Source organism: Amycolatopsis sp. NPDC047767 (assembly GCF_040704195.1).
Classification (GTDB): domain Bacteria; phylum Actinomycetota; class Actinomycetes; order Mycobacteriales; family Pseudonocardiaceae; genus Amycolatopsis.
Genome location: NZ_JBEYSJ010000031.1, coordinates 1 through 105,466 on the forward strand (window position 1 = coordinate 1; position 105,466 = coordinate 105,466).

The following is a 105,466-nucleotide window of genomic DNA, read 5'->3' on the forward strand; positions in this document are numbered from 1 at the left end:
TCGACGCCCGCGTTCAGGTCGGGCGGGTGATCGGCCGGCTCGCGACGGGGGACGAGAAGACCAGCGAGGTGGTCGTCTCGCCGTAGCGCTGGGCGTGTTCCACGAAGGCCTCCAGCTCGGCCGTGGAACGGCACGCAGCAGGCAGCAGCCAGCACTCCGCCCACTCAACCCGATCCGCGGCACCCAGCCGCGCACCCCACAGCCCCAGACCCTGTCCCCGGTCGAGCTTCTTTGTTCCGACACCGGATCTGCCCGGCCCGCTCGGCGCCCGAGAACAGCCACCAACGCCCACTGCTGTCACCACGCAGGCCAATCCGAACCCGTCGACCACCACTGCCCACCCCAACACCACTGCCCACCCCAACTTCATCCCCACCCGATCAGGTTGTGGACAACCACCCCCACCGCGCCCGCGTTGTCCGTTTTTGTCGGTGGGGGCCGATAGAATGGACTCGGGGACGCCCCCCTCGGGAGGGCGGGGGCCTGTGTCCGGCCCGGCCGCTGTTCGGGATTTGTTTGCCCGGCAGAGAGGCGAGGGGATTCGGAGCCGGCAGGTCCTGCTCAGTCGTCGTGCACCGATCGTTGGCCGCGTGATCGCCGCCGCGCGGTGCAACGGTGGCTCCCTCGGCGAACTGGGCCGCAACACTGCCCTGGTGGGCGAGGTGGCCCCGGGCATCCACAGCGTGATGGTGAAGCGGGTGCTGGGCGCCCGCGCCGCCGCAATGGTCCACCCCGAGGAGGCCTGCGGGCGGATCGAGGACGCGGTGCTGCGGGCTCTGGCCACCCGCGCCGCGGTGCGCCCGCGCAGCGTCGGAAGCCCAGTGGCGCTCGAGGTCCAGGTACACCGCCCCACATGGCCGAACGCGCCCTGCTTGTGCCCGGAATGGAACACAGGGCCGGATGCACCCTGGTCTACACCGCACCGGACTTCCCGACGGCCTACAACGTCGTAGAGCTCATCGCCGTGCTCGCCGTGCTCGGCACCCTCTTACCGCGACCGCCACCCGAGCTAACCCGAGCGATGCGGAAGCAGTACTCGGTCGCCGGCACCACATCGGTCCGCGCGCTTCGCCGCCGCTGGCAAGCCAACCCAGCCGGCGATACGAATCTGACCGCGACCGCCCCCAAGCAGACGAGCGCGAGTTGAGCGGAAGCTGCACCCCGTCCCGCCGGCGCCAGTTCGGTACCGGGCCTCGCTGCCACACCAAGCGAACCCAGCCGACAATCCAGGTCGGAAAGGGAGCTCCCGAAACTCGGTGCGAAACGCCGGCACAAAGCCCCCGCACCAACCCACCGAACAACCCCCAGACAACGAGAAAGGCGCCGGAGCAACAATCGCTCCGGCGCCTTCCGCCTGTCCGTCACCCGCGGGCCTCACCCCGGAACGGAGGCCCTCAACGGCTCAGAGAGCCGAGCCCTTCTGCCAGTCGGTCCAGGACTTCGACCAGTCGCCGTACAGGTCCCAGACGGGGAGCTGCGGGCCGCCGGAGTTGGTGACCTCCACGACGTCGCCGAGGCCGAAGTTCTGGAAGAACCATTGGGCGTTGGCGGCGTTGAGGTTGATGCAGCCGTGGGACACGTTGGAGCTGCCCTGCTGGCCCACGCTGTTCGGGTTCTCGTGGACGAACTCGCCGTCGTTCGAGATGCGTTCGGACCACTTTTCGTTGGAGCGGTAGGCCTTCGGGTCGGGCGGGCAGACGCCGTAGGTGCAGGAGTCCATCGTGTAGTTGGCCTGCTTGTCCGAGATGACGTGCGGGCCGAGGTGGGTCGGCGTGGCGTCCTTGCCCATGGAGATCGGCATGGACTTCACCATGGAGCCGTTGTGGAAGATCTGCATCTGCTCGCTGTTGCCGTCCGCCTTGGCGATCCAGGAGTCGTGCACCTTGTAGGTCTCGGTGCGGTCCTCGGCGCCGAACACGCCGTTGCCGAAGTCGACGCCGTAGATCTTCGCCGTGACGGTCAGCGTGGTGTTCGGCTGCCAGTACTCCTTGGGCCGGTAGTGGACGTTCTTGTCGTCCATCCAGTACCAGCTGCCGTCCTGCTTCGGCGACGACTGCACCGACAGCGCCTTCTCCACCGCGGCCTTGTTCTTCACCGCGACGCCGAAGCTGAACACGATCGGCTGCCCCACGCCGACACCGGTCGACTTCACGGCCGACGGCGCCGGGATCAGGTTCGCGTTCGCCTGCTTCTTCGGCGACACCGTGGTGACGTCACCGTCCTTCTCCACCTGCTTGCCGTCGGCGCCCTGGGCGTGCGCGACGACCTTGTAGGTGCCGCCGTAGCCGAGTACCTCGGTGTTGGTCCAGCTCGAGCCGTCCGTCGCGAGCTTGCCGGCGACCGACTTCCCCTTGGAGTTGGTCACCGTCACGTCGGTCAGCTTGCCGTTGGCGGCCTTGACGACGATCGGGGTGGTCGGGCTGATCCCGGAGGCGTCGGCCGGGTCGATCGACACCGTCGCCGGCGCCGCCGCCTGGCTCGTGCCACCCGGGGTGACGGGTGCCGCGCTGCCGCCGGTGGTGTCCCCACCGGAGGAGCAGGCCGAAACCAGCAGGGTTGCCGCGAGAATTCCGGCAACCGAAAGGAAAGTCTTCTTCGGGAACATTTTGTCTCTTTTGCGGGGTATCGCGGGCCGGCAGGCTTCTTCCATTCCAAAACTACGCGATCAGGAAGACGCCCCACGCAGCGGATAGGTGCATCGCAGTGGCGTGGATCACGCCGTGACGAGCCCTGGTGCGCCGTAGAGACCGGGGCCGTCGACGACCAGTTCCTTCAGGTAGTCACGGGCAGACTGGTAAGCCTCCTCGGCGAGGTGGTCGGTCCGCGTGAAGTCCAACGGACTGACCCGCACGGGCGCCGGCCCGGGCAGGTAGACCACGGGCGCCCGCCGCGCCGCCGCGGGCGCCTCCAGCGCCGCCTGGTTGCGCATGCTGATCAACGCGGTGAACATCATCACCTCGGCGAACGTGTGCGGCGCACCGGGCATCTTGCCCGGGAACGCACAGTCCAGCACCACGAGCGAACGAGCGCCCATCGCGAGCGCCTGGCGCATCGGCACGTTGGCCACCAGGCCGCCGTCGTAGAGCAGCCGGCCGTCGTACTCCACCGGCGGGTAGATCCCCGGAATCGCGCAGCTCGCGAGCAACGGCTCACGCAGCGGCCCCTCCCGGAACAGCACCGGCTCGGCCGTGTCGACGTCCGTGGTCACCACGCCGAGCGGGAGCTCCAGGTCCTCGAAACGGCGGCCGGGGCCGAGGTGGTCGTCGATGATCTTCGTGAGACCCGTGTTGGGGAACAGGTTCGTCTTGCTGTGGCGAAGCGTGCGCACCTGGCTGAACACGCCGCCGGGGAAGGCTTCGTGCTTCGTCATGTGCTTCCAGATGTCGTGCAGGCGCCCGAGCCGGTCCGCGCCGGGCAACGCCAGCACGGCCGCGTTGAGCGAACCCACCGACGTGCCGACCACGAGGTCGGGCGTCACACCGGCTTCGTCCAGCGCGCGCAGCATCCCGACCTGCAGCGCGCCCAGGCTCCCTCCGCCGCCGAGCACGAACGCCACCGGCCCGGGGAGATCGAGTGGGGTCATACCGCCGAATGTAGTAAGCGTGAGCGCTCACGGCGGCGTCACGGACGTGTGATGCCGCACCGGATCACTCCTCCACGCGCACGGGTTCCTCGGTCTTCTCCGGCGCCAGTGCCTTGCGCTTCTTCATCCGCACCAGGAAAAACGCCAGCACGCCGACGACCACAGCCGCCGCCACGAGGAAGCCCGTGCTCAGCGCGCCCTCCACCTTCTTGGCCGCCTCACCGAGCGCGGCGCCGAGGCTGATGTGCACGAGCGACCAGCACAGCGCGCCCACCGCCGTCGCGGGCAGGAACTTCCGGAACGGCAGCCGCGACGCGCCCGCGGCGGCGGGCGTCAACGTTCGCAAGACCGGCAGGAACCGTGCGAAGAACACCGCCCACGCGCCGCGCCGCTCCAGCACGCCGGCGGCCTTGTCCCACGCGTCGAGGCCGTACTTGCGGATCAGCTTCGTCTCGCGCAGCCGTGGTCCGAACCGGCGGCCGAGCGCGTAGCCGACGGAGTCGCCGAGCGCCGCGCACACCGTGACCACCGCCCACAGCGTGAGGAAGCGCGCGGTCGTGGTCGCCGTCGTGGCCGCGATGAGCAGCGCCGACTCGCCGGGCGCGACGAACCCCAGGCCGATGGTGCACTCGGCGAACACGAGCCCGCCGGCCGCCGCGACCAGTCCCGGTTCCGGGAGTCCGTGCAGCCAGTTCAGAAGATCCGTTACCAAAGCCACAAGGTCACTTTACGTATTCTTTGGAATCCGTCACGGCGTTCCGGCCGACCTGGGGGACTTCCCAGGGGAAGCCCGTAAGGGGCCGGAAACGACGAAGGGCCCGCTCGACGTGAGCGGGCCCTTCGGGGTGAGACGGCGGTCAGCGCGCGAGCAGCGAGCTGGCTTCCTGCGCCGCCGGGCCTTGTTCGGCCAGGTGCGCCAGGTTTTCCGGCAGCTCCTCGCCGCGGTGGGCCTTGGTCTGCGCGTAGAGGCGTCCGGCGCGGTAGGACGAGCGCACGAGCGGTCCCGCCATCACGCCACTGAACCCGAGCGCCTCGGCCGCCTGGGAATGCTCCACGAACTCCTCCGGCTTCACCCACCGGTCCACCGGATGATGCCGCGGCGAGGGACGCAGGTACTGCGTGATCGTCAGGATCTCGCAACCCGCCTCGAACAGATCCCGCATCGCCGGCTCGACCTCGTCGGGCGTCTCACCCATCCCGAGGATCAGGTTCGACTTCGTCACCAACCCGGCCTCACGGGCCTTCGTGATGACTTCCAGCGAACGGGCGTAGCGGAACCCGGGGCGGATGCGCTTGAAGATCCGCGGCACCGTCTCCACGTTGTGCGCCAGGACCTCCGGCCGTGACCCGAACACCTCGGCCAGCTGCGCCGGATCCGCGTTGAAGTCCGGGATGAGCAGCTCGACACCGGTGCCCGGGTTCAGCTCGTGGATCTGCCGCACCGTCTCCGCATACAGCCAGGCCCCGCCGTCGTCGAGGTCGTCGCGCGCGACACCCGTGACGGTCGAGTACCGCAAACCCATGGCCTGCACGGATTCCGCGACCTTGCGCGGCTCGGTGCGGTCCAGCTCGGCGGGCTTGCCGGTATCGATCTGGCAGAAGTCACACCGGCGCGTGCACTGGTCCCCACCGATCAGGAACGTCGCCTCACGGTCTTCCCAGCACTCGTAGATATTGGGACAGCCCGCTTCCTCACAGACAGTGTGCAGACCCTCCCGCCGCACCAAGCCCTTCAGCTCGGTGAACTCCGGCCCCATCCGCACCTTCGTCCTGATCCACGACGGCTTCTTCTCAATCGGCGTCTCGCTGTTGCGGACCTCCAGCCGCAGCAACTTCCGCCCTTCAGGCGCAGCAGTCACGTCGACCACACTACGCCCGTGGTACGGGGCGAATCGCCTACTGCGGGTCGGGCGTGACGTTCGTCAAACGGGCCGTCAAGTCCCACAATGCGGTCGCCGTCGCGAGGTCGCGGGCGGCGGCGAGCGGGCGCACCTTCGTGGGATGCCCACGGGAGCCGAACAGGCGGTCCGGGCCGTAGTAGTCGCCGCCCTCGACGTCGGGTTGCGTGGCCGCGTAGAGCTGCGGCAGCGCCCCGTGAGCGAGGTCCTGCGCCAGCAGCAGGTTGCCGAGGCGCATCGTGCCGAGCATCAAGGTGCGCACGACGGGGTTGGGGTAGGACTTCGCCATCCCCGCCTGCAAGCCGGTTTCGGTGTAGCCGGGGTGGGCGAGCACGCTGATGATCGGGGAACCGGCAGCGCGGAGCCGCCGGTCGAGCTCCAGCCCGAAGATCTGGTCGGCGAGCTTCGACTGCCCGTAGGCGGCGCCCGTGTTGAACCGGCCGTGCTCGAAGTTCGGGTCGGCCAGCCGGATGCGCGCGCCGGTGGCCGCCATGCTCGTCAGCGTGACCACGCGCGCCGCCGTGCCGCCGCGCAGCGCGGGCATGAGCAGCCACGTGAGCGCGGCCGGCCCGAGGTAGTTGGTGCCGAACTGCGTTTCGAAGCCGTCGGCCGTCCGGCCCTTGGGCGTGCCCATGACGCCGGCGTTGTTCACGAGCACGTCGAGCGCGTCGCCGGTCAGCTCACGCACCGACGTCGCCGCTTTGTGCACCGACGCGAGGTCGGCCAGATCCAGCGGCACGAGCTCGGGCGCGGCACCGGAGGCCACGGCGCGCACGCGGTCGAGGGCGGTGGCACCACGCTCGGCCGAGCGGCACGCGAGCAGCACCCGCGCGCCGCGGCCGGCGAGGACTTCCGCCGTGCGCAGACCGAGGCCCGAGTTGGCGCCGGTGATCAGGACGGTCCGGCCGGTCTGGTCGGCCAGCTCGGCCTCGGTCCAGCGTGGGTTCATGGGGCTCACCTAACTACACGCCTGTAACTACGCGGTCACGCGCTGGGCGCGAGCAGGCGCATGAGGTGTCCCATGGGGCTGCGCCGGCGCACCGGGCGCCCGGCGCGGTCGGTGCCGGCACGCACCAGAGAATCGAAGGCGTAGCCGACGCGGGTGAGCTCCTCGCCGGGCTCGCCGGGCTCGGCCAGCCCCGCCGTGAGCGCCAGCATCCGCAGCTCGCCCTCGTGCAGGTTCACCAGCGACGGGTGCCGGGTCAGTGCGCCGTCGAGCACCGCGCGCAGCGTCTCGTGCTCGGACTGCGCGCGCCGCCACGCGCGGGCAACGGTGTCGACCTGGTCGCCGACGCCGTCGGCCGCGGCGTCCTCCGGGTCGGCCAGCTCGGCGCGCAGATGCCCCCCGAGCACCTGCGTCCACTTGTACTGCAGCGCCAGCAGCAGGTTCTCTTCACAGCCGAAAACGTCGGTGGCACCGGGGATCTCGGCGAGAACGAGCGGCTCACCGGGGGTGCGCTGCGCGTGGCGCACGGCCGCCTCGAGGATCTCCCGGCGTCGGTAGAAGTCGGTCCAGCTCATGGTGTGGGCTCCCCTTCCGTGGCCCGGGTCGTACCGCGGGTTTGCGGCATACTCCCGGTACGGACCTGACGCCGTGAACATACCATGGGTATGGAGATCGCCGTCCGGCGTAAGGTTGTGAGGGTGCCGACAATGAGGTCCAGACGACTCGACTACTCGGAGTCCACACGATCCGCCCTGGTCGACAGCGCCGTCGAGCTGTTCACGAAACGCGGTTACGCGGGTACCTCGCTCGACGAGGTGGCCAAACGTGCCCGCGTCACCAAAGGCGCGCTGTACCACCACTTCAGCGGCAAACAGGCCCTCTTCGAAGCCGCGTTCGACTCCGTGGAGAGCCTGGTCTACGACCGGCTGGAGAAGATCATGACGGGCCCGGGCACGCCGTGGGAACGGGCGATGGGCGCGCTCAACGCGTTCATCAAGAGCTGCCTCGATCCGGCCTACCAGCGCATCGCGATCCACGAGGCGCCGGTGGTGATGGGCTGGGAACGCTGGCGCGAGGCCGAGGAGCAGTGCAGCTTCGGGCTCGTGCGCGCGGGCCTGCAGTCGCTAGTGGACGCCGGCGAGGTCGAGCCCGTGCCGGTCGACATCACGGCCCGGCTGCTGTTCGGCGCGCTGTCCAGCGCGGCCACGGAGATCGCGAGCGCGGCCGACCCGAAGAAGGTCGGTGAGCAGATCGAGGACGTGATCGTGCGGATGCTGCTGCGCCTGCGTCAGCCGGGCGACGCGGGGGAGCGGCCGGCCGCGAGCTGAACGGCGCCGTGACCAGTGTCGTGGCTAGGGTGGCGCCATGGACTTGAGGATCTTCACGGAGCCCCAGCAAGGCGCCACGTACGACGACCTCCTGCGCGTCGCCAAGGCGACCGAGGCCGCCGGCTTCGACGCGTTCTTCCGCAGCGACCACTACCTGAAGATGGGCGACGGCGACGGCCTGCCCGGGCCCACCGACGCGTGGATCACGCTGGCCGGGCTCGCCCGCGAGACGCAGCGGATCCGCCTCGGCACGCTCGTCACGGCGGCGACGTTCCGCCACCCCGGCCCGCTCGCGATCTCCGTGGCGCAGGTCGACCAGATGTCGGGTGGCCGCGTGGAGTTCGGTCTCGGCGCGGGCTGGTTCGACACCGAGCACACCGCCTACGCGCTCACGCTGCCGCCGCTGAAGGAGCGCTTCGACCGCTACGCGGAGCAGTTGGAGATCATCACCGGCCTCTGGAAGACGCCGGTGGGCGAGACGTTCTCGTTCTCCGGTGAGCATTACACCGTCGTCGACTCGCCCGCGCTGCCGAAGCCGGCGCAGTCGCCCGCGCCGCCCGTGATCATCGGTGGCGGGGGAAAGAAGCGCACGCCCGAGCTGGCCGCGCGCTTCGCCGACGAGTTCAACCTGCCGTTCGCGAGCCCGGAAGCCGCGCTGGCGCAGTTCGAGCGCGTCGCCGCCGCGGCCGAGGCCGTGGGCCGCGACCCGAAGGAGATCCTGCGGTCGGTGGCGCTCACCGTCGCGATCGGCCGCGACGACGCCGAGGTGGCGCGCCGGGCCGGGGCCATCGGCCGCGACCTCGGTGAGCTGCGCGAAAACGGCCTGGCCGGCACGGCGGCCCAGGTCGTCGACCGCATCGGGCAGTGGCGGGAGAAGACGGGCATCACGCGGCTCTACCTGCAGGTGCTCGACCTGCAGGACCTGGACCACCTCGAGTTCATCGCCTCGGACGTGGCGCCGCAGCTGTGAACCACTCGTGAGGGGCGGCGCTCGTACCGGCGCCGCCCCTCACGAGTGCTCAGTTCTGCAGGGCGAAGGTGACGCCCGGCGCCGAAGGCGCTTCCGGGCGCGGCAGCCAGCGGTCGTCACGCACGACCAGCTCGCCCTCGAGCGCGGCCAGCACGGCGTCGCGCGCCAGGGGCAGCACCTCCGTCACGGTGACGTCGCGCTGCAGCTCGTAGGACAGCGAGGTGACGCCGGCGTCGCGGATGCCGCACGGCACGATCGAGTCGAACGCGCCGAGGTCGGCATTGCAGTTGAGCTCGAAGCCGTGCATGGTCACGCCGCGCTGCACGCGGATGCCGATGGCGGCGATCTTGCGCTCGATGCCGCGGTCGTCGGCCGGGATCCACACGCCGCTGCGGCCCTCGACGCGGCCGGTGCGCACGCCGAGCTGCTCGCACACCACGATCAGCGCCTCCTCGAGGCGGCGCACGTAGTGCATGACGTCGATCGGGTCGGCGAGCTGCAGGATCGGGTAGCCGACGAGCTGCCCGGGCCCGTGCCACGTGATCTTGCCGCCGCGGTCCACGTCGATCACCGGCGTGCCGTCGGCCGGCCGGTCCTCGGGCTCCGTGCGCTTGCCCGCGGTGTAGACCGACGGGTGCTCCAGCAGCAGCAGGGTGTCCGGCCCGGTCTCGTCGGCGCGCGCGGTGAGGATCTCCCGCTGCAGGTCCCAGGCCTCGGTGTAGTCGATCGTGCCGAGCTCCCGGACTACGACGGGTTCGGTGGCGGCACGGCAGGAATCGGTCGAAGAACTCACTCGTCGAGGCTACGCCCGTCGGGCTCGCGAAAGGGCACGAGCCGCAGTGCCGTCGCCGACACCAGGCCCACTCCCAGCACCGCGAGCACGGCGCCGACGGTGTCCGTGACCCAATGCACACCCAGCACGATCCGGCAGGCCGCCGCCACCACGGTCGCGGCCGCCGCGATCCCCGCTGCCCACTGGACGAACCGCGGGGCGAGCCAGCCGCACGCCAGCACCACGACCAGCCCGGTCGACGCCACCGCGACGACGTGGCCGCTGGGGTAGCTCAGGTCCGGGTACTCGCGGGGACGCCGGCGCAGGAACACGGGTTTGAACGCCACGCTCGTCAGCCGGCACAGCACCAGCACCACGGCCAGCCGCACGCACACCGACCGGTTCGACCGGTCCCGCAACCCCAGCGCCACCAGCGCCACGCCGAGAACCCAGGGCAGCACGGGCCCGAGGACGTTCGTGACGACACCCGCGACCAATCCGGCCGGGCGCGTGTCCTGGCCGCGCAACGCGTTCGCCACCTCCGTGTCGAGCTGCAGCGGCTGCCGGTCGACGAGCAGGCCCAGGGCGACGAAAGCGGCGAGCAGCACCACGCCCGTCACGACCCAGCGGACCCGCGGCACGGTCATGTCGCGGCGGCCAGCGCGCTCTCCAGCGTGCGGTGGCGGAACTCGTAACCCGTGTGCTCCAGCCTCCGGGGGACGGCGCGCTGGCCGTACAACGCCATTTCCTCGCCGGCCTGCCCGAGTGCGAACTTCAGCGCGATCCCGGGCACCCACCACGGCGCGGGCCGGTGCACGGCGTGGCCGAGGGCTTTCGTGAACTCCGCGTTGGTGACGGGCGCGGGGCCGGCGAGGTTGACCGGGCCGGCCAGGGTTTCGTGCTCCAGCACGTGGACGAGGCCGCCGACCTCGTCGTCGAGCGAGATCCACGGCATGAACTGGCGGCCGTCGCCGAGGCGGCCGCCCAGGGCGAAACCGAACAGCGGCCGTAGCACGTCGAGCAGGCCGCCTTTGCGTGCGAGCACGAGGCCGGTGCGCACGAGCACCACGCGGGCGCCGGCGGTTTTCGCGGCCGCGGTGGCGCCTTCCCACGCCGTGCAGAGCTCCGCCAGGAAACCCGTGCCCGTGGCGGCGGTTTCGTCGACCACGTGGGAACCGGTGTTGCCGTAGAAGCCGACGGCGGAGGCGTTCACGAGCACCTTCACACCGTGTTCGGCCACGGCTTCGGCGAGCACCTCCGTGGGCTCGACGCGGCTGTCGAGCAGCACCTGCTTGCGCATCGCGCTCCAGCGGCCCGGCAGCAGAGGCGCGCCGCAGAGGTTCACGACGGCGTCGACACCGTCGAACGCGCCCTCGTCGATCCGCGCCGCCGGCGGGTCCCAGCCGTGTTCGTCGGCCGCCTGCGCGGCGCGCCGCACGAGGCGGCGCACGTCGTGGCCGGCCGAGCGCAGTTTCGCTGCCAGTGCCGTGCCGATGAGCCCGCCGGACCCCGCGATGAGTACCCGCATGCCTCAGATCGTGTCCTATCCCTCCGCCGGGCGCACGCCCGGGCGCGGCTGCCCGGCGGATCGTCTGTCCATTGTGGGTGGTCGTGCGCGCGACGGTCACCGGGAAACGGCGAAGGCCCCGCACCCCTGGAGGAGTGCGGGGCCTTCGACAGACCGGCTACCGCGTCAGAGGCCGAGTTCGTCTTCGAACTTGCCCTCTTCCAGGCGCTGCTTGATGGTCGTGAGGAAGCGGCCGGCGTCGGCGCCGTCGACCAGGCGGTGGTCGTAGGTCAGCGGCAGGTACACCATCGAACGGACGGCGATCGTGTCGTTGCCCTCGGCGTCGGAGACGACGACCGGGCGCTTCACGACCGCGCCGGTGCCGAGCATGCCGGACTGCGGCTGCACGATGATCGGCGTGTCGAACAGGGCGCCGTTGCTGCCGATGTTCGTGACGGTGAAGGTGCCGCCCGTCAGCTCGTCCGGCTTGATGTGGTTGGCCCGCGCCCGCGCCGCCAGGTCGGCGATGCGGTGCGCGAGACCGGCGAGGCTCAGCTCACCCGCGTCGTGGATCACGACCGACAGCAGACCGCGGTCGGTGTCCACCGCGATGCCCAGGTGCACGGCGCCGTGGTAGGTGATCTCCTTCGTGTCCTCGTTGTAGGACGCGTTGACGTTCGGGTGCTGCTTGAGCGCCTCGACGGTGGCCTTCGCGAAGAAGGGCAGGAACGTGAGGTTCACGCCCTCGCGCTCGCGGAAGGCCGCCTTCGCACGCTGGCGCAGCTTGGCGATCTTCGTCACGTCCACCTCGTGCACCTGCGTGAGCTGCGCGGAAACCTGCAGCGACTCGCGGGTCTTCGTGGCCGTGATCTGCCGGATCCGGCTGGCCTTCTGCACCGTGCCGCGCAGGGCGGCGATGTCCGGCGAGACGGCGGCCGGAGCCGATGGGGCGGCCGCGGCCGGAGCCGGAGCCTGCGCGGCCGGAGCCGGGGCAGCAGCCGCGGGCGCCGGGGCGGCCGCCTTCTGCTTGGCCTCGGCCGCCGCGAGCACGTCCTGCTTGCGGATCCGGCCGCCGACACCGCTGCCGGTCAGCGTCGACAGGTCGATGTCGTGCTCGGACGCGAGCTTGCGCACCAGCGGCGTGACGTACGGGCCGTCGGCCGAACCGTTGTCCTCGGCCTTGGCGGCCGGGGCAGCGGCAGCCGGCGCCGGAGCAGCGGCCGGAGCCGGAGCAGCCGGGGCGGGCGCAGGCGCGGCGGGCGCCGGCTTGCTCTCCTGAACCGGGGCCGGAGCCGGGGCGGCCGGGGCAGCCTGAGCCGCCGGGGCCGGAGCGGCGGGCGCCGGGGCGGCGGCCGGAGCCGCACCCGCGTCACCGATCACCGCGAGAACCCCGCCGACCTCGACGGTCTCGTCCTCACCGGCGCGGATCTCGAGCACCGTGCCGGCGACCGGCGACGGCACCTCGGTGTCGACCTTGTCCGTGGAGATCTCGAGCAGCGGCTCGTCGACCTCGACCGAGTCGCCGACCGCCTTCAGCCAGCGGGTCACGGTGCCCTCGGTGACGCTCTCGCCCAGCTCGGGCAGCTTCACCTCGGTGCCCTGGCCACCCGACGCCGGCGCGGTGTCCGGTCGCGACGGGGCCTCGGCCTGCGGAGCCTGCGCGGCGGGCGCCGGCGTCGGCTCGGGCTCGGGCGCCGCCTGCGGCTCCGGAGCGGCTTCCTGCGCGGGCGCGGCGGCCGGCTCGGCAGCGGCGGGGACGCCGCCGGTGCCGTCGTCGATCACCGCGAGCTCGCCGCCGACCTCGACGGTCTCGTCCTCACCGGCGCTGATCTTCACCAGGGTGCCGGCCACGGGGGACGGGACCTCGGTGTCGACCTTGTCGGTGGAGATCTCGAGCAACGGCTCGTCGACCGCGACGGTGTCGCCTTCCTGCTTCAACCACCGGGTGACGGTGCCTTCAGTGACGCTCTCACCGAGCTCCGGCAACGTGACGGAGTAGGCCATCGTTCGCTGACTCCCTTGATCTGTAAGACGTAGGTTTGGATTGTGCTGGTGAGACGTCAGCTGTGCACGTGCAGCGGCTTGCCCGCGAGGGCGAGGAACGCTTCACCGAGGGCCTCGGTCTGGGTGGGGTGCGCGTGGATGAGGGGGGCGACGTCCTCCGGGAACGCCTCCCAGTTGTAGACCAGCTGCGCTTCGCCGATCAGCTCGCCGACGCGGTCGCCCACCATGTGCACGCCGACGACCGGGCCGTCGGGAGCCTTGACCAGCTTCACGCCACCGGAGGTCTTGAGGATCTGGCTCTTGCCGTTGCCGCCGAGGTCGTAGGTGTAGGTGGTGACGTCGTTGCCGTACTTCTCCTTGGCCTGCGACTCGGTGAGCCCGACCGAGGCGACCTCGGGGTGCGAGTAGGTGACGCGCGGGATGCCCTTCTCGTCGATCACGCGCGGGGCGAGCCCGGCGATCTCCTCGGCGACGAAGATGCCCTGCTGGAAGCCGCGGTGGGCCAGCTGCAGGCCCGGCACGATGTCGCCGACGGCGTAGACGTTCGGCAGGTTCGTGCGCAGGCGGTCGTCGGTGAGGACGAAGCCGCGGTCGATCTTGACGCCGGCCTCCTCGTAGCCGTGGCCCGCGGAGTTCGGGCCGCGGCCGACGGCGACCAGCAGCAGGTCGGCGTCGATGGTCTCGCCGGACTCCAGCGACACGCTCACGCCGTTGTCGTCCTGCTTCGCGCCGGTGAAGCGCACGCCCGTCTTGAAGGCGATCTTGCGGCGGCGGAACGCGCGCTCGAGCTGCTTGGACGCGAACTCGTCCTCGGCGGGCACCAGGCGCGGCAGGGCCTCGACCACGGTGACGTCGACGCCGAAGGAGGCCCAGACGCTCGCGAACTCCACGCCGATCACGCCGCCGCCGAGCACCACGACCTTCTTCGGCACCCAGTCGAGCGCGAGCGCCTGCTCGCTGGCGATGATCCGGCCGCCGAGCTCCAGGCCGGGCAGGGTGCGCGAGTACGAACCGGTGGCGAGGATGACGTTCTTGCCCGTGTAGCGCGTGCCGTCGACCTCGACCGTGGTGCCGCCGACGAACGTGCCGGTGCCCTCGACGAGGTTCACCTTGTGCGCCTTGGCCAGGCCCTGCAGGCCCTTGTAAAGGCGGGCGACGACGCCGTCCTTGTACTTGTTGACCCCGGCGATGTCGATGCCTTCGAACACGGCCTTGACCCCGACCGACTCCGATTCGCGAGTTTCGTCGGCGACTTCGGCGGCGTGGAGCAGGGCCTTGGTCGGGATGCACCCTCGGTGCAGGCAGGTCCCGCCCAGCTTGTCCTTCTCGATCAGCGTGACGGAAAGGCCCAGCTCGGCCGCGCGGAAAGCCGCGGCGTAGCCGCCCGATCCGCCTCCCAGGATCACAAGGTCGGCGGAGGTGTCGCTCACTTCAATAACTCCTCGGCAGCGGTGTAGGGGTGAAGCTCGGTCGTCGCGCAGCCCCGGTATAACCGCGCGCGCGACACCAGCCATCTTGTCACTACGCCGATCCGGCCGACCAACCCGGCCGTGCGACACCGACCACACCTGATCGTGGGAATAATGGAGTTCGTACTCCTGCAGGAAGAGAGGTGGTCGGAGTGGGGATCTTCGACTCGCTGCGTCGGCGCGGCCGAGGCGGCAGACGTCCGGGAACGATGCGCAAGGCCACCTCCGAAGACACCCGTCACCTGGAGGAATGGGCTGCGTCGAGGCGTGGCGTCGAGGCATACGTCGAGCCCCGTACCACCGTGACGGAAGCCACTGTGGTCCTCATCGCCCACGACGGCGAATGGACCCGCCGGCGCATCGGCAGCCTCCAGGCCGCGCTGCACTTCGGCGAGAAGCGGTCGATTCCGGTGTACGAGGTGTCGCGGGTCGGTTACCCCAAGCGCATGCGCGAGTACACGGAGCGGAAGAAGCGCGGCCAGGTCTAGCGGCTCGCTTCCAGCAGCCCGAGGTGGTGCTCCAGCAGCGCGCGGAACGACGGGTGCGCGGTGCTGCCGAACGCGAGGTCGACCTCCACGGCGTGGCCGGTCGGGGTCAGCAGCACGAACGCGGGATCGGAGACGATGACGACACCGTGGTCGGCGCGGAGTTCCTGGGCGGGCAACAGGCGCGGGAAGGTGACGTCGTCGGGAAGGCCGTTCGCGGTGCGGAGGAACGCGCGGTAGTCGGCGGGCAGTGTGGTGCCGAGCCGGCGTTCGGCTTCTGTGATGTCTCCCTCGTCCGCGGGCGGCGGCGCGGTCTGGTCGCGTTCGAGCATGATCGCGGCGACGAGTTCGGGCCAGCTGCCCGGATGCGTCGGGTAGCGCTCGCGCAACGCGGCGATCAACGCGCCGGCGCACTGGTCGGGCCAGTCCGGGCCGAGCCCGAGCGGATCGGCGCCGGCGACCAGCCGCGGGGCCAGCGCCCGCGTCGCGGCGAGGGCGGCGACGTCGGGGCTCGGGTGGTTTTCGGTGAGTTCCGCCCACCGCTCGAGGTCGCCTTCGGCCAGCGCCGCGCGGACGCGGTCGGGCCGCCCGGGCGCCAGCGCGGACACGACCTCCGCGACGGGTGAGCCGTCGAGCACACCGTCCAGATCGGACACTTTCCGTGTCAGGAATGCTTGGTGTGCCAGCTCTTCCGCATCGAGGTCGAGCGGGACGAGCTCGTCCGCCCACTGTGGACGGTTGCCGCGCGCCTCGAACAGCATCGCCCAGGCGCGCGCCCGGACGGCGTCGTCGACGAGCCGCGTCACCGGCCGCTCCGTCACCGCGCGCCAGTGCCCGACGAGCCGATCCGCGGCCGTCCCCGCCCCTGCCGTGGCGAGCACCAGCGCGGCCTGCCCGACGCGCCGGTCGAGCGTCGGCTCGTCTGCGGTGAGCACGTCGCGGACCGCGGCTTCGAGGTAGGCGTCGGCGTCCATGGCGCGAGGGTGCCACAAAAGAAGGCCCCCCACCGCGTGCGGTGAGGGGCCTTCTCCGGGAACGGGTCAGCCGCGGTCGGCGATGTCGGCCAGGACGGCGGCGATGGTGCGGACGGGGACGCCCGTGCCGCCCTTGCCGGTGTAGCCCCAGGGGCCGCCGGTGTTGAAGGCGGGGCCCGCGACGTCGATGTGGGCCCACGGCAGGCCGTCGGCCACGAACTCCTTGAGGAACAGGCCGGCCGCGAGCATGCCGCCCCAGCGGTGGCCCGTGACGTTGGCCAGGTCGGCCAGGCGGGAGTCGAGGTCGCCGCGCAGTTCCTCGGGCAGCGGCATGGCCCAGCCGCCCTCGCCGGTGGCCTGCATGATGCCCGCGACGCGGTCGCGGAACTCGTCGGAGCCCATCACACCGGCGGTGCGGTTGCCGAGCGCCACGACCTGGGCGCCGGTGAGAGTGGCGGTCTCGATGAGGTAGTCGGGGTTCTCCTCGGCGGCCCGCACCATCGCGTCGGCCAGGACCAGGCGGCCTTCGGCGTCGGTGTTGAGGACCTCGACGGTCTTGCCGCCGTACATGGTCAGGACGTCGCCCGGCCGGTAGGAGCTGCCCGAGGGCAGGTTCTCCGCCAGCGGGATGTGCGCGGTGACCTCGAGCGGGTACTTCAGCTTCGCGGCCAGCACGACCGACGCCAGCACCGCGGCGGCACCCGACATGTCCGAGGTCATGTGGTCCATGCCCGCCGCCGGCTTGATGGAGATGCCGCCCGAGTCGAACGTGATGCCCTTGCCGACCAGCGCGACGCGCTTGCTCGCCTTGGCCGGCTTCCAGCCCACACGCAGCAGGCGCGGCGGACGCGCCGAACCGCCGCCGACACCCAGGATGCCGCCGAAGCCCTTGCGCTTGAGCTGCTTTTCGTCGAGCACCTCGAAGTCGAGGCCGTTTTCCTCGGCGAGCTGCTTCGCGCGGTCGGCGAACGAGGCCGGGAACAGGTCGTTGGGCGGGGTGTTGATCAGGTCGCGGGTGATGATCACCGACTCCGCGATGGCGGTGGCGGCCTTCAGCGTCGCCTTGTGCTCGCGCGCGGTGCCGTCCTCCGGGCTCACGAAGTCGGCCTTGGCCAGCGGGGCGTCGCCCTTCGAGGAGCGGTACTCGGTGAAGGTGTACGCGCCGAGCGCGGTGCCCTCCACGGCCGCCTGCAGGTCGAGCGCCGAGAGCGTGACGAACGCGCGCTCCGTGCCGGCCAGCGTCCGCGCGGCGGCACCCGCGGCGCGGCGGACCTGCTCGGCCGTCACGGCACCGTCGGTCGCCTTGCCCAGGCCCACGGCCAGCACGACGCCGGCGGTGAGCTTGCCCAGCGTGGGCAGCTTCACGACCTGCTCGGCCTTGCCGGTGGCGCCGAGCGTGGCGAGCACCTCGGCGAGCTTGCCGTCGAACGCGGCATCGGCGACCGCGGCGCCCGCGGCGAGCACCGGGCCGTCCTCGCCCTGGAGAGTGCCGATCACGACCACGTCGGCGCGCGTTTTGGCGAGCGCCGCCTCGGTGTTCTCGGTGAGGGCAAGCTTCGGCACGGTCACTTCTGGCTCCTCGCGCTGTCGCGGTGGTACCGGGCGACGTGCCCGGACGGATCGTGAGCCATGCTAATGACAAGCGCGGCCGGACGTCGGGAGGGGACCATCGTGCGACTCGGGAGCGGGCTCCTCGTGGTGCTGGCGGTGGGCGCCGCCGGGGCCGGCTTCTGGGTGCTGGCGGGCGTCGTGCTCGCGGCGATCGCCGCCGGGGTCACAGCCCGGCTGCCCGCGCTCGGCGACACGCAGGCCGAGCGCTGGACCGGCGGGATCACCCGCCTGGCGCTGGTGGCCGTGCAGGCGATCGTCTTCGGCGCGTACGTCGTTCCGGCGCAACCCGCGTACGCGGCGGCCGGGCTCGTGCTCGTGGTCGCCGTGGCCGATTTCGCCGGTCTGCGGCTGCCCGCCGTCCTGGTCCGCTGGCTCACGATCGTGTTGATCGCCGCCGCCGTGGTGCTGATCGTGCTGTGCGCCGTGGTGGCCCCGGTCGTGACCTCCAGCCCGATCGCGGCGCCGAACGTCGCCGGCGTCATCGTGGCGGCGGTGGTCACGCTGCCGTTCCTGCTGCCGGTCGCGTCCGACCGAGTCACCCTGCGCGCGCTGACGCTGGGCGGAATCGCGGTGCTGGTCACGATCGTCGCGCTCGTGCAGCTCGGGCCGGACCGGCTCGGCCTCTCGGCCACGTCGATCCGCGACCTGCTCTACGCCGCCGACGCGGGCCAGCTGCAGCCGTTGCTCACCGTGGTCGTCGTGCTCGCGACGGTCCCCGCCGCGCTCACCACCTACACCGACGCGCGCGAGAGGTACGCGCCGGACCAGGGCTGGCTCGCCGCCGCGGGCGCGGTCGTCACGGTGGCCGCGGCGCTGTTCGCGACGCCGTACGCGGTGCTGGTCGTCGCCGGGCTCGGCACCGTGCTGGAGCTGGTGCTGCGCGCCCGCCGCTACCGTGACGCCCATGCCCGTGAGTGATCACCTTTGGCAGCCGGGGGAGACCGTCGTCGAACGGTTCCTGCGGCCCGACGGCAGCATCGGCCAGCACCACCCGTTGCGCGTGGTGTCCGACGACGGCCGCACCCTGTTCGGCTGGCTCCCGATGGGCACGCCGATCGTCGGGAGCCGGCTCGCCGACGGCCGCACGATGCGCGAAGCCCGGCTGGAAGAGCGCTTCCGCGTGCCACGCGTGCCGGTGCCCGACACGTGGCACGGCACTTCGACGCTGCGGATGATCCCCGAGGGCCAGTGGTCCTCGGTGTGGTGGTTCTTCGCGCCGGACGGCACGTTCCTCGAGTGGTACGTGAACCTCGAGATCCCGCTCGGGCGCACCGCGAGCGGCCCGGACCGCATCGACGGCGTGCTCGACGTCGTGGTGACGCCCGGCGCCGGCTGGCGCTGGGACGACGAGGACGAAGCCGAGGAAGCGCTCGCCGTCGGCCGGCTCACGCGCGAGCAGCTCGACCGGCTGCGCGCGGAGGGCGAGCGGATCGGGGCGCTGGCCGACGCCGGCGCGTTCCCGTTCGACGGCACGCACACGGACTTCCGGCCGGACCCGTCGTGGCCCGCGCCGGAGCTGCCCGCCGCCCTGCTGTGACGCGCAGCGTTGACCGGTCTGCGCTGAGGCCCGAAGCTCAGGCCACGAGGAGCAGCAGCGCTCCGGTGAGCACGACGTTCACCACGAGCAGGATGATCACCGACCGGGTCGGCAGGTTCGGCGCGAACACCTGGCCGTGCAGGCTGCGCCACCAGTAGACGCCGAAACCACCCGCGGCGAGGCCGAGGACAGCGCCGAATCCGCTGCTCAGCAGCGCCCAGCCCACCATGCCGAGCAGGCCGACGCCGAACGTCAGCAGCACAGCGGTCGCGAAGGTCTTCACGTCGACACCGGCGCCCGGCTGGGCCGGTCGGCGTCCCTGGGAGGTCGCTGGGAAGCTCACCAGCCCATCGTAGGGGACTTCGGCGCTCACGCACCGGCCACGCGGGTACGCGGCGTGTGAAACAGGTGGTCTTCCGACTAACGCGCATCCGACCAAGCGCTAAAGTTGGGCCATGACGACAGCGACGCAGTTCTCCCGAGTCCCGCACCCGAACCCCGCGACTCCCGAGCGCGTCGCCGAGGTACTCGACAAGCCCGGGTTCGGTCTCTATTTCACCGACCACATGGTCACGATCCGCTGGAGCGAGGAACTCGGCTGGCACGACGCCAAAGTCGGGCCGTACGAACCGTTCTCGCTCGACCCGGCCACGTCGGTGCTGCACTACGGCCAGGCGATCTTCGAAGGCCTCAAGGCCTACCGCCAGGCCGACGGCAAGGTGGCCGCGTTCCGGCCCGACGCCAACGCCGAGCGCTTCCAGGCCTCGGCCGAGCGGCTGGCGATGCCGCAGCTGCCCGTGGAGCTGTTCCTCGAGTCGCTGCGCGAGCTCATCGCGGTGGACGAGCGCTGGGTGCCCACCCGCAAGGGCGACTCCCTGTACCTGCGGCCGTTCATGATCTCCACCTCGACCGGCCTCGGCGTGAACAAGCCGGCCACCGAGTACCTGTACACGCTCATCGGGTCGCCCGCCGGCTCGTACTTCGCCGGTGGCGTGAAGCCGGTCAGCGTGTGGCTGTCCACGGAGTACGTGCGCGCGGCCCCCGGCGGCACCGGTGCGGCGAAGTGCGCCGGCAACTACGCGGCGTCGTTCGTGGCGCAGGCGCAGGCCGTGGAGCAGGGCTGCGACCAGGTGGTGTGGCTCGACGCCGTCGAGCGGCGCTGGGTCGAGGAGATGGGCGGGATGAACCTGTTCTTCGTCTTCGGCTCGGGGTCCGACGCCCGCGTGGTCACGCCGGAACTGTCCGGCTCGCTGCTGCCGGGCATCACGCGCAAGTCGCTGCTGCAGCTGGCCGAGACCGCGGGCCACCGCGTCGAGGAACGCCGGATCTCCACCGACGAGTGGGAGAAGGCGGCCGCCTCCGGCGAGCTGACCGAGGTCTTCGCGTGCGGCACCGCGGCCGTGATCACGCCCGTCGGGCACGTGAAGCACGCCGGCGGCGAGTTCACGATCGGCGACGGGCAGCCGGGCCCGATCACCATGAAGCTGCGGGAAGAACTGGTCGGCATGCAGGAAGGCGACCTCGTCTTCCCCGACGGCTGGATGCATCCCCTGAACTGATCCACTGTGGACACGAGAAGGGCCGCCCGGGTTCGTCCGGGCGGCCCTTCTCGTTGAGTGGCTTCAGGAAGCCGGCACCGGCGTGAGCGGACCGGCCACCCCGGACTGCTCGTGCGTGGTCATCTCCGCGAGCACGCGCGCGGCCATCATCAGCAGCGGCAGCGCGGTGACGGCGCCGGTGCCTTCGCCGAGGCGGACGTCGAGGTCGAGCAGCCCGCCGAGGTCGAGGTGCTCCAGCGCGAGGGCGTGGGCGGGCTCGCCGGTGAGCTGGCCGGACATCCACCAGCGGCGCGCGCCGGGCGCGAGCTCCTCGGCGACCATCGCCGCCGCGCAGACGACGAGACCGTCGAGGACGACTGGGGTGCGGCGCACGGCCGCCTGGGCCAGGAAACCCGCCATGGCGGCGATGTCGGCGCCGCTGGAGGTGCGCAGCAGGGCCAGCGGGTCGGCGAGGACCACGCGGGCGCGGCGCAGCGCGTCGCGCACGGCGGTGGCCTTGCGCATCCACGCGTTGTCGTCGATGCCCGAACCACGCCCGACCACGGCCACCGGCTCGGTGCCGGTGAGCGCGGCGACCAGCACGGACGCCGGGGTGCTGTTGCCGATGCCCAGGTCGCCCGCGATGAGGAGGTCGGCGCCGCCGTCCACCTCGGCGTCGGCGATCTTCATGCCGGCGAGCACGGCCGCGCGCACCTCGGCGTCGGTGAGGGCGTCCTCGACGTCGATCGAGCCGGAGCCGCGGCGGACCTTGTACTCGCCGATGGAACGCATGGCCGACTCTTCGGTGTCCACGGCCATGTCGACCACGCGCACGCTGGCGCCGGCCGCGGCCGCGAGCACGTTGATGGCCGCGCCGCCGGTCAGCATCGTGCCGACGAGCTGCGACGTGACCTCCGGCGGATACGCGGACACGCCCTTCTTCGCGATGCCGTGGTCGCCGGCGAAGACCACGACCCGGGGCCGCGTGAACGGCCGCGGCGGCGCCTGGCCCTGGCACGACGCGATCCACACGCCGAGCTCCTCGAGCCGCCCCAGGGATCCCGCGGGCTTCACGAGCTTGCCGTGCAGGGCGATCGCCGCCGACCGGGCCTGGTCGCTGGGTGGTTCGATCTCGCCGAACTCGATGCTGGTGTCCGCGTCCACGCCAGGCCTTTCTCTCGCGGGAGTCCTCACGCGTCAACCTACCGGCCGCTGAAGAAAAAACTCCCCCGGCCGGGTCGAACCGCGGCGGTGCCGTTCGTCGCGTCTTCGAGAGCCGCCCAGCGCGGGCGGAACCGGACGCAAGGAGGACCCGATGGGCAGGATCGTCAACGCCACGTTCATGACGCTCGACGGCGACATCACGAACATGGCGGACTGGCACTGGGACTACTTCAGTGAGGAGGCCACCGCCGCCGCGAAGGCCCAACTCGACCGCAGCGACGCCCTCATCATGGGCCGCAAGACCTACGACGGGTTCTCGGCAGCGTGGCCGCAGCGGGCCGGCACCGACCCGTTCGCCGACCGGATGAACTCGATCGACAAGTACGTCGTCTCCTCGTCGCTGATCGATCCGCAGTGGACGAACAGCCACGTGCTCGGCGGTGCCGGTGGCGACGCCGTGGCCGCGGTGCGCGAGGTCAAGGAGCGGACCGATCGCGACATCCTGCAGTACGGCTTCGGCGACGTCACGCGGCTGCTACTGGCCAATGGCCTGCTCGACGAGCTGCGCGTGTGGCTGCACCCCGTGATCTCCGGTGCGGCCAAGCCCGACGAGCTGCTGTACCGCGACACCGCGAAGGCGAACTTCACGTTCAACGGCAGCGAAGTGTTCGGCAACGGGATGGTGATCCTCAGCTACACCCCGGCGAACGCGGCCCAGTAGGGTCGCCGACCGTGGAGACGACAGCGGCAGGGGTCGTGCTGGCCAGCGGCGCCGGCACGAGGGTCGGCGCGGCGCTGAACAAGGTGTACCTGCCGATGGCGGGCCGCCGGGTGGTCGCGTGGTCGCTGGCGGCGTTCGCCGCGGTGCCCGAGGTGGGCGTGCTGGTGCTCGTGATCCGCGAGCAGGACGCGGAGCTGGCGGAAGAGGTGCTGGCCGCGCACCCGGGCCAGGTCGAGGTCGTGACCGGGGGTGCGACGCGGCAGGGGTCCGAGCTGAACGCCCTGCGCCACCTCGCGCCGCGCATCGAATCGGGCGCCGTCGACGCCGTGCTGATCCACGACGCCGCCCGCCCGCTCGCGACGCCGGCTCTGATCGGCGACGTGCTGGCCCGGACCCGCGAGTACGGCGGTGCCGTGCCGGGACTGGCCGCCGACGACGTGGTCTCGATGGCCGCCGACGGTTCGGTCGCCGCCCGGCTGCCGGGCGCGATCCGCGTGCAGACGCCGCAGGGCTTCCGCGCCGAGCCGCTGCTGGCGGCCTACGAGCAGGCCGAGATCGAGGGTTTCCTGGGCACGGACACGGCTTCGTGCATGGAACGGTTCTCCGCGCTGCCGGTGCACTGGGTGCCCGGCGGCGCGGAGAACCTGAAAATCACCTACCCGCACGACCTCGCGGTGGCCGAGCGGTTGCTCTCCCGCTGAGCGGATCGCCCAGCGGCGCAGATCACAGCGACGGGCTGCGGGTCAGCGACGCGTCTCGCTCGACGACGGACTCGAGAGCCTCGTCGATCGCCGTCAGCAGGTCGGCGTCGAGCTTCACGCCGGCGGCCTTGACGTTCTCGTGCACCTGCTCTGGGCGGGAGGCGCCGATGATCGCCGAAGCGACGTTCGGGTTCTGCAGGACCCACGCCACGGCCAGCTGCGCCATGCTCAGCCCGGCCTGCGCGGCCAGCGGCTCCAGCTTGGCGACCGCGGTCAGCGTCTCGTCGTTGAGGAAACGCTTGACCATGTTCGCGCCGCCGTTCTGGTCGGTCGCGCGCGAACCCTCCGGCAGCGGCTGGCCCGCCTTGTACTTGCCGGTGAGCACGCCCTGCGCGATCGGCGACCAGACGATCTGGCTCAGCCCTTCACGCTCGGACGCCGGCACGACCTGCGACTCGATGACGCGCCACAGCATCGAGTACTGCGGCTGGTTGGAGATGAACGGCACCTTCAGCTCACGCGCGAGCGCCGCGCCCTGCGTGATCTGGTCGGCCGACCACTCCGAGACGCCGATGTAGAGCACCTTGCCCTGGCGGACGAGGTCGGCGAAGGCGACCATCGTCTCTTCCAGCGGCGTGTTGTGGTCGAAACGGTGCGCTTGGTAGAGGTCGAGGTAGTCGGTGCCGAGCCGCTGCAGCGACGCGGTGGCCGACTCCATGATGTGCTTGCGCGAGAGGCCCTTGTCGTTCTGGCCCTTCGGCCCGGTGGGCCAGAACACCTTCGTGAAGATCTCGAGGCTCTCCCGGCGCTGGCCCTTCAGGCCCCGCCCGAGCACGGACTCCGCCGCCGTGTTCGCGTACACGTCGGCCGTGTCGAAGGTCGTGATGCCGGCGTCGAGCGCCGCCTTGATACAGGCCTGGGCCTGCTCCTCTTCGACCTGGGACCCGTGGGTGAGCCAGTTGCCGTAGGAGATCTCACTGATGTTGAGGCCGCTGCGGCCGAGTCGTCGAAACTCCATGCCGTTCAGCCTAGGCGGGGGTTGTTCGCGTTGCTAACGAACCTCCCCGATCGGGCAGTGGCGGTGCTCACCGGCAACCAGCCGGAAACGACAACGGCCGCCCCACCCTCGCGGGTGTGGCGGCCGTCACAGAAATGCTCAGCCGGGGATCGGGTCGCCCGGGCGCAGGCGCGGCTTCGGGACCCGCAGCTTGCGGATCTGGCTCGCGCGCACGAAGGCGTACCAGCCGACGCCGCGGGTGGGCTCCTTCGGGAACCGCTCGCGGGCCAGACGGGAGATCTTGCGGCCGTTGACCACGCCCTCGATGGCCATGACCAGCAGCATCGCCATGCAGATGAGGGTGATGTACTGCTGCGCCGCCGGCACCGGGATCAGCAGCGCGAGGAACACGAGGATCGCGAGCGGCATGAACAGGCCCAGGATGTTGCGCCGGGAGTCGACGAGGTCGCGCACGTACGCCTTGACCGGGCCGCGGTCGCGCACAGGCAGGTACTTGTCGTCGCCGGACATCATGCGTTCGCGGCGCTGCTTGGCGGCGGCGCGCCGGTCTTCCTTGCTGACCGGGTTCTCCTTGCGGAGCTGCTTGTTGCGCTTCATCGCCTCGCGCATGCTGGTGGGCGGCGGGGCGACGGGTCCGCGCTTGCGACCTTCCGCTTCCCGCCGCTTCGGCGTCGCCCGGCCCTTGCCCGGCGTGTACGCCTTGCCGATGGTCGAATCGGACTCGACGACGTCGGCCTCGACGGCGTCCGCAGGGGTCTCGGTGGTGCTTCGGCGCAGGAACCTCACCTCACCAGGGTATTGCAGGCGTCACGACGATGTTCGGCAGGTCGTGCGATGTGCAACCATGGAGGGGGAACAGATCGGGTACCCGGAGAGTTGAACTGTTTCGGACGAGAAGTACCCGCAGTGAGTTCGACCTAGAGGGAGTGCCATGACGACCGCTGAGCAGACCGGTGCGGCGCAGGCCGAGACCGCCGAGGAGACCCACGGCGTGACCTTGACCGACGCCGCGGCGGTCAAGGCGAAGGCCCTGCTCGAGCAGGAGGGCCGCGACGACATGCACCTGCGCATCGCCGTCCAGCCCGGTGGCTGCGCGGGCCTGCGCTACCAGCTGTTCTTCGACGAGCGCGAGCTCGACGGTGACCTTTTCCGCGACTTCGACGGTCTGCGCGTGGCGGTCGACCGGATGAGCGCTCCGTACGTGTCCGAGGCTGTGATCGACTTCGTCGACTCGATCGAGAAGCAGGGCTTCACGATCGACAACCCGAACGCGACCGGCTCGTGCGCGTGCGGTGACAGCTTCCACTGAGCCCGCGCGCTCGGTAAAGCACACGAAGAAGGGCCCCGGCCGACTCGGCGGGGGCCCTTCTTCGTGCTCGGAGCCGGCTCTCAGACGTAGGCGTCGAGGTCGGCGACCTGCGCGTGGCAGGCGTCGTCGACCTGCCACGGCCGCGCCGCGCGCGGGTGCGGCATCCGGTCGGTGGTGAGTCCCTCGCTGCGGAGCGCGGACGGGATGTGGGCGCAGTCGGCGATCAGCTCGCCGAGGTCTTCCGGTTCAGTGGCCGTGTTCACTTCCGTAACGCTATTGATCCTTCAGCGACTGGGAAAGCGGTACCAGCCGGTAGTGTCGGCCGAGGCGCGGGAACTACCCGGACGGGTCATGACCTGCGGGTAACCCCGCCAGAGCCGCACGAACGAGACACCCAGAGGAGAACCGGTGGCAGACAAGGCCAGGATCGCCGTGTCCGGCAGCATCGCAACCGATCACCTGATGCACTTCCCCGGCAGGTTCGCCGAGCAGCTCGTGAAGGAGCAGCTCCACCGGGTGTCGCTGAGCTTCCTGGCCGACGACCTCGTCGTCCGCCGCGGCGGCATCGGCGCCAACATCGCGTTCGGCCTGGGCGTGCTGGGCGTGAAGCCCGTGCTGGTGGGTGCCGTGGGCTCCGACTGGGCCGACTACGCGTCGTGGCTCGAGCGCCACGGCGTGGACACCTCCGGAGTGCTGGTGTCCGAGGTCGCGCACACCGCGCGCTTCGTGTGCACCACCGACGAGGACCTGTGCCAGATCGCGACGTTCTACGCCGGCGCCATGGCCGAGTCGCGCAACATCGAGCTCAAGCCCATCGCCGACCGCGCCGGCGAGCTGAGCCTCGTGCTGATCAGCCCGGACGACCCCGAGGGCATGGTCCGCCACGCGCAGGAGTGCCGCCAGCGCGGCTACACCTTCGCCGTCGACCCGTCGCAGCAGCTGGCCCGCATGGACGGCGCCCAGGTGCGTGACTTCATCGCCGGCGCCAAGTACCTGTTCAGCAACGACTACGAGTGGGAGCTGCTGCTCCAGAAGTCGGGCTGGACCGAGGCCGACGTGCTGGAGCGCGTCGGCATGCGCATCACCACGCTGGGCGAGAAGGGCGTGGAGATCGTCGGCCGCGACGGCCTCGCCCTGCAGATCGGCGCCGTCCCCGAACGCGGCAAGGCCGACCCGACCGGCGTCGGCGACGGCTTCCGCGCCGGCTTCCTCGCCGCCCTCGACGGCGGCCTGGAGCTGGAGCGCGCCGCCCAGCTCGGCTCGCTCATCGCCGTGCTGGTCCTGGAAACCGTCGGCACCCAGGAGTGGACCTTCGACCGCACCGACGCCCTCGCCCGCCTCGGCGACGCCTTCGGCCCACAGGCGGCGGACGAGATCGCCACGGTGCTGCCGAGCGCCTGACGTTCCGCGCCGCACGAGAGTGGCCGCCCCCGAACGCACGGGGGCGGCCACTGTCGTATCAGCGGATCAGTACCAGTTGGTCCGGAAGATGAACAGCGGGCCCGAAAGGTTGTCGCACACGAGCGCGCCCCGGGCGAGCCGTCCGTTGAGGTTGTTGGCGATCTTCGTCTCCGCCCAGCCGTTGTCCATCCACTCTTCTTCGCTCGACCAGCTCGCACCGCCGTCGTCGGACCGGTCGACGACGATCGAGCAGCGGTCGCTGGCCTGGCTCGAGTCGGCGGCCTGGGCCTCGGCGAAGGCACCGCACGCGCCGTAGTAGTACAACCGGACCGTGATGGTGATCAGCCCGCCGAGGGCATTCGGTGCGTTGGTGGTGTACTCCTGCTGCACCCTGAAACTGCCGTGCGGGCACGGCCCGCTCGAGGGGAACGTGCCTTCGTTCGCGTAGGCGCCGTACGGCGCGCTCGACAGCGGTTGCGCATTCGCGGGGACCGCAGCGAACGAGAGCGCCGACGCGCTCGCCGCCGTGGCCAGGACAACTTTCCGAAGAATCTTCATAGGGGGAAGCTGCCGGACGCACGACTGCGCCGCCAAGCTGTTAGACCAGGCTCGAAATCCCCGATCGGACCTTGTGAAGCGCGGCGGGGCTGTCCCGGGTCCGGGCGGCCCCGCCCGCGTCAAGGCGTCAGTACCACCCGGTTCTGGTCAGCTCCCCGTTGCACGACACCGCGGCCCGCGCGAGGCGGCCGTTGAGGTTGTTCGCGATCCTGGTTTCGCCGTACCCGAATTCCATCTGGTCGGTGGTGTTGACCCAGGTCGTGCCGCCGTCGTCGGAGCGGTCGACGTAGACGGTGCAGTTGTCGGTGCCCGAATTGGTGAGCGTGTCGGTGACCTCGGCGAAGGCGCCGCACGCGCCGTAGTACATGAGGTCGATCTGCAAGGGGTGCAGGGTGCCGTCGGAGCCGGGTGCCTGCGTGAACACGCGGCGAGCCGCGCTGAAACTGCCGTGCGGGCACGGGCCGCTGGACGGGAACGTGCCTTCGTTCGCGTAGGCGCCGTACGGCGCGCTCGACAGCGGGGCCGCGTTGGCGGGCACCGCGGCGAAAGACAGGGCGGCAGCGGCCACTGCCGTGGTCAGAATCACTTTCCGAAGAGTTTTCATGTGACGCACGCTGCCGGACGGGGACCTCGCCGCCAAGCTGTTCAAGCTGCGTCGAAATCCCCGTTCGGACCTAGCGGAAACGGCGTCAGAGCTTCACCGGGTAGACCGGCTCCGGGATCTCCGGCTTGATGCGGTGCTCGACGAAGATGCCGTGCCACAGCATGAACACCAGCAGGGCCCAGATCTGGCGGCTGCGGTCGAGCTGGCCGGCCTTGTGCTCCTCCAGCAGGCGCAGCACGGCGGGCTTGTCGAGCAGCTCGTCGGTCTTCGAGTCGTTGATGATGCCGCGCGCCCAGTCGTACATCTCGTTGCGCAGCCACAGGCGGATCGGCACGGGGAAGCCGAGCTTGCGGCGGTTGAGCACGTGGGCGGGGATGATCTTCGCGAGTGCCTGGCGCAGCGCGTACTTCGTGGTGCCGTGCGCGAGTTTCTGGTCCAGGGGAATGGAAGCGGCGACCTTGAACACCTCGGCGTCGAGGAACGGCACGCGCAGCTCCAGCGAGTTGGCCATGGTGACCTTGTCGGCCTTCACGAGGATGTCGCCCCGCAGCCAGGTGAACAGGTCCACGTGCTGCATGCGCGCCACCGGGTCCCAGCCGCGCGAGACGTCGTACCAGGGCGCGGTGACGTCCTTGAAACCCACGCCTTCGGTGTACGTCCGCAGCACGTTGCGCAGCTGGTCGTCGCGGAAGTTGCGCGCGTTGCCGTAGTAGCGGTCCTCCAGCGGCAGCGCGCCGCGGCGCAGCAAGTCCTTGCCGCGCGTGCCTTCCGGGATCTTCGTGGACACTTTGCCGATGAGCTTGCGCACACCGCCGGGCACCTTTTCGAACGGTGCCAGCGAAATCGGCTCGTTGTAGATCGTGTAGCCGCCGAACAGCTCGTCCGCGCCCTCGCCCGACAGCACGGCCTTCACGTGCTTGCGGGCCTCGCGCGCGATGAACCACAAGGGCACCAGCGCCGGGTCGGCCACCGGGTCGTCGAGGTACCAGACGATGAGCGGCAGCGCTTCCATCATCTCGTCGGCCGAAACCGTGCGCACCACGTGCTTCACGCCGATCGCGGCGGCCGACTCGGCGGCGACGTCCACTTCGGAATAACCCTCGCGTTCGAACCCGGTGGTGAACGCGATGAGGTTCGGGTTGTGCTCCTTCGCCAGCGTCGCCGTGGCCGTGGAGTCGATGCCGCCGGACAGGAACGCGCCGACCGTCACGTCCGGGTCGGAGATCATGTGCTTGCCCACCGAGTCGCGCATCACATTCGCGATGCGCTCGTACAGGGCTTCGGCCTCGGCGGCGCCGTTCACCGGCTTCGCCGCGAACTGCGGGTGGAAGTAGCGGGTGAACTCGACCTGCCCGCCCGGCACCACGCGGAACGACGTGCCCGACTCGACGCGGCGCACGGCCGTGTGCAGCGACTCGGGCTCCGGCACGTACTGCAGCACCAGGTAGTGCTGCAGGGCCTTGCGGTCCAGCTCCTGGGCCACGCCGAGCGTGTCGGTGAGCTCCAGCAGGCTCTTCTTCTCGCTGGAGAACGCCACTCCGCCGGGGCCGGCGGCGTAGAACAGCGGCTTGATGCCGAACGGGTCCCGCGCGCCGAACACGACCTTCTCGGCGGAGTCCCAGATCATGAAGGCGAACATGCCGCGCAGCTTCTTCACCGCGTCGGCGCCCAGGAAGTGGTAGGCCGCGACGATGGCCTCGCCATCGCCCTCGGTCTCGAACTTCGCGCCGAACTTTTCAGCGAGCTCGTCGCGCAGCTCGCGGTAGTTGTAGATCTCCCCGTTGAAGTTCATGGTGTAGCGGCCCGGAGCTTCCGGCGGGCCCCAGTGCAGCGGCTGGTGGGCGTGGTCGACGTCGATGAACGCCAGCCGGTTGAAGCCGTAGACGACCTCGGCGTCGGCCCAGGTGTCCTGCTCGTCGGGGCCGCGGTGGCGCTGGCAGCGCATCGCCGCGCCCACGGCTTCACGGGCGTTCGCCGCGTCGGTCTCGGTGCCGCAGATCAGTCCAAGCAGGCCGCACACGCGTACTCACACACCTCAGGGTCTTCGCCGGTCCGGGAAGGGCACAGTATGCCGCGAACCGTGCACCGCGGACCGCATCGGGTGGACGCGCGCGCGTTGTGGTCACCCCTTGGACAGCGGGAATCGTGAACTCGGCTAGGCTCCGCCTGTCACGAAGATCGGTCGAGGAGGCTCTGGGTGAAAGGGCGAGGTGCAGTGGGAAAACCAGCGCGCACCCACGGGGGTAAGCGGGTCGGCCGCGTCGCCGCGCTGGCCGTGCTGGTCGCGCTGACCGCGACGGGCTGCTCCGGGGACGCGATCCTCCGATTCGGCTGGCCGGTCGGGGTCACCCCGCAAGCCGAAGAGATGCAGAACCTCTGGACGTGGACGGTCATCGCGGCGCTCGCCGTCGGTGTCATCGTGTGGGCCCTGATCTTCTGGACCGCGACGTTCCACCGCAAGAAGAAGAACTCCGCGGTCGAGGGTCCCGAGGACCTCCCGCGGCAGTTCCAGTACAACATCCCGCTCGAGATCTTCACCGTCGTCGTCCCGACGATCATGGTCTGCGTTCTGTTCTTCTTCACCGCGACGACCGAGAGCAACGTCCTCGACAAGAAGCCCGACCCGGACGTGACCGTCGACGTGGTGGCCTTCCAGTGGAACTGGGAGTTCAAGTACGACGACGCGAACGCGAAGCGCCCGGACGGCACCCAGGTGAGCACCGTCGGTTCGTCCGGCGAGATCCCGCTGCTCGTGCTCCCGACGAACAAGACGATCGAGTACCGCCTGCGGTCCACCGACGTCATCCACTCGTTCTGGGTCCCGGAGTTCCACTTCAAGCGCGACGTCTTCCCGGACCCCGAGAAGAACAACCAGGACAGCTCCTTCCAGAACTCCATCGACCGCGAAGGCTCCTTCGTCGGCCGGTGCGCGGAGCTCTGCGGCACGTACCACTCGGTGATGAACTTCGAGGTGCGTGCGCTCTCGCCGGACAAGTACGACCAGTACATCAAGCTGCGCACGGAAACGAACCCGAAGACGGGCCTGCCGAACACGGCTTCCGAGGCGCTGGCGGCGATGAACTGCGGCGAGCTGTGCACCCCGCACGCGGTGACCACGCAGCCGTTCAACACCGACCGCACCGCGCGCACCGCGTCCAACTGACCGGTTCCGGCGAACCAGAGGAGTAGGGGAGAAAGTCCCATGAAGGTCGAAGCCCGGATTTTCTACATGGTGGCGGCGTTCGCCGTCGTCATGGCCGTCATCTACTGGGTCATGACCGCCCTCTACGCGACCGACCAGAAGGCCGAGCCCGTCGGCATCGTCGCGCTCTTCCTGACCGGTGGCCTCGCGTTCCTCGCGGGCAGCTACATGCAGTTCGTGTCCCGCCGGATCGAACCGCGCCCCGAGGACCGCGAGGACGCCGAGATCAGCGACGGCGCGGGCGAGCTGGGCTTCTTCAGCCCGGGCAGCTACTGGCCGATCGCCATGGCGGCCGCGGCTGCGCTGGGTGGTCTCGCGCTCGCGTTCTTCCACATCTGGCTGCTGGTCATGGCGCTCGTCGCCCTGCTCATCGCCGTGGGCGGGCTGGTGTTCGAGTACCACACGGGCCCGAACCACGAGTGACGCTTTCCCCGGTCGTTCCTGACCGGGGCCTGCCGCCGCGCTGGGGTGCCAGCGCGGCGGCGAGCACCGCCAGCATCCCCAGGCCCTCCGGCCACGACAGCCGGTGGCCGAACGCCAGCACGTCCACCACCACCGCGACCACCGGGTACAGGTAGGACAGCAGCGCCACCGTCGTGGTGGGCAGCTTGCCGATGCTCGCGTACATCAGCACGTACATCACCGCCGTGTGCACGGTGCCGAGCAGCACCAGCCACAGCAACCCCGGAACCGAGTGCGGGAGCGGCGTGAACGCCAGCGCCGGGGCCAGCAGCACCGTCCCCACCGCCAGTTGCACCGCCGCGAGCAGATGCGGGCGCACGTGGGTGAGCTGCTTCGCCACGAACGATGCGCCGGCGTAGAGCACCGCCGCGCCCAGCGCGAGCGCGATTCCCGCGAACCGCACCGGTTGCCCGTCGTCGCCGTGGGCCGAGAGGGAAATCACCACCACGCCGGCGAACGCGACGCCTGCCCGGGCCAAGTGCGTCTTCGCGACTTTTTCACCGAGGAACGCCGCCGCCAGACCCACCAGGATGAGCGGCTGCGTGTGGTAGACGACCGTGCTCACGCCGATCGACGACAGCGCGTACGACGTGAACAACAACACCCAGTTGGCCACCAGCAGCACGCCGCCGAGCGCGGCCAGCAGCAGGTCGCGGAGCGACGGCCGCCAGCTGCGCAGGTAGCCGCGCGCCAGGCACCACACGACGAGCAGGACACCGCCGACGAGACAGCGGGCGAACGCGACGGCCGGCGCGGCGGCACCGCTTTCCAGCACGACCGCGCCGATCGTGCCCGACAGGGCCATGGCCGCCGACCACTGCAGGACGGGACGGGTTTCGGGGTTCTTCATGCGTCTCAGATTCGGCCCGCGAGCCGCGCCCGACCAGTGTCAGAAATGACAACGGCCGCAAAACTTGTGACACGCTGGGCGCATGGACGTGCAACGGGTCGCGGTAGTACTGGCCGACCGGGTCTCGCCGTTCGAGCTGGGCGTCGCGTGCGAGGTGTTCGGCACCGACCGCAGCGCGGACGGCATCGAGGGCTGGGAGTTCGGCGTGTGCTCACCGAGGGGGTCCGAAGTGGACACCTGGTCGGGATTCGGGCTGAGCGGGCTGTCCGGATTGGACTTCGCCGCTTCGGCCGATCTGCTGATCGTGCCGACGTGCGAACCGCGCACGGTGGCGCCGCCGGAACCGGTTCTCGACGTCCTCCGCGACGCCCGCGAGCGTGGAGCGTGGGTTGCCGGGTTCTGCGCGGGCGTGTTTTCTCTCGGCTACGCGGGCCTGCTCGACGGCCGCCGCTGCACCGTGCACTGGGTGTACGAACAGGACTTCCGCCGGCTCTTCCCGAAAGCCCGTGTGGACCCGCAGGCGCTGTACGCGGACGACGACGGCGTGTCGACCAGCGCGGGCACCGTCGCGGCCGTGGACCTGTGCCTGCACCTCGTGCGGCGGCTGCGCGGTGTCGCGGCGGCCACCACCCTCGCGCGACGGATGGTCGCGGCCCCGCACCGCGCCGGCGGGCAGGCGCAGTTCGTCGAGGCGCCGCTGCCGGCCACCGCCGCGCCCGACGACGCCGTGGTCGCCGAAGCCTTGGAGTGGGTGGAACGGCGGCTGGACCGGCCGTTCACGGTCGCGGAGCTCGCGCGCCGCAGCGGCCTGGGGGAGCGGACGTTCCTGCGGCGCTTCTCCGCCGCCACGGGCACCACTCCGCACCGCTGGCTCACCGAACGCCGGCTCGACCGAGCCCAGGCGCTGCTGGAGGAGGGCGGGCTGTCCGTCGAGGACATCGCGACGGCCTGTGGCTACGCCTCAGCGGCCGCGCTGCGCCACCAGTTCACGCGCCTGCGGGCAACCACCCCGAGCGCCTACCGCGCGGCCTTCCAGGGCTCCTGAGCCCTTCCCGCGGCCTCCCCGCTCCGCTCGCCCCAAGCACCCCAATGCGGCGTTGGTTGCGTTCAACGCACCGAACGCCACATTGGGGTGGTCCTGGCCGGCGGGTCAGCGGGAAGCGGAGGAGAAGGCGATCCAGCGCTCCAGCAACGCCGCCGCCGCGCCGGAGTCGATGGCGCGGTTGGCCTGCTCCAGACCGGTGGCCAGGTCGTCCTCCAGCGAGCCGGAGAAGCCCCGGAACGCGGCGAGCGCGGCCGCCGCGTTGAGCACCACGGCATCGCGCACCGGGCCGGTCTTGCCGGCCACGAGCTGGCGCACGACCTCGGCGTTGGCCGTCGCGTCACCGCCGCGCAGGTCCTCGGCCGTGGCGCGCGGGATGCCCAGCGCGCTGGGGTCGAAGCTGCGTTCGGTCACGGTGCCGTCCGAAACCACCCAGACCGACGTGGTCGTGGTGGTGGTGATCTCGTCGAGGCCGTCGTCGCCGCGGGCCACGAGCACCGAGAAACCGCGCTGTGCGAACACTTCCGCCAGCACGCGGGTCTTGTCCGCGTACGCGCAGCCGATCAGCGCGCTGCGCGGCTGCGCCGGGTTGGTGAGCGGGCCGAGCAGGTTGAACGTCGTCGGCACGCCCAGCTCCCGCCGCGGCGGGCCGGTGTGGCGGAACGCCGGGTGGAATGCGGGCGCGAAGCAGAAACCGATGCCGATCTCGCGCAACGACCGGTGCACCGCGTCCGGCGGCAGGTCGATCGCGACGCCGAGCGTCTCCAGCACGTCGGCCGCGCCCGACTTCGACGACGCGCTGCGGTTGCCGTGCTTGGCCACCGGCGCGCCCGCGGCCGCTGTGACGATCGTCGCCATCGTGGAGATGTTGACCGAATTGGACCGGTCGCCGCCCGTGCCGACGATGTCGACGGCGGGCGCGTCCAGTTCAATGCGGCGCGCGTGCGCCAGCATCGCCTCGGCCATGCCGGAGATCTCCTCGGGCGTCTCGCCCTTGGCGCGCAACGCGATCGCGAACCCGGCGATCTGCGCCTGCGAGGCCTCCCCGGACATGATCTGGTCCATGGCCCAGGCCGTGTCGTCGGCGGACAGGTCCGAGCGCCCGATCAGCTGCGTCAGCAGGCCGGACCACGTGTGGGGGACCGGGGTGGTGCCCATCCCCGGCTCAGCCGTTGACGGCGGGCACGCGCCCGGCGCGCAGCACGCCGGCGACGGTCTCCGCCGCGGTCAGCGGGTCGAGCGGGTGCACCAGCACGGCGTCGGCCTGCGACCAGGTGGCGAGCCAGCGGTCGTCCTTGCGCCGCACGGCCACCACGATCGGCGGGCAGTCGGTGATCTCGTTCTTCAGCTGGCGGGTCAGGCCGATGCCGCCGGTGGGCTGGGCCTCGCCGTCGAGGATCGCGAGGTCGACGGTGCCGGCGTCCACCTCGGACAGCACGTCGGCGATCCCGGCCGCCTCGACGTACTCCACGCGGCCCAGGTCGGCGGCGGGCCGCCGGCCGACGGCGTTGATGATCGCGTCGCGGACCTCGGCCTTGTGGCTGAACACCAGGATCCGCTTCGTCTGCTCGCCCATTGAGCACGCCTCCGTCTCGTCACGAGTGGAACTTCGCGATCGTATCGGCCGAGATGCATCTCACGCGGACGCGGTGGGCGACTCACCCGGTTGCCGCGCGTCCCAGCCGAGCGCGTCGCCGCCGAGGCGCTGCGCCAGACCGGCCATCCGCGAGCGTTCCTGGGCGCAGTGCAGGGCGTCGAGCACCTGCACCCGCAGGGCGTGGACCAGCACTCGGTCGCCGTCGGGGCCTTGCTCGCGCAGTTCCCACCCGTCCTGCGCGAGGATCGCGGCCGCTTCGGCCACGCGATCGGGCGGCAGGCTCAGGTGGTGGACGAACACGGCGGGCGCCGACGCGACCCAGCCGGGTGAATTCGCGAGCACGGCCGAGTCCGCCACGGCGGGGTCGAAGGCTTCCGCGACGATCACCAAACCGGGCGCATCAGGCGTCAGACCGGGACTTTCGCGCTTTCGGGCCAGGTCACGAAGCCGACCGAGCAAACTCACGAGTAGCTCCTGCCTCTGCCGGGTTCGGGTGTGATGCGAAGCTCCCACGACCCGCCGTGGACCCGAAGGGCGGGGTGCCTGCGCGGGAGGACATAATGCGATCCGTGACAACGGCAGCTCCCACCATCAGCCAGCGGGTCCACTCGCTGAACCGGCCGAACATGGTCAGCGTCGGCACAGTCGTGTGGCTGTCCAGCGAACTGATGTTCTTCGCCGGACTGTTCGCCATGTTCTTCACCGTCAAGGCGCAGAACGCGGCCGGCGCCCCCTGGCCGCCGCCCCTGCACGGCGAGGAATTCCACCTCAACATCCCCTACGCGATCCCGTTCACGGTGATCCTGGTGCTGTCCTCGCTGACGTGCCAGTTCGGCGTGTTCGCCGCGGAGCGCGGGGATGTCTACGGCCTCCGGCGCTGGTACATCGTCACGTTGATCATGGGCGCGATCTTCGTCGCGGGCCAGGCCAACGAGTACCACAACCTGGTGAACGAGGGGCTGACGATCCCGTCCGGCCCGTTCGGCACGGTGTTCTACCTCGCCACCGGTTTCCACGGCCTGCACGTGATCGGCGGGCTCATCGCGTTCGTGTACCTGCTGATCCGCACCAAGCTCAGCAAGTTCACGCCCGCGCAGGCCACCTCGGCGATCGTCGTGTCGTACTACTGGCACTTCGTCGACATCGTGTGGGTGGGCCTCTTCGCGGTGATCTACATCCTCCCCTGATCCCGCCCGCCGCCACCACCATCGGCCTGAACTGACAGCAAGGGTTGCCGCAAGATGACCACCAGCAAGAAGTCCCCGGAGCGCCGGTTCCGCGCGCGTTCGAAGCTGCGCAGGCGTTTCGCCGGCCTGCTCGCACTCGGTGTCGCGCTGGTGGGAGCCGGCGCCCTGTACGCCGTGTTCGCGCCCGAGCCCCAGACCGCGCAGGCCCAGGGCGACCCGGCTCTGCTGCGGCAGGGTGAGCAGGTCTACAACAACACCTGCATCGAGTGCCACGGCAAGAACCTCGAGGGCGTGCAGGACCGCGGTCCGAGCCTCATCGGCGTCGGCGACGCGGCCGTGTACTTCCAGACCTCGTCCGGCCGCATGCCCGCCGCGCGCCAGGAAGCGCAGATCGCGCGCAAGCCGCCGAAGCTCACGCCGAGCGAGATCGACGCCGTCGGCGCCTTCGTGCAGGCCCACGGCGGCGGCGTGCAGCGTCCCGACGAGACCGGTGCCGCGCTGCGCGGCAGCGACCCGGCCCGCGGTGGCGAGCTGTTCCGCCTCAACTGCGCGTCGTGCCACAACTTCACCGGTCGTGGTGGCGCGCTCTCGGCGGGCAAGTACGCGCCGAACCTCGACCCGGCCACCGAAGAGCAGATTTATGACGCAATGCTCACCGGGCCGCAGAACATGCCGAAATTCTCCGACCGGCAGCTCAACCCGGAGGAGAAGAAAGACATCATCGCTTATGTAAAGTCGGTGTCGGACGGCAACAACAACCCGGGTGGCAACGGGCTCGGCGGGTTCGGTCCCGCCTCCGAAGGCCTCATCGCGTTCGTCGTCGGAATTGCCGCACTTGTCGGCATTACGCTGTGGATTGGATCGAAGGCATGAGTGCCGAAGGGCCCCAGCCGCCCTCGGAGGCGGAACTGGCTGAGATGGACCGCGATCAGCTGCTCAAGCTGGGCGGTCAGCTGGACGGCGTCGAGATCGTCGACTACCCGGAACCGTGGCCGGTCAAGGACACCCGCGCCGAGCGTCGCGCGCAGCGGCTCGTCGCGTTCTGGTTCGCCCTGTCCGCGCTCGCGGGCCTGGCGTTCGTCGTGGTCATCGCATGGCCGCACTGGTGGGAGTACAAGGACCCGAGTGACGCGAGCGGGCACGCCACCTACAGCCTCTACACCCCCGCGCTGGGCGTCACGCTCGGCGTCGCGGTGCTGGCGCTGGGCATCGGCGTGATCCTGTACACGAAGAAGTTCGTGCCGCAGGAGAACGCGATCCAGCAGCGCAGCGACGGCCCGTCGGCCGAGGTCGACCGCGCCACGATCCTCGCGCACCTGGCCGACGCCGGGAGCCGCAGCACCATCGCCCGCCGCTCGCTGATCAAGCGCACCGTCGGCGCGAGCGCCGGCGCGCTCGGCCTCGCGGTCGCCGCCCTACCCATCGCGTCCTTCATCAAGGACCCGTGGAAGGACACCGACAACGAGAACTCGCTGTGGCACACCGGCTGGCAGCCGCAGCACCCGGGCGAGGTCGTGTACCTGCGCCGCAACACCGGCAGCCTGGACGAGGACGTCGAGAAGGGCGTCACGCTCCTGCGCGTCGAGGACCTCGACGCCGGTGCCATGGAGACGGTGTTCCCGTACCGCAAGACCGAGGCGGGCAACCGCGAGGCGCTGGCCGCCGCGCTGACCCGCGTCGACAACCCGGTGATGCTCATCCGGCTGCGCCCCACCGACGCCGCGCGCGTGGTGAAGCGGAAGGGCCAGGAGGACTTCAACTTCGGCGACTACTACGCGTACACGAAGATCTGCAGCCACGTGGGCTGCCCGACCTCCCTGTACGAGCAGCGCACGAACCGCATTCTCTGCCCGTGCCACCAGTCGCAGTTCGACGCCCTGCACTACGCCAAGCCCATCTTCGGCCCGGCGACGCGGCCGCTGGCTCAGCTGCCCATCACGGTTGACTCGGAGGGATACTTGGTCGCTCGGGGCGACTTCATCGAGGCCATCGGTCCGGCCTTTTGGGAGCGTAAGTCATGAGTTCACTCACCACGCCCACCAAGGGCACGAGCGCGCTCGAGCAGCACCTCGGCGAAGCCGCGGACAACGCGGACCAGCGCTACAAGCTGGCCAAGGGCCTGCGTCACCAGATGAACAAGGTCTTCCCCACGCACTGGTCGTTCCTGCTGGGCGAGATCGCGCTGTACAGCTTCATCGTCATCCTGCTCTCGGGTGTGTACCTGACCCTGTTCTTCGACCCCTCCATGCAGGAAGTGACCTACCACGGGAGCTTCCAGAACCTGCAGGGCGTCGAGATGTCGCAGGCGTTCCGGACCACGCTGGACATCTCGTTCGACGTGCGCGGCGGCCTGTTCGTGCGGCAGCTGCACCACTGGGCTGCGCTGATCTTCGTCGCCTCGATGATGATCCACATGTTCCGGATCTTCTTCACCGGCGCGTTCCGCAAGCCGCGTGAGGCCAACTGGGTCATCGGTGGCCTGCTGCTGATCCTGGGCATGTTCGAGGGCTTCTTCGGTTACTCGCTCCCGGACGACCTGCTCTCCGGTACCGGTATCCGCGCGACCCTGTCGGGCATCGTCCTCTCGGTGCCGGTCATCGGCACCTGGATCCACTGGGCGCTGTTCGGCGGCGAGTTCCCGGGCGACCAGATCATCCCGCGCCTGTACACGCTGCACATCCTGCTGATCCCGGGCATCATGCTCGCGCTGGTCGGCGTGCACCTGGCGCTGGTCTGGTACCAGAAGCACACGCAGTTCCCGGGCGTGCGGCGCAAGGAAACCAACGTCGTCGGCGTGCGCATCATGCCGTACTTCGCCCTCAAGGGCGGCGCGTTCTTCACGCTGGTCGTGGGTGTCATCGCGCTGATGTCGGGCCTGTTCCAGATCAACCCGGTGTGGAACTTCGGGCCGTACAACCCGTCGATGGTGTCGGCCGGTTCGCAGCCCGACTTCTACATGGCCTGGGCCGACGGCATGCTGCGCATCTGGCCCGCGTGGGAGGTCTACCTCGGGAACTACACGATCCCGGCGGTGTTCTTCCCGGGTGCGGTGGGCATGCCGGTGCTGATCGGTCTGCTGCTCGCGTACCCGTTCCTGGAGCGCAAGCTGTCGAAGGACAACGCGGCGCACAACCTGCTCCAGCGGCCGCGCGACGCACCGGTCCGCACCGCGCTGGGCATGATGGCGCTCGGGTTCTTCCTGGTCATCGAGCTGTCGGGCTTCAACGACATCATCGCCGACCAGTTCGACATCTCCCTGAACGCCACCACGTGGGCCGGCCGCATCGGCGTGCTGATCGTGCCGCCGATCGCGTACTACATCACCTACCGGATCTGCCTGGGTCTGCAGCGGGCCGACCGCGAGGTGCTGGAGCACGGCGTGGAGACGGGCATCATCAAGCGCCTGCCGCACGGTGAGTTCATCGAGGTCCACCAGCCGCTCGGCGGCGTGGACGGCCACGGCCACGCGATCCCGCTCGAGTACCAGGGCGCCGCGGTGCCGAAGAAGATGAACAAGCTCGGCACCGCCGGGCACGCCGTCCCCGGTTCGATCTGGACCCCGGACCCGCCGGAGGAGTCGGCCGCTCTCGAGCGGGCGTCCCACGGCAACGGGCACGCCGAGCTGGAGAGCTCGGAGTCGGAGTCGCACGAGGTCGGTACCAAGCACTAGCTCTCGAAGACGAGGAAGGCCCCTTCACCCAGGCGGGTGGAGGGGCCTTCCTCGTTGTCCGAAGTTGTGCGGTCCGGCGTTGGGTCGCGGTGCGAGGCTCAGGCGCCTTCGACGCCGATCTCGAACGCGGAGTCCGTGTCGGCGCGCGAGTACGAGCGGAACGCGATGTGCGTGACGGTGTCCAGCACGCCGCTCACCTTGCCGATGCGGCCGGGGATGAGGTCGGCCAGGTCCTCGTGGGCCTTCACGCGCACGGTGGCGATCAGGTCGACGTCACCGGCGCACGAGTAGACCTCGTTGACCCCTTCGAGGTCCGCGATCGCCTGCGCGGCCTGCGGGATCTCCTCGGCCTCTACGTTGATCAGCACGATCGCCGTGATCACAGCGTTCCTCCACTCCCTGGCGGTACCCGACGAGCGCTGATCGTAGCCTTCATCACCCCGCCACCCGCTCCAGCGTCCGCGCACCCGCTGCGAGGTCGAGCCAGCCGCGCCAGCCGGCCACGGCGGTGGGTTCGGCCCACGGGCGCGTGGTGCGCACCAGCCGCACGCCGGGGCGGGCCAGCCAGCGCAGCAGCACCGCCACCTCTTCCCCCGACGCACCGCGCAACGGTCCTTCACCCGGCAGCACGGTTTCCGCGGCGGCGACGAGGTGTTCCACCACCGGCATCGGCGGCACGCCGCGGCGGGCGACGCCGGCGGACGCGAGGCGCCCGTGGCGGATCACGGAGAGCTCCCAGCCGCCGTTGCCGTCCGGGTTGGCGGCGATGAGCTCGGCGATGTCCGCGAGCGCGGCCTGCCGGTGGGACCGGCCGACGGCGCGCACGAGGTCGGCCAGCTCGTCGCGGTGGCGGGCGGCCTGCTCGTAGTGGCGGCCCTCCGACAGCCGGTCGAGCTGGGCGGCGGCGAGCTTCAGGGGACGGCCGTCGTGGCCGGAGATGAGGTCGCGCGCGGCCGTGACGCCGGGGGAGTAGTCCGCCACGCTCTGGCGGCCGGCGCAGGGCGCGCCGCAGCGGCCGAGCTCGGCGAGCACGCACGGCGTGGCCGAGCCGCCACGGGCCGAGATCCGCAGGGTGCAGGTGCGCAGCCCGGCGGCGCCCGCGAGCGTGTCGGCCGCCGTGCGGGCGTCGGCCTGGCTGCGGAACGGGCCGAGCGTGCCTTCGCGCGGCAGCCGGACCACGGACAGGCGCGGGAAGGCCTCGTCGGTGAGCCCGACCCACCACGCGTGGTGCGGGTTCTTCGAGCGCCGGTTGTACATCGGCCGGTGGGCCGCGATGAGCCGCAGCTCGCGGATCTCGGCCTCCAGCGAGTGGGCGCATTCGATGGCCTCCACCCGCTCGGCCAGCGCCACCATCTCGCGGATGCGCCCGCGGCTCTCCGAGCCCGTGAAGTACTGCCGCACCCGCCGGCGCAGATCCCGCGCGGTGCCGACGTAGAGGACCTCCTCGCGCGGGCCGCGGAACAGGTACACCCCGGGCCGCGACGGGAGGTCGGCCGCCAGGTGGCGTTTGCGCCGCTGCGCGGTGGTCACCTCGGGCAGGTAGTCCACGAGCTCTTCGACGGTGTGCACGCCGACGTTGCCGACCCGCTCCAGCAGCGCGTGGAGCACGTCGACGGTCGCGCGGGCGTCGTCGAGCGCGCGGTGCGTGGGCCGGGTGCGGGAGCCGAGCAGCATGGCCAGGTTCGACAGGCGGTAGCTGCGGGCCTCCTCGCGCGGGATCACGCGCCGGGCGAGCTTCACCGTGCAGATCACCGTGGCGCGCGGCCAGACGTAGCCGTGGCCCTCGCAGGCGGCCCGCATGAAGCCCGTGTCGAACCCCGAGTTGTGGGCCACGAGCACGGCGCCGGAGATGAACTCGAGGAACGCGGGCAGCACGCGCTCGATGCGCGGCGCGTCGTAGACCATCGCCTGCGTGATGCCCGTGAGCTCCACCACCTGCGGCGGGATCGGTGAACCCGGGTTCACCAGCGTGGCGAACTCGGCCACCACCTCACCGCCGCGCACCTTCACGGCCCCGATCTCGGTGATCGCGTCCGGCCCCGGCTTCGTGCCCGTGGTCTCGAGGTCGAAGACGACGAACGTGGTGTCCCGCAACGGGGTGCCGAGCTCGTCGAAGGCCAGCTGCGCCTGGCCGGGCCGCGGTCCGGTGTCCATGATCGGGCACCTTAGGACGGGGCACCGACAATCCCGGACGGCACGATCCGTGTGACGGGTGTGGCGCGGGAGCCTGGTGAGCTGGTTCCCACGTCCGGTAACCAGCGGGGCGCGATCCGGCCCCGGGGCCTACCCTGGACCAATGCACCCCCAGCCCGTGGATCCGGTGGAACCCGAGGAGGCCGTCGGCCCCTCGGGCGTCCCGGCGCGGGCCGACGCCGCCGAGGCACCGGCCGGGACCGCCGCGGCCGAGACCACCGACGCCGACACGGCGGCACCCGAGCCCGCTTCGTGGACCGGTCTGCCCGACGCCGTGCGCGAGCGAATCGCCGAGCTGGCGGCCACCGCCGTCGCGAAGCTGCCGCCCACGGACGTGCCGCGGCAGCTTCGTCCCGTCGCGAAGTTCGCCCCGGCGAAGCGCGCGAAGCTGGGTGGCGCGGCGTTGCTGGCCGCGCTGGGCGACTCCGCGCAGTTCCGCACCGCCGTGATCGAGTGGCTGCGCGAGCACCGCACCGACGCGCTGGACCCCAACGCCGCCGATTCCGTCTTCGGCGCGGCCGCCGCCGTGCTGCTGGGGGAGTCGGGCGCGGCCGGGCGCGTGCGGCTCGTCGCGAAGAACGCGGAAGAGACGGCGCTGCGGGCCGAACGCGACGCCGCGCTCGCGCGCAACCAGAAGCTCGAGGCGGAGCTGGCCGAGCTGCGGGGCGAATTGGAGCAGGCGCGCGGCGCCGTGGAGACCGCCCGCGGTGAACGCGAGGCCGAAGTGGAGAAGCTGCTGCGCCGGCTGCGCGAGCAGGGTGTGCAGCTGCGACAGGCCCGTGACGCCGCCGAGGAGGCCCTCGCCGAGCTGGCGCGCGGCGGCACCGCGAAGGCCGAGGAGATCGACGCGCTGACCACCCAGCTGGACCGCGAGCGGCGCCGCGTGGCGGCCGAGCGCACGCGGGCGGAGCGGGCGGTCGCCGACGCCGAGATCGCCCGTCAGTCGGCGCGTGAGGCCCGGGAAGCCGACGAGGTGCGCCTGGCGCTGCTCGTCGACACGATCGACGGCGCCGTGACCGGCCTGCGCCGCGAGCTGATGCTGAGCGACCGTGGGGCGCGGCCCGCCGACATGGTGCGCGGCGCCACGTCGGGGCTTGGTCCGGGCGGACGCGTGCAGGACGTCGGGGCGCTCGACCGCTACCTCGCGCTGCCGAACGTGCACCTCATCGTCGACGGCTACAACGTCACCAAGACCGGCTACCCCGAGCTGGCGCTGGCCGACCAGCGCGACCGGCTCATCCACCAGCTCTCCGCGCTCGCCGCGCGCACGAGCGCCGAGGTCACGGTGGTGTTCGACGGGGCCGGCGTGCTGTCCGTGCCGGCGGCGGTGCCGCGTGGCGTGCGCGTGCTGTTCTCCGACCGCGGCGTGCTCGCCGACGACGTGATCCGCTCGCTCGTGGCGGCCGAGCCGAAGGGCCGGCCGATGGTCGTGGCGACGTCCGACCGGGCGGTCGCGGACTCCGTCCGCGCGACCGGCGCGCACTCGGCGCCCTCGGCCGTGCTGGTCAGCCGCCTGAGCCGCGTCTGAGACCCGCCCGGGGGACGGCCGGGGCCGACGGGCCGGAAACTGTCGGTGGTGGCTCCTACCGTGCGTTCCAGGAAGCACGACAGCCAACTTGCGGTGAGGAGCCTCCCGTGACCGAGAACACGAACCACCACCCGCCCGACCGAACCGAAGCCGGCGAACCGGCCGACCGCGACCTCGACCGCGTGGAGACCACTGAGCCCGGCGAATTCGACCTCAGTGGAATCGACGTGAGCGACGTCGATCCGGCGGACCTCGACACGCTGGTCGTCGACTGCGACCGCTGCGCCGTGCGAGGTCACGCGTGCCACGACTGCGTGGTGAGCGTGCTGCTCGGCCCGCCGGTCGCCCTGGCGTGGGACGCGGACGAACGGCGAGCCGTGAACGCGCTCGCCGAGGCGGGGATGGTGCCCCGGCTGCGCTTGGTTTCGGAGCCCGAACGTAAGCCAGCGTGACACTTGTGGGTGATAACGGCGCGACGAGTGGTCGATCGGATCGGATGAACGGTCGGTAGCGAATTCACGCAATTCTGACACCACAGAGTATGACTGTCGTCACACAAACCCTCCCTCGCTGGTCCGATGGTGTTTCGGCGAACTACGGAGAGTTTTTATGTGGGGCCCGGTGGACGCGGTGACGGTCTTTTCGTAACCTGTCCGAGATCTCGCGGCCAGCAGCCGTCGGCAAGACGGCGACGCGGGATCGCCGCCGGAAAAGGCTTTGTCGGGGAGCCAGGACCGGAACCACACCGTGCGCGTGAGGCTGTTGCAGTGAAACGCGGCCGGAACGCGCGGGGTGGACGCACGGAAGAGGGCCCCCGACCTCTTTGGCGTCACGAGGTTCCGACGGCGGCCCGACAGCAAAGGAGACACGCGCGACCGTGCAGTCGCATCCAGTCAAGCGCGTGGTGTCAGGTGCCCTCGCGGCAGCTTCGGTGATCGCCATGGTCACCGTCGCCCAGCCCTCGGCCACGGCCATCGCAGCTCCCATCCCCGCCCTCCAGACCCCGCCCGACTCCGGTTCGGACGCCCTCGCGAAGTACCGCGACCTCGCCTCGCAGGCCGAGAAGGCCAACGAGGACCTCCTCAAGGCCCAGGACGACCAAGCGGCCCGCCAGAAGGACCTCGACAAGGCCAACGGCGACGTCGAAAACGCGAAGAAGTCCGTGCAGCAGGCCGAGAACAACGAGAAGCTCTACCGCGTCGACGTCGACAAGTTCGCCGGCGCCTCGTTCCTCAGCGGCGTGCAGATGAACAAGCTCTCGGCGCTCCTCGCGGGCACGTCGACGCAGGAGTTCCTCGAGCGTTCTTCCGCGCTGGACCAGATCGCGTCGCAGAAGGACGCCGCGCTCAACGCGCTGGCCGGTGCCGTGAAGCAGGCCCAGGACGCCACGAAGTTGGCAGCCGACGCCGCCAAGCGCGCGACGGACGCCCGTGACGCGGCCGCCAAGCTGGCGAACGACATCAAGGCCAAGCAGAAGACGCTCAACGACCAGATCGATCAGCTCAAGAAGACCGAGCCCTCGCTGTCGACGCTGGACCAGGCCCTGCGCGGCGACAAGGGCAGCGCCCCGCCGGTGAACATCAAGGCGCCCGGGCCCGCGGCCCAGGCGGCCGTGGACGCGGCGCTGAGCCGTCTCGGCGATCCCTACGTGTGGGGCGCCACCGGGCCGAGCACGTTCGACTGCTCGGGCCTGATGCAGTGGGCCTACCGGCAGGCGGGCATCTCCCTGCCGCGTTCGAGCCGGGAGCAGTCGACCTTCGGCACCCCGATCCCGCGCAGCCAGCTGCAGCCGGGCGACCTGGTGTTCTACTACACCCCGGTCTCCCACGTGGGCATGTACATCGGCGAAGGCAAGATGGTGCACGCTCCGACCACCGGCGACGTCGTGAAGATCTCGCCGCTGCAGAGCCAGTACGTGGGCGCTCGCCGCCCCAGCAGCTGAGCAGCAACCCTTCCCTGACCACGGGGCGGTACCGCACACGCGGTGCCGCCCCGTCGTCGTCGGTGGGCCCGTCGTCGGTGGGCTCTCGGCGCCGGCGGCGTGCCCGATAGCCTGCCCGTGTGCTGAGGACGCTGCTCGTGACCAACGACTTCCCGCCGCGGCCCGGGGGGATCCAGAACTACCTCAACTCGCTGGCCACGCGGCTCCCGGCCGAGGACCTGGTGGTCTACGCCCCGTCGTGGGAGGGCAAAGCCGGCTCGCACGTCGATTTCGACGCCGAGGCGCCCTTCGAGGTCGTGCGGCACCCGACGTCGCTGATGCTGCCGACGCCCGACGTGCTGCGGCGCGCGAAGCAGATCATGCGGGCCCGCGACTGCGAAGCCGTGTGGTTCGGCGCGGCGGCGCCGCTGGCACTGCTCGGGCACCCGCTGCGCCAGGCCGGCGCGAGGCGGGTCGTCGCGTCCACGCACGGGCACGAGGTGGGCTGGTCGATGCTGCCGGGTTCGCGCCAGGCGCTGCGGCGCATCGGTGACACGGTCGACGTGCTCACCTACGTCAGCAAGTACACGCGCCGCCGCTTCGGCGCGGCGTTCGGGCCGATGGCGGGGCTCGAGATGCTGCCGTCGGGCGTCGACACCACGCTCTTCGCGCCCGACGCGGGGGCGCGCGAGGAGATCCGCGCCCGCCACGGCCTGGGCGACCGGCCGACGGTCGTCTGCGTGTCGCGGCTCGTGCCGCGCAAGGGCCAGGACATGCTCATCCGCACCCTGCCGGAGCTGCGCAAGCGCGTGCCGGACGTGGCGCTGCTGCTCGTCGGCGGTGGCCCGTACCGCAAGCGGCTCACCGAGCTCGTCGCCGAGCTCGACGTGGCCGACAACGTGGTGATCACCGGCTCCGTGCCGTGGGCCGAGCTGCCGGCGCACTACAACGCGGGCGACGTCTTCGCGATGCCCGCGCGCACCCGCGGCAAGGGGCTCGACGTGGAGGCGCTGGGGATCGTCTACCTGGAGGCGTCGGCGACCGGGCTGCCCGTGGTGGCCGGCACGTCGGGCGGTGCGCCCGAGGCGGTGCTCGACGAGGTGACCGGCCACGTCGTGGACGGGCGCGACGTCGGCCAGCTGCGCGACACCCTCGAGGCCCTGCTGGCCGACCCCGTGCGGGCCCGCCGGATGGGCGAGGCGGGGCGCGCGTGGGTCACGGAGAACTGGCGCTGGGACACGATGGCGCAGCGTCTGTCCGGCCTGCTGGACGGCGATCCGGTCGCCGCGGTGCGCTAGGGCTCGTACACGGCCGGGTGGCGCGGGTCGTCGACGCGGACGGTGACGTCGGCGAGCGCACCCGGGTCGACCTCCGACTCGTAGCGCTCGTACGCGGGCAGCGCCCACGCGTCGTCACCGGGCAGGCGGCGGCGCAGCGCGGCGGGGGAGAGCCACAGGTGCACCACGACGTCGAACGCGAGGCCGGCTCCGAGCAGGAACTCACCGTTGACGAGAACCACGCCGCCTCCGGGCACGGGCACGCGCGCCAGCCGCGTCGCGCGGTCGCGTTCGGTGTCCCACAGCGCCGGCAGCACCTCGCCGCTGCCTTCGTCGCCGAGCGGGTCGAGGACCTCCCGGCGCAGGGCGCCGAGGTCGAGCCAGTCGGTGTAGCGCGCGTCGGGGTTGCGCTTGCCGTGCTCGAACCGCAGCGACGCGGGCCGCAGGAACCCGCTCGCGGGCACGCGCACCGCCGCGCGGCCCAGCAGCCGCAACGGGTCCACGAGCGCGTCGGCGAGACCCGCGGTGTCGGTGGCCCCGTCGGCGCCGTCCACGGCGACCACCAGCCGGCGGTGCGGCAGGGCCGCGACGCGCTCGGTCAGCTCGGCGGCCAGGACATCGGGGGAGATCGGTCGGTAGCGCACGGAAAACCATCCTGCCCTCGGGCCACACGCAGCACACCGGTGCGTGGGCATACTGGGGAGCACGTGACCAGTCAGACGGAAACCTTGGGGGCGAAGTGGCCGTCGAAGAAACTCCCGTGATCGACGACGAGTTCATGCAGCACACGCACGAGACGCTGGGGCGCTTGCACCAGCAGGGCGCCGTGTGCCCGATCCGGATGCCGCGCGGCACGCCGTCGTACCTCGTCACCGGCTACGACGAGGCGCGGGCGCTGCTCGCGGATCCGCGGCTGAGCAAGGACAACCGCGGCGCCTACGACCTGATGGCCGCCAAGGTCGGGGCCGAGAACATCAACCGGAACTTCGGCCAGCTGCTCGGCGCGCACATGCTCAACACCGACCCGCCGGACCACACGCGGCTGCGCAAGCTCGTGAACAAGGCGTTCACCCCGCGGGCGATCGCCGGGCTGCGTCCGCGCATCGAGCAGATCACCACCCAGCTGCTCGACGCGATGGCCGAGCACGAGCAGGTCGACCTGATGGCCGCGTTCGCCGGCCCGGTGCCGATCACCGTGATCTGTGAGCTGCTCGGCGTGCGCGAGGCGGACCGCGGCGAATTCACCGGCTGGTCCAACATCCTGCTGGGCGCGGGCGACGTCGAGGAGATGCAGGCGGCCGCGATCGCCATGCACACCTACCTCGTGGCGCTCGTCGCGCAGAAGCGCGCCGAGCCGGGCGAGGACCTGCTGTCCGGGCTCGTGCACGCGACCGACGAGGGCGACTCGCTGAGCGAGGAAGAGCTCGTCTCGATGGCCTTCCTGCTGCTCGTCGCGGGCCACGAGACGACCGTGAACCTCATCGGCAACGCGGTGCTGGCGCTGCTGCGCGCGCCCGAGCAGCGCGCGAAGCTGGCGGCGGACCCGTCGCTGATGCCCGGCGCCGTCGAGGAGTTCCTGCGCTTCGACGGGCCCATCAACATCGCCACCCTCCGCTACACCGTCGAGGACGTGGAGGTCGGTGACCACAAGATCCCGGCGGGCGAGTTCGTGCAGGTCTCGCTGCTCGCCGCCAACCGCGACGAGGGGCGCTTCCCCGACCCGGCCGACCTCGACGTCACGCGCGCGGCCGGCGGCCACGTCGCCTTCGGCCACGGCATTCACTACTGCGTCGGCGCCCCGCTGGCGCGCATGGAGGCGGAGATCGCGCTCACGGCGCTGCTGGCCCGGTTCCCGCAGCTGCGGCTGGCCGGGTCGGAGGAGGATCTGGTCTACCGCACGAGCCCGCTGGTGCACGGCGTCAAGTCGCTGCCGGTGCTGCTGGGCTGAGGTCTTGTGCGCGGAGCGGGCGGGGCGGCACGTAGGGTCGGCGCGTGGACACCAGCGCCGACCACCTGCTCGCCCTCGACGCCGCACACGTGTGGCACCCGTACGCGCCGATGCCGGGACGGGTGGCGCCGCTGCTCGTCGCCGAGGCGAGCGGGGTGCGGCTGAAGCTCTCGGACGGCCGTGAGCTCGTCGACGGCATGTCGTCGTGGTGGGCGGCGGTGCACGGCTACCGGCACCCGGTGCTCGACGCGGCGCTGGCCGAGCAGGCCGGGCGGATGAGCCACGTGATGTTCGGCGGCCTCACGCACGAGCCGGCCATCACGCTCGCCAAGTCCCTCGTGGACCTCACGCCCGAGGGCCTCGAGCACGTGTTCCTGTGCGACTCCGGCTCGGTCTCGGTCGAGGTCGCCGTGAAGATGTGCCTGCAGTACCAGCGTTCGCGCGGGTTGCCGGAGAAGCGGCGGCTGCTCACGTGGCGCGGCGGCTACCACGGCGACACGTTCACGCCCATGAGCGTCTGCGACCCCGACGGCGGCATGCACTCGCTGTGGCGCGGAGTCCTGCCGGAGCAGGTGTTCGTGCCCGAACCGCCGGCCGGCTTCGACGCGCCCGTCGACCAGTCCTATGTGGACACTCTGGCCGCCGCTCTGGAGGAGCACGCGCACGAGCTGGCCGCGGTGATCGTGGAACCCGTGGTGCAGGGCGCCGGCGGGATGCGGTTCCACCACCCCGGCTACCTGCGCGCGCTGCGCGAGCTCACACGCGAGCACGACGTGCTGCTGGTGTTCGACGAGATCGCCACCGGCTTCGGGCGCACCGGCCGGATGTTCGCGGCCGAGCACGCCGGCGTGACGCCCGACGTGCTGTGCCTGGGCAAGGCGCTCACCGGCGGCTACCTCACGATGGCCGCGGCCTTGTGCACGCCCGAGATCGCCGACGGCATCGCGCGCGGCGACCTGCCGGTGCTGGCCCACGGGCCCACGTTCATGGGCAACCCGCTCGCCTCCGCCGTCGCCAACGCGTCGCTCGGGCTGCTGGCCGAGGGCCGGTGGCGTGCGGACGTCGCCCGGATCGAGGCGGGGCTGCGGCGCGGACTGGAGCCCGCGCGGGACCTGCCGCACGTGCGCGACGTGCGGGTGCTCGGCGCGATCGGCGTGCTGCAGCTCGACCACGAGGTCGACCTCGGCGTGGCCACGGACATCGTGACGGCGGAGGGCGCGTGGCTGCGGCCGTTCCGCGACCTCGTGTACGCGATGCCGCCGTACGTCACGAACGACGCGGACCTGGCCGTGATCACCGGTGCGATGCTCGCGGCGGCGGAAAAAGCCTGAATTCACCCGGCCGGGTGTGACCGTGGCCATAAGACACGGGCTGTATACCGTGAGTCACGCAAAGTTGCCGGAAGACTGGGGTTTCCACGCGATCAGGTCTGGGCCACTTCATGAGCGTCTGACTGATTGGTGAGCTTTGCCGGAAACGTCCTAGTTCTCCGGTTCACAAACGAACCCGAAGATCGTTCGCGTAGCGGACTTTTCGATCTTTTTCCGCTTTCCTGTCGCCATGATCGAGATCGTTCGCGGTGAACACGACACCGGACCCCCGTCCCGCCGCACCAAGGCCGACCAGACCCTTCGGAACATCCTGCGCCACGACGTGCCGGCCTCGCTGGTCGTCTTCCTCGTGGCCGTGCCGCTCTCCCTCGGCGTCGCCCTCGCGGTCGGCGCGCCGCTGCTCGCAGGCCTCGTCTCCGCCGTCGTCGGCGGCCTGGTCGCGAGCCTGCTCGGCGGGTCGGCCCTGCAGGTCAGCGGGCCGTCCGCGGCCCTGACCGTGGTGCTCGCCGACACCATCGCCACCTACGGCTGGGCCGTCACCTGCGCCGTGACCGTCGGCGCCGGCCTGCTGCAGATCCTCTTCGGGCTCCTGCGCTTCGCCCGCGCCGCGCTGGCCATCTCGCCCGCGATCGTCCACGGCCTGCTGGCCGGCATCGGTGTGACGATCGTGCTCGGCCAGCTCCACGTGGTCCTCGGCGGCCGCGCCCAGGGCTCCGCGTTCGCGAACCTCGCGGCGCTGCCCGGGCAGATCGTCGGCCACCACGACCAGGCCGTGCTGATCGGCGTGCTCACCGTCGTGATCCTGCTGGTGTGGCCGAAGCTGCCGGCGCCGGTGCGGAAGGTGCCGGGGCCGCTGGCCGCCGTCACCGTCGCGACGGGAGTGTCCGTGGTCGCCGGGATGTCGTTGCCGCGCGTGGACCTGCCGGCCGCGTTGCCGTCGTTCGGGTTTGTGCCGCAGCTGCCGTCCGGTGGCTGGAGTGGCGTGGCCTTCGCCGCCGTCACGGTCGCGCTCATCGCGAGCCTGGAGAGCCTGCTTTCGGCCGTGTCCATCGACAAGCTGCGCGGCGGCCGGCGCACCGATCTCAACCGCGAGCTCATCGGCCAGGGCGCCGGCAACGTCGCGTCCGGCGCGCTCGGCGGGCTGCCTGTGACCGGCGTGATCGTGCGGACCATGACCAACTACGAGGCCGGCGCGAAGACCCGCGCGTCGGCGCTGCTGCACTCCTGCTGGATCCTCGGGTTCTGCCTGCTGCTCACCGGTGTGCTGCGCTTCATCCCGCTCGCCGCGCTGGCCGGGCTGCTCGTGTACGTGGGCGCGAAGCTCGTGAACCTCAAGGCGCTCAAGGAAGTGCTGCGCCACGGCGACATCGCGGTGTACGCGGTGACGCTCGTCGGCGCGGTGTTCGTGAACCTGCTGACCGGCGTCGCGGCCGGGGTGCTGCTGGCGCTCGCGTTCATGCTGCGGCGCATGGTGCACTCCGGCGTGCACGTCGAGGCGGGCGAACGCGGCACGCGCGTGGTGATCGAGGGCGCGCTCACGTTCCTTTCCGTGCCCCATCTGACGAAGGTGCTCGCTGACGTGCCCGAGCGCGCCGACGTGACGCTGGAGCTGCTCGTGGACTACCTCGACCACGCGGCGTTCGACTGCCTGCGCGGCTGGCAGCAGGCGTACGTGAAGGCCGGCGGCACGGTGACTGTCGACGAGATCGGCCACCCCTGGTACGGCCGCGGCAGCTCCGGTGAGCCCACGGTCCGGCGCAGCCTCGCGGCCCGGGTGCTGCCGCGGTGGCTCGCGCCGTGGTCGCAGTGGCAGGCCGAGCACGTGGCGATACCCGGACAGCGCCACAGCGGCTCACCGCTGTCCCGTGGTGCGTCGGAGTTCCAGCGCCGCACCGCCCCGCTGCTGCGGGACACCCTCAGCGGCCTCGCGCACGGCCAGCAGCCGCACACGCTGTTCATCACCTGCGGCGACGCGCGGATCGTGCCCAACCTGATCACCACGTCGGGTCCCGGCGACCTGTTCGCCGTGCGCAACATCGGCAACCTGGTGCCGGCCGCCGGCGACGGCACCGACTCCTCGGTGGGCGCGGCCGTCGAATACGCCGTCGGCGTGCTGAAGGTGCCCGAGATCGTGGTGTGCGGCCACTCCTCGTGCGGTGCGATGAAGGCGCTGCTGGGGCAGGCCCCCGAGGGCCTCACGAGCCTCGGCGACTGGCTGCGCCACGGCGAGGCCACTCTCCGCCGCCGCGCTGCGGAGGCGCCGCTGCTGCTCGACGGCCACCGCCCGTCCGCCGAGTGCGACCAGCTGGCGCTGCACAACGTCGTGCAGCAGCTCGACCACCTCCGCACCCACCCGGTCGTGGCCGCCGCCCTGGCCGCCGGCGACCTGAGGCTGACGGGCATGTACTTCGACGTCGGCGCCGCCCAGGTGTCCCTGCTGGACGACACCCGCCGCGGCTTCGTCCCGGCGGGCTCGGCCGTGCACTGATCCACCGGGCCGGCGCGCACCCGCACGCGCGCCGGCCCGGTGGTCGAGCGCTCGCGCAACCCGAAAGTGGGGTGTCCGATAAAAATTCATGCCATCAGGTGAGACATAGCGGACATTTCACCCACATTCGGGTTACCTGGTGATCATGAGCCGACTTGCCGTGCTTCGCCACGACGTGCCCGCCTCGCTCGTGGTCTTCCTCGTCGCCGTGCCGCTGTCGCTGGGCATCGCGCTCGCGTCCGGGGCGCCGATCGTCGCCGGGCTGATCGCCGCTGTGGTCGGGGGTGTGGTCGCCGGAGCGCTGGGCGGCTCGCCGCTGCAGGTCAGCGGGCCCGCGGCCGGGCTGACGGTGATCATGGCCGAGACGATCGCCACCTTCGGGTGGGCCGTCACGTGCCTGATCACCGTGCTCGCCGGTGCGTTGCAGGTCCTGCTGGGCCTGAGCCGCATCGCGCGGGCGGCGCTGGCGATCTCGCCGGCCATCGTGCACGGGATGCTCGCCGGCATCGGCGTGACGATCGTGCTGGGCCAGCTCCACGTGGTGCTCGGCGGGAAGGCGCAGAGCTCCGCGCTGGAGAACATCGCCGAGCTGCCCGCGCAGGTCGTGGCCCACCACGACGCGGCGGCCGTGATCGGGCTGCTCACCATCGTGATCCTCGTGGTCTGGCCGCGCCTGCCCGCCGCCGTGCGCAAGGTGCCGGGGCCACTCGCGGCGATCGCGGTGGCCACGGTGATCTCGCTCGTCGCCGGCATGACGCTGCCGCGCGTGGAGCTGCCCGGCGACCTGCTGCAGATCCGCTTCGCGCCGCAGCTGCCCGGCGACGGCTGGACCGACGTCGTGCTCGCGGCGGTGACCATCGCGTTGATCGCGAGCGTCGAGAGCCTGCTCTCGGCCGTCGCCGTGGACAAGCTGCACACCGGCCCGCGCGCGAACCTCGACCGCGAGCTCGTGGGCCAGGGCGCGGCCAACCTGGTGTCCGGCGCGCTCGGCGGGCTGCCCGTGACGGGCGTGATCGTGCGCAGCTCCACCAACGTCGCCGCGGGCGCCAAGACCCGCGCGTCCGCCGTGCTGCACGGCGTGTGGGTGCTGGTCTTCGTGGTCGCGCTCGCCGGGCTGATCGAGAACATCCCGCTGGCCGCGCTCGCCGGCCTGCTCGTGCACGTCGGCGTGAAGCTCGTGAACCCCGGCCATCTCAGGCAGGTCCTGCGCCACGGCGACCTCGCGCTCTACCTCGTGACGCTCGCCGGCGTGGTGGTGTTCGACCTGCTGACCGGCGTGCTCGCGGGGATCGTGCTGGCCGTGGCCCTCATGCTGCGCCGCACGGTGTGGTCCGGCGTCCACGCCGAGCGCGACGGCGACGAGTGGCGCGTGGTCGTGGAAGGCGTGCTCACGTTCCTGTCCGTGCCGCGCCTGTCGAAGGTGCTCGGCGCCGTCCCGCCCGGCACGGTCGTGACGCTCGAGCTGGTCGCCGACTACCTCGACCACGCCGCCTTCGAAAGCCTGTCGAGCTGGCAGCAGGCCCACGAACGGGCCGGTGGCACCGTGGTCGTCGACGAAGTCGGCCACCCGTGGTTCGGCAAGGGCAAGGAGGGCACCCCGACGCTGCGGCGCACGGCGGCCGCGCGCGCCGTGCCGCGCTGGCTCGCCCCGTGGTCCGACTGGCAGGCCGCCGACGTCCGCCTGCCCGGCCAGCGGACCCACCGCGGCGCCACGGAGTTCCAGCGCCGGGCCGCGCCGCTGCTGAAGGAGACGCTCTCGGGCCTCGCCGACGGCCAGCGGCCGCACACGCTGTTCATCACCTGTGGCGACTCGCGCATCGTGCCCAACCTGATCACCACGTCCGGCCCGGGCGACCTGTTCACCGTCCGCAACATCGGCAACCTCGTGCCGCCCGCGCAGGCCGACCCGTCGATGAACGCCGCCGTCGAGTACGCGGTGGGGGTGCTGCACGTGCGCGAGATCGTGGTGTGCGGCCACTCCTCGTGCGGCGCGATGGGCGCGCTCGCCGACGGGCCGCCGGCGGGCACCGCGCTGGAAGGCTGGCTGCGTCACGCCGAGCCCAGCCTGCGCCGCGACGGCCCGGTCACGCTCGGGGGCGAGCTTCCCGCCCGCGAGCCCGACCGGCTTGCGTTGCACAACGTGCTGCAGCAGCTCGACCACCTGCGCGCGTACCCGCTGGTCGCCGAGGCCGAAGCTCGCGGCGAGCTGCTGCTCACCGGCCTGTACTTCGACGTCGGCGCGGCCCAGGTCTACCTGTCCGACCCGGTGGCGGGCGCGTTCGTGGCGGCGGGGACACCCGTCACCCCACATCGTGGGTGATCCCACCCGGACGTGGTGCGCACCGGGTGCGGGTGACTAAGTTGATGGCCCGTGACCATGCTGGTGATGACGGGGACCGGGACCGAGGTCGGCAAGACGATCACCACGGCGGCGATCGCGGCGCTGGCGCTCGCGCAGGGGCAGCGCGTCGCGGTGCTCAAGCCGGCCCAGACCGGGGTTGCGCCGGGCGAGGCGGGTGACCTCGACGAGGTCGTGCGCCTGGCCGGCAAGGGCGTGACCACGAGTGAGCTGCGGCGCTACCCCGACCCGCTCTCCCCGGAGGCGGCGGCGCGGCGCAGCGGCCTGCCGACGCTGGGCCCGGGCGAGATCGCGGCCGCCGCCACCGCACTCGACGCCGAGCACGACCTCACGCTCGTGGAAGGCGCCGGCGGCCTGCTGGTGCGCTTCGACGCCGACGGCAGCGGGCTGGCCGACGTCGCGTGGGCGCTGGGCGCGCCGATCGTGATCGTCGCCCAGCCGGGCCTCGGCACGCTCAACGCGACCGCGCTGACCGCGGAGGTCGCCACGCGGCGCGGGCTCAACGTCGCGGGTGTGGTGGTCGGCGCGTGGCCGGCCGCGCCGGATCTCGCGTCCGTGGAGAACCTGCGCGACCTGCCCAATGCGGCAGGGGCACCCCTGCTCGGGGTCCTGCCCGGGGGGCTGGCGGCGACGGATCACGATACGTTCGTGGAACGAGCGCGCGCCGGGCTCTCGCCGTGGTTCGGCGGGGAGTTCGATCCCGAGGCTTTCACGCGGGCCGCTTCCGCGAATAAGTGACGGGCGTCGCAGCCCGTGCGGCGGGCTCTCAGGCACCATGACGAAGAACGCGCCCGTGCAGTACCCCGACAGACAGGAGACGTCGTGACCGCAGTGGCGGGAAAGCCGGATACCGGGGATGTGCTGGCCGTGGCGCGCGAGCAGGTGCTCGAGCGCGGGGTCGGACTGGCGCAGGACCAGGTGCTGGCCGTGCTCCGGCTGCCCGACGAACGGCTCGGCGAGGCGCTGCAGCTCGCGCACGAGGTGCGCATGCGCTGGTGCGGCCCGGAGGTCGAGGTCGAGGGCATCGTCAGCCTCAAGACCGGCGGCTGCCCCGAGGACTGCCACTTCTGCTCGCAGTCGGGCCGCTTCCCGTCGCCGGTGCGTTCGGCGTGGCTCGATATCCCGGGACTGGTCAAGGCCGCGCGCCAGACCGCCGAGACGGGTGCGACCGAGTTCTGCATCGTGGCCGCCGTGCGCGGTCCGGACAAGCGGCTGCTCTCGCAGGTCCGCGAGGGCGTGCAGGCGATCCGCGCCGACGGCAACGACATCCAGATCGCGTGCTCGCTCGGCATGCTCACCCAGGAGCAGGTGGACGAGCTCGTCGAGATGGGTGTGCACCGCTACAACCACAACCTCGAGACGGCGCGCTCGCACTTCCCCGACGTCGTGACCACGCACTCGTGGGAAGAGCGCTGGGACACCCTGCGCATGGTCGCCGAGGCCGGCATGGAGGTCTGCTGCGGCGGCATCATCGGCATGGGGGAGACGGTCGAGCAGCGCGCGGAGTTCGCCGTGCAGCTCGCCGAGCTGAGCCCGCACGAGGTGCCGATGAACTTCCTCATCCCGCAGCCGGGCACGCCGTACGAGAACTTCGAGATCGTCGAGGGCAAGGACGCGCTGCGCACGGTCGCGGCGTTCCGGCTCGCCATGCCGCGCACGATGCTGCGCTTCGCCGGCGGCCGCGAGCTGACCCTGGGCGACCTGGGCGCGGAGCAGGGCATGCTGGGCGGGATCAACGCGATCATCGTCGGCAACTACCTGACGAACCTCGGCCGGCCCGCGAGCGCGGATCTCAAGATGCTCGACGAGCTGAAGATGCCGGTCAAGGCCCTCAGTGACAGCCTCTGAACCAGCCGCTGACGCACCCGCCTTCTGCGTCCACTGTGGACAGGCGTCGCCCGGCGGCGCCGATCACGACGCCTGCCACAACCCGCGCACGGCGCTCGAACCGCCGCGGTTCTGCGTGTTCTGCGCCCGCCGGATGGTGGTTCAGGTGACGCCCGTCGGCTGGACGGCGCGCTGCAGCAGGCACGGCGAGACCGCCAGTGGTTGACCGCGGGTGCTGACCGGTTACGCTCGGTCCGCACAAACGCAGGGAGGGAGTCCCGGGTGGTCGATTCCGCGGGCAAGGCAGCACACCGGTCGTCCGCCGTGGCCGACGCCTGGTCGGTGCCGAACCTCTTCCCCCCGCACCGCGCGCGGCCGAAGGTCGTCGTGAAGGCCGACCTGCTGCCGGCCGTGAGCGTGCTGTCGACGGCGGGCCTGCTGGGCATCCCGCTCGGCTGGCTGTGGTCGCTCATGGCGCCGCCGCAGCGCATGCGTGTGGTCAGCACCCAGGACCCGCCGGTGCCGCTGGAGCTGGAGAGCTGGCACCGCTTCGACGACCTCGCCATCTACGGCTTCCTGGCGCTGGCCACGGGCCTGGTGATCGGCGTGATCGTGTGGCTGATGCGCGAACGCCGGGGTCCGGTCGTCTTCGTGGCCGCCGCCGGCGGTGCCGCGCTGGCCGGCTGGCTCGGCACGCAGGTCGGGGCGGCGTTCGTGAACGCGAAGTACGCGATCGACGCCCCGCCGGCTCTGGGCGCGGTGATCTCCGCGGCGCCGCGGCTGGAGTCCGGGTGGATCTGGCTGGCGGCCCCGTTGGTGACCTCGCTCGTCTACGCGCTGCTCGCGGCGTGGAACGGCCGCGAGGACCTCGGCCGCCGCCTCGGCTGAGGCCGGGGGTCGCCGCTAGTTGAGGTTCGCCGGCTTGGAGAAGTCGGCGAACTCGGTCGGCGGCAGCGGCACGGCGCTGAGCGTGTCCAGGAACCACGCTTCGCGCGTGAGCAGCCGGCAGACGATGCGCAGGCGCCGCAACGGGTGCGTCTCCTCCAGCAGCAGCTGGCGGTCTTCCAGCGGCAGCAGGCAGTCGGCGGCGAGCTGGTAGGCGAGCTCGTTGACGTCGGCGTCGTCGTCCGGTGTGGTCCAGTCGTCGTCGTGCCAGGCGGCCTCGCAGTACCGGCGGTGGGCCGCGCGCGCGACCTCGCCGAGGCGCTGCGCGGGTTCGGCCGCGCTGGCGGGCACGGCGTCGTCGGGCAGCCAGTCGACCACGCCCATCAGGTAGGGCGCCGACGTGCAGTCGAGCTCGCGCAGGCGGAAGCGGCGGGCGGCCTTGGTGACCACGTCGTAGCGCCCGTCCGGCAGCCGCTTCGCTTCGCGCAGCACGGTGCTGCAGCCCACGTCGTACACATGGTCCAGACCACGTACCTCACGCACGAGCGGGGCGCGCAGCGCGATCACACCGAACTCGCGCCCCGGCACGGTGCCGCCCACGAGGTCCGCGGTCAGCTGCCGGTAGCGCGGTTCGAAGATGTGCAACGGCAGGTGCGTACCGGGCAGCAGTACGGTCTGCAGCGGGAACAACGGCAGTGTCGCCGTCCCGCTGGGGTTCTGCTCCTGCTCCGGCTCGGTCACGCGTCCACCGTACGGGTACCGGGGCACGCTCGCAGTCCGTCACCTTTTCGGCGGCGGCTTGAGGACTGCGAACGGGTCCGTGATCTGCATCCCTTTGCCCGCGAAGGAGAACAGCGCCGCCGGGCGCCCGCCGGCCCGGCCGGGTGACGCGGTGTCCCCGGTGGGCACGAGGAGTCCCCGGCGCGACAGCACGCGCTGCAGGTTGGTCGCCGACACCCGGTAGCCCAGCGCGGCGGAGTAGAGCCCGCGCAGCGCGGAGATCGTGAACTGCTCGGGCGCCAGGGCGAAGCCGAGGTTGGTGTAGCTGAGCTTCGAGCGCAGCCGGTCGCGGGCGCGCAGCACGATCGCCTCGTGGTCGAACGCGGTGCGCGGCAGCGCGGTGACGTCGTGCCACTGCGTGTCCTCGGGGACCTCCGGGTCGACGTCCGACGGCACGAGGCCCAGGAACGCCGTGGCGACCACGCGCGGTCCGGGCACGCGTTCGGGTGCGCTGAAGACCGAAAGCTGCTCCACGTGCTTGAGCTGGCGCACGTCGACCTTCTCCGCGAGCTGGCGGCGGATGGACGTTTCGACGTCCTCGTCGGGGCGCAGCCGCCCGCCGGGCAGCGACCAGCGGCCCAGGTGCGGGTCGAGCGCGCGCTGCCACAGGAGCACGCGCAGTGTGTCCGAGCGCACTTGCAGGACGGCGCACAGAACCTCGTGGGCCAGGGGGGTCTGGGTGTTAAGATGACTCCGCACGGTTTTCGATTATAAGGCGAAAACCCGTCGACGGTCCAGGAGGGCCAGACATGACCACCACGGTTGATGAGCAGGACCTGACCCCGTACGGCGGGGTGGAGGCGAACGCGGACTGGGCGGAGGAGGTGCGCGAGCTCGCCCGCAAGCGCGACGCCGTCCTGCTGGCGCACAACTACCAGGTCCCCGAGATCCAGGACATCGCCGACTTCACCGGCGACTCGCTGGCGCTGAGCCGCATCGCGGCGAGCAGCGACGCGTCCACGATCGTCTTCTGCGGCGTGCACTTCATGGCCGAGACCGCGAAGATCCTGGCGCCGCAGAAGACGGTGCTCATCCCCGACGCGCGGGCCGGCTGCTCGCTCGCCGACTCCATCTCCGGCGCCGAGCTGCGGGCCTGGAAGGCCGAGCACCCGGGCGCGGTGGTGGTGTCGTACGTGAACACCACGGCCGAGGTGAAGGCCGAGACGGACATCTGCTGCACGTCGTCGAACGCGGTCGACGTGGTGGCTTCGATCCCCGCTGACCAGGAAGTTCTCTTCCTGCCGGACCAGTTCCTCGGCGCGCACGTGAAGCGCGTGACGGGCCGGCAGAACATGCACATCTGGGCCGGCGAGTGCCACGTCCACGCCGGGATCAACGGGGCCGAACTGGCCGCGCGGGCCGAGGAGAACCCCGACGCCGACCTGTTCATCCACCCCGAGTGCGGCTGCGCGACGTCGGCGCTCTACCTCGCGGGCGAGGGCGTGGTGGCGCCGGAGCGGGTGAAGATCCTGTCCACCGGCGACATGGTGGACGCGGCTCGGGACACCAAGGCGCGCTCGGTGCTGGTGGCGACCGAGATCGGCATGATCCACCAGCTGCGCAAGGCCGCGCCGGAGATCGACTTCCGCGCGGTGAACGACCGCGCGTCCTGCCGGTACATGAAGATGATCACGCCCGCCGCGCTGCTGCGGAGCCTGCGTGAAGGCGCGGACGAGGTCCACGTGGACCTCGAGACCGCCGCCCGGGCGCGGGCCTCGGTGCAGCGGATGATCGAAATCGGGCAGCCCGGCGGCGGCGAATGACCACCCCGGTTAACGCTTTACAGGCGAAAACCCCGCTGTGGGAGGCCCGCGCGGACCTCGTCGTCGTGGGCAGCGGGGTGGCCGGGCTGACGGCCGCGCTGCGGGCGCAGGAGCTCGGGCTCCACGTGCTCGTGGTGACCAAGGCCGCGGTGTCCGACGGCAACACGCGCTGGGCCCAGGGCGGCGTCGCGGTGGTGCTGGAAGGCGAGCACGACCGCGGCGACTCGGTCGCGAAGCACGCCGAAGACACCTTCACCGCGGGCGCCGGCCTGTGCGACGAAGATGCGGCGCGCTCGATCCTCGACGGCGGCCCGGCGGCGGTGGCGTGGCTGCGGGCCAGTGGCGCGGAGTTCGACGCCGGAACCGAGGGTCTGGCGCGCACCCGGGAGGGTGGGCACAGCGCGTTCCGCGTGATCCACGCGGGCGGCGACGCCACGGGCGCCGAGGTGGAGCGCACTCTGGTGGCGCAGGCGGGCGACCGGCGCGTGCCGGTGCTGCAGCACCACATCGCGGTCGACGCGTTGCTCACCCCGCTCGGCGAGGTGGCGGGCGTGACCGTGCTGGACCGCGACGGCGTGCCCGGCGTGGTGCGGGCTTCGGCCGTGCTGCTGGCCAGTGGCGGGTTCGGCCAGCTCTACCAGGCGACGTCCAACCCGGAGATCGCGACCGGCGACGGTCTGGCACTCGCCCTGCGGGCGGGGGCGACCGTGGCCGACGTCGAGTTCGTGCAGTTCCACCCGACGGTGCTCTACACGCCCGGGGCGCGTGGCCGGTGCCCGCTCGTCACGGAAGCCGTGCGCGGTGAAGGCGCCACACTTGTCGACGGCGCCGGCCAGCCGGTGATGGCCGGCGTGCACCCGCTGGGCGACCTGGCCCCGCGTGACGTCGTGGCGGCCGCGATCACCCGGCGGATGGGGCTGGCGCCGGGCGGCGTCGACGACCACGTTTTCCTCGACGCCACCGGCATTTCCGGTTTCGCGAAGCGGTTCCCGACCGTGCACGCGGCGTGCGCGGTGCTGGGTCTCGACCCGGCCGTGGACGCGATCCCGGTGACGCCCGCGGCGCACTTCGCGTGCGGCGGCGTGGTGACCACTGTGGACGGACGTTCCGGTGTCGCCGGGCTGTACGCCGCGGGTGAGGTGGCCCGGACCGGGCTGCACGGGGCCAATCGGCTGGCGTCCAACAGCCTGCTCGAAGGCCTCGTGGTGGGGCACCGCGTGGCGCAGGCCGTGGCCGCCGACCTCGCGGCCGGGCGGCTGCCGGACCCGTCGCGGGGGCGCCTGCCCTCGCGGACGTCGGCGCCGGCGGCCGAGCGTGACGCGCTGCAGCGCGTGATGAGCCGTTACGCCGCGATCGGCCGCGATGCCGACGGCCTGGCGGCGGCGGGTTCCGTGGTGGACCTGTCCACGCAGGACAGTCCGTTGTGGACGCACGCGGCCGTGGAGGACGCGGCGCTCACCGTGGTGGCGCAGGCGTTGCTCGCGGCGGCGGCGCGACGCACAGAATCGCGTGGCTGTCACGTGCGGTCCGATTTTCCTGAGCGCTCCGACGTCTGGCAGCGCAGCCAGCTCATCCGGCTCAGCCCCTCCGGCCAGCCCGTGCTGGCCGACCCGATCGCCCTGGAAGGTGTGGCATGACCGAGTTGTTCCCGTTTTCCGACGCCGTCTCGCGCGCCCTCGTGGACGCGGGGCTCGAGGTGGCCGACGTCCGCCGCGTCGTGACCACGGCGCTCGAAGAGGACCTGCGTTACGGGCCGGACGCCACCACGGCGTCGACCGTCCCGGCCGACGCGCGCGCGGTGGCCGAGCTGACGCCGCGTTCGCCCGGTGTCGTGGCCGGGCTGCCCGTGGTGCTGGCGGTGTTCGACACGGTGCTGGGTCCGGACTACGAGGTGGTGTCCAGCCGGCCCGACGGGTCGCGGGTGGCGGCGGGCGAGCCCGCGCTCGCGGTGCGGGGCACCGTGCGCGGCCTGCTGACGGCCGAGCGGACGGCGCTGAACCTCGTCTGCCGCCTCTCGGGCATCGCGACGGCGACCGCCCGCTGGGTGTCCGAAGTGGAGGGTTCGGGCACCGCGATCCGCGACACCCGCAAGACGACGCCGGGCCTGCGGCTGCTGGAGAAGTACGCGGTGCGCTGCGGTGGCGGCGTGAACCACCGCATGGGCCTCGGCGACGCCGTGCTGATCAAGGACAACCACGTCGTCGCCGCGGGTTCGGTCACGGCCGCGCTGGCGGCGGCGCGCGAGCACGCCCCGGAGCTGGCGTGCGAGGTGGAGGTCGACAACCTGGCGCAGCTGGAGGAGGCGCTCGCCGCGGGTGCCGACGAGGTGCTGCTGGACAACTTCACGCCGCAGGACTGCGCGAAGGCCGTGGAGCGGCGCAACGCCGTTTCGCCGAAAACGCGGCTGGAATCCTCTGGTGGCCTCACCCTCGACCGTGCTAAGGCCTACGCCGAGTCCGGTGTGGACTACTTCGCGGTGGGGGCGCTCACGCACTCCTCGCCCGCGCTGGACCTCGGGATGGACCTGCGCTGAACCTGTCGCCGCGGCGCCCGCTCGACTAGAATCCCGTTGTCGGACAGCGAGATTCTCCGGGAGGGTGCCGCGGTGAGGTGGCCAGCCGTCTTCGCCGTGGCCGGTCTGGTGGCCGCCTCTTCCCTGTCGTCCGTCGGTGTCGCCGGGTCCGCGAACGCGGTGGGGGCGTGCGCGAACCCGTCCGGCACCTACACCGGCGCCGTGTCGTGGGGCCAGCGGCTCGTCGACCCGCAGCGCCTGTGGCCGCTCACCCGCGGCGACGGCCAGGTCGTGGCCGTGATCGGCACGGGGATCGACGCCCAGAACGGCCAGTTCGCGCCCGGCCAGGTCCTCACCGGCCCCGGCACGGCCCCGTCCGACTGCGACGGCCGCGGCACCATCGCCGCGGGCATCGTCGCCGCGCAGCCTTCGGAGGAGACGACGTTCGTCGGCGTCGCACCAGGCGCGAAGCTCCTGCCGCTGCAGTACGTCGACGCTTCTTCCCACGACGGCGGCGACCCCGGCGCCTTGGCGGGCGCCATGGACACGGCCCTCGACCGGGGCGCGGGGGTCCTGCTCATCGCCGTGCTGGCGGCGTTCGACAGCCCGGCTCTGGACGCGGCGGTCGCGCGCGCCCATGCCCGCGGCGCCGTCGTGGTCTCCGCCGCGGCCGCCACCCAGCAGGGCGCGCACACCTATCCCACCGCGTCGACGGGCGTGCTGGCCGTCGGCTCCACGAACCAGGCGGGCGCCCCGGTCCAGACCGAAGCCGGCGACTACCTCGGCGTCGCCGCCCCGGGCGCCGACCTGGTCAGCACCTCGGCCGGCGCGGGCGGCGCCGTCGCGCACCGCTGGCCGGTGACGGACCCGGGCCTGGCCGCCGCCTACGTCGCCGGCGTCGCCGCACTGGTGCGCGCCGCCCACCCGGACTTCACGGGCGATCAGGTCGTGACCCGCCTGACCCTCACGGCTTCGCGCCCCCCGTCGGGCGGCCACGACCCCCGCCGCGGCTGGGGCGTGGTGGACGCTTATGCCGCCGTTTCGTCGACGCTGCCCGCTTCCGTCGCGGGCCCGGGCGCGTCGGTCGCTCCGGTTGCCCTGCCTGCCGTCGCCCCTGCTCCGGCCCCGCACACCTCGGCCGTGGACGTCCCCGCCGCCGCCATCGCCCTCGGCGGCGTCGCGCTGGCCGCCGCCGCGGGCATCGCCGTCGCCACCGTCCGCCGCGGCCGCCGCCGCTCGTGGCGCGCCTCCCGGTTCGGGTCGTGATCCCGTGCGCCGCGTCCTGGTGATCGGCCTCGACCCCACCCGCCTCGACGGCTGGGACCCCGCCCCGGTCCAGGCCGCCATCGCGCGCGGCCAAGCCACCTTCGCCACCCACGGCCTGGCGTCCGACCTCTGCTTGATCGCTCCGGACGACAACCCGCTGGCCACCATCGAATCCGCCCTGACCCAAACCGACTACGGCTGCATCGTCATCGGCGGCGGCATCCGCGGCCACGAGCCGTTGCTGGAACTCTTCGAGCAGGTCGTGAACCTCGTCCACCGCCTCGCGCCCGCCGCGGCCATCGCCTTCAACCGCACTCCGGAGGACACGGCCGAAGCCGCCCTGCGCTGGCTTCGCTGACACCTCACCCCGGCACCGCGACCGCCGGCCGGGTCGCCGCGAAGACGGCGCGGAACGGGCGGGCAGTCGGCGGTCGTGGCGCGGATTCGCCGTCGCACCAACGGGTTCGACACGTGCTGAACCGCGGTGGCTGCGGCGGCGAGTCAGGCGTGCTACCGAGCGTTCCGCGCCCGTTTCGCTGCCTCGCAGGTCGACGCGGTGGGCGGGTCGCGGCGTGTATTTGCTGTTGCACCAATGGGTTCGTCCGGGCACAGTACGTTCTGAACCGCGCCGCGGGTGGCTGCGGCGAGCCAGGCGCGCTACCCCGTGTCCCGCGCCGGTGTCGCTGCCTCGCAGGTCGTTGCGGTCGGCGGTCGTGGAGCGGATTTGCCGTCGCACCAACGGGTTCGGCCGCTTGCCTGCCCTCGACGCCGAGGTCGACGGCAGCTCATGACCTCAGGCCGGCACCACGCACCGCGTCGAGCCGATGATCGCGACGCCGCCGCCGGCGCGGGCGACGTGGACGGTGAAGTCGGCGCCGTCGCGGTGGAAGCGGGCGATGAGTTCGCGCGGGGTGCTGCGGTCGTGCGCGGACCAGCCCGCGGCTTCCAGCGAGGGCAGCACCGATTCCGCCAGCTGGTGTTCCGCGTCGCCGCGGTGGTCGAGGCGGACGCCGTACTGCCAGCACACCAGGGTGCCCGGGTGGGCGGGGTCGCAGTCGAGCTCGCCGTCGACCGTGGGGACGGCGCCGGGGCCGAAGGTGGCGGCGACGCCGTCGATGACGGCCGTGAGCTCGTCGGCCAGCAACGGGAGGGTCATCGCTGCACCCCCGGCACGGTCGTGAGCGCGCCGCCGGTGAGGACGCCGTAGATGTTGGTCCACGAGTCGGAGCCGGGCTTGAGCACGTCGCTGTGGGAAGACAGGCCCCAGAGCTCGTTGCCGGCCGCGTCGTGACCCGTCGCGAGGTCCGTGACGCCCGGGAACGTGTCGGGGTCGGCGCCGTGGCCGATGCCGGTCCACTCGGCGCCCCAGGCGTTGCCCTGGGCGACGACGATGGGGTCGAGCGGCGCCGTCATCGAGAAGCGCTGCACGCCCGCCTGGCTCGCGGGCAGGTCGGCCGGGCTCCAGACGCCGTGGCCCATGCCGGCCGACTCCACGTGCAGCACACGGTCGACGGCCAGCCCCTGCGAGTCGGCCAGTCCGACGGTCGCGCCGCCGTAGCTGTGGCCGATGGCGGTGATGGTCGCGGCGCCGCCGGTCTGGGTGTCGACCTGGCCGCGCAGCTCGTCGCCGAACGTCTTGAGGTCCGGAGCCATCGTCTGCGCGTAGCTCGCGTCCGGGCCTTCGACCAGGGGGTTCTGCGGGAAATCGCCGTCGGCCCACACGACCATCGCCGTACGGCCCGTCGGGTCGGCGGCTACCAGGCTGCGGCCGAGGTCGGCGTAACCCTGGAAGTTGTCCAGCCGCGTGTTCACACCCGGCACGAACAGCCCGACGTTGCGCGTCCCCGGCTGGATCGAGCCCACGAGCTCGGCGATCCGTCCGTCGGCCGCGGGGTCGAACCGCAGGATCTGCCGGTTGTTCGCCAGAATGTCCTGGTACAGCGCGATCCTGCGCTGCGAACGCGCGATGTCGTCGGCGCTGCCACCGGCAGACTGAAGCTGCGCAAGATGCGTCTGCTCCGAAGTCAGCGCGGCCGAAACCTTGGTGCGGTTCGCCGCGATGTCCTGAGCCCACGCCCCGCTCGCCGCCGCCCCGACGGGACCGCTCACCGCCGGCAGCGGGTCCTCGGGCAGCAACGACCGGTAGGAAGCCGCCACCTGCTCGTCGGCCCGCCGGTACCCCGCGGCCGACGCGGTGAGCCCGTTCTGCAGCACCTTCGCGCGCTGCACCTGTCCGTCGATCTTCTCGCCGAGCTCGGACAACGTCTTCTTCAACGTCGCGGCGCAGTCCGCCGAAGCGGAAACCTGGCCGAACGCCGTGGCGGGCACGGAAATCCCCGCCACGGCCTTCTGCGCCGTCTCGAGCGCGCCCGCGCGCCCGCCCAGGTCCGCCGCGGCCGCGTCGAGCTTGGCGGGAGCGACCCGGTAACCCCCGGAGTCCACTGCAGCAGTCACCGAGCCGTCCTCCCGATCAGTAGGTTTCCGGCTCTTCGCCGATCACCGACGGAGCCACGGGCGCCTGCTGGCCCCACACGTTCTCCGTCTCCACGAGCCACGCCGGAATCCGCCGTCCCGAACCGAGGTCGCTGCCGGCGCCCATGCCCATCGGCATCATGGGCATCATCGGCATCGCGCTCTTCGCCGCCGCGCCCGCGGCACCGGCCGCACCGCCCGCGAGTCCACTGAGGACGTTCGACGCGCCGCCGTCGCCCGCGAGGCCGGAGTGGGCCGCCGGGGCGTCGCTGCCGCCGGAAAGCCCTCCGCCGCCGGGGATTCCGCCGCCGTCGAGCGACGGCGCGCCACCGCCGCCGATCGGGATGCCACCGCCGGCGCCGCCTTCGGTGCCCGCGCCGCCGCCGAGCTTCGTGCCCGCCGGCTCGTCCTTCTTGTCGTCGGAGTCCTTTCCGGACGCCCACGCCGGCACCTTCGGCATGATCGAACCGAACCGTCCGAACGCCGCCGCCGACGCCGCCGCGAGACCCGCCGTGAACATGTCGCCGAACAGCGGACTGCCCGCGGTGGCCGGGTCGGAGCCCGGAACCCCCGGCGTTCCCGCCACGGAGCCGTCGGCCGGCAGCGGGTGCGAGTCGGCCGGGGTGCCGACGACGACCCCCGGGTCGGCCAGGCTGTTGCCGGTCGCGCCGCCACCGGACGCACCGCCACCGGCCGGGGGAGTGGCAGGCGCGTCGACCGCGTTGGGCGAGACGGGGATCGAGTCCTCGGCGGTGGTGTAGTTCGTGGCCAGGTTGGTCATGACCACGATCGCCTTGGCGTGGGCGGAACCCGCGGCGTTCGCGGCCTGCTGCTGCGCCTCGACGTTCGCGATCGCCTGCTGCCGCTGCTGAGCCGCGGCGGCGAGGGTCGCCGGCGACGAGTCGGGCGGCAGCAACGGCGGGTTCACGGCCAGCGCGACCTCACCGGGCGAGACGTCCGGCACCGAAACCGGCGGCGGCATCTCGGCCTTGGCCTTCACGAGCGCGTCGGCCGCGTCCTCCAGCATGTGCTGCATGCCCTGCGCGGTCTGCGCGACCTTGCGGATGCCGCCGACGAGGTCGGTGATCATGTGCGAGTACTGGTCCGCCGCGCCACCGGTCCACTCGCCCGAGAAGTCCGAGAGCTCCTTCGACAGGTTCTCGGCCTGCTCGTGGAGCCCGATCGCGGTGGAATTCCACTGGTCGGCCGCGGCCTGGGCGCTGCTGGGGTCGCCGGCCTGCAGCATCGCGTACAGCTGCTGGTGCGTGTACGCGGCGAAGTTGGTGCGCGCGCCGCTCATACGTCCGTCCCCCCGGAGTGGTTCGAGCCGCCGGACCCGAGGCCCAGCAGCGAAAGCAGCGGATCGAGCAGCCCGGTCTCGCTGCCCGACTGGTGGAGATCGCCGGCCACCGACTGGTCGGCCTGCTCGTAGCCGTCGGCGACGGTGGTGGTCACGTCCTGCGCGAACGTGATCGCGCCGCGGACCTGTTCGAGCAGTCCCCGCATCTCCGCGACGGCCGCGCGGTGGGCGTCGACGAGCGAGCCGGCTTCCCCGAACTCCCCGAACAGCAGCGGGTGGTCGCCGAGCGTGCTGAGGAAGTCGTCGGGCTTGGACATCGCGTGGATCTGGGTTTCCAGCTCCCGCACGAAGTCCTTCAGCGATTGGAGGTGAACGTAGTACGACTGGTCGTGCATCGGTCCCGACCCTCTCGTGCAGAACGGACGCTGGAAAGCCGGTCGGCCGGTGCGAGCGGGGGTTTCTCGCACCGGCCGACCGACGTCGGGAGCGGATCAGGCGAACAGACCCTGGTTGCGGTTCTCCAGCTGCGACTGCAGGTCGTGGGCGTCGCCCACCTTGCCGCCGAACTGCGCGATGATCGCGACGATGTCGGCGGTGGCCTGCCGCAGCCGCGTCTCGGCCTGGCGGGCGGCCTCACCGGCGGAGCTGCCGGAGGCGTACCACGTCGCCGTGATCGGCTGGAGGTTCTGGTGCAGCTGCTCCAGCTGCGAGGTCAGTGCCTTGGCCTTGGCGGCCAGCGACGCCGAGCTGTACTGCAGCGCGGCGAAGTTGATTTCGACGACGTCAGCCATCTTGCCGGTCCTCTCCGTGACTCAAAGGTTGAGGCGAGGGATCACCGAAGCGCCCTCGAGGTTGTGGCCGACGCTCTGGAAGCTCTGGTGCACGTCCGAGTCGCCGGTGTTGTAGTTCGTGTGGCTCGTGTGCACGAGCTGCGACATGGTGTCGAGCTCCTTCACCGCGGCCTGCATCTTCTCCTGGAGCCGGCGCTGCAGGTCCCAGAACGCCACGGCCTGGTCGCCCTTGTAGTTGCGCAGAGTCTCGGTGAGCTCCGACTCCAAGCTGGCCATGGTCGTCTTCGCGTTCGACGCGGTTTCCTCGAAGCCCTGGACGGCGCGCGTCATCGCAGCGGAATCTGCCTGGAATCCCGGACTGGACATGACGGGCCACCTCCTTCCCTCTCGCGGAAGATCCCGGTGCGCGAGAGGCTTGCCCCTGCCCGCGCGTTGTGAATGTCACGCTAGAAAACCCGGAGGTGTGGTCAAACGGCACAACTGCCGGTCGCTTTGACGGCACTATTACCTACACGGGGTGGGGCGCGCCCCACCGCGGGGACGGGGGCGCTCTCCAGTGCCCTTTCCCGCCGGTCTCGCGACCCTGAAGGCATGACGACTGGGGGAATTTCACTCGCTCGGCTGCACCGGCCGCTCGTGGTGCTCGCGGGGGCGATGGCGCTGCTGCTCGTGGTGTCGGCACTGGGGCTGGTGTTCGATGATCGCACGCTCGTCAACGCGCCGCTGTGGGCCAAACCGTTCAAGTTCTCGGTGTCGGTGGGCATGTACGCGCTGACGCTGGCGTGGCTGCTCACGCTGCTGCGGCGCGGCCGGCGGGCCGGGTGGTGGATCGGCACGGTGTTCGCCGTCGGCATCGGGATGGACATGACGCTGCTGGTGTGGCAGGTCGTGGTCCGCGACCGGACGCTGCACTTCAACCGCGCGACCCCGGCCGACGTGACGATCAACAACATCGTGGCCACCGGCGCGTTCACGGCGTGGGGCGCGACGGCCGCCGTGGTCGTGCTGCTGCTGTTCCAGAAGCTGCCGGACCGGGCGCTCGCGTCGGCGCTGCGGTGGGGGACGGCGGTCGCGGCCGTGGGGATGGGCTTGGCGTTGCTGATGTTCTCGGCGACGCCGGAGCAGAAGACGATGTACGCGGCCGGGGAGCGGCCGTCGACGTTCGGCGGGCACACGGTCGGTCTCGCGGACGGCGGGCCGGGGCTGCCGCTGCTCGGCTGGAGCACGGTGGGTGGCGATCTGCGGATCCCGCACTTCGTGGGCATCCACGCGATTCAGGCATTGCCGCTCGTCGCGCTGGCCCTCGTGGCGCTCGCGCGGCGGTATCCCGTGCTGTCGTCGGACCTCGTGCGCCGGCGGCTGGTGCGGACCGCGGTCGTCGGCTACGCGGGGGTGCTGGCTCTGGTGACGTGGCAGGCGTTGCGCGGCCAGTCGATCGTCCGGCCGGACTTCTGGACGCTGTCCGCGACGGCGGGGCTGATCGTGGTGGTGGCGGCGGGAGTGGCGCTGTCGCTGCGTTCACCGAGAGTGCATGCTCTGACGGAATTCTGAGATCTTCCGGGTAGGGATGGTCCTGCGTTTCCGGCTCGGACGAGGGATGGTGCGATGGTCTACCCGCAGGCGGTGCTCGACGCGCTCAGCTCCGAGCCGGACGCGGTGGCGTTCGAGCACGGCCCGCGGAAGGTCACGCGGGGTGAGGCGCGCGACCTGATCGGCCGCTTCGTCGCCGCCCTGCGGGGCGCGGGCGTCTCGCGCGGTGACGGCGTCGGGGTCGCCACCGCCGTGACGCCGGAGGGGTGGGCCGCGCAGATCGCCGCGCAGACGCTGGGGTGCCGCACCGTCGGCATCCGCGCGGGCCTGCCGGTCGCGCACCTGCGGACGGTGGTGGGCGACCTGGCGGCGGTCGTCGTCGACGAGGCGTCGGAGACACCGGAACTGCGCGCGACGGCCGCGGGGGCGAAGATCCTGCGGGTCGGGCCGGAACTGCTGTCGGTCTTCGAGGAACCCGTGCCCGCCGGGCGGCCTTCGGACATCGGCTGGGTCGTGTTCACCAGCGGCAGCACGGGCTTGCCGAAGGGCGTGACGTACAGCTTCGCGGCGTTGACGGCACAGGGCATCGAGCAGCGCCCGGAGGAGAGCCCCGCGGACCTGGCGGCGCGCTATCGGCGGTTCCTGCTGTTCGGCACCTTGACGAGCGCGGTGATGATCACGCACCTGCGGTCCTGCCTGCTGGCGGGCGGAACGGTGGTGATTCCCGCGCAGCTCCCCGATTTCCCGTGGATCCTGCCGCGGCTGGACATCACGGCGGCCCTGACGACGGTGCCGCGGCTGTACAAGATCCTCGACGTACTGCGGACCACTCCGGTGGATCTCAGCTCCGTGCGGATGCTGGTCGTGGCCGGCTCGCCCGTCGCGCCGGGCTTGATGGCGGAGGCGTTTTCCCGCGTGGGGCCGGGAATGCAGCAGGCGTACGGCCAGACCGAGGTGGGCAAGCTGACCGTGCTGACCCCCGCGGACGTCGCCGCGTTCCCGGACGCGCTGGTCTCCGCCGGCCGCCCCTGCGCCGGCGTGGAGCTCTCCGTCCGCGACTCTTCGGGGACCACCGTCGCGCGCGGCGCTTCGGGCGAGATCTACGTCCGCTCGGCCGGCCAGTTCTCCGGATATTGGGGCAATCCATCGCAGACGGCCTCGGTGTTGCAGGACGGCTGGGTCCGCACGCAGGACATCGGCCACGTCGACGCTTCCGGCTTCCTCTACCTGACCGGCCGCACCCGGGACGTCGTGATCGTCAACGCGGTCATCCATTACACCGGTCCGATCGAACGCGCTCTGGCCTCGCACGCCGACGTGGACCAGGCCTACGTCGTCGCGGCCCCCAACCCCGCCACCGGCGAAGCGGCGCACGCTTTCGTGGTGCCGGCTCCGGGTCGAGTTCCGGACGTGGCTGCTTTGCGCGCCGTGATCGCCGGTTTCGTCGGCGAGGAGGCAGCGCTGGTGAAGGTGATCGACGAGGTACCGGTGGCCGCTTCGGGGAAGCCGGACAAGGCGGCGTTGCTGGGGCTGCTGGATTGACGGCTACCATCGTGTGCTTGAGCGACGAACCGAAGACGTTGTGGTCCAGTGACCGAGGTCTTCAGCTGTGGCGCTACGGGGTCGGCCACTTGCAGCTGTCCTTGCGGACTCCGTGGTCGGACGACTACCCGGACGTCGTTCGACTGGCGTTCTCCAGTGTTCTGAGAGTCGAGTTGTCGACGCACTACCGCGGTCCGGTCCGGCTCCTGTTGGTTGATCGGCACGGGCCTTACCCGGAAGCATTGAGCAGGCCCGCGAAGCTCGTGGAGATCCGCGGCGCCGACGCCGAGGGCTTTCTGGCGGCGGGCACGATGCGGATCACGCGCGAGACGCGCGAGGGCACAGTGCTCGAGGTCCTCGTGTCGGAGAACATGTCGTCGGAGTGGTAGCGACCGTTCAGGGCCGACCGAAGACTGTTCGGAGGGCCGCGACGTCGGCGAGATCGTGGGGGCGGGGTTCGTAGCCCTCGTGGAAGGCGAGTTGCTGCTCCACCGACAGACACGGCACGGTGACGCCGCCGATTGCCCCGGTGACGAAGCAGTCCGCCGGATAGCGGAAAAGGCCGCCGGAGGAGTCGGCGGCCTGGGTGGCGGAGCCGTCGGGCTCGAAGTGCAGCGGGTGCAGGTCGAGAGAAGCGCCGTCGGGGCGGGTGAGGACGAAGCGGACCGGGCGGAAGTCGTCGGATTCGGTGAAGTCGTGCAGTGCCGCGAGAACCGTGGGCTCCTCCTCGGCGCGGTGCAGCAGGTCCAGGTCCGAATGCGCGCGGGTTTCGCGGCCCAGCAACGCATCGACGCCCCAGCCGCTGGCGATCCAGGCGTGGCAGCCGGCGGCGCGCAGACGGGACAACACGTCCAAGGCGATCTCGGCGGTGAGCACGGAACCGAGTGTGCCGAACCGGCCCGGCCGGCGCATCGCAATAACGAGCCGCCCGCCACAGGATGCGGCGGGCGGCTCGGCACGGGAATCAGACGCCCGCGGTCTGCTTGATCCAGTCGCGGCTCGCGGCGACGCTGGCGTAGTTCTGGGTGCCGTTCTTGTCGCTGCCCGAGTTCTCACCGGTGGAGCACACGCCGACCTGGACGCCGTCGGCAAGCTGCGGGCCGCCGGAGTCGCCGTGCCAGGAGGCGCCCGTGACGCCCCCGCTGGTGATGGCCGTGCCGTTGAACGCGTCGGTGCCCTGGCCCGTGACCTTGACGTCCGCGGTCTTCAGCGTGTCCGACGGCGGCTTGTTGCCCTCGGTGCGGCCCCAGCCGTAGATCTGGTTGGTGGCGCCGGTTTCCGGGTCGGCGTCGCCGAGCTTCATGAACGTCGCGTCCACCGCGGACGACAGGTGCAGCAGCGCGATGTCCCCGTTGGGCGAGGCCTTCTGCTGGTCCACGGCGGCCTCGGTGCCCTGGCCCAGCGCGACGTTGCCGACCTTCACGTGCATGCCGGGGGCGTTCAGGCAGTGCTGCGCGGTGAGCACCCATTGCGAGGCGATGATCGTGCCGGAGCACTCGAACCCACCGAAGTCCGTTGCGTCGTCCCAGAAAACCTGCGCACCCCACGGCGCCGAGTCCACGGTCTCGCCGCCGATGATCCGCGGCCCGGCGCTCGCCGCCCCCGCCGACACCACGCCGAACACCGCGGCCGCCCCCGCCACCACGGCCACTGCCTTCGCGAAACGCATGTGTGAGCCCCTCCGGTCGATGAAATGTTTTCACCAACGTAGGTGGCATGTGGAAACTTGATAACCTACTTCCGTCGGGTCTCGGACCGACGGAAGTAGGGTGCCGGGCCGCGTCGGGAACGTGGGGAATCGCGGTTGTGCCGGGCCGTATCGTTGATCTGGTCGAGGGTGTGTTGCTCGGGGGGTCATGGTGAGTGGGTTTCGTTGGCCGGACTGGCTGCCTTGGCCACGGCGGCCGAATATGGACGCGGTCGTCGAACCGGTGCTCTGGCGGTCGATCAAGGTCTCCGCCGAAGCGCGGGCTTGGCCTTCCTCTCGGACGAGGCCGAACGCCACTTCTCCGCACGAGGCTGGGACCTGGCCCGCCGACTGCGGCTCGAACTCGACGAAAACTGGGACGTGACCTACTCCAGCGGCTCACCCCATGGCGAAGTCGCAATCCGGCACCCGCCGGCGCCCTCCTGACGCCGCGCTGATGCGCCTCCTGTACTCGAATTCCTGAAGCAGAAGCCGTCGGCGGACTGACGTAATGGCCGCGGCCCTGGAGGCCACCATCCACTTGGAGTTCCCGCAAATGAGCTACATCTTTTTCGTCGGTGACGAGGAGGTCTGGAGCCCCGCGCTGCAGATCGGCAAGTTTTTCATGAATATGGCCGAGACGCTCGCGGCGAACGAGAACCTCGACCTCGAGGCGGCCGGCTTCGGGATGTGTGCGAACGACTTCTGGAGTATCGACCCGCCGGCGTTGGCGTTGTTCGTCCAGCGGCTGTTGGCGAGTTCGGTGGTCGCGAATCGCATGTACCGTGAGCTCACTCGGGGGTTTCTCGGGGTCTGCCTCGTGATGCTCGACCGAGCGGGAGTGCCGTTCGAGCCCGCCGACGAGGTCCAGCGCGAGTTGCTCGATCTCCGCGACGCGCTGGCCGGTCCGGTGATGTGACGGAAGTCTGCCTCGGGCTCGGGCAGGGCCGGCTCCAACCCTAGGACTCCACTGGTTTCGTCCACGCCACCTGCACCAACCCGGTCCCATGCCGACGCGACACCAGCGTCCCCCGGCCCGGGGGCTGGGGTGAAGGCTTCACGTCACCCAGCAACGGGCCCTCCTCCTTCGTGCCCGACATGATCAGGCCCGGCGACCCCAGCTCCCGCACCCGCTGCAACACCGGCTCGTAAAGACCCCGCCCAGCCCCACCCGAAGCGCGGGCGATGATCAGGTGCAGCCCGATATCCCGAGCCTGCGGCAAAAACTCCAGCAGCGGCAACAGCGGATTCTTCCCAGCCGTGGCCACGAGTTCGTAGTCGTCGATCAACACATACAGATCCGGCCCCCGCCACCAAGACCGCGAGCGCAGCTGCTCTGGCGTCACGTCCGGGCCCGGCAGCCGGTTCCGCATCGCCGTGGCGCATTGGCCCACCAGGTCCGTCAAGGTGTTCTCCGCACCGGCGTAGCCGAGCAGGTGCGGCTGATCAACGGCGCCCAGCAGGCCACGCCGGTAGTCGCCCACCAGGATCAGGGCCTGGTCGGGGGAGAAGGCGGTGGAGATGCCCGAAGCCAGAGCCCGCAAGAGAGAACTCTTGCCCGACTCCACGTCGCCGAAGGCCAGGAAGTGGGGGTCCGCGGCGAAGTCCAGCTCGACCGGGCGCAGGGTCGACTCCGCGATGCCCAGGACGACTCGCCCGGAAGCCGCCGAGGGCAGCGACTCCAGCGGCACCTCCGAAGGCAGCAAACGCACCTGAGGAGCCCGAGAACCAGGCCACGCCGCAGTCACCCGCCGAACCAGATCCAGGCCGCCGGCACCGATCGTCTCCGGGCGTTGGTCGCCGTCGACGCGCGGCAGGGCGGCCAGGAAGTGCAGCTTGTCGGCAGTCAGGCCACGGCCGGGGCGGTCGGCCGGCACATTCAACGCCACCTTCCGGTCGATCGAAGAATCCGCCGGATCACCCAGGCGCAGCTCGAAACGGGTACCGATCGCGTCGCGCAGCTGGGCGCGGACGCCGATCCACTGGTTCACCGTCACGATCACGTGGATGCCGAAACCGAGACCGCGCGCGGCGAGCCCGGTGATCTGTTCCTCCAGCTGCTCGTACTCCTGGCGGATGGTGGTCCAGTTGTCCACGAACAGGAACACGTCGCCGAATTCGCGGCCGTCGGTGCTCTCGACCAACTCAGAGCGCCGCGCGCGGAACGCGGCCATCGACTCCAGACCCTGAGCCGCGAAGAACTCCTCGCGCTGCTCCAGCAACGTCGTCAGCTCGGCCACCACCCGGCGGCACCGCTGGGCATCACGACGGGTGGCGTAGCCCGAGACGTGCGGCAGGCCGGCGATCGGGGCCAGCGCGCCGCCGCCCATGTCCAGGATGAAGAGCTGCACCTCGGCAGGGGTGTGGGTCAACGCGAGCATCGCCGCGATGTCCTTCAGCAAAGTCGACTTGCCGCTTTGCGGTGCGCCCACCACCAACGCATTGCCGGCCGCGCCGGAGAAGTCGGCCCAGAGCATGTCGCGGCGTTGTTCGAAGGGTTTGTCGACCAGGGCGACGGGGATGGTGAGCTTGCCGTTGCCGCCCCAGCCGAGGGGGCACAGGCCGCGGGACGGGTCGTCGCCCAGCGGTGGCAGGAGCTGGTCCAGCGTGGGTGGTTCGGACAACGGCGGCAGCCAGATCTGGTGGGCCTCCGGGCCACGGCCTTCCAGCCGGGAAAGCATCGCGCCGATGATGGTTTCCCCGGTGCCCGTCTCGGCCGTCTCGGCCACGGGAACCGGCGCCGCCAAGGGCACCTCCACCGCGTCCAAGGTGAACGGCAGCACCCCCACCTGCCGGCCGTCCTCACGCACGATCGTGCTCCGCGGCGGCAGCTCACCCGACACATAAGCGGCCTTGAACCGCGTCAACGTGTCGTTGTCCGACTTCAGATACGCCGAACCCGGCACCGGCGGCAAGTGGTACGCGTCCGCCACCCCGAGCACCGCGCGGCTCTCCGAAGCGGAAAACGTCCGCAGCCCGATCCGGTACGACAGGTGGGAGTCGAGCCCGCGCAGCCGGCCTTCCTCCAGCCGCTGCGAAGCCAGCAGCAGGTGGATCCCCAGCGAACGCCCCAGCCGCCCGATCGCCACGAACAGGTCGATGAACTCGGGCCGCGACGAAAGCAGCTCGGAGAACTCGTCGATGATCACCAGCAGTGACGGCAACGGCTGCAGCGGCACCCCGTCGGCGCGCGCCTTCTCGTAGTCGCGCACCGAGGCGTAGTTGCCGGCCGAGTGCAGGAGTTCCTGACGGCGCAGGAGCTCTCCGTTCAACGCGTCGGCCATGCGGTCGACGAGGGCGAGGTCGTCGGACAGGTTGGTGATCACCGCGCACACGTGCGGCAGCCCGGTCATGCCCGCGAACGTCGCGCCGCCCTTGAAGTCGATCAGCGCCAGGTTCAGCTTCTCCGACGAGTGCGTCACGGCCAGCGCGGTCACGAGCGTGCGCAGCAGCTCGCTCTTGCCCGAACCCGTCGCGCCGATCACGAGACCGTGCGGGCCCATGCCGCCCTCGGCCGACTCCTTGAAGTCCAGTTCCACCGACCGGCCCTCGGGGTTCACGCCGAGCGGGATGCGCAGCCGGTCGCGGGCCGCGCGCGGCGCCCACGTCACGGTCGTGTCGGTGTCGCGCGGGTCGCCGATGCCGAGGAGCCCCGCCAGCCCGAACGTCGCCGACATCGGCTTCTCGCTGACCACGGCCGTGCCCTGGTACAGCGGCGTCAGCGTGCGCGCGAGCGCCTCCGCCGCGCCGCGGTCGAGCTGGTCGGGCGTGCCGAGGAAGCCCAGCCGCGCCTCGGTGCCGCCGTCGAGCACGACCATGCCGAGCTGGTCCGGCGCGACGTGCAGGCTCAGCAGCTGCTCGTTCGACGCCGCACGCGGCTGTTCGCCGCCGACCTCCAGCACGGTGATCCCGAGCCGGCCCTCCTCGGCGAGCAGCCGCGGCTCGCCCTGCGTGCCGCCGCCGTCGACCACGACCACCACGTGCGGCAGGTCCTGCGGCGTGCCCGGCCGGCGCGTGAACGCCGGACGGTCGCCCAGGTCCGGGCCCAGCAGCTCCGCCAGCTCGGCCGGGCCCGAGGCCACGAGCCGGCGCCGGCCCGTCGCGTCGGTCAGAGCGGGCGCGGTGGCGTGCGGCAGCCACTTCGCCCACTCCCAGTCGTGCCGCCGGTCCGGGGCCACGCAGAACGCGACGCGCAGGTCGGTGGGGGAGTGGAACGTCGCCAGCTGCGCCAGCAGCGAACGCGTCATCCCGAGCACGTCCGGGCGCCGGCCCGAAAGCGTCGCCGCTGCGTACGAGCGCAGCGAAAGCGAAACGGGCAAACCCTCCACAGTGGAATACGTGCGGATGAAGTACTTGAGGTTCGTCGACGAGACGGGGTCGAGGTCCTCCAGCGGCACGGTCTGCGGCGCGCGCAGCGGCGTCGCCAGCGGTTGCGGGCCGGTGGCCGCCCGGACCAGCGCGAAGTGCCGGTCGCCGCGGCGACGGTCCCAGTACTGGCCGGTCTCCACGTACGCCCACAGGTCGGCCGGGTCGGGCTGCTGCGCGATGAGCGCCGCGCGCTGCTCGTCGGCGACCGCGCGCACCTTCGTGCGCAGGCCGGCCAGGTATCGCTGGTAGTCGCGGCGCTCCTCGTTGATCTGCGCCTTCTTGGCCATCCCGCCGCGCCCGAGCGACATCACGACCATGCCGCCCATCGCGGTCACGAACAGGGCGCCGAAGATCCAGGTCATGACGCCGCCGTCGCGTCCGATGTAGACGAACGACATCGCGCCCATGCCGAGCATCATCGGCAGGAACATCATGAGCTGGACCAGTCCGCCCGAGCCGCTCTTGGGCAGCATCGGCGGGGACTGCAGCATGATCTCGCCGGGCTGCTCGCCGAGCAGGTCCAGGCGGTCGACCGACGGGCTCATACCCCGTATTTTCGCCACCACCGCGGCCGTCCTGGTGGGTACTTTTGCCGTCCGCTCGCAGCCGGGCACGCTTTTACGCTCTGCCGAGGCCACCCTCGCGGGGGAGGCGGCACGACGCACCCAGGAAGGAGAGCCATGGTCACCGCGGGCGAGTACCGGGCGGAACCCGAGGCCATGCGCTCGATCGTGGGCAACGTCGGCGGCATCGTCGCCCACGGCATCAACGCGGTCGCCGACCTCGAGAAACTCGTGGTCCAGCCGACGTCGTTCGCGGCCTTCGGCAGCGCCGTCGCGGCGGCCAACTCGGCGCTGCAGTCGACCCAGGTCACCGCTGTGCGCACGTTGCTGCAGCTTCTGCAGCAGATCAACGGCCTGGTCAAGACCAGCGCCGACGCCTACCAGGCGGCCGACCAGGCCGCGGCGAGCGGCTACGGCGGCGGCACCTCCACCGTGGCCGCGCCCTCGTCGTCGATCTGGGGCACCCCGCACGCCGGCGAGCTGGCCACCATCGCGATCAACGACAGCGCCGGCGCCCACGGCGAGCCGAGCTCCGTCGGCAACGTGCTGCGCTACCTGGGCGACGCGGACCTCGGCAAGCTGGGCGAGCACCCGATCACCGACGCTCGCTTTCACGGCGTCGCCGACTTCAACGACTGGCTCGCCGGAGACGCCGACAACCAGGCCCGGGTCGGCCTGATCGAGGTCTACTCCGGCACCGCCCGCACCTTCGGCGATGTGCCGGGCGGCGTGCACGCGGGTGACGTCGTGGTGGTCGAACCCCTGCTGTTCGCCGACTCCGGCCCGGTGATCGGCGTGGCCGGCGACGGCGGCGCCCTCTACAACCACGGACTCGTCGACCCCGGCCTCGGCGGCCTGGCCAAGCTCAGCGTCTACCGGCCCGCATCCGTCTGACTCCCGACTCCCGAGCAAGTGAGGTCCGATGCTGACATTCCCGAACTCCAGCGCGATGGACGCCACGGCGTCCTCGGGTGGCCCCATCACCACGCTGCCGCAGATCGTCACCGGGCAGCCGGAGCAGATCGCGAAGCACGTGCTCGACCTGCTGCACAAGGCGAGCGAGTTCGCGTCGCTCTACACCGAGCTGAGCAAGGCGGCCGACCAGCTGGGCAAGGTCTGGTCCGGTGCCGCGTCGGAGACGGCGCTGAAGAAGATCACCGACTCGCTCGACCAGCTCACGAAGATCATCGGGGTGATCGAGAAGGGCGCGCAGCTGCTCGGCGTGTCCGGCACGCTCGTGAAGACGGCGCAGGAGGCCTACCGCTCGGTGGTCTCCGCGGTGAACCCCACCGTCGCGTCGCTCATGTCGAACTGGTGGACCTACGGCGCCGCCGTGGCCCTGTCCACGGCCACGAGCGCTTCGCTCAAGGCGTTCATCACGGCGATCGGCGCGCTGCTCAAGGCACTCGGCGCGGGAGACCTGGCCAACCAGATCACGCAGGTCGCGCAGATCATCGGCGAGATCGAGAAGCTGTTCCACGGCGGTGACGCGGGTTCGGCCGCCGCGGCCGGGGCGACGGGCAACACGGCGGTGTCGAGCACGCCGGTCACGGCTCCGCAGGCGCCGCCGTCGGTGGCGAGCGCGGCCGGGCAGCAGGCGATCGCCGGGGGCACCGGCGGCGGTGTCGGCGGCGGGGCGACCGCGCCGGCCGGGCAGCCGCCGTTCACGAACTACACGCCGCCCGCGCTGGCCGGGACCACGGGAAACACGCCGACCACGCCCGTGACGGCGAACGGCACCCCGCTCGACCCGTCGAACAGCTGGATCGCCGTCGACCCGAGCACCTCGGCTCCGGGCACGGCCCCGAGCACCACGCCGATCACGCCCCCGGCCGGCGGAACCGGCGGCACCGTCAGCCCGATCGCCCCCGCCGGCGCCAACGAGGTCGTGATCCACACCGACCTGTCCACCGGCCAGTCGACGGTCGAGGCGCCCGCGGGCCAGGACCTCGACATCGACCTCGACCTCACCTACAACGGCCAGCACTTCCAGCAGCACGTCGGCATCGACGCGAAGGGCGCCTAGGCCATGGCCGTCGACGCCTCCGGGGTCGTCAGCTCGGTCCTGTCGTCGTATCGGCAGGTGCTCCTCGAGTACCAGCGCCGGGTCACGGGCGACCCGGCCGCGCTGAACACCGCTTCGCAGCAGTGCAGCACGCAGGCGTCGACGGTGTCCGGCAAGGCGACCGAGATCTCCCAGGCGGCCAAGGACCTCCACACCGACTGGGACGGCGCCGCCTACACCGCCTACGCCACGGCCGCGCAGAAGTCCGCCGACGAGCTGACCGAAGACGGCACCAAGCTGGCCGACCAGGCGCAGCGGCTGGCGAAGGCCGCGCAGCTGCTGCAATGGGCGCGGCAGGCACTCGACTCCGTGCTCGCGCAGTTCGACCAGTACGGCGCGCAGCTCACCAGCCAGGCCAAGGCCGCCAACCCCAACGCGGTCGGCGCGTTCATCTCGGCCGCGCGCTCGCTCGGCGAACAGGCCGTCGCGATGGCCAAGCAAGTGGCTGACGAGCTTTCCGAAGCGCTGGAACAGCTTTTCCCGCCCGAGGGCGTCGGCCGGCTGGAACACGAGCTGGGCAAGTGGAGCACGGGCGCGCTGCACTGGCTCAACGGGGAACCGCTCGACGGGCGCAGCCGGCCGCGCACCGTGCCCTCGTGGTTCGGCAACTCCGGCTGGAAAAAGCTCACCTGGGACGGCCTTCAGGGCACCCGCGCGCCGAAGAAGGCCGACACGCCGTTCGGCCAGCCGGAGCCGGAAACCTTGAAGGACAAGGCGTTCAAGAACACCGAGATCACCTACTACAAGACCCAGCACGACCAGGACGGCCTTTCCCCCGAGTACGACGGGAAAATCACCTCCGAGGGCTGGGACGCCAAGGCTTCGGGCCACGCCCAGCTCGCCGCGCTCGACAAGAGCGCGGACGGCAAGCTCGAGTACGGCGTCGCGGAGGCGCAAGGGAAGGCGTCGGTCTTCGCCGGCGGTGAGGTGAGCGGTTCGGCGCAGCTCGGCGCCCACGGGCTGGGGCTGCACGGCAACGCGTTCGTCGGCGGCAAGGTCGAGGGTGAGGTCTCGGCCGACGTCGCCGGTGTCGGGGTCGGCGCCAACGGCACCCTGCAGTACGGCCTCGGCGCGCAGCTCGACGGCCAGGCCGTGTACGACGCGGGGCACATCAAGGTGAACTTCAAGGCGGGCGTCGCGCTCGGCCTCGGCGCGGGCGTGGGGGCGAAGATCGACATCGATCTGCCGAAACTGGGCCACACCATCGGCGAGTACGGCGGCGCGGCGGTCGACGCCGTCGGCAACGCGGCGGGTGAGGCCGCGGACTACGTCGGGCACACGTGGGACGACGCCGTGAACTACGTGGGGTCCTGGTGAAGACACAGTGACAGAACTGCCTTTCGACACCGTCTCGCTCCCGCTGGGTTTCGACGTCCCCGAGGGGTGGACGCCGCTCGACCCGGCGGGGGCGGGCGCGCCGGGTGTCGCGTTCGTCGCGGTGCACCCCGAAGCCGGCTTCACGCCCAACATCACGCTCGGCGTCCGCCAGCGCCCCGATCCGGCGACGCTGGCCGAGATCGCCGACGAGGCCGTGGAACGGCTGGGCCGCACCATGGCGCTGCTCGACGTGGTGAGCCGCCACGACGTCGGCAACGCCGCCGCGCCCGGCCTCACGCAGGTGCTGCGGATGCGCACCGGCGAGGGCACCGACCTGGTGCAGACGCAGGTGCACCTCACCGTGCCGGGCGCCGACGGTCCCATCGGGCGCGTGGTGCTGGAGCTCGTCTTCACGGCCGAACCCGAGGCCGCGCGACGCCTCACCCCCGACTTCCGGAAGTTCGTCGCCAGCGTGCACGTCCGCCGCACCCACCCCGCAGGAGAAGGAGAACAGCTGTGACCGACCCGTACGCCGTGCCGGACATGGACGAGCTGCTGGCGCAGGTCCGCCGGCAGACCGAGGAGGTGCAGCGCATCCAGCGCTCGGTCGAGGCCATGGAGGTCAAGGCGGCTTCACGGCAGAACGAGGTTACGGTGTCGCTGCGCGGCGACGGCCGCTTCACCTCCATCGACATCGACCCGCGCGCGATCCGCGAGTACGACGCGCGCAACCTGTCGGAGATCGTGCTCGAGTCGGTGAACGCGGGCCTGCAGAAGCTGGCCGAGGCGAGCAGTGCGAAGTTCGCCCCGGTGATCGAGGCGTCCAGGTCCGTGCAGTGAGCGCGCCGGCTCTGGCCGGGTCCACCCGGCGCGTGACGATCGTGACGCCGCGCGCCCGCGTCGACGTGGCGTTGCCGCAGCAGAGCACGTTCGCGGAGCTCGTGCCGCAGCTCGTGCGGCTCGCGGGCGCGACGGGCCAGGCCGCGGCGGAGCACCCGGGGTGGGTGCTCTCGCGGCTGGGCGGCGCGCCGCTCGCGCTCGGGCTCACTGTGGCCGCCGCGCAGGTGCGCGACGGTGAGGTGCTGCACCTGACGCCGCGCGAACGTCCCCGCGGACCCCTCCTGTTCGACGACGTCGTGGACTCGATCGCGAGTGTCGGCGACGCCGCGTCCACCGCGTGGGGCCCGCGTATCGCGCGGCGCGCCGGCATCGCGGCGGCCGTGGTGCTGCTGGCGGCTGGTGGGCTGCTGGTGCAGGCGTCGACGGCGGGCAGTGTGCTGGCGCCGATCGCGACGGGGCTGTTGTCGTTGATCCTGCTGCTCGGCGGCGGCGCGTTGAGCCGCGCCTACGGCGATTCCGGCGCGGGTGCGGCCGGTGCGGTGGCGGGGGTGTTCGTCGCGCTGCTGGCGGGGATGTCGATCCTGCCGCCGCACGGCGTGTTCTCGTTGTCGGCCGGCCCGCTGGCCGCCGGTCTGGCCGCGGTGACCGTGTACGGCGTGCTGGCGGCGGTGTCGGTGGCCGACCGGCTGCCGCTTTTCGTGGCCATCACGGGTTCGGCGGGGCTCGGCGCGCTGACGACCGGTGTGGTGCTGCTGTCCGGGGTGAAGCCGGTCGCCGCGGCGGCGGTCGCGGCGGTGCTGGCGACGGCGTTGGCCGCCGTGGCGCCGATGCTCGCGCTGCGCCTGGGCCGGCTGCCGCTGCCGCGGGTGCCGGACGACATGGAATCCTTCCGGGCCAACGAACAGCCGTCGCTCGGGGCGGAGGTCATCGGCCGGACCACGTACGCGCAGATGTTGCTGACCGCCTTGCTCGTGGCTTTGGGCCTCGTCGTGCTGGCTTCGGCGGTGACGCTCGCGGTTTCGGGCGGGCCGTGGGAAGCGGGCCTGGCGGCTTTGGTGGGCGTGGCCTGGGTGCAGCGTTCGCGGTCGTACGCGGGCCGGCTGCAACGCCTGGTACTGGCCGGTTTCGGTGTCGTCACGGTGCTCACGGCCGGCGCGTGGCTGATCGCGACCGACAACCGCACGGTCCTTCTCGCGGCCGGTGCGGCTTTGCTGATCGCCGCCGTGGTCTGCCTGGTGTACGCGACCCGCGTGGCGAAGGGCGTGCGGTCGCCGTACTGGTCGCGGTTGCTGGACGTGTCGGAGTTCCTGGTGTTGCTGGCGCTGGTGCCGTTCGTGGGGATGATCGCGGGGGTGTACGAAGCCGTGCGCGGCTAGGTTGTCGCGGTCACGAAGTGGGTGCGGCCGGGGACGACGCCTCCGGGCTGGGGGTGGAGGCGTCCGTGGTTCGCGTCCGCCGCGCCCGGTGCGGTGAGGTGGTCCGCGTGCCAGCCGCCGGCTTGGAACAGCGCGGCCGGGTCGTCGGAGCCGAACGGCGGCGGGAAGCCGTTGTCGGCGCACCAGTTTCGGTAGGGCTGCATCGCGGGGGAGTCGAGGCCGGTGGTGCCGGTGACGTCGGCGGCGAAGCGGCTGCCCGGTGCGCAGAGTTGTGCCGCGGTCTTCAGCAGTGTGACGATCTGGTCTTCGGTGAGGTAGAAGAACAGGCCTTCGGCGAGCCAGAGGGTTTGTGCGCCGGGTTGGCAGCCCGCGTCGAGCAAGGGTGTCGTCCAGTCGGTGCTGAGGTCGGCGACGACGGTGTGGCGGCGGCACCGCGGGCCGGCTTGAGCGAGCACGGGTTGCTTGGTGGCGAACACTTCCGCACGGTCCACTTCGTACCAGTCGAGTGTGGCCGGCAGGTCCAGCCGGTACGGGCGGGTGTCCAGGCCCGCGCCCAGCAGCACGACCTGTGTCACGTCCCGTGTCGTCGTGGCCAGGTCGTCGAACCAGCGGACGCGGACGGGGATGTACGGGTTCTCGCCGCCGGTGGCGCGTTCGGACGCGGCCATCGTCGTGAAGCCGCGTTCCCCGGCGAGTTCCCGTGCGAAGGGGTCGTCGAAAAGCCGGTCCTCGCGCTCGGACTCGCGAGCCCGCACCGCGGCGATCCAGAACGCGCTGCCCACCGTCATGCCGACAACCTACCTAGGACCACCAGGTGGCCGAGCCGACCGCCGTGAAGCCGAGTGAGTCGTAGAGCGGCTTGCCGGGTTTGGCGGCGGTGAGGGTGACGGTTCGTCCGTCCACTTCGGACAGCACGGTGTGCATGAGCGCCCGGCCGACGCCGCGGGAACGGTGGGCCGGCAGGGTCGTGACCCAGTAGAGGCCGACCGCCGTGCCGTCGTCGATGGCGAGGCAGGCGCCGGCGGGTTCGTCGTCGCGGGTGACGACCCAGGTGGTGACGCCTTCTCGCTTCAGCAGGGCGGGCGGGAAGACCTCGCCGCGGACGTAGGGCTGGTGGCGGCCGAGCGGGAAGCCGTGGACGACCACGTTTTCCACCGTGGCGAGCAGATCCGGAGTGTCGGCGCGGAGGGCGCTGCGCTCGCCGAAGCCGGGGCCGGTGCGGGTCATCACGGGCAGCTGCCGATCGGTGAGGCCGAGGGGAGACATGTCGACAGTGCCGTACGCGTCTTCGACCAGGACTGTCGGCGCGTTCTTCGCCAGCTCGGTGAGCTCGGCGACGTCGTCGGGGCTCGGGGTCGCGGTGCGCAGCACGATCCGCATCCCGCTGCGCTCGCTGCCGTGCACGCACACGAACCCGGGCCGCGTGGTCACGGCGTGGCCGCGGCTCTCGGCGACGATCGTCCAGAAGGCGGCCGCGTTGGCCACCGCGAGGTCCAGCGTCATGCGCCCGACCCTAACCGGCCGGTGGCCCTCTCAGAAGGGCCGATTCGGGGGCCGAACGGAGTGCCAATCGGGCCGGCGCAGGAGCGGGGTTCAGGTCAGCGCGAGCGGCAACGTCCGCCGCACCGCCGCCTCGTGTCCGCCGTGCAGCGGAACGGCCGAAACCCCGTGCACCGCCGGCGTTTCCGCACCCGAGCGGGCGCCGACGCGCAGCGTCACGTCGATGCGTTCGCGCCCGCCCGGGGTGCGGCGCAGGGTGGCGGACGTGGCGGTGAACGCGGCGTCCGCCACGGAGAGGCCGAGGATGCCGGCGAGGCCGCGCGTCGAGCGGGGGCGGTAGCAGGACTGGGTGGCGCCGGCCCAGGACCAGGCGCGCCAGCCGTCGCCGTCGGTTTCCAGGGGCACGGGGGAAGCGGGGACGCCCAGGGCCACGCGAAGTTCCGCGGTCAGCTCGCCGGCTTCGAGCACAGTGGACGGATAGCCCGCCTCGGCCAGCGCGACCATGAGGCTCAGCGCCGCGCTCGCCGTGCTGCGCAGTGCGCCGAGCTCGCCGCCGCCGCGGGCGAGGGCGGCGATGGGGGCGTCTTCGGGGCGGTAGCGGACGGCGAGCCAGCGCGCGCGGTAGACCTGCGTGCCGCGGGGCACGGCCCAGGTGAGCAGCTGCACGGCGGCGAGCGGGATGTCGGTGCCGTGGAACGACTTGCGCAGGATGGCGAGCAGCGCCGCGGCCGGGGGCTCGGCCGCGCCGGGCGTCAGGCGGACGATGGCGCTCCAGTCGCCGTCGACCTCCGCGACGCCGAAGCGGTTGCCGGCGCGGTCCACGTGCTGGCGTACTCGCACGGGCCCGGCGACGCGGTGCAGCGGGTCGGGGCTGTCACGGCGGCTGTCGTGGCGCCGCAGCCGGTAGCCGAGCCACGCGCCGGCCCACGCGGCGAAGTGGCGGCCACCGACGCGCACCGACGTGGTCAGCACCAGCACCGCGGCCACCGCGGCCACGGCGATCCGCGCGGGCTGCGTGACGCCGTCGACGAAGAACACCAGCAGCACCGCGATCGTCGCGATCTCCCACAACGCGGCCTGAAGCGGCCGGACCGGCAGCAGCCAGGGCAGCGCGGCGGCGCCGGCCCGCGAAGGCGGCGTGGTGGTGGCTGCCGGCGCGAGTGGGGCCGGCGGTGCTGACACGGACACGGCGTCCCCTTCCCCGGGCGGTACCGGTAACGCTAGTGCCCCACACACCGGCACGAGGGCGTAAAAATTACCCTCTTCGCCCGCGCCCGCCCGCTCCTACGCTCGCGCCCGGAACAAGGCGTGAGGGAGGCCAGGGCAGCGTGTGGACGCAGCGGGACCAGATCCAGGCCTACCAGTTCCTCCGGCGCCGGCTCGTCTCCGCGCTCGTGGCCGCCGACGCCAACCACCCCGCCTCGCCCAGCCGCCGGCTCGTCCTCGGCACGGTGCTGGGCCTGGCCGCCGCGCTGCTCGTGACGGCCGTGTTCGGCGTGATCGGCCTGCTCAACCCCTCCGGCGGCAAGGACTGGCTGGCCGGCGGGCACGTGATCGTCGAGGAGGGCACGGGCGCGCGGTTCGTGCTCGGCGCCGACGGCGCGGTGCACCCGGTGCTCAACTACGCCTCGGCCCGCCTCCTCGCGGGCGGCAACGGCGCGACGGTGTCCGTGTCCTCCACCGACCTCGGCACCGCCCCGCGCGGCACGGAGATCGGCATCTCCGGCGCCCCCGACTCGCTGCCGGCCACGACCGCACTGGTCTCCGCTCCGTGGACCAGCTGCAGCCGCACAACGCAGGACGCGCCCGCGTCCGCCGAACCCCTCGTGGCGGTGGTCCTCGGCGCGCCGGCCGCGGGAACGGAGCTGCCGCGCGGCTCGGGCGTGATCGTCCGGCTCCCGGCGGGCCCGCGCTACCTCGTCACCGACGGGCGTCGCTACCAGCTCAGCGACGAAGCCGCCGCCGCGCTTCAGTTCGACAGCTACCCGACCATCGCCGTGTCGTCGCGGTGGATCGACACCGTGCCCGCCGGGCGCGACCTCGGCGAGATCGCCCTGCCGGGTGCCGGCGGCCCCGGCCCGCGGGTGGGAGGCGTGAACACCCGCGTGGGCGAGGTCCTCGCCGTGGTCGACGCGATGGCCAGCGCCGGCGACGCCGCTTCGTACTACCTCGTGCACTCCGACGGCCTCGAGCCCGTCGGCCAGACGGAGGCGAGCCTGCTCGTCACCACGCCCGACAACGAACGCGCGTACGACGGCAACCCGGCACCGGTGCGCGTACGCGCGGCCGACGTCGCCGCGGTGCCGAAGGTCGCGGCATCGCGGGCCGGTGGCGCGGACCCCGCCGCCTACCCGGACCGGATCCCCGGCAAGGCCCCGATCACCGGCTCGTCGGTGACGCTGTGCGCGCAGGGCGGCCGGATCTTCGTCTCCGCCGACGTCCCGGTGCCGCCGGGCGGGCGCGCGCTGCCCGTGACGACTCGGCGCGACGCGCGCGTGGCCGACGAGGTGTACGTGCCGCCCTCGGGGGGCGCCGTCGTTTCCGACACGGGCTCCGGCACGACCTACCTGGTCACGGACCTGGGGAGAAAATATCCGGTCGCGACCGCCCCGGCGCTGGCCTCGCTCGGTTACGGTTCCGTGGCCAGGCAAGCGCACGCGAGCGGTCTCCTGGCACTGGTGCCGACGGGACCCGCGCTGGATCCGGCCACGGCCGGGCAGCCGGTGCCGTCGGGTGGAACGGGGTGAGCGAGTCGGTGCACATGACAGAGGAACGGCCACGCGCCGAAGAGACGCAGTCCGCCCGGATCCGGGTGGCGGTGATCGAAGACCACCCGCTCTACCGGCGGTCGGTGGAGCGCGTGCTCGCCGAATCGCCGGACATCGAGCTGGGGGCGGTCGTCGACTCCGTCGCGCGCTTCCACGTGGAACGCCAGCAGCCGGGCTCGGTCGTGCTGCTCGACCTCGGCCTGCCGGGCGTCGCGGGCGCGGCCGCCGTGCTGGAGGTGTGCGAGCTCGGGCACCACGTGCTCGTGGTCTCGGCGCAGGCCGAGTCGGAGCAGGTGCTCGCCGCGATCTCCGCCGGGGCCAAGGGGTTCCTGTCCAAGGACGTGGACGTCGACGAACTGCTGACCGCGATTCGAGCGGTCGCCGAGGGTGGTTCGTACGTGTCGGCCGTGGTCGCCGGGATGATCATCAAGGACAACACCGAACGGCCGGTGGCGCGGCCCGAGATGGAGCTCTCGCCCCGCGAGGAGCAGGTCCTGCGCCTCGTCGCGGCGGGCGAACGGGACATCGACATCGCCGCCATCCTCGACATCGGCGTCCGCACCGTACGCGGCTACCTCGACCGCATCCGCGACAAAACGGGCGAACGCCGCCGCCCGGGCCTCGTGAAGGAAGCCATCCGCCGCGGCCTGGTCGGCGGCGCCGGAAGGACTTCGTGACATGACCGACGCTGGGGGAGGCGCCGCGGAGGTCTCAGCCGGGACCACCCGGGCCACGGAGGGCTCGGCCGCGATCGACCGCGCGACGCACCGCGCGACGGGCGGCTCGGCCGCGACGGACCGTGCCAGGGCGGGTTCGGCCGTGACAGACCGTGCCAGGGCTGGCTCGGCAGGGACGGACCGCGCCACGGAGGGCTCCGCCGGAACGGACCGCGCGACGGGCGGCTCGGCCGTGACGAACCGCACCGGGGCGGGCTCGACCGCGCCCCACGGCACCACGGCGGGCTCGCCCGCGACGGACCGCGGCACGGAGGGTTCGGCCGCTCCCGAGCGGATTCGCGTCGGCGTGATCGAAGACCACCCGCTCTACCGCGACGCCGTCGCGCGCGTGCTGACCGAGGCCCCGGACATCGAACTCGGGGCCGTCGCCGACTCCGTCGCCCGCTTCGCCGTGCAGGACCAGCCCGCCGGCAGCGTCGTCGTCCTCGACCTCAAACTCCGCGGCGTCCAGGACGCGGCCGCCGTCCTGGAGGTCGGCCACATGGGCCACAAGGTCCTCGTCGTCTCCGCCCACGCCGAACAGCCCGAAGTCCTCGGCGCCATGCAGGCCGGCGCCAAGGGCTTCCTCTCCAAGGACGTCGACGGCGACGAGCTGCTGCGCGCCATCCGCACCATCGCCCAGGACAACGCCTACGTCTCACCCACCCTGGCCGGCATGATCATCCAGGACAGCGAAGACCGCCACGCCGGCCCCAAAATCGTCCTGTCCGAACGCGAAAAGCAGGTCCTCCGCCTGGTCGCCGCCGGCGAACGCGACGTCGACGTCGCCGAAATCCTCAACATCAGCGTCCGCACCGTGCGCTCCTACCTCGACCGCATCCGCGACAAAACCGGCGAACGCCGCCGCGCGGGCTTCGTCCGCGTCGCCATCCGCGAGGGCTTACTCCGCTAACCTCATCCGCCCGCCCTCCCCAACGCGGCGTTGGTTGCGCCCAACGCACCGAACGCCACATTGGGGCGCTCCGGCCACCACCCGACGGCCGGCCGCTCACCCAACTCACGCCCCACCTGGGCCGGGTCCACCCTCACCAGCCGCCACCTCGGGTGCGCCGAGCGCACCGAATGCCGCATTGGGTGCGCTCAACGCACCGAATCGCCACATTGGGGCGCTCCGGCCACCACCCAACCGCCACCCGCCTGCCCAACTCACGGGTCGCCCAGGCCGCGCCAACCTCACCAACCGCCGCCCACCCACGCGACGAAACCTGCACCCAGCCCCGCCCCGGCACCCCGATCCGAAGCCTCTTTGCGGCCGGCGAGCCGTTGTCAAGGCACGCTTTCCCGCCTTGACAACGGCTCACCGGCCGTCAACACAATCCAGCTTCGGGGTGCACACCTGACGCAACACGCCCTGCGAGGACCGAAACCCACGAACCCAGGACCGAGAAACCCTCACAACCTCCGATTAGCCAACGCCCCAGTAGCCCCCCGAGCCTTCCCCGCCACCGCCGGATCCAGCTCCACCACCACCATCTCCGCCCCATCCCCCAACTCCACCAACACCCGACCGAACCCATCCGCCACCAGAGAATGCCCAATCCCCGTCGGCGCCTTCGGATTCACCTCGATCCCCGACACGGAGGGATCAGCCTGCCCACACCCCACAACCCAACACCCGGAATCCAACGCCCGAGCCCGCACCAGCACCCGCCACTGATCCAGCTTCCCCTCACCCGCACCCCACGACGTCGGCACCAACACAACGTCCGCGCCATCATCCGCCAACCGACGGAACAGCTCCGGAAACCGCATGTCATAACACGTGGCGACCCCGAACACCGTCCCCTCCGCCTCGAAGGTCACAGGACTGTCCCCGGGCGCCACCGTGTCCGACTCCGCGAACCCGAACGCGTCGTACAAATGGATCTTGTCGTACGACGACCGCACTCCCAGCCCGGTGATCAGCAGCGTGTTCCGCACCCGCCCGTCATCGGCCGGGGTGAACATCCCCGCCACGATCACCACGTCATGCTCCGAAGCGATCGCCGACACCGCCGACGCCCACGCCCCGTCGAGTGGCTGCGCGACCGGCCCCAACGGCCGCCCGAACCGCGCCATCGTCGCTTCCGGGAACACCACGATCCGGGCACCATCAGCCGCCGCGGCCTCGACGCCGGAGCGAACCAGTTTCAGGTTGTCCTCCGGATCGTCGCCCGAGTTCAGCTGGCACAACGCGATCCGCGGCACGGCGTTCTCCCTCATCGTGGGACGGCAGGTCACCACCGAGTATCCCTGCCCGGACGCGGAGAGCCACCTCGTACCCTGGTCACCATGCTGAACCGCACCGACCTGCGTGGGCAGGTCCCGACCGCCGCCGAACTGCGCGCCGCACTGCCGCGCGCCGAATACGACGTGGACGCGGCGCTGCATCACGTTCGGCCGGTGGTGGAGGCGGTCCGCGACCGCGGTGTGGAGGCCGTCCTCGAGTACACCGAGCAGTTCGACAAGGTCCGCCCGGCGACCGTCCGCGTCAAAGCGAACGAGCTCACCAAGGCCCTCGAAGCGCTCGACCCGCAGGTGCGCGCCGCGCTGGAGGAGTCGATCAGCCGCGCCCGCAAGGTGCACGCCGACCAGCGCCGCCACGACGTGACCACGCAGGTGGTCCCGGGCGGCACCGTCACCGAGCGCTGGGTGCCGGTGGAGCGCGTGGGACTGTACGCGCCGGGCGGGCTGGCCGTGTACCCGTCCACCGTGGTCATGAACGTCGTCCCCGCGCAGCTCGCGGGGGTGCGCTCGCTGGTGGTCTGCTCGCCCCCGCAGGCGGCCTTCGGCGGCCTGCCGCACCCGACGATCCTCGCGGCCGCCGCGCTGCTGGGCGTCGACGAGGTGTGGGCCGTCGGCGGTGCGCAGGCCGTGGCGCTGCTCGCGTACGGCGGCACGGACACCGACGGCGCCGAGCTCGCTCCCGTGGACATCGTCACCGGGCCGGGCAACATCTACCTCACCGCCGCCAAGCGCCTCGTGCGCGGCGTGATCGGCATCGACTCCGAGGCCGGCCCCACCGAGATCGCGATCCTCGCCGACGAGACGGCCGACCCGGTCCACGTCGCGGCCGACCTGATCAGCCAGGCGGAGCACGACCCGCTCGCCGCGAGCGTGCTGGTCACCACGTCGGAGGAGCTCGCCGACGCCGTGGACAAGCAGCTCGCCGAGCGCGTCGCGGCCACCAAGCACAGCGAACGCGTGGGGCAGGCGCTGGGCGGCAAGCAGTCCGGCATCATCCTGGTGTCCACTGTGGACGAAGGCCTGCGCGTGGTCGACGCCTACGCCGCCGAGCACCTCGAGATCCAGACGGCCCACGCCCGGGAGGTCGCCGGCCGCGTGCGCAACGCGGGCGCGGTGTTCGTCGGGGCCTACGCGCCGGTGTCGCTCGGCGACTACTGCGCCGGCTCGAACCACGTGCTGCCGACCGCCGGCTTCGCTCGGCACTCCTCGGGCCTGTCCGTGCAGAGCTTCCTCAAGGGCATCCACGTGGTCGACTACAGCGAGGACGCGCTGCGCCAGGTCGCCGGCCACGTCGTCGCGCTGGCCGACGCCGAGGACCTGCCCGCCCACGGCGAGGCCGTGACCGCGCGGTTCGCGGGGGAGGGCCGATGACCGAGGAGACCCCGGCCGTGCCCGGCGCCGAGGTGACGCTCGACGCCCTGCCGCTGCGCGAGGACCTGCGCGGCAAGAGCCCCTACGGCGCGCCGCAGCTCGACGTGCCCGTGCGGCTCAACACCAACGAGAACCCGTACCCGCCGCCGCCGGAGCTGGTGGCCGACGTGGCCGATGCCGTGCGCGCCGAAGCCGCTTCGCTGCACCGCTACCCGGACCGCGACGCCGTCGCGCTGCGTACCGAGCTCGCCGATTACCTCACGGTGTCGACGCGTGTGGTGCTGTCGGAGGCGAACGTGTGGGCCGCCAACGGGTCCAACGAGATCCTGCAGCAGATCCTGCAGGCCTTCGGCGGGCCGGGCCGCAGCGCGCTCGGCTTCGAACCGTCGTACTCGATGCACCCGATCATCTCCTCCGGCACGCGCACGGAGTGGGTGCCGGTGCCGCGCCGGCCCGACTTCACGCTCGACACCGCGCGCGCCGCCGAGCTGGTGGCCGAGCGGCAGCCGGACGTCGTGTTCGTGACGAGCCCGAACAACCCCACCGGCGGGTCGATCCCGCTGGACCAGCTGCGCGGGGTCCTCGAGGCGGCGCCGGGCATCGTCGTGGTGGACGAGGCCTACGCCGAGTTCTCCTCGCAGCCCAGCGCGGTCCAGCTGATCGGGGAGTACCCGGCGAAACTGATCGTCTCGCGCACGATGAGCAAGGCGTTCGCCTTCGCCGGCGGACGGCTGGGCTACCTCGCGGCCGCGCCGGCCATCGTCGACGCCCTGCAGCTCGTGCGGCTGCCCTACCACCTGTCCAAGCTCACGCAGGCCGCCGCGCGGGCCGCGCTGCGCCACGCCGACGCCACGCTCGCCACCGTCCACAAGCTCTCCGCCGAACGCGACCGCGTGGTGGAAGCCTTGCTGGGCCTCGGGTTCACGCCGGTGCCGAGCGACGCGAACTTCGTCCTCTTCGGACCGTTCGCCGACGCGAAGGCGAGCTGGCAGTCCTACCTGGACCACGGGGTGCTGATCCGCGACGTCGGCATCGAGGGCCACCTGCGCGTGACCATCGGCACCCCGGAAGAGAACGACGCGTTCCTCGAGGCGAGTAAGGAAGTACCGCGATGACCCGCATCGGCAAGGTGGAGCGCACGACCAAGGAGTCGTCGATCCTGGTCCAGCTCGACCTCGACGGCTCCGGCCAGGTCGAGATCTCCACCGGCGTGCCGTTCTACGACCACATGCTCACGGCGTTCGGCGTGCACGGCTCGCTGGACCTCAAGGTCGAGGCCACCGGCGACATCCACATCGACGCGCACCACACCGTCGAGGACACCGCCATCGTCCTGGGCCAGGCGCTGCGTCAGGCGCTCGGCGACAAGAGCGGCATCCGCCGCTTCGGCGACGCGTGGATCCCCATGGACGAAACCCTGGCCCACGCGGCGATCGACGTCTCGGGCCGGCCGTACTGCGTGCACGTGGGCGAGCCGGAGCAGTTCAACACCTTCACGATCGGCAACAACTACCCGTTCGTGCTCACGCGCCACGTGTTCGACTCGCTGTCGTTCCACGCGCAGATCGCGCTGCACGTCCGCGTGATCCACGGCCGCGACCCGCACCACATCGCGGAGGCGGAGTACAAGGCCGTCGCGCGGGCGCTGCGCGCGGCCACGGAACCCGACCCGCGCGCGGGCGGCATCCCGTCCACGAAGGGCGTTCTGTAGCGCCGGCCGGGGTCGACTGCCCGCTAGATCTCGAGGTGGGAGTCGACCCCGTCTTCGCGCAGGTCGATGTTCGCGCCGACGGACTTCATCAGGCGTTGTGCCGCCTTGTTGTCCGTGGTGGTCGAAGCGACATACCGGCCCCCGCCGCCTTCGCGGGCCGCGTCGATCAGGGTCTCGGTGACCCACTTGCCGATCCCGCGGCCCCGGGCCCAGCGGGCGACCCAGACCTGGGCCTCGATCTCGACCGACTTGCCGCGGTGGACGGGGTGCAGCCGCGCGCCGCCGACGATCGTGCCGCCGACCTGGATGGTCCAGGCGCTGGTGGTCGCCGTCTCCGGGTCGAGCGAAACCCGCCGGTGGAAGGTCAGGAACGCCTCACGCCGCTCGGGAGTCCAGCCCGGCGGGCCGTCCATCGGCGGCAGCACGTCGAGCGGGTCGGCACCCTCGACCGCGACGTCCAGAAGCCGGACCAAGGCCTCTTCGTCGAGGGGGGTCAGGACGATCTCCGAATCGGACGCTCCGCTCACGCGGAGAGCTTGCCACGTCGCGGCGCCGGACGCGACGGTCGGTCCAGGTCTGTAACAGCGAGGAGACGTGCGTCACGTTTTCGGCGTGCCGTCGCACCCACCTGAGAGCGCCGCTGCCCCGTCCCGGCCGGGTGAGGGCCGTGTGGCACGCTGAGCCTCGTGAGCAAAGAGGTTGTCGCCGTCCTGCTGCTGGCCCTGGCGGGCTTCCTGGCCGGCGGCGTCTACTCCACGTGGAAGACGGCGAAGTTCATCGCCGTGGCGCTGGGTGTGGCGGCCCTGCTGGCGGTCGGCGGCGCCGTCGCCTGGCTGGTCGGCTGAGCGACCCGCCAGACGGACGGCCCGGCCTCACACGCGAGCGGGCTCGCGCTCGTCGTCACCGCGGCTGCCGGACGCGTCGAGCGCCTTGGTCAGGCCCTCACCCTCCACGTCGACGTTCGGCAGCACCTTGTGCAGGCCGCGCGGCAGCCACCAGGCGTGGCGCCCGAGCAGCGACATCACGGCCGGCACGATCGTCATCCGGATCACGAACGCGTCCACCAGCACGCCGAACGCGAGCGCGAACCCGATCGACTGGATCAGCGTCGACTCCGCCAGCACGAAGCCCGCGAACACGCTGATCATGATCAGGGCCGCGGCCGTGACCACGCGCGAGCCGTGGCGGAAGCCGGTGACCATGGCCTCCTGCGGGTCGGCGCCGTGCACGTGCTCCTCGCGCATCCGCGTCACCAGGAACACCTGGTAGTCCATCGCGAGTCCGAAGAGGACACCGATGAGCAGGATCGGCAGCATGCTCATGATCGGCCCGGTCGACGCGACGCCGAGCAGGTCGGTCAGCCAGCCCCACTGGAACACCGCGACCACGGCGCCGAACGTCGCGACCACCGAGCCGAGGAATCCGAGCGTCGCCTTCAGCGGCACCACGATCGAGCGGAACACCAGCATCAGCAGGATGAACGCGAGCCCGACGATCAGCGCGAGGTAGGGGATCATCGCGTCGGAGAGCTTCTCGGACACGTCGATGTTCGCGGCGGTCTGGCCGGTCACGGCGAGGCTCGCGCCCGTGGTCTCGTGCAGCGGCTCGGACTGCGCGCGGATCGCCGCCACCAGGTCCTCGGTCTGCTTGCTGCTCGGCCCGCTCTTCGGGATCACGGTCAGCAGCGCGGTGTCCCCGTCGGCGTTCACGCGCGGCGGCGTCACCCCGGCGACGTCGGGCAGCGTGCTGATGCCCGCGACGGCTTGCTTCAGCGACTCGGGGTCGTGGTTCACCCCGGTGTCCACGACGACGAGCAGCGGCCCGTTGGCGCCGGCGCCGAAGCTCTCGCTCACGAGGTCGTAGGTCTTGCGCTGTGTGGAATCCGGGGCCGCGGTGCTGTCGTTGGGCAGGCCGAGCTGCATGCTCAGCGCCGGGATGGCGACTACGACGAGGCCGGCGAGCGCGGTCAGCAGCACGGGCCAGCGGTGCCGGGCGACGAACCGGGCCCAGCGCTCGCCGTGCGAAGCCTTGTCCGTCTTGCGGCGCAAGCGAATGCGGCCGCCCAGCACGCGGGAGCCGACGAAGCCGAGGATGGCCGGCAGCAGCGTGAGCGCGATGAGCACGGCGATCGCGACGGTCGCGGCCGCGGCGATGCCCATCTGGCCGAGGAACGGGATGCCGACCACGGTGAGCCCGGCCAGGGCGATGATCACGGTGAGCCCGGCGAACACCACGGCGGACCCGGCCGTGCCCGCGGCCCGGCCCGCGGCTTCCTCGGGTTCTCGTCCGATGCTGAGCTCGTGCCGGTAGCGGGAGACGATGAACAACGCGTAGTCGATGCCCACGGCGAGCCCGATCATCAGGGCCAGCACCGGGGTGTTGGAGTTCAGTTCGAGCGAGCCCGAGGCCAGCATGATGCCCGCCATGCCGATGCCGACGCCGATCAACGCGGTGAGCAGCGGGATGCCGGCGGCCAGCAGTGACCCGAACGTGATGATCAGCACGACGGCCGCCACGGCCACGCCGAGGCCCTCGGTGGCGCCGGTGGCGGGCATCGCCTGCACCGCGTCGCCGCCGAACTCGACCTCGAAACCGCGCTGCTTGGCGCCGTTCGCGCTGTCGAGCAGCGCCTGGCGGTCGCTGTCCGTGAGCTCGAAGCCCTTGACCTGGTAACTCACCTGGGCGAGTGCCACGCGGCCGTCCGGCGAGATCGACTTGGCCTGGAACGGGTCGGCCACGCTCGAGACCTTCGGCGCCGTCTTGAGGCTCGCCACCGTCGACTCGACCGCGGCCTTGCCGGCTGCGTCGGTCACGGTGTGGCCCTGCGGCGCCGCGATCACGACCCGCGCGGTCGCACCACCGGCCGCGGCCTGCGGAAACTTCGCCTGGAGCTGGTCGATCGCCTGCTGTGACTCGGTCCCGGGGATCGTCACCGAGTCCGACAGCTGGCCGGACAGCGTGAGTGCGCCGATGCCGAGCGCCACCAGCACGGCCGCCCACACGGCCGAGACGAGAGCGCGCCGCCGGAACGACAACCGGCCGAGCCGGTACAGAAATGTCGCCACGAGTGTTTCTCCGTTTCGCCCGGATAGGGCCTTCGTCACACGAACCAGTGACGCCGAAGCTAGCCGATCGGCAAGGAGACTGCCAAGCCGATCGGCAAGTATGTGACTAGCCGCACGGCTAGGAGTTTGCTTGTCGATCGGCAAGTATCTCGGTTTGCCGATCGACTAGCGGTCACGTACGCTTCCTGGGCTTGACGAGGAGGAACGATGACTACCGCCGCCCCGGCAGAGGACACTCGGACGCGGCTGCTGGGCACCGCGCTGCGGCTGTTCGCCGAACACGGCGTGGAGGGCACGTCGCTGCAGATGATCGCCGACGCGCTCGGGGTGACCAAGGCGGCCGTGTACTACCACTTCAAGACCAAGGCGGAGATCACCGAGGCCGTCGCGGCGCCCGCCATCCGCGAGCTCGACCACATCGTGTCGGAGGCCGCGAAGCAACGCCGCCGCGGCACCCAGGTCGACTACCTGCTCGAGGGCTTCGTGGATCTGGTGGTGCGCCACCGCGTGCTCGTCGCCCTGTTCTCCAGCGACCCGGGCATCAACCGCGCGATCGAGAACTCGACGCGCGGCATGGAGGGCTTCAAGAACGCCCTCATCGACATCCTGGCCGGCCCCGAACCCGACATCTCCTCCCGCGTGGCCGCCCTGGTGACCCTCACGGGCCTCGCCATGACGGGCGGCTCCCCGGACATCGCCCAACTCGACGACGAAAGCCTGCGCCGGGAACTGGTGGACGCGGGCCGCCGCTTGCTCGGCCGGCCCCGTCGGCACCACGACTAGCCCTGCTTGATCTGTAAGCCCTGGCGGCGCCGTGGGCGGGGTTCTCGCTGCACCCGAACTTGTGCCCGCAGCGCGGGCTGCCGGCGTGACGTCGAGTTGGCTGGGCGCGATGGTTGTTCGCCGAGATGGCGCGGCCCGCTTCGGTGAGTGCGAGTGCTTCACCGCACCTGGCGGTGGCCTCCTGGATCGCCGGTCGCGTGGCCCACCCTGGCCCGACGATCGGGCTGGTTCTCCGTCAGAAACTCCGGCGCGGCGGCACCGGGTGCGGGGTTCTGGCTGCGCCGGAACCTCTGGCTGCAGCGCGCCACGGGCGTGACGTCGAGTCGGCCGGGCGCGGGGATTGTTCGCCGAGACGGCGCGGCCTGCTTCGCATGAAGTCGTGCTAGCGCCTGGTGGCGGTCCGCAGCACTACAGGGCGCGCGGTCCAACCCGCCCCCGGCGACCGGGCTAGTTCGCCGTCAGAAACTCCGGCGCGACAGCCGCCGTCAGCCACACGCCGTTCTCGCTGCGCTGGAACTCGTGCCCCGCAGCCGCCATTGCGCCGGCGGCGACGCGGAGCACCACCGGGCGGCCGTGCCGGGCCCCGACTGCGAGCGCCGTTTCGACGGCGGCCGACAGGTGCACGGCGTGGCGGCGCATGGGCCGCAGGCCTTCCCGGTAGATCGCGGGCAGGAAGCGCGTCGCGGTGCCGTGGTAAAGCACCTCGGGGGGCGTGAGGCGTTCCAGGCCCAGCTCGACGGTGACGCTGTGGCCCTGGTTAGCGCGGATCCGGCGCCCGCTCTCATCGAAGGCGAAGCGCTGTTTGTTGTTGCGCTCCACCACTTCCGCGAGTTCGGCTCGGCTCACGCGCACGCCGTGAAGGCGCAACGCCGCCAGCAGCTCATCGACTCCGACCCAGCCGGCGGCGTCCAAGGTGAGGCCGATGGCCGAGGGGTCGTGGCGCAGGTGGCGGGAGAGCCGCTTCGAGACGCGGATCATCTGTTTCTCGTCCATAACCACACCAGTGACCCACATCCGCCCCGCCGCCACAACGGAAATTCAGATCCCGCCCTCGGCAACCGGGCGCAGTTTGCTCGCGCCGGGGCCGAAGCGGGCCAGCTCGTCGTCGGCGTTGTACAGGCTGCAGCTGCGCAGCGACAGGCAACCGCAGCCGACGCAGCCGGTGAGGCGGTCGCGCAGGCGCTGCAGCGCGTCGATGCGCGCGTCGAGCTCGTGCTGCCATTCGCGCGAGAGCCGGGCCCAGTCGGCTTTCGTGGGTGCGTGGTCGGCGGGCAGGGTGGCGAGGGCGCCGCTGATGTCCTCCAGGGAAAGGCCCACGCGCTGCGCCGCCCGGATGAACGCGATGCGCCGCAGCACCGAACGCGGGTAGCGGCGCTGGTTGCCCGCCGAGCGTTCGGAGGTGATGAGCCCCTTGTCCTCGTAGAACCGCAGGGCCGTGTGCGGGACGCCGCTGCGTTCGGCGACCTGCCCGATGCTCAAGTGCTCCGCCAACCTCGTCATTGGTCCAGGTTAGCGCTTGACCTAGACATTGGTCGAGGTTGCACCGTGGAAACATGACCACCACAGCAACGGCCTACGCGGATCTGCCCCGGCTGATCTCGCTGATGACCGGCGACGACAAACACCAGGCCGCGGCAGAGTCCACAGTGGACGTCATCTGGGTGCTCTACGACCGCGTCCTCGACATCTCACCCGAGAACTTCCACGACCCCGGCCGCGACCGGTTCCTGCTCTCCAAGGGACACGGGCCGATGGCCTACTACGCCGTGCTCACCGTCAAGGGTTTCCTCGACGAGGCCGAGCTCGCCGACTGGTCGTCGGCCCGCTCCCGGCTCGGCCACCACCCGGACCGCAAACGCGCGCCCGGCGTCGAGATCTCCAGCGGCTCGCTGGGCCACGGCCTGCCGATCGCCCTCGGCACCGCGCTCGGCCTGCGAGCGCGCGGCCACGACAGCCGCGTCGTCACGCTCGTCGGCGACGCCGAGCTCGACGAAGGCTCCAACTCCGAAGCCATCGTGGTCGCCGCGCGCCTGGGCCTGGAAAGCCTGACCACGGTGGTCGTGGACAACCAGTCGTCCACGCACGGCTGGCCCGGCGGCATCGCCCGCCGGTTCGAGGTCGAGGGCTGGGCCACGCGCACCGTCTCCGGCCGCGACCACGAAGCGCTCTACGACGCGTTCACCAGCGAACACCCGGGGCGCCCGCTGGCCGTGGTCGCCGTCGTCGAACCGAAGGGCTGACGGACATGCTGAACATGCGCGAAACCTTCCTCGCCACCACCGAAGAGATCGTGGACGCCGACCCGGACGTCGCCGTCGTCCTCGCCGACATCTCCGCCGCCCAGCTCGCCGGCGCGGCGCGGCGGCACCCGGACCGGGTGGTGAACGTCGGCATCCGCGAGCAGCTGCTCGTGAGCACGGGCGCCGGGCTCGCTCTCGCCGGCCTGCGGCCGATCATCCACACGTTCAACGCCTTTCTCGTGGAGCGCGCGTTCGAGCAGATCAAGCTCGACCTGGTCCACCAGGACGCGGGCGCCGTGCTCGTGTCCTACGGCTCCTCCTACGACATGCCCGCCGAAGGCCGCACGCACCAGTCGCCGGGCGACGTCGCGCTGATCGACTCCCTGCCGTGTTGGTACGTCCACGTGCCCGGGCACCCCGACGAGGCCCGCCGCCTGCTGCTCGACTCCGTGCCCGGCGACAGCCGCGTGTACCTGCGGCTCTCGGCCGACCAGAACGCCGCGCCGCACCTCGGCGTCGGGTTCCAGCGGGTACGCAGCGGCCGCAACGGCGTCGTGCTCGCCGTGGGCCCGATGCTCGACCGGGTGCTCGCCGCGAGCGAAAACCTCGGCGTGACGGTGCTGTACGCGTCGACCATCCGCCCGTTCGACGCCGCGGGGCTGCGGGCCGCGGTGGGGGACGTCGCCGACGTCGTGCTCGTGGAGCCGTACCTCAAGGGCACTTCGGCCCACCACGTGAGCGAAGCGCTGCGAGACGTTCCGCATCGCCTGCTGTCGCTCGGCACCCTGCGCGACACGGAAGTGCGCACCTACGGGAAACGGGCCGACCACGATCTCGCGCACGGCCTCGACGCGGGCTCGATCGCGTTGTCCCTCAAGGACTTCCTGCGGCCGTGAGCCTCGGGTCGCCGGGGCTGGGGGTCCCGGCGACCCGAGGTTCACCCAAGATCAGCGGAACGCCGCGATGCCCGTCACCGACTGGCCCAGCGACAGCGCGTGCATCTCCTCGGTGCCCTCGTACGTCAGCACCGTTTCGAGGTTCGCCATGTGCCGCATCACCGGGTACTCCAGCGAAATCCCGTTGGCGCCCAGCATCGAGCGCGCGGTGCGGGCCACGTCGAGCGCCGAGCGGACGTTGGCCAGCTTGCCGAAGCTCACGTGGTTGTGGTGCAGCGCGCCGGAGTCCTTGAGCCGGCCGATCTGCAGCGCGACGAGCCCCGAACGGTTGACCTCGACCAGTAGATCGGCCAGTTTGCGCTGCGTGAGCTGGAAGCTCGCCAGCGGCTTGCCGAACTGCTCGCGCGAGAGCGTGTAGTCCAGCGCGGTTTCGTAGCACGCGCGGGCGGCGCCGACGACGCCGAACAGGATGCCGTAGCGCGCTTCGTTGAGGCAGGACAGCGGGCCGCGCAGCCCACGAACCTCCGGGAACGCCGCGGATTCCGGCAGGCGCACACCGTCGAGCACGAGCTCGGCCGTGAGCGACGCGCGCAGCGACAGCTTGTGCTTCACCTCGTTGGCGGTGAAGCCCGGCGTCGACGTCGGCACCACGAAGCCGCGGATGCCCTCGTCGGTCTGCGCCCAGACCACGGCCACGTCGGCGACGGTGCCGTTGGTGATCCACATCTTCGTGCCGGTGAGCACCCAGTCGGAGCCGTCGCGCACCGCGCGGGTGCGCATGCTGCCCGGGTCGCTGCCGGCGTCGGGTTCGGTGAGGCCGAAGCAGCCCAGCGCCTCGCCCGCGGCCATCTTCGGCAGCCACTCCTGCCGGTGTTCCTCGCTGCCCCAGCGGTGGATCGCGAACATCGCGAGCGAGCCCTGCACGGAGACGAAGCTGCGCAGGCCGGAGTCGACGGCCTCCAGCTCCCGGCACGCGATGCCGTAGGCGACCGCGCTCGTGCCGGCGCAGCCGTAGCCCTCCAGGTGCATGCCCAGCAGGCCGAGCTGCCCGAAGCCCTTGGCCAGGTCGCGCGCGGGCAGTGAGCCGGACTCGTACCAGTCGGCCACGTGGTCGAGGAGCTGGTCGCGCGCGTAGTCGCGCACGGCGTCCCGGATGGCGCGCTCCTCCTCGGCCAGTTCGGCGTCGAGGTCGAGGAAGTCGTGTGGATCCGGGTTCTTGCTCATCGGGCTGCTCCTACTGGCTCGCTTCGACGCGGTGCCAGCAGGAAATCACAGATGACCCGGGTTCCAGTGCGTGGGATTCATCACGTTCTCTTTGCGAGCGTCACGAGAACGACATGCGTCGACTTGGGCGCGGGAGGGTTGCGGAGGGATCACCAGGGTCGTGAACTGCGGAAACGGCACGCTTTCGATGTCGTCCCGCCACGCTTCGAACATCTGGCAGAGGAGGTCCGACTCGGACATGTCTTCCTCTTCCCTCGTCGGGGGGCGCCCGCTGCGCCTCAGCCGAACGGGTGAATACCCAGCGGGGCCTCCGGTGAAACGGGGTCGCGTGCAAAAATTCGCGGGCCGCCGCCAAGGTCACGTTCGCGAAGGAGCGAACCATGCGTCTGTCGACGTCGGCGGCGAAAGCCCTCGCACTCTCCACCGCAGCCTTGCTGAGCTGCGCTTCCCTTGCCTCGGCGAGCCCCGCCGCCTCCCTCGGCGGCTGGCGCCGGACCGGCGAGGTCTCCGTCGCCAACTCGATCAGCGGCGAAGGCATCACCACGCTGCGGCTGCCGGGCCGGGCCCCGCAGACCGTCTACCGCAACGGCACCACCATCCCGAAGCCGCTCAAGGACGAGGGCTGGGGCCACGTCGGCGACCCAGATTCCCTGCGCGGCTACACCTTCGACGTCTACCAGGACACCGTGACCAACCCGCCGGTGTCGAAGATGTACCTGGTCACCTCGCCGTCCGGGCAGACCACGGAGTTCGTGCACCCGCTCGCGGCCGACGAACCCGCGCCCAACGCCAACGCCCAGGTCGCCGTGACCCCCGACGGCCAGTGGCTCGTCTCGGGCGCGCTCGGCGACGCGACGGAGCTGTTCGTCTCGCCGACGCCGTTCCTCAACCACCACGCCCCGCGCGTGGCCGGCGACCTGCCGCTCGCGGCGCGGATCCACCTCGACCACCCGATCCGCGCGGCGCAGGGCTGCGACTTCGTCTCGGCGACGCGCCTGCTGTGCGCGACGTCGGACTCCAACAACGACCTGTACCCCACGAGCTACCAGCTCCTGCAGGTCGACCTGCCCCACGCGCTCACCGGCCACGACGTCCGCGCGCACGTGAAGGAGCTCGGCCAGCTGCCGCTGTCGAGCACGTGCGCCGGCGCGTTCACCCCGGAAGGCGTGGACTACGACGCGCCGACGGGCACGCTGCGCGTCGAGGTCGTGCCGCCCGCGCCCTGCAACACCGTGACGGACGTCTACTCCTTCCGCCGCGGCTGACGTGCGCTCCCGCCCCGGGACTACGCTTGAGGTGTGTCTCGTGTGGTGATCCTCGACTACGGTTCCGGCAACCTCCGCTCCGCCGAACGCGCCGTCGCGCGCGCCGGCGCCGAGGTGGAGGTCACCGCCGACCCGCATGCCGCGCTCGAGGCCGACGGTCTGGTCGTGCCCGGGGTGGGAGCCTTCTCCGCCTGCATGGCGGGGCTGCTCGACGTGCACGGGCACCGCATCATCGGCAAGCGCCTGGCCGGCGGCCGTCCCGTGCTCGGCATCTGCGTGGGCATGCAGATCCTCTTCGGCCGCGGCGTCGAGCACGGCGAGGAGACCGAGGGCACGGGGGAGTGGCCCGGCACCGTCGAGCGCCTGCACGCCGACGTGCTGCCCCACATGGGCTGGAACACCGTCCGCGCGCCCGCGGACTCGCAGCTGTTCGCCGGCCTCGACCCGGACGAGCGCTTCTACTTCGTGCACTCCTACGCGGCGCGCCGGTGGGAGCTGGAGTCCGGCTTGGCGGGGCGGCAGCCGAAGGTGACGTGGGCCAACCACGGCGAGGACTTCGTGGCGGCGGTGGAGAACGGCCCGCTGTGGGCCACGCAGTTCCACCCCGAGAAGTCGGGCGACGCGGGCGCGAAGCTGCTCCGCAACTGGCTCGACACGCTCTAGTCCGGCTTGGTTCGGCGCGGTAGGTCGGCCCGGTGGGCCGGCACCGTGACCGGCGCCTTTACGCTGTCGCCGTGACTTTCACGCTGTTTCCCGCAGTTGATGTGGCCGATGGCCAGGCCGTCCGACTCGTCCAGGGCGAGGCCGGCACCGAGACGTCCTACGGCAGCCCGCTCGACGCCGCCCTCGCCTGGCAGCGCGACGGCGCCGAGTGGATCCACCTGGTGGATCTCGACGCGGCCTTCGGCAAGGGCTCGAACCGCGAGCTGCTGGCCGAGGTGATCGGCCGCCTCGACGTGCAGGTTGAGCTCTCCGGCGGCATCCGCGACGACGCCTCCCTCGAAGCCGCCCTCTCCACCGGCGCCCGCCGCGTGAACCTCGGCACCGCGGCACTGGAGGACCCCTCCTGGACCGCCAAGGTCGTCACCACCTACGGCGACCGCGTCGCCATCGGCCTCGACGTCCGCATCACCGAGGCCGGCCACCGCGTCTCCTCCCGCGGCTGGACCTCCGACGGCGGCGACCTGTGGGAGGTCCTCGAACGCCTCGACCGCGACGGCGCCTCCCGCTACGTCGTCACCGACGTCAGCAAGGACGGCACCCTCAAGGGCCCGAACCTCGACCTGCTTCGCGAAGTCGCCGCCCGCACCGACGCCCCCGTCATCGCCTCCGGCGGCGTGTCCAGTGTGGACGACCTCAAGGCCCTGGCCTCCCTCTCCTGCGACGGCATCGAAGGTGCCATCGTCGGCAAGGCCCTCTACGCCGGCGCCTTCACCCTCCCGGAAGCCCTAGCCGCCGTCCGCTAGACGCCCCCTCACCCCAATGCGGCGTTGGGTGCGCTGAACGCATCCAACGCCGCATTGGGTGCGCTCAACGCACCGAACGCCACATTGAGGTTTTCTCAGTAGCGGCCGTGGTGTTCGTGGTGGGTGAGGACGAGTGCTGCTTGGACGATGGTGCCGATGCGTTTGGGGCAGAGGGTG

At 71.5% G+C, this 105,466-nt stretch carries 108 protein-coding genes and 1 pseudogene; 59 read left to right on the forward strand and 50 right to left on the reverse strand.

Annotated elements, in window-relative coordinates; translation table 11 throughout:
• Positions 1–13: 13 nt before the first annotated feature.
• A pseudogene (locus AB0878_RS38000) lies at positions 14–157 on the reverse strand (Lrp/AsnC family transcriptional regulator); the annotation flags it as partial.
• Between the two features lie 529 nt (positions 158–686).
• On the opposite strand from AB0878_RS38000, the gene AB0878_RS38005 reads away from it, so the two are divergent.
• Complete coding sequence (locus tag AB0878_RS38005; RefSeq protein WP_366585911.1) at positions 687–953, forward strand: M55 family metallopeptidase; 267 nt, start codon at positions 687–689, stop codon at positions 951–953.
• Entirely contained in the window at positions 854–1,147 is a 294-nt protein-coding gene (locus AB0878_RS38010) for a hypothetical protein (protein WP_366585933.1), read from the forward strand. The genes AB0878_RS38005 and AB0878_RS38010 overlap by 100 nt, the downstream gene beginning before the upstream one ends.
• A 255-nt stretch (positions 1,148–1,402) precedes the next feature.
• Here AB0878_RS38010 and AB0878_RS38015 read toward each other — a convergent pair whose 3' ends face one another.
• The 6 genes from AB0878_RS38015 to AB0878_RS38040 all read right to left on the reverse strand — a co-directional run bounded on the left by AB0878_RS38015 (position 1,403) and on the right by AB0878_RS38040 (position 7,002).
• Positions 1,403–2,605, reverse strand: coding sequence for an Ig-like domain-containing protein (locus AB0878_RS38015; RefSeq protein WP_366585741.1), 1,203 nt, complete (start codon positions 2,603–2,605; stop codon positions 1,403–1,405).
• 108 nt (positions 2,606–2,713) lie between these two features.
• Positions 2,714–3,583 (reverse strand): patatin-like phospholipase family protein, encoded by an 870-nt coding sequence (locus AB0878_RS38020; protein WP_366585743.1) that lies wholly within the window; start codon positions 3,581–3,583, stop codon positions 2,714–2,716.
• Positions 3,584–3,647: 64 nt separating this feature from the next.
• Positions 3,648–4,301: a DedA family protein gene (locus tag AB0878_RS38025; RefSeq protein WP_366585745.1), complete on the reverse strand. Its 654-nt coding sequence runs from the start codon at positions 4,299–4,301 to the stop codon at positions 3,648–3,650.
• A gap of 139 nt (positions 4,302–4,440) precedes the next feature.
• Entirely contained in the window at positions 4,441–5,442 is a 1,002-nt protein-coding gene (gene lipA / locus AB0878_RS38030; RefSeq protein ID WP_366585747.1) for a lipoyl synthase, read from the reverse strand.
• A gap of 37 nt (positions 5,443–5,479) precedes the next feature.
• On the reverse strand, positions 5,480–6,430 hold the full coding sequence (locus tag AB0878_RS38035) for an oxidoreductase (RefSeq protein WP_366585749.1): 951 nt from the start codon (positions 6,428–6,430) through the stop codon (positions 5,480–5,482).
• A 35-nt stretch (positions 6,431–6,465) separates the two neighbouring features.
• Positions 6,466–7,002: a hypothetical protein gene (locus AB0878_RS38040; protein WP_366585751.1), complete on the reverse strand. Its 537-nt coding sequence runs from the start codon at positions 7,000–7,002 to the stop codon at positions 6,466–6,468.
• A 132-nt stretch (positions 7,003–7,134) separates the two neighbouring features.
• On the opposite strand from AB0878_RS38040, the gene AB0878_RS38045 reads away from it, so the two are divergent.
• Positions 7,135–7,755: a TetR/AcrR family transcriptional regulator gene (locus AB0878_RS38045; RefSeq protein ID WP_366585753.1), complete on the forward strand. Its 621-nt coding sequence runs from the start codon at positions 7,135–7,137 to the stop codon at positions 7,753–7,755.
• A gap of 37 nt (positions 7,756–7,792) precedes the next feature.
• Positions 7,793–8,725, forward strand: a complete 933-nt coding sequence (locus tag AB0878_RS38050) for an LLM class F420-dependent oxidoreductase (RefSeq protein ID WP_366585755.1) — start codon at positions 7,793–7,795, stop codon at positions 8,723–8,725.
• Between the two features lie 49 nt (positions 8,726–8,774).
• Here AB0878_RS38050 and lipB read toward each other — a convergent pair whose 3' ends face one another.
• From lipB to lpdA, 5 genes are all read right to left on the reverse strand, one after another.
• Complete coding sequence (lipB, locus tag AB0878_RS38055; RefSeq protein ID WP_366585757.1) at positions 8,775–9,518, reverse strand: lipoyl(octanoyl) transferase LipB; 744 nt, start codon at positions 9,516–9,518, stop codon at positions 8,775–8,777.
• Positions 9,515–10,144, reverse strand: a complete 630-nt coding sequence (locus AB0878_RS38060; protein WP_366585759.1) for a phosphatase PAP2 family protein — start codon at positions 10,142–10,144, stop codon at positions 9,515–9,517. Before AB0878_RS38060 ends, lipB begins: the two co-directional genes overlap by 4 nt.
• The gene (locus AB0878_RS38065) at positions 10,141–11,025 is read right to left on the reverse strand and encodes a TIGR01777 family oxidoreductase (RefSeq protein WP_366585761.1); all 885 of its coding nucleotides are present in this window, start codon (positions 11,023–11,025) and stop codon (positions 10,141–10,143) included. Before AB0878_RS38065 ends, AB0878_RS38060 begins: the two co-directional genes overlap by 4 nt.
• A gap of 165 nt (positions 11,026–11,190) precedes the next feature.
• On the reverse strand, positions 11,191–13,008 hold the full coding sequence (gene sucB, locus AB0878_RS38070; RefSeq protein ID WP_366585763.1) for a 2-oxoglutarate dehydrogenase, E2 component, dihydrolipoamide succinyltransferase: 1,818 nt from the start codon (positions 13,006–13,008) through the stop codon (positions 11,191–11,193).
• A gap of 56 nt (positions 13,009–13,064) precedes the next feature.
• Positions 13,065–14,438: a dihydrolipoyl dehydrogenase gene (lpdA, locus tag AB0878_RS38075; RefSeq protein ID WP_366585765.1), complete on the reverse strand. Its 1,374-nt coding sequence runs from the start codon at positions 14,436–14,438 to the stop codon at positions 13,065–13,067.
• A 182-nt stretch (positions 14,439–14,620) separates the two neighbouring features.
• Here lpdA and AB0878_RS38080 point away from each other — a divergent pair, with 182 nt between their 5' ends.
• Positions 14,621–14,965, forward strand: coding sequence for an oxidoreductase (locus AB0878_RS38080; protein ID WP_220237928.1), 345 nt, complete (start codon positions 14,621–14,623; stop codon positions 14,963–14,965).
• Here the strand turns inward: AB0878_RS38080 and AB0878_RS38085 are convergent.
• Positions 14,962–15,936 carry an SMI1/KNR4 family protein gene (locus AB0878_RS38085; RefSeq protein ID WP_366585767.1) on the reverse strand — a complete coding sequence of 325 codons (975 nt, stop codon included), beginning with the start codon at positions 15,934–15,936 and terminating at the stop codon, positions 14,962–14,964. The two genes, AB0878_RS38080 and AB0878_RS38085, sit on opposite strands and share 4 nt — an antisense overlap.
• A gap of 66 nt (positions 15,937–16,002) precedes the next feature.
• Positions 16,003–17,505, reverse strand: coding sequence for a leucyl aminopeptidase (locus AB0878_RS38090; RefSeq protein ID WP_366585769.1), 1,503 nt, complete (start codon positions 17,503–17,505; stop codon positions 16,003–16,005).
• 102 nt (positions 17,506–17,607) lie between these two features.
• Between AB0878_RS38090 and AB0878_RS38095 the strand changes: the two genes are divergently transcribed.
• Both AB0878_RS38095 and AB0878_RS38100 read left to right on the forward strand, forming a co-directional pair.
• Entirely contained in the window at positions 17,608–18,465 is an 858-nt protein-coding gene (locus AB0878_RS38095; RefSeq protein WP_366585771.1) for a sulfatase, read from the forward strand.
• On the forward strand, positions 18,458–19,084 hold the full coding sequence (locus AB0878_RS38100) for a DUF402 domain-containing protein (RefSeq protein WP_366585913.1): 627 nt from the start codon (positions 18,458–18,460) through the stop codon (positions 19,082–19,084). Before AB0878_RS38095 ends, AB0878_RS38100 begins: the two co-directional genes overlap by 8 nt.
• A 37-nt stretch (positions 19,085–19,121) precedes the next feature.
• Here AB0878_RS38100 and AB0878_RS38105 read toward each other — a convergent pair whose 3' ends face one another.
• A complete protein-coding gene (locus AB0878_RS38105; RefSeq protein WP_366585773.1) occupies positions 19,122–19,427 on the reverse strand; it encodes a hypothetical protein in 306 nt (101 codons plus the stop codon).
• Positions 19,428–19,539: 112 nt separating this feature from the next.
• On the opposite strand from AB0878_RS38105, the gene AB0878_RS38110 reads away from it, so the two are divergent.
• The gene (locus tag AB0878_RS38110) at positions 19,540–20,643 is read left to right on the forward strand and encodes a branched-chain amino acid aminotransferase (protein WP_366585775.1); all 1,104 of its coding nucleotides are present in this window, start codon (positions 19,540–19,542) and stop codon (positions 20,641–20,643) included.
• Between the two features lie 63 nt (positions 20,644–20,706).
• Here AB0878_RS38110 and cobT read toward each other — a convergent pair whose 3' ends face one another.
• Positions 20,707–21,786, reverse strand: a complete 1,080-nt coding sequence (gene cobT / locus AB0878_RS38115; RefSeq protein WP_366585777.1) for a nicotinate-nucleotide--dimethylbenzimidazole phosphoribosyltransferase — start codon at positions 21,784–21,786, stop codon at positions 20,707–20,709.
• A gap of 151 nt (positions 21,787–21,937) precedes the next feature.
• Here cobT and AB0878_RS38120 point away from each other — a divergent pair, with 151 nt between their 5' ends.
• Positions 21,938–22,507, forward strand: coding sequence for a dihydrofolate reductase family protein (locus AB0878_RS38120; protein WP_366585779.1), 570 nt, complete (start codon positions 21,938–21,940; stop codon positions 22,505–22,507).
• A gap of 11 nt (positions 22,508–22,518) precedes the next feature.
• Positions 22,519–23,208, forward strand: a complete 690-nt coding sequence (locus AB0878_RS38125; RefSeq protein WP_366585781.1) for an IspD/TarI family cytidylyltransferase — start codon at positions 22,519–22,521, stop codon at positions 23,206–23,208.
• 22 nt (positions 23,209–23,230) lie between these two features.
• Here the strand turns inward: AB0878_RS38125 and AB0878_RS38130 are convergent, their stop codons facing one another.
• On the reverse strand, positions 23,231–24,226 hold the full coding sequence (locus AB0878_RS38130) for an aldo/keto reductase family protein (protein ID WP_364057583.1): 996 nt from the start codon (positions 24,224–24,226) through the stop codon (positions 23,231–23,233).
• 138 nt (positions 24,227–24,364) lie between these two features.
• The gene (locus tag AB0878_RS38135) at positions 24,365–25,012 is read right to left on the reverse strand and encodes a DUF3043 domain-containing protein (RefSeq protein WP_366585783.1); all 648 of its coding nucleotides are present in this window, start codon (positions 25,010–25,012) and stop codon (positions 24,365–24,367) included.
• 145 nt (positions 25,013–25,157) lie between these two features.
• On the opposite strand from AB0878_RS38135, the gene AB0878_RS38140 reads away from it, so the two are divergent.
• A complete protein-coding gene (locus tag AB0878_RS38140) occupies positions 25,158–25,535 on the forward strand; it encodes an iron-sulfur cluster assembly accessory protein (protein WP_220237940.1) in 378 nt (125 codons plus the stop codon).
• Positions 25,536–25,615: 80 nt separating this feature from the next.
• On the opposite strand, the gene AB0878_RS38145 is transcribed toward AB0878_RS38140, so the two are convergent.
• Positions 25,616–25,798: a hypothetical protein gene (locus tag AB0878_RS38145; protein ID WP_220237941.1), complete on the reverse strand. Its 183-nt coding sequence runs from the start codon at positions 25,796–25,798 to the stop codon at positions 25,616–25,618.
• A 145-nt stretch (positions 25,799–25,943) separates the two neighbouring features.
• Here AB0878_RS38145 and AB0878_RS38150 point away from each other — a divergent pair, with 145 nt between their 5' ends.
• Positions 25,944–26,936 carry a carbohydrate kinase family protein gene (locus tag AB0878_RS38150; protein WP_366585785.1) on the forward strand — a complete coding sequence of 331 codons (993 nt, stop codon included), beginning with the start codon at positions 25,944–25,946 and terminating at the stop codon, positions 26,934–26,936.
• Between the two features lie 66 nt (positions 26,937–27,002).
• On the opposite strand, the gene AB0878_RS38155 is transcribed toward AB0878_RS38150, so the two are convergent.
• The 3 genes from AB0878_RS38155 to asnB form a co-directional block, all read right to left on the reverse strand.
• Positions 27,003–27,494: a sialidase family protein gene (locus AB0878_RS38155; protein WP_366585787.1), complete on the reverse strand. Its 492-nt coding sequence runs from the start codon at positions 27,492–27,494 to the stop codon at positions 27,003–27,005.
• 127 nt (positions 27,495–27,621) lie between these two features.
• Positions 27,622–28,080: a hypothetical protein gene (locus AB0878_RS38160; RefSeq protein WP_366585789.1), complete on the reverse strand. Its 459-nt coding sequence runs from the start codon at positions 28,078–28,080 to the stop codon at positions 27,622–27,624.
• 103 nt (positions 28,081–28,183) lie between these two features.
• Positions 28,184–30,118 carry an asparagine synthase (glutamine-hydrolyzing) gene (gene asnB / locus AB0878_RS38165; RefSeq protein ID WP_366585791.1) on the reverse strand — a complete coding sequence of 645 codons (1,935 nt, stop codon included), beginning with the start codon at positions 30,116–30,118 and terminating at the stop codon, positions 28,184–28,186.
• Positions 30,119–30,313: 195 nt separating this feature from the next.
• On the opposite strand from asnB, the gene coxB reads away from it, so the two are divergent.
• Together coxB and AB0878_RS38175 are read left to right on the forward strand one after the other, a co-directional pair.
• On the forward strand, positions 30,314–31,261 hold the full coding sequence (gene coxB / locus AB0878_RS38170) for a cytochrome c oxidase subunit II (protein ID WP_366585793.1): 948 nt from the start codon (positions 30,314–30,316) through the stop codon (positions 31,259–31,261).
• Positions 31,262–31,300: 39 nt separating this feature from the next.
• Positions 31,301–31,723 (forward strand): cytochrome c oxidase subunit 4, encoded by a 423-nt coding sequence (locus AB0878_RS38175; RefSeq protein ID WP_366585795.1) that lies wholly within the window; start codon positions 31,301–31,303, stop codon positions 31,721–31,723.
• On the opposite strand, the gene AB0878_RS38180 is transcribed toward AB0878_RS38175, so the two are convergent.
• Positions 31,668–32,612 (reverse strand): DMT family transporter, encoded by a 945-nt coding sequence (locus AB0878_RS38180; protein ID WP_366585797.1) that lies wholly within the window; start codon positions 32,610–32,612, stop codon positions 31,668–31,670. The two genes, AB0878_RS38175 and AB0878_RS38180, sit on opposite strands and share 56 nt — an antisense overlap.
• 82 nt (positions 32,613–32,694) lie before the next feature.
• Between AB0878_RS38180 and AB0878_RS38185 the strand changes: the two genes are divergently transcribed.
• Entirely contained in the window at positions 32,695–33,657 is a 963-nt protein-coding gene (locus AB0878_RS38185; protein WP_366585799.1) for a helix-turn-helix domain-containing protein, read from the forward strand.
• A gap of 105 nt (positions 33,658–33,762) precedes the next feature.
• Here the strand turns inward: AB0878_RS38185 and trpD are convergent, their stop codons facing one another.
• Genes trpD through AB0878_RS38200 form a run of 3 tightly spaced genes read right to left on the reverse strand, consistent with a single transcriptional unit; the run spans position 33,763 to position 35,716 of the window.
• Positions 33,763–34,812 (reverse strand): anthranilate phosphoribosyltransferase, encoded by a 1,050-nt coding sequence (trpD, locus tag AB0878_RS38190; RefSeq protein WP_366585801.1) that lies wholly within the window; start codon positions 34,810–34,812, stop codon positions 33,763–33,765.
• Between the two features lie 7 nt (positions 34,813–34,819).
• On the reverse strand, positions 34,820–35,230 hold the full coding sequence (locus tag AB0878_RS38195; RefSeq protein WP_354863944.1) for a hypothetical protein: 411 nt from the start codon (positions 35,228–35,230) through the stop codon (positions 34,820–34,822).
• Positions 35,231–35,290: 60 nt separating this feature from the next.
• Positions 35,291–35,716 carry a hypothetical protein gene (locus AB0878_RS38200; RefSeq protein ID WP_285969329.1) on the reverse strand — a complete coding sequence of 142 codons (426 nt, stop codon included), beginning with the start codon at positions 35,714–35,716 and terminating at the stop codon, positions 35,291–35,293.
• A 95-nt stretch (positions 35,717–35,811) separates the two neighbouring features.
• Here AB0878_RS38200 and AB0878_RS38205 point away from each other — a divergent pair, with 95 nt between their 5' ends.
• From AB0878_RS38205 to AB0878_RS38220, 4 genes are read left to right on the forward strand one after another with little or no spacing between them, the layout of a single operon-like run.
• Positions 35,812–36,438, forward strand: coding sequence for a heme-copper oxidase subunit III (locus tag AB0878_RS38205; protein ID WP_285969328.1), 627 nt, complete (start codon positions 35,812–35,814; stop codon positions 36,436–36,438).
• A gap of 54 nt (positions 36,439–36,492) precedes the next feature.
• Positions 36,493–37,311 (forward strand): c-type cytochrome, encoded by an 819-nt coding sequence (locus AB0878_RS38210; protein ID WP_366585804.1) that lies wholly within the window; start codon positions 36,493–36,495, stop codon positions 37,309–37,311.
• A complete protein-coding gene (locus tag AB0878_RS38215) occupies positions 37,308–38,459 on the forward strand; it encodes a ubiquinol-cytochrome c reductase iron-sulfur subunit (RefSeq protein WP_366585806.1) in 1,152 nt (383 codons plus the stop codon). The genes AB0878_RS38210 and AB0878_RS38215 overlap by 4 nt, the downstream gene beginning before the upstream one ends.
• Complete coding sequence (locus tag AB0878_RS38220) at positions 38,456–40,108, forward strand: cytochrome bc complex cytochrome b subunit (RefSeq protein ID WP_366585808.1); 1,653 nt, start codon at positions 38,456–38,458, stop codon at positions 40,106–40,108. Before AB0878_RS38215 ends, AB0878_RS38220 begins: the two co-directional genes overlap by 4 nt.
• Before the next feature lie 98 nt (positions 40,109–40,206).
• Here the strand turns inward: AB0878_RS38220 and AB0878_RS38225 are convergent, their stop codons facing one another.
• Positions 40,207–40,491, reverse strand: a complete 285-nt coding sequence (locus AB0878_RS38225; protein WP_220237955.1) for an Lrp/AsnC ligand binding domain-containing protein — start codon at positions 40,489–40,491, stop codon at positions 40,207–40,209.
• 52 nt (positions 40,492–40,543) lie between these two features.
• Complete coding sequence (locus AB0878_RS38230; protein WP_366585810.1) at positions 40,544–42,262, reverse strand: DEDD exonuclease domain-containing protein; 1,719 nt, start codon at positions 42,260–42,262, stop codon at positions 40,544–40,546.
• A gap of 142 nt (positions 42,263–42,404) precedes the next feature.
• Here AB0878_RS38230 and AB0878_RS38235 point away from each other — a divergent pair, with 142 nt between their 5' ends.
• The 4 genes from AB0878_RS38235 (at position 42,405) to AB0878_RS38250 (ending at position 47,048) form a co-directional block, all read left to right on the forward strand.
• Positions 42,405–43,829 (forward strand): NYN domain-containing protein, encoded by a 1,425-nt coding sequence (locus tag AB0878_RS38235; protein WP_366585812.1) that lies wholly within the window; start codon positions 42,405–42,407, stop codon positions 43,827–43,829.
• A 227-nt stretch (positions 43,830–44,056) separates the two neighbouring features.
• Positions 44,057–44,281: a hypothetical protein gene (locus AB0878_RS38240; RefSeq protein ID WP_366585915.1), complete on the forward strand. Its 225-nt coding sequence runs from the start codon at positions 44,057–44,059 to the stop codon at positions 44,279–44,281.
• 425 nt (positions 44,282–44,706) lie between these two features.
• Positions 44,707–45,771: an NlpC/P60 family protein gene (locus AB0878_RS38245; protein ID WP_366585814.1), complete on the forward strand. Its 1,065-nt coding sequence runs from the start codon at positions 44,707–44,709 to the stop codon at positions 45,769–45,771.
• 119 nt (positions 45,772–45,890) lie between these two features.
• Positions 45,891–47,048 (forward strand): glycosyltransferase family 4 protein, encoded by a 1,158-nt coding sequence (locus AB0878_RS38250; RefSeq protein WP_366585816.1) that lies wholly within the window; start codon positions 45,891–45,893, stop codon positions 47,046–47,048.
• Here the strand turns inward: AB0878_RS38250 and AB0878_RS38255 are convergent.
• Entirely contained in the window at positions 47,045–47,671 is a 627-nt protein-coding gene (locus tag AB0878_RS38255) for a uridine kinase (protein ID WP_366585818.1), read from the reverse strand. The genes AB0878_RS38250 and AB0878_RS38255 overlap by 4 nt on opposite strands.
• Positions 47,672–47,805: 134 nt before the next feature.
• Here AB0878_RS38255 and AB0878_RS38260 point away from each other — a divergent pair, with 134 nt between their 5' ends.
• The 8 genes from AB0878_RS38260 to AB0878_RS38295 all read left to right on the forward strand — a co-directional run bounded on the left by AB0878_RS38260 (position 47,806) and on the right by AB0878_RS38295 (position 57,868).
• A complete protein-coding gene (locus tag AB0878_RS38260) occupies positions 47,806–48,975 on the forward strand; it encodes a cytochrome P450 (RefSeq protein ID WP_366585917.1) in 1,170 nt (389 codons plus the stop codon).
• A gap of 44 nt (positions 48,976–49,019) precedes the next feature.
• Positions 49,020–50,306, forward strand: a complete 1,287-nt coding sequence (locus tag AB0878_RS38265) for an adenosylmethionine--8-amino-7-oxononanoate transaminase (RefSeq protein WP_366585820.1) — start codon at positions 49,020–49,022, stop codon at positions 50,304–50,306.
• A 229-nt stretch (positions 50,307–50,535) separates the two neighbouring features.
• Entirely contained in the window at positions 50,536–52,794 is a 2,259-nt protein-coding gene (locus AB0878_RS38270; protein ID WP_366585822.1) for a bifunctional SulP family inorganic anion transporter/carbonic anhydrase, read from the forward strand.
• A gap of 145 nt (positions 52,795–52,939) precedes the next feature.
• On the forward strand, positions 52,940–55,114 hold the full coding sequence (locus tag AB0878_RS38275) for a bifunctional SulP family inorganic anion transporter/carbonic anhydrase (protein WP_366585824.1): 2,175 nt from the start codon (positions 52,940–52,942) through the stop codon (positions 55,112–55,114).
• Between the two features lie 57 nt (positions 55,115–55,171).
• Positions 55,172–55,891, forward strand: coding sequence for a dethiobiotin synthase (gene bioD / locus AB0878_RS38280; protein WP_366585919.1), 720 nt, complete (start codon positions 55,172–55,174; stop codon positions 55,889–55,891).
• A 93-nt stretch (positions 55,892–55,984) separates the two neighbouring features.
• Positions 55,985–57,001: a biotin synthase BioB gene (bioB, locus tag AB0878_RS38285; protein ID WP_366585921.1), complete on the forward strand. Its 1,017-nt coding sequence runs from the start codon at positions 55,985–55,987 to the stop codon at positions 56,999–57,001.
• The gene (locus AB0878_RS38290) at positions 56,988–57,206 is read left to right on the forward strand and encodes a hypothetical protein (RefSeq protein ID WP_366585826.1); all 219 of its coding nucleotides are present in this window, start codon (positions 56,988–56,990) and stop codon (positions 57,204–57,206) included. Before bioB ends, AB0878_RS38290 begins: the two co-directional genes overlap by 14 nt.
• Positions 57,207–57,262: 56 nt before the next feature.
• A complete protein-coding gene (locus AB0878_RS38295; RefSeq protein ID WP_366585828.1) occupies positions 57,263–57,868 on the forward strand; it encodes a DUF2567 domain-containing protein in 606 nt (201 codons plus the stop codon).
• Positions 57,869–57,883: 15 nt separating this feature from the next.
• Here the strand turns inward: AB0878_RS38295 and AB0878_RS38300 are convergent, their stop codons facing one another.
• Together AB0878_RS38300 and AB0878_RS38305 are read right to left on the reverse strand one after the other, a co-directional pair.
• Positions 57,884–58,606: an LON peptidase substrate-binding domain-containing protein gene (locus AB0878_RS38300; RefSeq protein WP_366585830.1), complete on the reverse strand. Its 723-nt coding sequence runs from the start codon at positions 58,604–58,606 to the stop codon at positions 57,884–57,886.
• 39 nt (positions 58,607–58,645) lie between these two features.
• On the reverse strand, positions 58,646–59,281 hold the full coding sequence (locus tag AB0878_RS38305; RefSeq protein WP_366585923.1) for an NUDIX domain-containing protein: 636 nt from the start codon (positions 59,279–59,281) through the stop codon (positions 58,646–58,648).
• Between the two features lie 113 nt (positions 59,282–59,394).
• On the opposite strand from AB0878_RS38305, the gene nadA reads away from it, so the two are divergent.
• From nadA to AB0878_RS38330, 5 genes are all read left to right on the forward strand, one after another.
• Complete coding sequence (gene nadA / locus AB0878_RS38310) at positions 59,395–60,408, forward strand: quinolinate synthase NadA (RefSeq protein ID WP_366585832.1); 1,014 nt, start codon at positions 59,395–59,397, stop codon at positions 60,406–60,408.
• Entirely contained in the window at positions 60,405–62,045 is a 1,641-nt protein-coding gene (locus tag AB0878_RS38315; protein ID WP_366585834.1) for an L-aspartate oxidase, read from the forward strand. Before nadA ends, AB0878_RS38315 begins: the two co-directional genes overlap by 4 nt.
• The gene (gene nadC / locus AB0878_RS38320) at positions 62,042–62,941 is read left to right on the forward strand and encodes a carboxylating nicotinate-nucleotide diphosphorylase (RefSeq protein ID WP_366585836.1); all 900 of its coding nucleotides are present in this window, start codon (positions 62,042–62,044) and stop codon (positions 62,939–62,941) included. Before AB0878_RS38315 ends, nadC begins: the two co-directional genes overlap by 4 nt.
• Before the next feature lie 72 nt (positions 62,942–63,013).
• The gene (locus AB0878_RS38325) at positions 63,014–64,186 is read left to right on the forward strand and encodes a S8 family serine peptidase (RefSeq protein ID WP_366585838.1); all 1,173 of its coding nucleotides are present in this window, start codon (positions 63,014–63,016) and stop codon (positions 64,184–64,186) included.
• A gap of 4 nt (positions 64,187–64,190) precedes the next feature.
• Positions 64,191–64,544 carry a hypothetical protein gene (locus AB0878_RS38330; protein WP_366585840.1) on the forward strand — a complete coding sequence of 118 codons (354 nt, stop codon included), beginning with the start codon at positions 64,191–64,193 and terminating at the stop codon, positions 64,542–64,544.
• Positions 64,545–64,979: 435 nt separating this feature from the next.
• Here the strand turns inward: AB0878_RS38330 and AB0878_RS38335 are convergent, their stop codons facing one another.
• From AB0878_RS38335 to AB0878_RS38360, 6 genes are all read right to left on the reverse strand, one after another.
• A complete protein-coding gene (locus AB0878_RS38335) occupies positions 64,980–65,342 on the reverse strand; it encodes a hypothetical protein (protein ID WP_366585842.1) in 363 nt (120 codons plus the stop codon).
• Positions 65,339–66,640, reverse strand: a complete 1,302-nt coding sequence (locus AB0878_RS38340; protein WP_366585844.1) for an alpha/beta hydrolase — start codon at positions 66,638–66,640, stop codon at positions 65,339–65,341. Before AB0878_RS38340 ends, AB0878_RS38335 begins: the two co-directional genes overlap by 4 nt.
• Before the next feature lie 16 nt (positions 66,641–66,656).
• Positions 66,657–67,958 carry a WXG100 family type VII secretion target gene (locus AB0878_RS38345; RefSeq protein ID WP_366585846.1) on the reverse strand — a complete coding sequence of 434 codons (1,302 nt, stop codon included), beginning with the start codon at positions 67,956–67,958 and terminating at the stop codon, positions 66,657–66,659.
• Positions 67,955–68,353 (reverse strand): hypothetical protein, encoded by a 399-nt coding sequence (locus tag AB0878_RS38350; protein ID WP_366585848.1) that lies wholly within the window; start codon positions 68,351–68,353, stop codon positions 67,955–67,957. Before AB0878_RS38350 ends, AB0878_RS38345 begins: the two co-directional genes overlap by 4 nt.
• Before the next feature lie 96 nt (positions 68,354–68,449).
• Complete coding sequence (locus AB0878_RS38355) at positions 68,450–68,749, reverse strand: hypothetical protein (RefSeq protein ID WP_285969303.1); 300 nt, start codon at positions 68,747–68,749, stop codon at positions 68,450–68,452.
• Positions 68,750–68,770: 21 nt separating this feature from the next.
• On the reverse strand, positions 68,771–69,115 hold the full coding sequence (locus AB0878_RS38360; RefSeq protein WP_326569543.1) for a WXG100 family type VII secretion target: 345 nt from the start codon (positions 69,113–69,115) through the stop codon (positions 68,771–68,773).
• Between the two features lie 225 nt (positions 69,116–69,340).
• Between AB0878_RS38360 and AB0878_RS38365 the strand changes: the two genes are divergently transcribed.
• From AB0878_RS38365 to AB0878_RS38375, 3 genes are read left to right on the forward strand one after another with little or no spacing between them, the layout of a single operon-like run.
• The gene (locus AB0878_RS38365) at positions 69,341–70,300 is read left to right on the forward strand and encodes a hypothetical protein (protein WP_366585851.1); all 960 of its coding nucleotides are present in this window, start codon (positions 69,341–69,343) and stop codon (positions 70,298–70,300) included.
• A 54-nt stretch (positions 70,301–70,354) separates the two neighbouring features.
• The gene (locus tag AB0878_RS38370; RefSeq protein WP_366585853.1) at positions 70,355–71,821 is read left to right on the forward strand and encodes a long-chain fatty acid--CoA ligase; all 1,467 of its coding nucleotides are present in this window, start codon (positions 70,355–70,357) and stop codon (positions 71,819–71,821) included.
• 17 nt (positions 71,822–71,838) lie between these two features.
• Entirely contained in the window at positions 71,839–72,210 is a 372-nt protein-coding gene (locus tag AB0878_RS38375; protein ID WP_366585855.1) for a hypothetical protein, read from the forward strand.
• Between the two features lie 7 nt (positions 72,211–72,217).
• Here the strand turns inward: AB0878_RS38375 and AB0878_RS38380 are convergent, their stop codons facing one another.
• Both AB0878_RS38380 and AB0878_RS38385 read right to left on the reverse strand, forming a co-directional pair.
• Positions 72,218–72,697 (reverse strand): hypothetical protein, encoded by a 480-nt coding sequence (locus tag AB0878_RS38380; RefSeq protein ID WP_366585857.1) that lies wholly within the window; start codon positions 72,695–72,697, stop codon positions 72,218–72,220.
• 88 nt (positions 72,698–72,785) lie between these two features.
• On the reverse strand, positions 72,786–73,490 hold the full coding sequence (locus AB0878_RS38385) for a trypsin-like serine protease (RefSeq protein WP_366585859.1): 705 nt from the start codon (positions 73,488–73,490) through the stop codon (positions 72,786–72,788).
• 529 nt (positions 73,491–74,019) lie between these two features.
• On the opposite strand from AB0878_RS38385, the gene AB0878_RS38390 reads away from it, so the two are divergent.
• Complete coding sequence (locus AB0878_RS38390; RefSeq protein WP_366585861.1) at positions 74,020–74,427, forward strand: DUF6086 family protein; 408 nt, start codon at positions 74,020–74,022, stop codon at positions 74,425–74,427.
• Positions 74,428–74,467: 40 nt separating this feature from the next.
• Here the strand turns inward: AB0878_RS38390 and eccCa are convergent, their stop codons facing one another.
• Positions 74,468–78,421 carry a type VII secretion protein EccCa gene (eccCa, locus tag AB0878_RS38395; protein ID WP_366585863.1) on the reverse strand — a complete coding sequence of 1,318 codons (3,954 nt, stop codon included), beginning with the start codon at positions 78,419–78,421 and terminating at the stop codon, positions 74,468–74,470.
• A 135-nt stretch (positions 78,422–78,556) separates the two neighbouring features.
• Between eccCa and AB0878_RS38400 the strand changes: the two genes are divergently transcribed.
• From AB0878_RS38400 to eccD, 6 genes are read left to right on the forward strand one after another with little or no spacing between them, the layout of a single operon-like run.
• Positions 78,557–79,333: a WXG100 family type VII secretion target gene (locus tag AB0878_RS38400; protein WP_366585865.1), complete on the forward strand. Its 777-nt coding sequence runs from the start codon at positions 78,557–78,559 to the stop codon at positions 79,331–79,333.
• A 28-nt stretch (positions 79,334–79,361) separates the two neighbouring features.
• Positions 79,362–80,465: a hypothetical protein gene (locus tag AB0878_RS38405; protein ID WP_366585867.1), complete on the forward strand. Its 1,104-nt coding sequence runs from the start codon at positions 79,362–79,364 to the stop codon at positions 80,463–80,465.
• Between the two features lie 3 nt (positions 80,466–80,468).
• Positions 80,469–81,821 (forward strand): hypothetical protein, encoded by a 1,353-nt coding sequence (locus AB0878_RS38410; protein WP_366585869.1) that lies wholly within the window; start codon positions 80,469–80,471, stop codon positions 81,819–81,821.
• A gap of 7 nt (positions 81,822–81,828) precedes the next feature.
• A complete protein-coding gene (locus AB0878_RS38415) occupies positions 81,829–82,341 on the forward strand; it encodes a hypothetical protein (protein WP_366585871.1) in 513 nt (170 codons plus the stop codon).
• The gene (locus AB0878_RS38420) at positions 82,338–82,661 is read left to right on the forward strand and encodes a YbaB/EbfC family nucleoid-associated protein (protein ID WP_366585873.1); all 324 of its coding nucleotides are present in this window, start codon (positions 82,338–82,340) and stop codon (positions 82,659–82,661) included. Before AB0878_RS38415 ends, AB0878_RS38420 begins: the two co-directional genes overlap by 4 nt.
• Positions 82,658–84,037 carry a type VII secretion integral membrane protein EccD gene (eccD, locus tag AB0878_RS38425; RefSeq protein WP_366585875.1) on the forward strand — a complete coding sequence of 460 codons (1,380 nt, stop codon included), beginning with the start codon at positions 82,658–82,660 and terminating at the stop codon, positions 84,035–84,037. Before AB0878_RS38420 ends, eccD begins: the two co-directional genes overlap by 4 nt.
• Here the strand turns inward: eccD and AB0878_RS38430 are convergent.
• From AB0878_RS38430 to AB0878_RS38440, 3 genes are all read right to left on the reverse strand, one after another.
• Positions 84,034–84,825 carry an SAM-dependent methyltransferase gene (locus AB0878_RS38430; protein ID WP_366585877.1) on the reverse strand — a complete coding sequence of 264 codons (792 nt, stop codon included), beginning with the start codon at positions 84,823–84,825 and terminating at the stop codon, positions 84,034–84,036. The genes eccD and AB0878_RS38430 overlap by 4 nt on opposite strands.
• A 13-nt stretch (positions 84,826–84,838) precedes the next feature.
• The gene (locus tag AB0878_RS38435; protein WP_366585879.1) at positions 84,839–85,540 is read right to left on the reverse strand and encodes a GNAT family N-acetyltransferase; all 702 of its coding nucleotides are present in this window, start codon (positions 85,538–85,540) and stop codon (positions 84,839–84,841) included.
• A gap of 90 nt (positions 85,541–85,630) precedes the next feature.
• Positions 85,631–86,719 (reverse strand): type VII secretion protein EccE, encoded by a 1,089-nt coding sequence (locus AB0878_RS38440; RefSeq protein WP_366585925.1) that lies wholly within the window; start codon positions 86,717–86,719, stop codon positions 85,631–85,633.
• Between the two features lie 146 nt (positions 86,720–86,865).
• On the opposite strand from AB0878_RS38440, the gene eccB reads away from it, so the two are divergent.
• From eccB to AB0878_RS38455, 3 genes are all read left to right on the forward strand, one after another.
• Positions 86,866–88,284: a type VII secretion protein EccB gene (gene eccB, locus AB0878_RS38445; RefSeq protein WP_366585881.1), complete on the forward strand. Its 1,419-nt coding sequence runs from the start codon at positions 86,866–86,868 to the stop codon at positions 88,282–88,284.
• Positions 88,285–88,298: 14 nt separating this feature from the next.
• Positions 88,299–88,982, forward strand: coding sequence for a response regulator transcription factor (locus AB0878_RS38450; RefSeq protein ID WP_366585883.1), 684 nt, complete (start codon positions 88,299–88,301; stop codon positions 88,980–88,982).
• A gap of 334 nt (positions 88,983–89,316) precedes the next feature.
• The gene (locus AB0878_RS38455) at positions 89,317–89,934 is read left to right on the forward strand and encodes a response regulator transcription factor (RefSeq protein WP_366585927.1); all 618 of its coding nucleotides are present in this window, start codon (positions 89,317–89,319) and stop codon (positions 89,932–89,934) included.
• Positions 89,935–90,434: 500 nt separating this feature from the next.
• Here the strand turns inward: AB0878_RS38455 and AB0878_RS38460 are convergent, their stop codons facing one another.
• Complete coding sequence (locus AB0878_RS38460) at positions 90,435–91,229, reverse strand: carbon-nitrogen hydrolase family protein (protein WP_366585929.1); 795 nt, start codon at positions 91,227–91,229, stop codon at positions 90,435–90,437.
• 84 nt (positions 91,230–91,313) lie between these two features.
• Here AB0878_RS38460 and hisD point away from each other — a divergent pair, with 84 nt between their 5' ends.
• The 3 genes from hisD to hisB are packed head-to-tail and all read left to right on the forward strand — an operon-like array spanning position 91,314 to position 94,350.
• On the forward strand, positions 91,314–92,639 hold the full coding sequence (gene hisD / locus AB0878_RS38465) for a histidinol dehydrogenase (protein WP_366585885.1): 1,326 nt from the start codon (positions 91,314–91,316) through the stop codon (positions 92,637–92,639).
• The gene (locus AB0878_RS38470; protein WP_366585887.1) at positions 92,636–93,754 is read left to right on the forward strand and encodes a histidinol-phosphate transaminase; all 1,119 of its coding nucleotides are present in this window, start codon (positions 92,636–92,638) and stop codon (positions 93,752–93,754) included. Before hisD ends, AB0878_RS38470 begins: the two co-directional genes overlap by 4 nt.
• Positions 93,751–94,350 (forward strand): imidazoleglycerol-phosphate dehydratase HisB, encoded by a 600-nt coding sequence (gene hisB / locus AB0878_RS38475; RefSeq protein WP_360605878.1) that lies wholly within the window; start codon positions 93,751–93,753, stop codon positions 94,348–94,350. Before AB0878_RS38470 ends, hisB begins: the two co-directional genes overlap by 4 nt.
• Before the next feature lie 23 nt (positions 94,351–94,373).
• Here the strand turns inward: hisB and AB0878_RS38480 are convergent, their stop codons facing one another.
• Positions 94,374–94,877, reverse strand: coding sequence for a GNAT family N-acetyltransferase (locus tag AB0878_RS38480; RefSeq protein WP_366585889.1), 504 nt, complete (start codon positions 94,875–94,877; stop codon positions 94,374–94,376).
• A gap of 159 nt (positions 94,878–95,036) precedes the next feature.
• Here AB0878_RS38480 and AB0878_RS38485 point away from each other — a divergent pair, with 159 nt between their 5' ends.
• Complete coding sequence (locus AB0878_RS38485; protein ID WP_366585891.1) at positions 95,037–95,195, forward strand: hypothetical protein; 159 nt, start codon at positions 95,037–95,039, stop codon at positions 95,193–95,195.
• A 27-nt stretch (positions 95,196–95,222) separates the two neighbouring features.
• Here the strand turns inward: AB0878_RS38485 and AB0878_RS38490 are convergent, their stop codons facing one another.
• Positions 95,223–97,415 carry an MMPL family transporter gene (locus AB0878_RS38490; protein ID WP_366585893.1) on the reverse strand — a complete coding sequence of 731 codons (2,193 nt, stop codon included), beginning with the start codon at positions 97,413–97,415 and terminating at the stop codon, positions 95,223–95,225.
• A gap of 207 nt (positions 97,416–97,622) precedes the next feature.
• Here AB0878_RS38490 and AB0878_RS38495 point away from each other — a divergent pair, with 207 nt between their 5' ends.
• Positions 97,623–98,198 (forward strand): TetR family transcriptional regulator, encoded by a 576-nt coding sequence (locus AB0878_RS38495; protein WP_364179473.1) that lies wholly within the window; start codon positions 97,623–97,625, stop codon positions 98,196–98,198.
• Between the two features lie 447 nt (positions 98,199–98,645).
• Here AB0878_RS38495 and AB0878_RS38500 read toward each other — a convergent pair whose 3' ends face one another.
• Positions 98,646–99,191: an RNA 2'-phosphotransferase gene (locus tag AB0878_RS38500; protein ID WP_366585895.1), complete on the reverse strand. Its 546-nt coding sequence runs from the start codon at positions 99,189–99,191 to the stop codon at positions 98,646–98,648.
• A gap of 45 nt (positions 99,192–99,236) precedes the next feature.
• Positions 99,237–99,698: a redox-sensitive transcriptional activator SoxR gene (gene soxR / locus AB0878_RS38505; RefSeq protein WP_366585897.1), complete on the reverse strand. Its 462-nt coding sequence runs from the start codon at positions 99,696–99,698 to the stop codon at positions 99,237–99,239.
• A 53-nt stretch (positions 99,699–99,751) separates the two neighbouring features.
• Between soxR and AB0878_RS38510 the strand changes: the two genes are divergently transcribed.
• Both AB0878_RS38510 and AB0878_RS38515 read left to right on the forward strand, forming a co-directional pair.
• A complete protein-coding gene (locus AB0878_RS38510; RefSeq protein WP_366585899.1) occupies positions 99,752–100,438 on the forward strand; it encodes a thiamine pyrophosphate-dependent enzyme in 687 nt (228 codons plus the stop codon).
• A gap of 5 nt (positions 100,439–100,443) precedes the next feature.
• Positions 100,444–101,334, forward strand: a complete 891-nt coding sequence (locus AB0878_RS38515; RefSeq protein ID WP_366585901.1) for a transketolase C-terminal domain-containing protein — start codon at positions 100,444–100,446, stop codon at positions 101,332–101,334.
• A gap of 51 nt (positions 101,335–101,385) precedes the next feature.
• On the opposite strand, the gene AB0878_RS38520 is transcribed toward AB0878_RS38515, so the two are convergent.
• On the reverse strand, positions 101,386–102,558 hold the full coding sequence (locus AB0878_RS38520; RefSeq protein WP_366585903.1) for an acyl-CoA dehydrogenase family protein: 1,173 nt from the start codon (positions 102,556–102,558) through the stop codon (positions 101,386–101,388).
• A 45-nt stretch (positions 102,559–102,603) separates the two neighbouring features.
• On the reverse strand, positions 102,604–102,798 hold the full coding sequence (locus AB0878_RS38525; protein WP_366585905.1) for a hypothetical protein: 195 nt from the start codon (positions 102,796–102,798) through the stop codon (positions 102,604–102,606).
• Between the two features lie 140 nt (positions 102,799–102,938).
• Between AB0878_RS38525 and AB0878_RS38530 the strand changes: the two genes are divergently transcribed.
• The 3 genes from AB0878_RS38530 to priA all read left to right on the forward strand — a co-directional run bounded on the left by AB0878_RS38530 (position 102,939) and on the right by priA (position 105,289).
• Complete coding sequence (locus tag AB0878_RS38530; protein ID WP_366585907.1) at positions 102,939–103,823, forward strand: hypothetical protein; 885 nt, start codon at positions 102,939–102,941, stop codon at positions 103,821–103,823.
• Positions 103,824–103,865: 42 nt separating this feature from the next.
• Positions 103,866–104,486: an imidazole glycerol phosphate synthase subunit HisH gene (gene hisH, locus AB0878_RS38535; protein WP_366585931.1), complete on the forward strand. Its 621-nt coding sequence runs from the start codon at positions 103,866–103,868 to the stop codon at positions 104,484–104,486.
• Positions 104,487–104,557: 71 nt separating this feature from the next.
• Positions 104,558–105,289, forward strand: coding sequence for a bifunctional 1-(5-phosphoribosyl)-5-((5-phosphoribosylamino)methylideneamino)imidazole-4-carboxamide isomerase/phosphoribosylanthranilate isomerase PriA (priA, locus tag AB0878_RS38540; protein WP_366585909.1), 732 nt, complete (start codon positions 104,558–104,560; stop codon positions 105,287–105,289).
• The last annotated feature ends 177 nt before the right edge of the window (positions 105,290–105,466 follow it).

Bases quoted from the DNA above. Each gene is read 5' to 3' on its own strand.
- hisB (WP_360605878.1), top strand. From the start codon at position 93,751: ATGACCCGCATCGGCAAGGTGGAGCGCACGACCAAGGAGTCGTCGATC.
- bioD (WP_366585919.1), top strand. From the start codon at position 55,172: ATGCTGGTGATGACGGGGACCGGGACCGAGGTCGGCAAGACGATCACC.
- AB0878_RS38450 (WP_366585883.1), top strand. From the start codon at position 88,299: ATGACAGAGGAACGGCCACGCGCCGAAGAGACGCAGTCCGCCCGGATC.
- AB0878_RS38050 (WP_366585755.1), top strand. From the start codon at position 7,793: ATGGACTTGAGGATCTTCACGGAGCCCCAGCAAGGCGCCACGTACGAC.
- AB0878_RS38175 (WP_366585795.1), top strand. From the start codon at position 31,301: ATGAAGGTCGAAGCCCGGATTTTCTACATGGTGGCGGCGTTCGCCGTC.
- AB0878_RS38335 (WP_366585842.1), bottom strand. From the start codon at position 65,342: ATGACCCTCCCGTTGCTGGCCGACGAGCTCACGGCCGTCATCGACGGC.
- AB0878_RS38235 (WP_366585812.1), top strand. From the start codon at position 42,405: ATGCACCCCCAGCCCGTGGATCCGGTGGAACCCGAGGAGGCCGTCGGC.
- AB0878_RS38385 (WP_366585859.1), bottom strand. From the start codon at position 73,490: ATGCGTTTCGCGAAGGCAGTGGCCGTGGTGGCGGGGGCGGCCGCGGTG.
- AB0878_RS38060 (WP_366585759.1), bottom strand. From the start codon at position 10,144: ATGACCGTGCCGCGGGTCCGCTGGGTCGTGACGGGCGTGGTGCTGCTC.
- AB0878_RS38005 (WP_366585911.1), top strand. From the start codon at position 687: ATGGTGAAGCGGGTGCTGGGCGCCCGCGCCGCCGCAATGGTCCACCCC.
- AB0878_RS38355 (WP_285969303.1), bottom strand. From the start codon at position 68,749: ATGGCTGACGTCGTCGAAATCAACTTCGCCGCGCTGCAGTACAGCTCG.
- AB0878_RS38205 (WP_285969328.1), top strand. From the start codon at position 35,812: ATGCGATCCGTGACAACGGCAGCTCCCACCATCAGCCAGCGGGTCCAC.
- AB0878_RS38120 (WP_366585779.1), top strand. From the start codon at position 21,938: ATGGGCAGGATCGTCAACGCCACGTTCATGACGCTCGACGGCGACATC.
- AB0878_RS38405 (WP_366585867.1), top strand. From the start codon at position 79,362: ATGCTGACATTCCCGAACTCCAGCGCGATGGACGCCACGGCGTCCTCG.
- AB0878_RS38230 (WP_366585810.1), bottom strand. From the start codon at position 42,262: ATGGACACCGGACCGCGGCCCGGCCAGGCGCAGCTGGCCTTCGACGAG.
- AB0878_RS38180 (WP_366585797.1), bottom strand. From the start codon at position 32,612: ATGAAGAACCCCGAAACCCGTCCCGTCCTGCAGTGGTCGGCGGCCATG.
- AB0878_RS38045 (WP_366585753.1), top strand. From the start codon at position 7,135: ATGAGGTCCAGACGACTCGACTACTCGGAGTCCACACGATCCGCCCTG.
- AB0878_RS38530 (WP_366585907.1), top strand. From the start codon at position 102,939: ATGCGTCTGTCGACGTCGGCGGCGAAAGCCCTCGCACTCTCCACCGCA.
- AB0878_RS38370 (WP_366585853.1), top strand. From the start codon at position 70,355: ATGGTCTACCCGCAGGCGGTGCTCGACGCGCTCAGCTCCGAGCCGGAC.
- AB0878_RS38435 (WP_366585879.1), bottom strand. From the start codon at position 85,540: ATGACGCTGGACCTCGCGGTGGCCAACGCGGCCGCCTTCTGGACGATC.
- AB0878_RS38015 (WP_366585741.1), bottom strand. From the start codon at position 2,605: ATGTTCCCGAAGAAGACTTTCCTTTCGGTTGCCGGAATTCTCGCGGCA.
- AB0878_RS38365 (WP_366585851.1), top strand. From the start codon at position 69,341: ATGACGACTGGGGGAATTTCACTCGCTCGGCTGCACCGGCCGCTCGTG.
- AB0878_RS38215 (WP_366585806.1), top strand. From the start codon at position 37,308: ATGAGTGCCGAAGGGCCCCAGCCGCCCTCGGAGGCGGAACTGGCTGAG.
- AB0878_RS38520 (WP_366585903.1), bottom strand. From the start codon at position 102,558: ATGAGCAAGAACCCGGATCCACACGACTTCCTCGACCTCGACGCCGAA.
- AB0878_RS38495 (WP_364179473.1), top strand. From the start codon at position 97,623: ATGACTACCGCCGCCCCGGCAGAGGACACTCGGACGCGGCTGCTGGGC.
- AB0878_RS38315 (WP_366585834.1), top strand. From the start codon at position 60,405: ATGACCACCCCGGTTAACGCTTTACAGGCGAAAACCCCGCTGTGGGAG.
- trpD (WP_366585801.1), bottom strand. From the start codon at position 34,812: ATGGGCACCACCCCGGTCCCCCACACGTGGTCCGGCCTGCTGACGCAG.
- nadC (WP_366585836.1), top strand. From the start codon at position 62,042: ATGACCGAGTTGTTCCCGTTTTCCGACGCCGTCTCGCGCGCCCTCGTG.
- hisD (WP_366585885.1), top strand. From the start codon at position 91,314: ATGCTGAACCGCACCGACCTGCGTGGGCAGGTCCCGACCGCCGCCGAA.
- AB0878_RS38410 (WP_366585869.1), top strand. From the start codon at position 80,469: ATGGCCGTCGACGCCTCCGGGGTCGTCAGCTCGGTCCTGTCGTCGTAT.
- sucB (WP_366585763.1), bottom strand. From the start codon at position 13,008: ATGGCCTACTCCGTCACGTTGCCGGAGCTCGGTGAGAGCGTCACTGAA.
- AB0878_RS38155 (WP_366585787.1), bottom strand. From the start codon at position 27,494: ATGAAGATTCTTCGGAAAGTTGTCCTGGCCACGGCGGCGAGCGCGTCG.
- AB0878_RS38220 (WP_366585808.1), top strand. From the start codon at position 38,456: ATGAGTTCACTCACCACGCCCACCAAGGGCACGAGCGCGCTCGAGCAG.
- AB0878_RS38110 (WP_366585775.1), top strand. From the start codon at position 19,540: ATGACGACAGCGACGCAGTTCTCCCGAGTCCCGCACCCGAACCCCGCG.
- eccCa (WP_366585863.1), bottom strand. From the start codon at position 78,421: ATGAGCCCGTCGGTCGACCGCCTGGACCTGCTCGGCGAGCAGCCCGGC.
- nadA (WP_366585832.1), top strand. From the start codon at position 59,395: ATGACCACCACGGTTGATGAGCAGGACCTGACCCCGTACGGCGGGGTG.
- AB0878_RS38400 (WP_366585865.1), top strand. From the start codon at position 78,557: ATGGTCACCGCGGGCGAGTACCGGGCGGAACCCGAGGCCATGCGCTCG.
- AB0878_RS38040 (WP_366585751.1), bottom strand. From the start codon at position 7,002: ATGAGCTGGACCGACTTCTACCGACGCCGGGAGATCCTCGAGGCGGCC.
- AB0878_RS38390 (WP_366585861.1), top strand. From the start codon at position 74,020: ATGGCCGCGGCCCTGGAGGCCACCATCCACTTGGAGTTCCCGCAAATG.
- AB0878_RS38260 (WP_366585917.1), top strand. From the start codon at position 47,806: ATGCAGCACACGCACGAGACGCTGGGGCGCTTGCACCAGCAGGGCGCC.
- AB0878_RS38195 (WP_354863944.1), bottom strand. From the start codon at position 35,230: ATGGGCGAGCAGACGAAGCGGATCCTGGTGTTCAGCCACAAGGCCGAG.
- AB0878_RS38350 (WP_366585848.1), bottom strand. From the start codon at position 68,353: ATGCACGACCAGTCGTACTACGTTCACCTCCAATCGCTGAAGGACTTC.
- AB0878_RS38185 (WP_366585799.1), top strand. From the start codon at position 32,695: ATGGACGTGCAACGGGTCGCGGTAGTACTGGCCGACCGGGTCTCGCCG.
- AB0878_RS38020 (WP_366585743.1), bottom strand. From the start codon at position 3,583: ATGACCCCACTCGATCTCCCCGGGCCGGTGGCGTTCGTGCTCGGCGGC.
- AB0878_RS38210 (WP_366585804.1), top strand. From the start codon at position 36,493: ATGACCACCAGCAAGAAGTCCCCGGAGCGCCGGTTCCGCGCGCGTTCG.
- AB0878_RS38515 (WP_366585901.1), top strand. From the start codon at position 100,444: ATGCTGAACATGCGCGAAACCTTCCTCGCCACCACCGAAGAGATCGTG.
- AB0878_RS38360 (WP_326569543.1), bottom strand. From the start codon at position 69,115: ATGTCCAGTCCGGGATTCCAGGCAGATTCCGCTGCGATGACGCGCGCC.
- AB0878_RS38345 (WP_366585846.1), bottom strand. From the start codon at position 67,958: ATGAGCGGCGCGCGCACCAACTTCGCCGCGTACACGCACCAGCAGCTG.
- AB0878_RS38140 (WP_220237940.1), top strand. From the start codon at position 25,158: ATGACGACCGCTGAGCAGACCGGTGCGGCGCAGGCCGAGACCGCCGAG.
- soxR (WP_366585897.1), bottom strand. From the start codon at position 99,698: ATGACGAGGTTGGCGGAGCACTTGAGCATCGGGCAGGTCGCCGAACGC.
- AB0878_RS38500 (WP_366585895.1), bottom strand. From the start codon at position 99,191: ATGGACGAGAAACAGATGATCCGCGTCTCGAAGCGGCTCTCCCGCCAC.
- AB0878_RS38470 (WP_366585887.1), top strand. From the start codon at position 92,636: ATGACCGAGGAGACCCCGGCCGTGCCCGGCGCCGAGGTGACGCTCGAC.
- AB0878_RS38085 (WP_366585767.1), bottom strand. From the start codon at position 15,936: ATGGACGCCGACGCCTACCTCGAAGCCGCGGTCCGCGACGTGCTCACC.
- AB0878_RS38010 (WP_366585933.1), top strand. From the start codon at position 854: ATGGCCGAACGCGCCCTGCTTGTGCCCGGAATGGAACACAGGGCCGGA.
- AB0878_RS38525 (WP_366585905.1), bottom strand. From the start codon at position 102,798: ATGTCCGAGTCGGACCTCCTCTGCCAGATGTTCGAAGCGTGGCGGGAC.
- AB0878_RS38035 (WP_366585749.1), bottom strand. From the start codon at position 6,430: ATGAACCCACGCTGGACCGAGGCCGAGCTGGCCGACCAGACCGGCCGG.
- AB0878_RS38430 (WP_366585877.1), bottom strand. From the start codon at position 84,825: ATGACGGTGGGCAGCGCGTTCTGGATCGCCGCGGTGCGGGCTCGCGAG.
- AB0878_RS38275 (WP_366585824.1), top strand. From the start codon at position 52,940: ATGAGCCGACTTGCCGTGCTTCGCCACGACGTGCCCGCCTCGCTCGTG.
- AB0878_RS38130 (WP_364057583.1), bottom strand. From the start codon at position 24,226: ATGGAGTTTCGACGACTCGGCCGCAGCGGCCTCAACATCAGTGAGATC.
- AB0878_RS38270 (WP_366585822.1), top strand. From the start codon at position 50,536: ATGATCGAGATCGTTCGCGGTGAACACGACACCGGACCCCCGTCCCGC.
- AB0878_RS38510 (WP_366585899.1), top strand. From the start codon at position 99,752: ATGACCACCACAGCAACGGCCTACGCGGATCTGCCCCGGCTGATCTCG.
- AB0878_RS38065 (WP_366585761.1), bottom strand. From the start codon at position 11,025: ATGCGGGTACTCATCGCGGGGTCCGGCGGGCTCATCGGCACGGCACTG.